At 70.8% G+C, this 108,309-nt stretch carries 97 protein-coding genes and 6 pseudogenes; 54 read left to right on the top strand and 49 right to left on the bottom strand.

Annotated features, from left to right (window positions below; translation table 11 throughout):
* Nucleotides 1-167 precede the first annotated feature (167 nt).
* From AC069T_RS26815 to AC069T_RS26830, 4 genes are read right to left on the bottom strand one after another with little or no spacing between them, the layout of a single operon-like run.
* Nucleotides 168-1,322 carry an XdhC family protein gene (locus AC069T_RS26815; RefSeq protein ID WP_478785170.1) on the bottom strand — a complete coding sequence of 385 codons (1,155 nt, stop codon included), beginning with the start codon at nt 1,320-1,322 and terminating at the stop codon, nt 168-170.
* Nucleotides 1,315-3,447, bottom strand: a complete 2,133-nt coding sequence (locus AC069T_RS26820; protein WP_478785171.1) for a xanthine dehydrogenase family protein molybdopterin-binding subunit — start codon at nt 3,445-3,447, stop codon at nt 1,315-1,317. The genes AC069T_RS26815 and AC069T_RS26820 overlap by 8 nt, the downstream gene beginning before the upstream one ends.
* Nucleotides 3,444-4,436: an FAD binding domain-containing protein gene (locus AC069T_RS26825; RefSeq protein WP_478785172.1), complete on the bottom strand. Its 993-nt coding sequence runs from the start codon at nt 4,434-4,436 to the stop codon at nt 3,444-3,446. The genes AC069T_RS26820 and AC069T_RS26825 overlap by 4 nt, the downstream gene beginning before the upstream one ends.
* Complete coding sequence (locus AC069T_RS26830) at nt 4,433-5,050, bottom strand: 2Fe-2S iron-sulfur cluster-binding protein (protein WP_478785173.1); 618 nt, start codon at nt 5,048-5,050, stop codon at nt 4,433-4,435. The genes AC069T_RS26825 and AC069T_RS26830 overlap by 4 nt, the downstream gene beginning before the upstream one ends.
* A gap of 319 nt (nt 5,051-5,369) precedes the next feature.
* On the opposite strand from AC069T_RS26830, the gene AC069T_RS26835 reads away from it, so the two are divergent.
* The gene (locus AC069T_RS26835; protein ID WP_478785174.1) at nt 5,370-5,957 is read left to right on the top strand and encodes a TetR/AcrR family transcriptional regulator; all 588 of its coding nucleotides are present in this window, start codon (nt 5,370-5,372) and stop codon (nt 5,955-5,957) included.
* Between the two features lie 94 nt (nt 5,958-6,051).
* Here the strand turns inward: AC069T_RS26835 and AC069T_RS26840 are convergent, their stop codons facing one another.
* Nucleotides 6,052-6,267 (bottom strand): hypothetical protein, encoded by a 216-nt coding sequence (locus tag AC069T_RS26840; RefSeq protein ID WP_478785175.1) that lies wholly within the window; start codon nt 6,265-6,267, stop codon nt 6,052-6,054.
* Nucleotides 6,268-6,426: 159 nt separating this feature from the next.
* Entirely contained in the window at nt 6,427-7,275 is an 849-nt protein-coding gene (locus AC069T_RS26845; RefSeq protein ID WP_478785176.1) for a helix-turn-helix transcriptional regulator, read from the bottom strand.
* A 138-nt stretch (nt 7,276-7,413) separates the two neighbouring features.
* Here AC069T_RS26845 and AC069T_RS26850 point away from each other — a divergent pair, with 138 nt between their 5' ends.
* Nucleotides 7,414-8,193, top strand: coding sequence for an NAD(P)H-dependent oxidoreductase (locus AC069T_RS26850; RefSeq protein ID WP_478785177.1), 780 nt, complete (start codon nt 7,414-7,416; stop codon nt 8,191-8,193).
* A 119-nt stretch (nt 8,194-8,312) separates the two neighbouring features.
* On the opposite strand, the gene AC069T_RS26855 is transcribed toward AC069T_RS26850, so the two are convergent.
* Nucleotides 8,313-8,765 carry a phospholipase gene (locus AC069T_RS26855; RefSeq protein ID WP_478785178.1) on the bottom strand — a complete coding sequence of 151 codons (453 nt, stop codon included), beginning with the start codon at nt 8,763-8,765 and terminating at the stop codon, nt 8,313-8,315.
* A gap of 379 nt (nt 8,766-9,144) precedes the next feature.
* Between AC069T_RS26855 and AC069T_RS26860 the strand changes: the two genes are divergently transcribed.
* From AC069T_RS26860 to AC069T_RS26875, 4 genes are all read left to right on the top strand, one after another.
* Entirely contained in the window at nt 9,145-9,525 is a 381-nt protein-coding gene (locus tag AC069T_RS26860; RefSeq protein WP_478785179.1) for a hypothetical protein, read from the top strand.
* A gap of 165 nt (nt 9,526-9,690) precedes the next feature.
* Nucleotides 9,691-10,002, top strand: a complete 312-nt coding sequence (locus AC069T_RS26865; protein WP_478785180.1) for a hypothetical protein — start codon at nt 9,691-9,693, stop codon at nt 10,000-10,002.
* 34 nt (nt 10,003-10,036) lie between these two features.
* The gene (locus AC069T_RS26870) at nt 10,037-10,684 is read left to right on the top strand and encodes a class I SAM-dependent methyltransferase (RefSeq protein WP_478785181.1); all 648 of its coding nucleotides are present in this window, start codon (nt 10,037-10,039) and stop codon (nt 10,682-10,684) included.
* Nucleotides 10,685-11,015: 331 nt separating this feature from the next.
* Nucleotides 11,016-11,558, top strand: a complete 543-nt coding sequence (locus AC069T_RS26875) for a hypothetical protein (RefSeq protein WP_478785182.1) — start codon at nt 11,016-11,018, stop codon at nt 11,556-11,558.
* A gap of 136 nt (nt 11,559-11,694) precedes the next feature.
* On the opposite strand, the gene AC069T_RS26880 is transcribed toward AC069T_RS26875, so the two are convergent.
* The gene (locus AC069T_RS26880) at nt 11,695-11,922 is read right to left on the bottom strand and encodes a WhiB family transcriptional regulator (RefSeq protein WP_476755765.1); all 228 of its coding nucleotides are present in this window, start codon (nt 11,920-11,922) and stop codon (nt 11,695-11,697) included.
* 746 nt (nt 11,923-12,668) lie between these two features.
* Here AC069T_RS26880 and AC069T_RS26885 point away from each other — a divergent pair.
* The 5 genes from AC069T_RS26885 to AC069T_RS26905 all read left to right on the top strand — a co-directional run bounded on the left by AC069T_RS26885 (nt 12,669) and on the right by AC069T_RS26905 (nt 17,795).
* Complete coding sequence (locus AC069T_RS26885) at nt 12,669-13,079, top strand: hypothetical protein (protein ID WP_478785183.1); 411 nt, start codon at nt 12,669-12,671, stop codon at nt 13,077-13,079.
* Between the two features lie 322 nt (nt 13,080-13,401).
* Nucleotides 13,402-14,397 carry an alpha/beta hydrolase gene (locus AC069T_RS26890; protein ID WP_478785184.1) on the top strand — a complete coding sequence of 332 codons (996 nt, stop codon included), beginning with the start codon at nt 13,402-13,404 and terminating at the stop codon, nt 14,395-14,397.
* A complete protein-coding gene (locus AC069T_RS26895) occupies nt 14,390-15,637 on the top strand; it encodes an acyltransferase family protein (RefSeq protein ID WP_478785185.1) in 1,248 nt (415 codons plus the stop codon). The genes AC069T_RS26890 and AC069T_RS26895 overlap by 8 nt, the downstream gene beginning before the upstream one ends.
* Nucleotides 15,638-15,647: 10 nt before the next feature.
* Nucleotides 15,648-17,021 carry a sensor histidine kinase gene (locus tag AC069T_RS26900; protein ID WP_478785186.1) on the top strand — a complete coding sequence of 458 codons (1,374 nt, stop codon included), beginning with the start codon at nt 15,648-15,650 and terminating at the stop codon, nt 17,019-17,021.
* A gap of 99 nt (nt 17,022-17,120) precedes the next feature.
* On the top strand, nt 17,121-17,795 hold the full coding sequence (locus AC069T_RS26905) for a response regulator (protein WP_478785187.1): 675 nt from the start codon (nt 17,121-17,123) through the stop codon (nt 17,793-17,795).
* A gap of 89 nt (nt 17,796-17,884) precedes the next feature.
* Here the strand turns inward: AC069T_RS26905 and AC069T_RS26910 are convergent, their stop codons facing one another.
* The 3 genes from AC069T_RS26910 to AC069T_RS26920 form a co-directional block, all read right to left on the bottom strand.
* Complete coding sequence (locus AC069T_RS26910; RefSeq protein ID WP_478785188.1) at nt 17,885-18,343, bottom strand: MarR family transcriptional regulator; 459 nt, start codon at nt 18,341-18,343, stop codon at nt 17,885-17,887.
* Nucleotides 18,340-18,849, bottom strand: coding sequence for a MarR family winged helix-turn-helix transcriptional regulator (locus AC069T_RS26915; RefSeq protein ID WP_478785189.1), 510 nt, complete (start codon nt 18,847-18,849; stop codon nt 18,340-18,342). Before AC069T_RS26915 ends, AC069T_RS26910 begins: the two co-directional genes overlap by 4 nt.
* A gap of 133 nt (nt 18,850-18,982) precedes the next feature.
* A complete protein-coding gene (locus tag AC069T_RS26920) occupies nt 18,983-19,597 on the bottom strand; it encodes a dihydrofolate reductase family protein (protein ID WP_478785190.1) in 615 nt (204 codons plus the stop codon).
* A 431-nt stretch (nt 19,598-20,028) separates the two neighbouring features.
* Here AC069T_RS26920 and AC069T_RS26925 point away from each other — a divergent pair, with 431 nt between their 5' ends.
* Nucleotides 20,029-20,610: a hypothetical protein gene (locus tag AC069T_RS26925; protein ID WP_478785191.1), complete on the top strand. Its 582-nt coding sequence runs from the start codon at nt 20,029-20,031 to the stop codon at nt 20,608-20,610.
* A 907-nt stretch (nt 20,611-21,517) separates the two neighbouring features.
* Here AC069T_RS26925 and AC069T_RS26930 read toward each other — a convergent pair.
* From AC069T_RS26930 to AC069T_RS26965, 8 genes are all read right to left on the bottom strand, one after another.
* On the bottom strand, nt 21,518-22,153 hold the full coding sequence (locus AC069T_RS26930; RefSeq protein WP_478785192.1) for a hypothetical protein: 636 nt from the start codon (nt 22,151-22,153) through the stop codon (nt 21,518-21,520).
* Nucleotides 22,154-23,730: 1,577 nt separating this feature from the next.
* Entirely contained in the window at nt 23,731-23,904 is a 174-nt protein-coding gene (locus AC069T_RS26935) for a hypothetical protein (protein ID WP_478785193.1), read from the bottom strand.
* 90 nt (nt 23,905-23,994) lie between these two features.
* Nucleotides 23,995-24,765, bottom strand: a complete 771-nt coding sequence (locus tag AC069T_RS26940; RefSeq protein WP_478785194.1) for a phosphodiesterase — start codon at nt 24,763-24,765, stop codon at nt 23,995-23,997.
* Between the two features lie 89 nt (nt 24,766-24,854).
* Nucleotides 24,855-25,433, bottom strand: coding sequence for a DUF1360 domain-containing protein (locus AC069T_RS26945; RefSeq protein ID WP_478785195.1), 579 nt, complete (start codon nt 25,431-25,433; stop codon nt 24,855-24,857).
* A gap of 871 nt (nt 25,434-26,304) precedes the next feature.
* Nucleotides 26,305-26,718 (bottom strand): (R)-mandelonitrile lyase, encoded by a 414-nt coding sequence (locus AC069T_RS26950; protein WP_478785196.1) that lies wholly within the window; start codon nt 26,716-26,718, stop codon nt 26,305-26,307.
* Between the two features lie 149 nt (nt 26,719-26,867).
* The gene (locus AC069T_RS26955; RefSeq protein ID WP_478785197.1) at nt 26,868-28,124 is read right to left on the bottom strand and encodes an MFS transporter; all 1,257 of its coding nucleotides are present in this window, start codon (nt 28,122-28,124) and stop codon (nt 26,868-26,870) included.
* 82 nt (nt 28,125-28,206) lie between these two features.
* The gene (locus AC069T_RS26960) at nt 28,207-28,554 is read right to left on the bottom strand and encodes a cyclophilin-like fold protein (RefSeq protein WP_478785198.1); all 348 of its coding nucleotides are present in this window, start codon (nt 28,552-28,554) and stop codon (nt 28,207-28,209) included.
* A gap of 233 nt (nt 28,555-28,787) precedes the next feature.
* The gene (locus tag AC069T_RS26965) at nt 28,788-29,804 is read right to left on the bottom strand and encodes a zinc-dependent alcohol dehydrogenase family protein (RefSeq protein WP_478785199.1); all 1,017 of its coding nucleotides are present in this window, start codon (nt 29,802-29,804) and stop codon (nt 28,788-28,790) included.
* A 182-nt stretch (nt 29,805-29,986) separates the two neighbouring features.
* Between AC069T_RS26965 and AC069T_RS26970 the strand changes: the two genes are divergently transcribed.
* Nucleotides 29,987-30,856: a helix-turn-helix domain-containing protein gene (locus tag AC069T_RS26970; RefSeq protein WP_478785200.1), complete on the top strand. Its 870-nt coding sequence runs from the start codon at nt 29,987-29,989 to the stop codon at nt 30,854-30,856.
* 224 nt (nt 30,857-31,080) lie between these two features.
* Nucleotides 31,081-31,386, top strand: a complete 306-nt coding sequence (locus AC069T_RS26975; protein ID WP_478785201.1) for a cupin domain-containing protein — start codon at nt 31,081-31,083, stop codon at nt 31,384-31,386.
* A 330-nt stretch (nt 31,387-31,716) separates the two neighbouring features.
* On the opposite strand, the gene lpdA is transcribed toward AC069T_RS26975, so the two are convergent.
* The gene (gene lpdA, locus AC069T_RS26980) at nt 31,717-33,120 is read right to left on the bottom strand and encodes a dihydrolipoyl dehydrogenase (protein WP_478785202.1); all 1,404 of its coding nucleotides are present in this window, start codon (nt 33,118-33,120) and stop codon (nt 31,717-31,719) included.
* Between the two features lie 900 nt (nt 33,121-34,020).
* Between lpdA and AC069T_RS26985 the strand changes: the two genes are divergently transcribed.
* The gene (locus tag AC069T_RS26985; RefSeq protein WP_478785203.1) at nt 34,021-34,713 is read left to right on the top strand and encodes an SDR family oxidoreductase; all 693 of its coding nucleotides are present in this window, start codon (nt 34,021-34,023) and stop codon (nt 34,711-34,713) included.
* A 330-nt stretch (nt 34,714-35,043) separates the two neighbouring features.
* Nucleotides 35,044-36,048, top strand: coding sequence for an NADP-dependent oxidoreductase (locus AC069T_RS26990; protein ID WP_478785260.1), 1,005 nt, complete (start codon nt 35,044-35,046; stop codon nt 36,046-36,048).
* 325 nt (nt 36,049-36,373) lie between these two features.
* Here AC069T_RS26990 and AC069T_RS26995 read toward each other — a convergent pair whose 3' ends face one another.
* On the bottom strand, nt 36,374-36,898 hold the full coding sequence (locus AC069T_RS26995; protein WP_478785204.1) for a hypothetical protein: 525 nt from the start codon (nt 36,896-36,898) through the stop codon (nt 36,374-36,376).
* A 647-nt stretch (nt 36,899-37,545) separates the two neighbouring features.
* Here AC069T_RS26995 and AC069T_RS27000 point away from each other — a divergent pair.
* Nucleotides 37,546-38,988, top strand: coding sequence for a helix-turn-helix domain-containing protein (locus tag AC069T_RS27000; protein ID WP_478785205.1), 1,443 nt, complete (start codon nt 37,546-37,548; stop codon nt 38,986-38,988).
* A gap of 135 nt (nt 38,989-39,123) precedes the next feature.
* Here the strand turns inward: AC069T_RS27000 and AC069T_RS27005 are convergent, their stop codons facing one another.
* The 3 genes from AC069T_RS27005 to AC069T_RS27015 form a co-directional block, all read right to left on the bottom strand.
* Nucleotides 39,124-39,339: a DUF6243 family protein gene (locus tag AC069T_RS27005; protein ID WP_478785206.1), complete on the bottom strand. Its 216-nt coding sequence runs from the start codon at nt 39,337-39,339 to the stop codon at nt 39,124-39,126.
* A gap of 242 nt (nt 39,340-39,581) precedes the next feature.
* Complete coding sequence (locus AC069T_RS27010) at nt 39,582-40,082, bottom strand: hypothetical protein (RefSeq protein WP_478785207.1); 501 nt, start codon at nt 40,080-40,082, stop codon at nt 39,582-39,584.
* A 151-nt stretch (nt 40,083-40,233) separates the two neighbouring features.
* Entirely contained in the window at nt 40,234-40,680 is a 447-nt protein-coding gene (locus AC069T_RS27015; RefSeq protein WP_478785208.1) for an anthrone oxygenase family protein, read from the bottom strand.
* A gap of 91 nt (nt 40,681-40,771) precedes the next feature.
* Between AC069T_RS27015 and AC069T_RS27020 the strand changes: the two genes are divergently transcribed.
* Nucleotides 40,772-41,350 carry a TetR/AcrR family transcriptional regulator gene (locus AC069T_RS27020; protein WP_478785209.1) on the top strand — a complete coding sequence of 193 codons (579 nt, stop codon included), beginning with the start codon at nt 40,772-40,774 and terminating at the stop codon, nt 41,348-41,350.
* Nucleotides 41,351-41,530: 180 nt separating this feature from the next.
* A complete protein-coding gene (locus AC069T_RS27025) occupies nt 41,531-42,244 on the top strand; it encodes an AAA family ATPase (protein ID WP_478785210.1) in 714 nt (237 codons plus the stop codon).
* A gap of 213 nt (nt 42,245-42,457) precedes the next feature.
* Here the strand turns inward: AC069T_RS27025 and AC069T_RS27030 are convergent, their stop codons facing one another.
* The 8 genes and pseudogenes from AC069T_RS27030 to AC069T_RS27065 all read right to left on the bottom strand — a co-directional run bounded on the left by AC069T_RS27030 (nt 42,458) and on the right by AC069T_RS27065 (nt 49,790).
* Nucleotides 42,458-43,063 (bottom strand): serine hydrolase, encoded by a 606-nt coding sequence (locus AC069T_RS27030; RefSeq protein ID WP_478785211.1) that lies wholly within the window; start codon nt 43,061-43,063, stop codon nt 42,458-42,460.
* Nucleotides 43,030-43,452, bottom strand: coding sequence for a hypothetical protein (locus tag AC069T_RS27035; RefSeq protein WP_478785212.1), 423 nt, complete (start codon nt 43,450-43,452; stop codon nt 43,030-43,032). The genes AC069T_RS27030 and AC069T_RS27035 overlap by 34 nt, the downstream gene beginning before the upstream one ends.
* 324 nt (nt 43,453-43,776) lie before the next feature.
* Nucleotides 43,777-44,601, bottom strand: a pseudogene (locus AC069T_RS27040) (DUF5707 domain-containing protein).
* Nucleotides 44,598-45,491 (bottom strand): STM4011 family radical SAM protein, encoded by an 894-nt coding sequence (locus AC069T_RS27045; protein WP_478785213.1) that lies wholly within the window; start codon nt 45,489-45,491, stop codon nt 44,598-44,600. The pseudogene AC069T_RS27040 and the gene AC069T_RS27045 overlap by 4 nt, the downstream one beginning before the upstream one ends.
* Nucleotides 45,492-45,501: 10 nt before the next feature.
* Nucleotides 45,502-46,839 carry an STM4012 family radical SAM protein gene (locus tag AC069T_RS27050; RefSeq protein WP_478785214.1) on the bottom strand — a complete coding sequence of 446 codons (1,338 nt, stop codon included), beginning with the start codon at nt 46,837-46,839 and terminating at the stop codon, nt 45,502-45,504.
* Nucleotides 46,836-47,651, bottom strand: a complete 816-nt coding sequence (locus tag AC069T_RS27055) for an STM4013/SEN3800 family hydrolase (protein ID WP_478785261.1) — start codon at nt 47,649-47,651, stop codon at nt 46,836-46,838. The genes AC069T_RS27050 and AC069T_RS27055 overlap by 4 nt, the downstream gene beginning before the upstream one ends.
* 7 nt (nt 47,652-47,658) lie before the next feature.
* Nucleotides 47,659-48,834, bottom strand: a complete 1,176-nt coding sequence (locus tag AC069T_RS27060) for an STM4014 family protein (RefSeq protein ID WP_478785215.1) — start codon at nt 48,832-48,834, stop codon at nt 47,659-47,661.
* Nucleotides 48,831-49,790, bottom strand: coding sequence for an STM4015 family protein (locus tag AC069T_RS27065; RefSeq protein ID WP_478785216.1), 960 nt, complete (start codon nt 49,788-49,790; stop codon nt 48,831-48,833). Before AC069T_RS27065 ends, AC069T_RS27060 begins: the two co-directional genes overlap by 4 nt.
* 173 nt (nt 49,791-49,963) lie before the next feature.
* Between AC069T_RS27065 and AC069T_RS27070 the strand changes: the two genes are divergently transcribed.
* The 4 genes from AC069T_RS27070 (at nt 49,964) to AC069T_RS27085 (ending at nt 52,834) form a co-directional block, all read left to right on the top strand.
* Nucleotides 49,964-50,290 carry a hypothetical protein gene (locus tag AC069T_RS27070; protein ID WP_478785217.1) on the top strand — a complete coding sequence of 109 codons (327 nt, stop codon included), beginning with the start codon at nt 49,964-49,966 and terminating at the stop codon, nt 50,288-50,290.
* Nucleotides 50,291-50,312: 22 nt separating this feature from the next.
* Complete coding sequence (locus AC069T_RS27075; protein WP_478785218.1) at nt 50,313-51,377, top strand: DUF6745 domain-containing protein; 1,065 nt, start codon at nt 50,313-50,315, stop codon at nt 51,375-51,377.
* 475 nt (nt 51,378-51,852) lie between these two features.
* Nucleotides 51,853-52,137 carry a hypothetical protein gene (locus AC069T_RS27080; RefSeq protein WP_358854760.1) on the top strand — a complete coding sequence of 95 codons (285 nt, stop codon included), beginning with the start codon at nt 51,853-51,855 and terminating at the stop codon, nt 52,135-52,137.
* A 163-nt stretch (nt 52,138-52,300) separates the two neighbouring features.
* Nucleotides 52,301-52,834 (top strand): 2'-5' RNA ligase family protein, encoded by a 534-nt coding sequence (locus AC069T_RS27085; protein ID WP_478785219.1) that lies wholly within the window; start codon nt 52,301-52,303, stop codon nt 52,832-52,834.
* Between the two features lie 40 nt (nt 52,835-52,874).
* On the opposite strand, the gene AC069T_RS27090 is transcribed toward AC069T_RS27085, so the two are convergent.
* Nucleotides 52,875-53,792: a DUF5707 domain-containing protein gene (locus AC069T_RS27090; protein ID WP_478785220.1), complete on the bottom strand. Its 918-nt coding sequence runs from the start codon at nt 53,790-53,792 to the stop codon at nt 52,875-52,877.
* The gene (locus AC069T_RS27095; protein ID WP_478785221.1) at nt 53,786-54,328 is read right to left on the bottom strand and encodes a serine hydrolase domain-containing protein; all 543 of its coding nucleotides are present in this window, start codon (nt 54,326-54,328) and stop codon (nt 53,786-53,788) included. The genes AC069T_RS27090 and AC069T_RS27095 overlap by 7 nt, the downstream gene beginning before the upstream one ends.
* Nucleotides 54,329-54,844: 516 nt before the next feature.
* On the opposite strand from AC069T_RS27095, the gene AC069T_RS27100 reads away from it, so the two are divergent.
* Nucleotides 54,845-55,642, top strand: a complete 798-nt coding sequence (locus AC069T_RS27100; RefSeq protein ID WP_478785222.1) for a hypothetical protein — start codon at nt 54,845-54,847, stop codon at nt 55,640-55,642.
* Between the two features lie 165 nt (nt 55,643-55,807).
* Nucleotides 55,808-56,371 carry a GNAT family N-acetyltransferase gene (locus AC069T_RS27105; protein ID WP_478785262.1) on the top strand — a complete coding sequence of 188 codons (564 nt, stop codon included), beginning with the start codon at nt 55,808-55,810 and terminating at the stop codon, nt 56,369-56,371.
* Between the two features lie 643 nt (nt 56,372-57,014).
* Here AC069T_RS27105 and AC069T_RS27110 read toward each other — a convergent pair.
* Nucleotides 57,015-59,192 carry a SpoIIE family protein phosphatase gene (locus AC069T_RS27110; RefSeq protein WP_478785223.1) on the bottom strand — a complete coding sequence of 726 codons (2,178 nt, stop codon included), beginning with the start codon at nt 59,190-59,192 and terminating at the stop codon, nt 57,015-57,017.
* Between the two features lie 510 nt (nt 59,193-59,702).
* Here AC069T_RS27110 and AC069T_RS27115 point away from each other — a divergent pair.
* Nucleotides 59,703-60,428, top strand: a complete 726-nt coding sequence (locus AC069T_RS27115) for a GAF and ANTAR domain-containing protein (RefSeq protein WP_478785263.1) — start codon at nt 59,703-59,705, stop codon at nt 60,426-60,428.
* A 26-nt stretch (nt 60,429-60,454) separates the two neighbouring features.
* Here AC069T_RS27115 and AC069T_RS27120 read toward each other — a convergent pair whose 3' ends face one another.
* The gene (locus AC069T_RS27120) at nt 60,455-60,661 is read right to left on the bottom strand and encodes a hypothetical protein (protein WP_478785224.1); all 207 of its coding nucleotides are present in this window, start codon (nt 60,659-60,661) and stop codon (nt 60,455-60,457) included.
* Nucleotides 60,662-61,334: 673 nt separating this feature from the next.
* Here AC069T_RS27120 and AC069T_RS27125 point away from each other — a divergent pair.
* The 4 genes from AC069T_RS27125 to AC069T_RS27140 all read left to right on the top strand — a co-directional run bounded on the left by AC069T_RS27125 (nt 61,335) and on the right by AC069T_RS27140 (nt 67,318).
* Complete coding sequence (locus AC069T_RS27125) at nt 61,335-62,288, top strand: aromatase/cyclase (protein ID WP_478785225.1); 954 nt, start codon at nt 61,335-61,337, stop codon at nt 62,286-62,288.
* A 326-nt stretch (nt 62,289-62,614) separates the two neighbouring features.
* Nucleotides 62,615-63,895 (top strand): hypothetical protein, encoded by a 1,281-nt coding sequence (locus tag AC069T_RS27130; protein ID WP_478785226.1) that lies wholly within the window; start codon nt 62,615-62,617, stop codon nt 63,893-63,895.
* A gap of 344 nt (nt 63,896-64,239) precedes the next feature.
* On the top strand, nt 64,240-65,130 hold the full coding sequence (locus AC069T_RS27135) for a 4'-phosphopantetheinyl transferase superfamily protein (RefSeq protein WP_478785227.1): 891 nt from the start codon (nt 64,240-64,242) through the stop codon (nt 65,128-65,130).
* A 142-nt stretch (nt 65,131-65,272) separates the two neighbouring features.
* Nucleotides 65,273-67,318 (top strand): condensation domain-containing protein, encoded by a 2,046-nt coding sequence (locus AC069T_RS27140; RefSeq protein ID WP_478785228.1) that lies wholly within the window; start codon nt 65,273-65,275, stop codon nt 67,316-67,318.
* A 698-nt stretch (nt 67,319-68,016) separates the two neighbouring features.
* On the opposite strand, the pseudogene AC069T_RS27145 reads toward AC069T_RS27140, so the two are convergent.
* Nucleotides 68,017-69,221 (bottom strand): annotated as a pseudogene (locus AC069T_RS27145) (IS110 family RNA-guided transposase).
* Between the two features lie 186 nt (nt 69,222-69,407).
* Here AC069T_RS27145 and AC069T_RS27150 point away from each other — a divergent pair.
* Both AC069T_RS27150 and AC069T_RS27155 read left to right on the top strand, forming a co-directional pair.
* A pseudogene (locus AC069T_RS27150) lies at nt 69,408-69,638 on the top strand (tetratricopeptide repeat protein); the annotation flags it as partial.
* A 193-nt stretch (nt 69,639-69,831) separates the two neighbouring features.
* Nucleotides 69,832-70,212, top strand: coding sequence for a hypothetical protein (locus AC069T_RS27155; RefSeq protein WP_478785229.1), 381 nt, complete (start codon nt 69,832-69,834; stop codon nt 70,210-70,212).
* Nucleotides 70,213-71,235: 1,023 nt separating this feature from the next.
* Here AC069T_RS27155 and AC069T_RS27160 read toward each other — a convergent pair.
* Complete coding sequence (locus AC069T_RS27160; protein ID WP_478785264.1) at nt 71,236-72,081, bottom strand: PaaX family transcriptional regulator C-terminal domain-containing protein; 846 nt, start codon at nt 72,079-72,081, stop codon at nt 71,236-71,238.
* A gap of 35 nt (nt 72,082-72,116) precedes the next feature.
* Nucleotides 72,117-72,752, bottom strand: coding sequence for a GNAT family N-acetyltransferase (locus tag AC069T_RS27165; protein ID WP_478785230.1), 636 nt, complete (start codon nt 72,750-72,752; stop codon nt 72,117-72,119).
* A 132-nt stretch (nt 72,753-72,884) separates the two neighbouring features.
* Here AC069T_RS27165 and AC069T_RS27170 point away from each other — a divergent pair, with 132 nt between their 5' ends.
* Nucleotides 72,885-73,952 carry an alpha/beta hydrolase family protein gene (locus AC069T_RS27170; RefSeq protein ID WP_478785231.1) on the top strand — a complete coding sequence of 356 codons (1,068 nt, stop codon included), beginning with the start codon at nt 72,885-72,887 and terminating at the stop codon, nt 73,950-73,952.
* 405 nt (nt 73,953-74,357) lie between these two features.
* Here AC069T_RS27170 and AC069T_RS27175 read toward each other — a convergent pair whose 3' ends face one another.
* The 4 genes and pseudogenes from AC069T_RS27175 to AC069T_RS27190 all read right to left on the bottom strand — a co-directional run.
* A complete protein-coding gene (locus tag AC069T_RS27175; protein ID WP_478785232.1) occupies nt 74,358-74,597 on the bottom strand; it encodes a hypothetical protein in 240 nt (79 codons plus the stop codon).
* Between the two features lie 190 nt (nt 74,598-74,787).
* A complete protein-coding gene (locus tag AC069T_RS27180; protein WP_478785233.1) occupies nt 74,788-75,645 on the bottom strand; it encodes a hypothetical protein in 858 nt (285 codons plus the stop codon).
* 525 nt (nt 75,646-76,170) lie between these two features.
* Complete coding sequence (locus AC069T_RS27185) at nt 76,171-76,566, bottom strand: hypothetical protein (protein ID WP_478785234.1); 396 nt, start codon at nt 76,564-76,566, stop codon at nt 76,171-76,173.
* A gap of 70 nt (nt 76,567-76,636) precedes the next feature.
* Nucleotides 76,637-76,744 (bottom strand): annotated as a pseudogene (locus AC069T_RS27190) (NUDIX hydrolase); the annotation flags it as partial.
* Between the two features lie 575 nt (nt 76,745-77,319).
* Between AC069T_RS27190 and AC069T_RS27195 the strand changes: the two are divergent.
* The 10 genes and pseudogenes from AC069T_RS27195 to AC069T_RS27240 form a co-directional block, all read left to right on the top strand.
* The gene (locus AC069T_RS27195) at nt 77,320-78,240 is read left to right on the top strand and encodes a terpene synthase family protein (protein ID WP_478785235.1); all 921 of its coding nucleotides are present in this window, start codon (nt 77,320-77,322) and stop codon (nt 78,238-78,240) included.
* Nucleotides 78,241-78,460: 220 nt separating this feature from the next.
* Complete coding sequence (locus tag AC069T_RS27200) at nt 78,461-79,963, top strand: prenyltransferase/squalene oxidase repeat-containing protein (protein WP_478785236.1); 1,503 nt, start codon at nt 78,461-78,463, stop codon at nt 79,961-79,963.
* Nucleotides 79,964-80,078: 115 nt separating this feature from the next.
* Nucleotides 80,079-81,464 (top strand): SDR family NAD(P)-dependent oxidoreductase, encoded by a 1,386-nt coding sequence (locus AC069T_RS27205; RefSeq protein WP_478785237.1) that lies wholly within the window; start codon nt 80,079-80,081, stop codon nt 81,462-81,464.
* 67 nt (nt 81,465-81,531) lie between these two features.
* Nucleotides 81,532-81,723, top strand: a complete 192-nt coding sequence (locus AC069T_RS27210) for a hypothetical protein (protein WP_478785238.1) — start codon at nt 81,532-81,534, stop codon at nt 81,721-81,723.
* Nucleotides 81,724-82,958: 1,235 nt separating this feature from the next.
* Nucleotides 82,959-83,957 (top strand): hypothetical protein, encoded by a 999-nt coding sequence (locus tag AC069T_RS27215; RefSeq protein WP_478785239.1) that lies wholly within the window; start codon nt 82,959-82,961, stop codon nt 83,955-83,957.
* Nucleotides 83,958-83,998: 41 nt separating this feature from the next.
* Nucleotides 83,999-85,003 carry a TauD/TfdA family dioxygenase gene (locus tag AC069T_RS27220; RefSeq protein WP_478785240.1) on the top strand — a complete coding sequence of 335 codons (1,005 nt, stop codon included), beginning with the start codon at nt 83,999-84,001 and terminating at the stop codon, nt 85,001-85,003.
* 163 nt (nt 85,004-85,166) lie between these two features.
* A complete protein-coding gene (locus AC069T_RS27225) occupies nt 85,167-86,417 on the top strand; it encodes an ATP-grasp domain-containing protein (protein ID WP_478785241.1) in 1,251 nt (416 codons plus the stop codon).
* Nucleotides 86,414-87,241 carry a methyltransferase domain-containing protein gene (locus AC069T_RS27230; protein ID WP_478785242.1) on the top strand — a complete coding sequence of 276 codons (828 nt, stop codon included), beginning with the start codon at nt 86,414-86,416 and terminating at the stop codon, nt 87,239-87,241. Before AC069T_RS27225 ends, AC069T_RS27230 begins: the two co-directional genes overlap by 4 nt.
* A gap of 9 nt (nt 87,242-87,250) precedes the next feature.
* Entirely contained in the window at nt 87,251-88,777 is a 1,527-nt protein-coding gene (locus AC069T_RS27235; protein WP_478785243.1) for an FAD/NAD(P)-binding protein, read from the top strand.
* Nucleotides 88,778-89,438: 661 nt separating this feature from the next.
* Nucleotides 89,439-89,756 (top strand): annotated as a pseudogene (locus AC069T_RS27240) (hypothetical protein); the annotation flags it as partial.
* A 109-nt stretch (nt 89,757-89,865) separates the two neighbouring features.
* On the opposite strand, the gene AC069T_RS27245 reads toward AC069T_RS27240, so the two are convergent.
* From AC069T_RS27245 to AC069T_RS27270, 6 genes are all read right to left on the bottom strand, one after another.
* Nucleotides 89,866-91,086, bottom strand: coding sequence for a hypothetical protein (locus AC069T_RS27245; protein WP_478785244.1), 1,221 nt, complete (start codon nt 91,084-91,086; stop codon nt 89,866-89,868).
* 92 nt (nt 91,087-91,178) lie between these two features.
* Complete coding sequence (locus AC069T_RS27250; RefSeq protein WP_478785245.1) at nt 91,179-91,604, bottom strand: hypothetical protein; 426 nt, start codon at nt 91,602-91,604, stop codon at nt 91,179-91,181.
* Nucleotides 91,605-91,646: 42 nt separating this feature from the next.
* Nucleotides 91,647-92,516 carry a hypothetical protein gene (locus AC069T_RS27255; protein ID WP_478785246.1) on the bottom strand — a complete coding sequence of 290 codons (870 nt, stop codon included), beginning with the start codon at nt 92,514-92,516 and terminating at the stop codon, nt 91,647-91,649.
* Nucleotides 92,517-92,558: 42 nt separating this feature from the next.
* Complete coding sequence (locus tag AC069T_RS27260; protein WP_478785247.1) at nt 92,559-93,728, bottom strand: NUDIX hydrolase; 1,170 nt, start codon at nt 93,726-93,728, stop codon at nt 92,559-92,561.
* A 113-nt stretch (nt 93,729-93,841) separates the two neighbouring features.
* Entirely contained in the window at nt 93,842-94,153 is a 312-nt protein-coding gene (locus AC069T_RS27265; protein WP_478785248.1) for a hypothetical protein, read from the bottom strand.
* 176 nt (nt 94,154-94,329) lie between these two features.
* Nucleotides 94,330-97,908, bottom strand: coding sequence for a CHAT domain-containing protein (locus tag AC069T_RS27270; RefSeq protein ID WP_478785249.1), 3,579 nt, complete (start codon nt 97,906-97,908; stop codon nt 94,330-94,332).
* 57 nt (nt 97,909-97,965) lie between these two features.
* Here AC069T_RS27270 and AC069T_RS27275 point away from each other — a divergent pair, with 57 nt between their 5' ends.
* The 11 genes and pseudogenes from AC069T_RS27275 to AC069T_RS27325 all read left to right on the top strand — a co-directional run bounded on the left by AC069T_RS27275 (nt 97,966) and on the right by AC069T_RS27325 (nt 107,884).
* Nucleotides 97,966-98,367 (top strand): hypothetical protein, encoded by a 402-nt coding sequence (locus tag AC069T_RS27275; protein WP_478785250.1) that lies wholly within the window; start codon nt 97,966-97,968, stop codon nt 98,365-98,367.
* Complete coding sequence (locus AC069T_RS27280) at nt 98,364-99,020, top strand: hypothetical protein (protein ID WP_478785251.1); 657 nt, start codon at nt 98,364-98,366, stop codon at nt 99,018-99,020. The genes AC069T_RS27275 and AC069T_RS27280 overlap by 4 nt, the downstream gene beginning before the upstream one ends.
* Nucleotides 99,021-99,392: 372 nt before the next feature.
* Nucleotides 99,393-99,554 (top strand): hypothetical protein, encoded by a 162-nt coding sequence (locus tag AC069T_RS27285; protein WP_478785252.1) that lies wholly within the window; start codon nt 99,393-99,395, stop codon nt 99,552-99,554.
* A gap of 920 nt (nt 99,555-100,474) precedes the next feature.
* Nucleotides 100,475-101,200, top strand: coding sequence for a cupin domain-containing protein (locus AC069T_RS27290; protein WP_478785253.1), 726 nt, complete (start codon nt 100,475-100,477; stop codon nt 101,198-101,200).
* The gene (locus AC069T_RS27295) at nt 101,197-102,282 is read left to right on the top strand and encodes a hypothetical protein (protein ID WP_478785254.1); all 1,086 of its coding nucleotides are present in this window, start codon (nt 101,197-101,199) and stop codon (nt 102,280-102,282) included. Before AC069T_RS27290 ends, AC069T_RS27295 begins: the two co-directional genes overlap by 4 nt.
* On the top strand, nt 102,279-103,322 hold the full coding sequence (locus tag AC069T_RS27300) for a hypothetical protein (protein WP_478785255.1): 1,044 nt from the start codon (nt 102,279-102,281) through the stop codon (nt 103,320-103,322). Before AC069T_RS27295 ends, AC069T_RS27300 begins: the two co-directional genes overlap by 4 nt.
* 155 nt (nt 103,323-103,477) lie before the next feature.
* Nucleotides 103,478-104,341, top strand: a complete 864-nt coding sequence (locus AC069T_RS27305; RefSeq protein ID WP_478785256.1) for a hypothetical protein — start codon at nt 103,478-103,480, stop codon at nt 104,339-104,341.
* Between the two features lie 58 nt (nt 104,342-104,399).
* Nucleotides 104,400-104,915 (top strand): hypothetical protein, encoded by a 516-nt coding sequence (locus AC069T_RS27310; RefSeq protein WP_478785257.1) that lies wholly within the window; start codon nt 104,400-104,402, stop codon nt 104,913-104,915.
* Nucleotides 104,916-105,044: 129 nt separating this feature from the next.
* Complete coding sequence (locus tag AC069T_RS27315) at nt 105,045-106,820, top strand: asparagine synthetase B family protein (protein WP_478785258.1); 1,776 nt, start codon at nt 105,045-105,047, stop codon at nt 106,818-106,820.
* A 289-nt stretch (nt 106,821-107,109) separates the two neighbouring features.
* Nucleotides 107,110-107,769, top strand: a pseudogene (locus AC069T_RS27320) (aldehyde dehydrogenase family protein).
* Nucleotides 107,720-107,884, top strand: coding sequence for an aldehyde dehydrogenase family protein (locus AC069T_RS27325; RefSeq protein WP_478785259.1), 165 nt, complete (start codon nt 107,720-107,722; stop codon nt 107,882-107,884). The pseudogene AC069T_RS27320 and the gene AC069T_RS27325 overlap by 50 nt, the downstream one beginning before the upstream one ends.
* Nucleotides 107,885-108,309: the final 425 nt, after the last annotated feature.

A 108,309-nucleotide genomic window follows, 5' to 3' on the forward strand; every position in this document is an offset into this window, starting at 1 on the left:
GGCGAACCCGGCACCGAAGAGGATCAGGGCGAGCAGAAGAACGAGAAGCAGGGGAACCATAGTTATCAACCTCCGTTCCGCCGTATGCCCCGCCCGACCACCCGCACACCTGGAAGTTTCACGCGATTCCGCGGCCACTCGGCGCCTTCCCGAGCCTTCTGCGTGGGTCAGGCGGCCTCAGTCGCGTCGGCCGCGTCCTCCTGTCCCCTGTCGCGGTGAATCGGCGTCCGCGAACCGGTGAGCGGCAGACCCGTGCCGCCACTCCGGGCCGCGATGATCTCCGCCGCGATCGACAGCGCGGTCTCCTCGGGCGTCCGGGCTCCGAGGTCGAGGCCGATCGGCGACCTCAGGCGCGCCAACTCCGCGTCCGACAGCCCGATGTCCCGTAGCCGCCGGTCACGGTCCGCGTGGGTCCGGCGCGAACCCATCGCCCCGACGAACGCGACCGGCATCCGCAGGGCCTGCTCCAACAGGGGAACGTCGAACTTGGCGTCATGGGTGAGTACGCACAGGACCGTGCGTCCGTCGGTCGAGACGCGTCGCAGGTAGCGGTGCGGCCAGTCGACGACGAGTTCGTCCGCCTCGGGGAAGCGGGCCCGGGTGGCGAAGACGGGGCGGGCGTCGCACACCGTGACGTGGTAGCCGAGAAACTTCCCGGCCCGGACGAGCGCCGCGGCGAAGTCGATCGCGCCGAACACGATCATGCGGGGCGGCGGCACGTTCGACTCGACGAGCAGGGTGAGCCCGCCGGGGCAGTGTGTCCCGTCCTCCGCGAGGTCGAGGGTGCCGGTGCGTCCGGCGTCCAGCATCGCCCGGGCTTCGGCCGCGGCGGTCCGGTCCAGTTCCGGGGAGCCGCTGTCGTACGACCCCTCGTACGAACCGTCGGGGTGCACCAGCAGGGCCCTGCCCAGCAGTTCGGCCGGGCCCCGGACGATCCGCGCGAGGGCCCTGGGCTCACCCGAAGCCGCGGCCGACAGCGCCGACCGGAACAGTTCACGGGCCGGTGCCCCCGCGCCGACGGGGGTGACCATGATGTCGAGGGTTCCGCCGCAGGTCAGCCCGACGGCGAAGGCGTCCTCGTCGCTGTAGCCGAACCGCTCCAGGACGGTCTCGCCGTCCCGGAGGGCCTGGACACACAGGTCGTACACGGCACCTTCCACACAGCCGCCGGAGACCGAGCCGATGACCGTGCCGGCGCTGTCGACGGCGAGGGCCGCGCCCGGGCCGCGCGGCGCGCTCCCGCCGACGACCACGACGGTGGCGACGGCGAACTCCCGGCCCTCCTCGAACCAGCGGGCCAGCTCGTCGGCGATGTCAAGCATGTGCGGCCGCTCCCAGGACGCGGTCGGGTCGGATGGGCAGGGCGCGGTGACGCACACCGGTCGCGTGCCACACGGCGTTGGCGATCGCCGCCGCGGCGCCCACGATGCCGATCTCGCCGATGCCCTTGATGCCGACCGGGTCATCGGGGTCCGGGTCGTCCACCCAGTCCGCCTCGACGAGCGGTACGTCGGCGTGCGTGGCGACGTGGTAGCCCGCCAGGTCGGCGCCGTAGGGGGCGCCCGTGATCCGGTCCCTGACGGCCTCCTCGTGCAGGGCCATGGAGATGCCCCAGATCATTCCGCCGGTGAACTGGCCGCGGGCCGTGAGCGGGTTGACGATGCGGCCGGCGGCGAAGATGCCGAGCATGCGGCGGACCCGCACCTCTCCGGTGGTCACGTCGACGGCGACCTCGGCGAACTGCGCCCCGAACGAGTGCCGTTCCTTCTGCGCGAGGGCGCCGACGGCCGCGGTGGTGTCCGACCGTACGGTGATGCCCTCCGCGGGGACGCCGTCGCTCAGAGCGAGCCGCTCCCGCAGTTCCCCGGCCGCGGCCGTGACCGCCCAGGCCCAGGACCGGGTGCCCATCGAGCCGCCGGCGATCATCGCCGGGCCGAAGTCGCTGTCACCGATCCGCACGCGCACCCGGTCGGTCGGCACCCGCAGAGCGTCCGCGGCGATCAGGGTGAGCGCGGTCCGTGCGCCGGTTCCGATGTCCGCGGCGCTGATCCGCACGGTGAAGGTGCCGTCGGCCTCCGCGGTCGCGGCAGCCGTGGACGGGGCGGCTCCGACGAAGAACGAGGCCGCCGCGGTGCCGGTGCCGAGCAGCCAGCGACCGTCCCGGCGCAGTCCGGGGCTCGGGTCCCGGTCCGCCCAGCCGAACCGGCGGGCACCCTCCCGGAAGCAGGCGGGCAGGTTGCGGGTGCTGAACGGCAGCCCGGACACCGGACCCACGTCGGGCTCGTTCCGCAGGCGCAGCTCGATCGGGTCGATGCCGCACTTCTCCGCGAGTTCGTCGAGCGCCGACTCCAGCGCGAACGACCCCGGCGCCTCACCGGGAGCACGCATGAACGTCGGCGTCGGCACATCGAGCCGTACGACCCGGTTGGCGGTGTGATGGGCGGGCGCGTCGTACATGACCCGAGCCACGCCGGCGCTCGCCTCGATGAACTCGTGCACGGTCGAGGTCCGGCTCAGGGAGCTGTGCTCGAGCGCACGCAGTCGTCCGTCGGGGTCGGCGCCGAGCCGGATGCGCTGGACGGTGGGGCTGCGGTATCCGGCGAGCGAGAACATCTGACGGCGTGTCATGACGACGCGGACGGGGCGTGCCAGGACGGTCGCCGCCATTACGGCGGCCACCTGGTGCGCGCGGAGACCCTTGCTTCCGAAGCCGCCGCCGACGTGCTCGGACCGCACCCGCACGGACGAGGCGTCGAGCGAGAACATCTTCGCGAGTTCGTCCGCGACCCACACCGTGCCCTGGTTGGAGTCCACCACCTCCAGCCGGCCGTCGTCCCACAGGGCTGTCGCCGCGTGGGGTTCCATCGGGTTGTGGTGCTCCTCCGGAGTGGAGTACTCGGCGTCCAAAACCACGGCGGAGGAGGCGAGTTCGGCCTGGAGGTCGCCCTTCTCGGTCACCGCCGGGCCGCCCGGTCCTGGCATCGTGTACGCGTCCGGGTGCCCGGCGGAGAAGGTGACGTCGTGCGGTTCCTCCTCGTAGTGGACCACCAGTGCTTCCGCCGCCTCCCTGGCCTGCTCGGAGGTCTCGGCTACGACCAGCGCCACCGGCCAGCCCGCGTGCGGCACCCGGTCGTGCTGGAACACGGCGGCGGTCGGGTCCGGCGGCATCCCGAGCATGCCCACGTAGTCGATGTCGACGCGCGGGGCGTTCCCGTGATGCAGGACGGTCAGGACGCCCGGCATCTCCAGGACCGGGGCGGTCTCCATCGACCGGACGCGGCCGCGAGTGACCGTCGACAGCACGAGCCATCCGTGGGCCAGTTCGGCGAAGGGGATCTCTCCCGCGTAGCGGGCCGCTCCGGTGACCTTGTCGCGGCCCTCCACACGGGTGTGTGCGGTTCCGACGGCGTTCTTCGTCGCGGTGGCCCCGGTCGTGGTCGTGGTCATCGGGAGGCCTCCTCGGCGAGTTCGCTCAGCACGGCGACGGTGAGATTGCGCATCAGTGTCACCTTGTATCCGTTGTGCGGCAGCGGCCTGGCGGCCGCGAGTTCAGCGTCTGCGGCCGCGGCGAAGGCCGCGGCGTCGGCCGGCCCGCCGGTCAGGGCCTGTTCGGCCGTACGGGCCCGCCAGGGCCGGGACGCGACCGCCCCGAACGCGAGGCGCACCTCCTGTACGACGCCGTCCCGCACGTCGAGCGCGGCAGCCACCGAACCGATCGCGAAGGCGTACGAGGCCCGCTCGCGCACCTTGCGGTAGCGCGAGTTGGCACTCACCGGAGCGGGCGGAAGGGTGACGCCGGTGATGAGCGCACCCGGTGGAAGGGCTGTCTCCAGGTGCGGTGTGTCACCCACCGGGAGATAGAAGTCGGTGAGGGGCAACTGGCCTTTCCCGTCCGCTGTTTCGTACGAGACGACGGCGTCGAAGGCCGTCAGCGCGACCCCCAGATCGGAAGGGTGGGTCGCCACGCAGTGGTCGGAAGCACCCAGCACCGCGTGGTTGTGGTGCTCACCCTTGATCGCGGGGCAACCGCTGCCGGGGACGCGTTTGTTGCAGGGCTTGGTGACGTCCGCGAAGTAGCCGCAGCGGGTGCGCTGCAACAGGTTGCCGCCGACGGTCGCCATGTTGCGCAGCTGCCCGGAGGCGCCGGCCAGTACCGCCTGGCTCAGGGCGGGGTAGCGGCTGCGGACGGCGGAGTGCGCCGCGAGGTCGCTGTTGGTGACGGTCGCGCCGATGCGCAGCCCGCCGTCCTCGGTAGACTCGACGGCATCCAGCGGGAGTTCGCGTATGTCGACGAGGCGGCCGGGCCGTTCCACGCCCGTCTTCATCAGATCGACGAGATTGGTTCCTCCGCCGAGGAACCGGGCGTCCGGGTCGGCGTCGAGCAGGGCGAGGGCGCCGGGGACGTCGACAGCGCGCTCGTATCGGAACTCCTTCATGCCGACGCCCCTTCCTGCTGTGCGGGTCGCGTGTCCTTCGCGGTCCGGTCGCCGTCCGCTGCGCGGGCGTTTCGGGCGTCGGCCTCGGCGGCACGGGCGACCGCCTGCACGATCGACACGTACGCGCCGCAGCGGCACAGGTTGCCACTCATGCGTTCTCGTATCTCTTCGGGGGTCAGCGGCGGTGGCCCCGCTTCGGGACGTACGTCGTCGGTGACGGCGCTCGGCCAGCCGGCGGCGTGTTCCTCGATGACGGCGACGGCCGAACAGATCTGGCCAGGCGTGCAGTATCCGCACTGATAACCGTCGAGATCGAGGAACGCCTGCTGCACGGGGTGCAGTTGCTCACCCTCGGCGATGCCTTCGATGGTGGTGATCTCCCGGCCTTCGGCCGCCACCGCCAGTTGCAGGCAGGCGACGGCCCGGCGTTTGTCGACGAGGACGGTACAGGCCCCGCACTGACCCTGGTCGCAGCCCTTCTTCGTGCCGGTCAGATCGAGGCGCTCACGCAGTGCGTCGAGCAGGGTGGTGCGGTGGTCGACGGTCAGCGTGTGCTTCTCGCCGTTGATGTTCAGGGTGACGGCGCTGTACGTCGACGAAGGTGCTGGGGCCATGATCAGCCTTCTTTCGCAATCCGGACCACCTCGCGGAGACGGTCCGGCAGCAGAGGAAACGGAAGACGCTAAGACGTGTGAGGGATCTGAGATGTGTCAGCGGCTGTGGGGGAGGCCACGCCGCGTGGAGCGAGGGCCGGCCGGAAGCAGGGAGGATGCGGTGGGGAAGGCCGGTGCCGACCGTCACCGGCTGTCCCTGCCGGCCGCCCACCCGCTAGGGTGAGCCTAACCGGACAGCTGTCCGCTCACCTGGAAACGTAGTGGACAGTTGTCCGCTTAGCAAGGACAGGTTTCGGCCACGGGACCAGGAGGAGGACGAGTGCAGCAGAAGAAGGACGCACCGCTGCGCTCGGACGCGCAACGGAACCGCGAGCGGATCCTGGAAGTGGCCCTGGCCGAGCTGACGCGCTGTGCGGACGTCCCCCTCAGCGTGATCGCCAAGAAGGCGGGCGTCGGGCAGGGCACGTTCTACCGCAACTTCCCCAGCCGCGAGGCTCTCGTCCTGGAGATCTACCGGCACGAGATGCGGCAGGTCGCCGACGCCGCCACCGAGTTGCTCGAAACGCATGAGCCCGTCCGGGCCTTGCGCGAGTGGATGGATCACCTCGCCCGGTTCGCCATGACCAAGGCCGGCCTGGCGGACGCGATCCGCCAGGCCACCAGCGCGCCGGGCGGCCCGGCGAAGCCGGGACACACCCCCGTGACCTCCGCGGCGGAGCTCCTGCTGCGCACCAACGAGGAGGCCGGCACGATCCGCCCGGGAGTGACCGGGGACGACTTCGTCCTCGCGATCGCCGGTCTGTGGCAGCTCGACCCCCACGGAGACTGGCAACCGCGCGCCCGCCGCCTTCTCGACCTCGTCATGGACGGACTGCGCGCGGGGGCCTCCGGCCGCCGGGAGAGCTGAGACGGGACCCGAAGGGGGCGGCCTGGGGCTCGCCGGCCGACAGGACAAGACGCGGGGAGGCTCGGCGCGTGCGCTCCGCTGAAACGCAGACCCGTCAGGCGAACCAGTGGGGGGAGCCGGATCCGAGCTGGCGGGGAGGGGAAGTCGGGGGCGACGCGGCGGGGAGCCCGGGCAGGTGGCGGTCGGACGCGGGTTCCGAGTGGAGGATCCACTCGAGTTCGCGCTGGATCCGGCGGGCCTCGGTACGGACCTGCAGGGGTATGTCGCCGCGTTCGGAGATCAGCTGGGCGTAGATCGGTGCGTCGTGCACGAGTGGTGCTTCTCCTCGAATTGGATGCCTGGCGTGGCTTCAACTGTAAGGCTGCCGCGCAGAAGTGGCGGTCAGCCTCCCCGTTCGGCCGGATCCGGAGGCTGCGTGTCCGAGGATGTGCACAGCGCCCTGACCAAGTGGGGAGACAGCTCCGCCGGCTTACTCGCGGACCGGAGCGTCCACCGCGGGCTGGGTCCCGCCACTGTCCGCGCCCAGGCCCGCGAGCAGGCGCAGTCCGTCCTCGGCGGGGCTGCCGGGGGCCGCGGACAGCACCAACAGCTCCATACCTGATTCGTCGGGCAGCGCGAAGTTCTCCTGGTGCAGTTCCAGCAGTCCGACCAGCGGATGCCGGTACGCCTTGCGTCCATGCGTGCGGGCGCGCACGTCCGCACGGGCCCAGAGGCGGCGGAAGCGCTCGCTGCCCATCGCCAACTCGCCGATGAGCGAGGCCAGGCGGGGATCCTCGGGGTACTTGCCGGCGGCCAGCCGCAGGTGCCCGACCACGTCGAGGGTGCACTTGTCCCAGTCCGCGTAGAGGCCGCGCTCGTCCTCCTCGAGGAAGATGTGCCGGGCGGTGTTCAGGCCCGGCACCGGCCGGCCGTAGAGGAGCCCGGCGAGGCGGTTCCCGGCGAGCACGTCCAGGCGGTGGTCCATGATCAGCGCGGGTGCGCCGGCTACCAGGCCGAGGATGCGCAGCAGCTCCGGCCGGACTCGCCCGCCCGGCGCCTTCGCGCGGCGCCGGCGCTGCCGAGCGAGCCGGTGGAGGTGCCCGCGTTCCGTCTCGTCGAGGCCGAGGACGCGGGCGAGGGCGTCGAGGACCTGCTCGGAGGGCTGGGTCGCGCGGCCCTGCTCCAGGCGTACGTAGTAGTCGACGCTGACTCCGGAGAGGTGCGCGACCTCCTCACGGCGCAGCCCCTGGACCCGGCGGCGGCTGTCGACGGGGATGCCCACGGCCGCCGGGTCGACTCGGGAGCGCCGGGTCCGCAGGAAGCCCGCAAGATCGTCCATGTCCCCAGTATGGCCTCGGCGGAGCCGGGGAAGGTGGTCCTGCCGATACCAGGAAGCCCGGTCCGACGGAAGCGCCGCCCCTGAACGCCGGACGCCGTGGTCCCCAGAATCGAGGGCACCCGATCCGAAGGAGTGCCCATGAACACGCTGCTCGTCTACGCCCACCCGGAGCCGACGTCGCTCAACGGCTCGCTGAAGGACCTCGCGTTGTCCACCCTGGAGGCCGCCGGGCACGAGGTACGGGTGAGCGATCTGTACGCGATGAACTGGAAGGCGGTCGTGGACGCCGCGGACTACGGGCCCAGCGCCTCAGGTCCGCTGAAGGTCGCCCGGGACTCGGGCCGGGCTTTCGACGCCGGGACGCTCACCCCGGACGTCCTCGCCGAACAGGCGAAGCTGCTGTGGGCCGACACGATCATCTTCCAGTTCCCGCTGTGGTGGTACACGATGCCCGCGATCCTCAAGGGCTGGGTGGACCGGGTGTTCACCCACCACTTCGCGTACGGCGTCGGCGAGCACAGCGCCACCAGGTACGGCGAGCGCTTCGGCGAAGGCACCCTCGCGGGCAGGAAGGCCCTGCTGTCGGTGACCGTCGGCGGCCCGGAGTCGCACTACGCCGCGCGCGGGATCAACGGCCCCATCGACGATCTGCTGTTCCCGATCCACCACGGCGTCCTCTACTACCCGGGCATCGAGGTGCTGCCGCCGTTCGTGCTGTACGGCGCCGACCGGCTGACCGACCAGGACTACCCGGATGTCGCGAAGGCCTGGAAGCAACGCCTGCTCACCCTGGAGTCGACCGAACCGATCCCGTTCCGCCGGCAGAACGCCGGTGACTACGAGATTCCCTCGCTGCACCTGAAGGAGGGGCTGGAGCCCGCCGGCCGCACGGGTTTCGGGCTGCATGTGCGCGGCTGACCGCCGACGCCGGACAGGGAGCCGGGGCGCGTCGAGGGTCATGGTGCCGCGCAACGTATCAGCAGGCGCTCACGCGAACGTCGGCTGATACGTCGGCGGATGCTGGTGTGCGGCGTCCGTCAGCCCAGCACCTTCACGGCCTGGTAGTACGTCCATGCCGTGCTGTCACAGGTGGTCTTCGTGGCGCCGCTGTACCGGGCGCAGACGCGCTTGAGGTCCTCGTAGAAGGCGCTGTCGACGCGGGGCTTGTTGGCGTTGAAGGTGCCGGCGGCCTTGTAGTTGCGGTAGCCGAAGTCGTGCCGCGCGCAGGAGGTGCTGAAGGGGAAGCCGAGGGGGTTGTCCGGCGAGGTGGAGCAGTAGTCGGTGGACCAGTCGAACCCGTAGGCCGTCCAGGCGGACTGGTTGGCCCGGGCGGCGGTCCAGGCGCTGTAGCTCGACGCGCTGGTCTGCGTCCAGCCGGAGAGCACTTGCGCCTTGTCGGCGGGTGCTGCGTCGGCGGTCGCGGCGCCGGCGATGACGGTAGTGACGGCCAGCGCCGAGGCGGCGAGTCCGGTGGCGAGTCTGCGGTGCATTCCCACACCTCCACGAGGCTGCGGCCCGCCTCTCGGGCCGCAGGTTCATGTCAAGATGATGTGCATCCCGACCACCCCTTCACGCCTCTGCCGCCCCACGGAATCGTGAACTCCACCCGCATTCGAGGAGAGGGCGAGTGGGGGGAGTGCGGGGCGGCGACTGCCATGGGACAACTGAGCCTCTGGTGAGGGACGTTGACCGAGTGCGTGTCATTACGCCGGTCCCGTGTGCGTCAACTCGCGTGATGGCAAGCGGCGTTTGTTGACCCAGCGGACTCAACCGGCCGCGCGGACGGCTGGTGATTGCACGTCAGTTGCCGGAAGGCGCACCTGGGGCGGCGTCAGGCCGCGTGCACGCCGTCCGCTAGCATCGCGGGTCATGACGAGGCGGGGGCGGCTCGGGGCCGTAGCGGGAGCGACAGTACTGGCGGCTGTGTGTGCCTCCGGTCCGGAGCCTGCGGAACTCATCCGCGCGAAGCCGGACCTTGGCCCCCTAACGGCCGACCGCTTCGACCACACACCGCAGGACTACCGGCGATTCCGGCAGGCCTCGGCGCTGCTGGTCCGCTCCATGGCCGGCCGCGGCCACCCGGACTTCCCGCTCGACCCCCGCTATCCTCACGATCCCTTCGTCGCCATCGCTGTCGGCACCGACTACGGTGTCCTCGACCTGGACGCAGCCCGCCGCTGGGGCTACGGCTGGGACCCGTCGAAGCACCTGGCCCTGCGGCCGAAAGGGCGCCGTATGACCGACGCCTAGTACGCGGACTGGCCGGCCTGCAACGCCGAGGCGGATCGACGGCTCATGCACGGCATCGACCGCAAGCGGAACTGGCTCTACGCAAGTACACGGACGATCGAGGTCGACAAGGCAGTCAAGAGCGATCCCCGTCTCCGCGCGGCCTGGGATGTGTGGTCTCGCTGTGTGGCAGGACAAGGATTCGCCCACTATCCCGACCCCGTCGCGGTCTGCACGGACGACGCCTGGAAACGGGGCAGCGACGGAAACACCCGCCATACGCGCGAAGAGCGGGCCACTGCCGTCGCCGACGTCACCTGCAAGCGCCGCCATCGCACGACCGAGATCTGGCACGCCGTGCGGGCGAAGAGGCAGGCCGCCGACATCGCACGGCATCGTGACCGATACGCGGCCGGGCTGCGAGCGCTACGGACGTACCGGGCCAACACCACCGAGGTGTTGCAGAGCCTCGGCACCAAGGGTGGTGAGGCGAGTTGAGCTCGCCGCAGCGCCCGGTACTACTGTCCCGGGCATGGTCGAACACGATGCTTTCAGCGCCACCCGCGAGGCCTACGACGCCGCTGCCGCCACCTATGTGCAGCTGTTCCGCGACTCGCTCCGTGACAGCCCTCTGGACCGTGCGGTTCTGGGGGCCTTCGCCGAAGCCGTACGAACGAGTGGGGACGGTCAGGTCGCGGACCTCGGGTGTGGGCCTGGTCATGTCACCGCCCACCTCGACGAGTTGGGGCTGACGGCGTTCGGGGTCGACGCCTCTCCTGTGATGATCGAGCTGGCACGGCAGGCCCATCCGGGCCTGCGGTTCGACGTGGGCTCGATGGCCGCGTTGAGCATCGCTGACGGCACACTGGGCGGCGTACTCTCCCGCTGGTCGATCATCCACACTCCGCCGCACGAACTTCCCGCCGTCCTCGCGGAGTTCCATCGTGTGCTGGCGCCGGACGGCCACCTTCTGATCTGCTTCTCGGCAAGCGACGACCCGTCTCACGCGACGCAGGCCTTCGATCACGCGGTCGCGCCGGCCTATCGGTGGTCGCCCGATCACCTCGCCGGGATGCTGCGCAGTTCCGGGCTGGCCGAGGTGGCCCGGATGATCCGTGAGCCCCAGCCCACCGACCGGCGGCAGTTCCGCGAGGTTCAGCTGCTCGCCCGCAAAGCGTAGGCATGCCGTCCGACCGGGCGCTGTCCGCATCCGAGACGTCGGCCGGAGAGCCGGCCGGATGAGATCGCGCCGCCCATGAAGCGTTCACATCGGGTGTGCCGAAGTGCCGCCCCCCACACAGGGTGGCGTCCTTCCGGCACCGGCACCGGCATCCACCAACGGATCACCACCGTTTGCGGCCCGCCCGCCCCAGCCGCTGAATGGACTCGTGCGGCGACACCCCCGGCGCGGGACGAGGCCGTGCCGCCCACCGGACGTTCCCACCGGGTGGCCGTCGCCGGGACCCTGCTGATGATCGCCGGCCTGTTCAGGTACGAGAAGGGCGTCAGCGATGAGGACGAGTACGGAAGACCACCACGCCGGGGGAGGGCGGCAACTCGTACGGCGGTGGCGCCAGACGGCGAAGACGCATCTCACTCCGGTGCAGCGGTCCCTGCTGATGACCTGGGTGTCTTTCGGAGTCACCTTCGGCACCGTCAGGGTCATCACCCACGGCATCCGCGGAGGCTGGCTGCCCTGGGGGAACATGTCCGTCGGCGGGGAGCACCTTCATCACTACAACTTCGGCATCGCCGCACTGACCGGCGTAGGCCTGATCGCCGTCCGCGGTGACGAGCGGGCCGTCGGACACCCGGTCGTCGCCACCGCCTACGGCTGCGGCACCGCGCTCATCTGCGACGAGTTCGCGCTGCTGCTCGATCTGCGCGACGTCTACTGGGGCGAGCGGGGACGCCTCAGCGTCGACGTCTCCCTGGGGGCGATGTCCGCGCTGGGCGCCTACCTGACGGCCAAGCCGTTCTGGCACGAGATCGTGAAGATCACCGGGGTCCACGTGGCGGCCGCGGCGAAGCGCAACGTCCGCGCCGTCACGTGACGCCGCGCGTCCGTCACGACCGGCCTGTGCGGCGAAGCCGTACACCCGTTGCGACGCCGGATTCCGTCCCGCGACCGCCTCGGCAGCGGGCCGCCGCGCGACAGCCCGCTCCGGGGAGCGGGGGCCCTGTGCGTGCTCAGACGCGCCGCCGTCGCCTCCGGCGTTCCTCCACGGTCATCGCTCCCCACACGCCGTCGCGTTCGCCGTTGCGCAGGGCCCAGGCGCCGCATGCCCTCACGACGGGACACCGGTGGCAGACCGCACGGGCCCGCTCGATCTGCTGCTGCGACAGGCCGTCCTCGCCGACCGGGAAGAAGAGTTCCGGATCCTCGGAACGGCAGGCGGCCAGCTCGCGCCAGTTCATGCATTGCCTCCCTTCCGGTCCGTCGCGCGGCCTGCGCCACCGCGTGGCAGCGGCCACCGGCCGTCGTGGGGAGAAGACACTGAGGGAACCATCGAAAACCTCCGCCGGTCTCTTCGCCCGCCCACCTTGGGGCAGGCGAGTGTCGCGGCACCTCACGGCACCGCGCGACCCGGCAGGGTGAAGAGAAATATATGCAATTTATCCCGTTTGGTCCATATCGCATGAGCTGCCGCGGCCGACCGTCCTCACCGTGCTCGAACGGCTCGGCGTGACTCCGCACGCCACTGCTTACAGCCGATGCGAGGGGCGGGCAGGGGTGCCCGGGCCGTCTCGCGCCGGATCGCGTCGGCGATCGCGTGCGCCTCGATGCCCGCCTGGCGAAGGACACCTGTGAGGGGATCGGTGTACCCGGCGAACTGCTGCGCTGCACCCTGCTGGGCCCACCTCCGCAACCGGCTGGCCCTGGTTCTGGCGGTCGCGTTCATCCCGGTCTGGATCGGCGTGGCACGCCTGTGCACCTCCGACCAATTGGTGCGCATCTGGCTGGACGCCGTCAACCCCCCGTGTTTGCCCGGGCCGGCCAGGTGGGCCAGGTGGCCAGCGCACTGGCGCCGTCACGCTGGTCGCAGGCTTCATCACCTTCACCGAGACCTTTCAGTCCCGGCAGATGGACCTCAGACTGCTACTGGCCGGCTACCCCCGGTTGCCGATGCTGCTGGCTGGCTGCCGTCGCGCTCACCGCCGCCGTGCTGGCCTGCTACACCACGACCCTGCTGTGGATCTCCCTGCCCGTACGCCACGCAGGCCCCCTGGCGGTGGCCCTCGCAGGCGCCGGCCTCGCCTACGGCGGCATCGGTCTCCAGCTCGGCTCGCTGGTCCGGGGAGAGCTGGAGGGCTTCTTCCTCATCATCATGCTCAGTCTGGTGGACACCGGCCTGCAGAATCCCGTGTTCAACACGCTCATGGATGTGGCGGGCGTGTCCGCGCTTCCTCTGTACGGCGTGAACCAACTGGCGCTGAGCTCAGCCCTCACCCCACACATCCCCTGGTCACACGGCCTGCTCTCCCTCACCTGGTCCGCGGCGACCGGCGCCCTGGCACTACTCGTCCTGCACACCCACCGCCCTTCCGGAAGACGGCCGGTGCCCTTCCGCTGATCGTCATCACCTCCAGCAGGCGTGGGGGAGATGACCCGGTGGTCGAGGCCGGTGTCATACCCCTAGTACCTGAGAGTTACCTCCAAGGACACCTCCCCAGGGGGTCGCGGGCGACGGCCCGTGATCCTTAACTTCCTTTCCAGCGACGCCCGATGGCCGGGGGGAGCGGCCGGGGAGGCGCGGGGCGATGGGGGTCGGAGCGGGGTGGTTCGCCGTACGAGGGCGCGGCAGGCGTGCAGGGGGCGGAACGGGCGGTGCAGCGGGCCGGCGGGGAGGTGGCGGGCCGGAGCGTGACGGCGGAGCGCCGCGCGGACCTGGACCGGTGCGGGAGGGCGCACCGGCCCGTGACAGCACAACGGTCCGCGCCCGGCGTCGGATCCGTGCCCTGCTGGCCGTCCTGGTCACCGCGGCCGTCGTCGTGCCGCTCACGGCCGCGGTCCGGCCGAGCATCCCCGCCCCGGCCCCCGCCGGCCTCGCACCGGTGACGGCGTCGACCCTGGAGGAGGCGTACGCGGCCAACCGGGCCAACGCCGCGCTGGCGGCCCGCATGGCGGCCGGCCACGGGGACCGGCACCGCGCCTCGGCCGATCGTGTGCTCGCGCTGCCCTCCCGCAGACTTCTGTCCTTCGACGGCCGCGGTTCCGGCCGGGCGGTCGAAGTGTTCGGCGACCTGCCCCACGCCCGCCACGTCGCCGTGCTCGTGCCCGGCTCGGACACCTCGCTGGACACCTACGAGCGGCTCCACGCCGCCGCGGTGTCCCTCCGCAGGGCACTCGCCGGGCAGGGACCGGCCGGCACCGGCACCGCGGTGATCGCCTGGCTCGGCTACACCACTCCGGGCACGGTCAGCACCACCGCGCTCACCCCCGACCGGGCCGACGAAGCAGCCCCGGACCTACGGGATCTCGTGAGCACCACCCGCCGCATCACCGGGCCGGACACCCGCATCACGCTCCTGTGCCATTCGTACGGCTCGGTCGTGTGCGGGCGGGCCGCCGACCGTCTGGACGTGGCGGAGCTGGTCCTCCTCGCCAGTCCTGGTACGGGCAGGGACTCGGCGGCGGACCTGGGGACCCGGGCGCGGGTGTGGGCGGCCCGCGGCGGCGGCGACTGGGTCGCGGAGGTCCCGCATGCCGACGTCGGCCTGTTCGGCACGACGCTCGGCTTCGGCAGGGACCCGCTGTCCCCGGCCTTCGGTGCCCGGGTGTTCCCCGCCGGAGACGGCGGACACAGCGACTACTTCCAACCGGGATCGATCTGTCTGGCCAACCTCGTCCGGATCGTCCTCGGCCGGACGGGGGAGGTCACCCGTGGCTGAGAAGACCGCCGGCCACCCGGTGCGGCGGCGCCTCCTCCCGTCCTCCTCCGGCATCCGGGCGGCGGCCGGCCGGCTGGACGCGGCCACCCCGCCCGGCCGGGACCGGGCCGTCGACGCCCTGCGTGCCCTGGCCATCCTCGGCGTCGTACTCGGCCACTGGCTGGTGACCGCGCTCGTCGCCGACGGCGGCGCCCTGCGCGCCGCGAGCCCGCTGGGCCACATGCCCTGGCTGGCCCCGGTGTCCTGGCTGTTCCAGACACTCGCGGTGTTCTTCATGGTGGGCGGCCACGTGGCGACGAGAAGCCACGCCTCGGCCCGGGCGGCCGGCGGGACGTACGGCCGCTGGCTGCGGACCCGTCTGGCCCGCCTGTTCCTGCCGGTGCTCGCCATGACGACCGTGTGGACGGCGGCCTCGACGTGTCTGCTGCTCGGCGGCGCGTCCTTCGCCACCGTGCACACGGTGGCGAAGCTGGCGCTGTCACCGCTGTGGTTCCTGCTGGTGTTCGCGGGCCTCACCGCGGTGACCCCGCTGCTGGCCCGCCTCAACCCGCTGTGGCCGCTGGCCGTGACCCTCCATGTGGACCTCGTCCGCTTCGGTCTGGGCGGCCCGTCCTGGCTCGGCTGGGTGAACGTGGCGGCGGGCTGGCTCGTGCCGTACACGCTGGGCGCGGCCTGGACGCGCGGTGAACTGGAGGGCAGGCGTGCCGGCTGGATCCTGTGCGGGGCGGGGACGGCGGCGACGGTGGTTCTCGTGGCCTGGGCAGGCTATCCGGCGTCGATGGTCGGCGTGCCCGGCGCGGCGGTGTCCAACCTCGACCCGCCGACGCTCGCGGCGGTCACCTTCGGACTGGCCCAGTGCGGCGTGGCCCTGCTGCTGCGCGACCGGCTGCGGCGGAGCATGAGCAGACCGCTGGTCTGGGCGGCAGTGGCCCTGGTGAACCTGTCCGCGATGACGGTGTTCCTCTGGCACCAGACCGCCCTCATGGCCACCACGGCCACCGGCCTCCTGGCGGGCCGCCTGCCCGGCCTGCACACGGTGCCCGACGACCTGGACTGGGTGGGCGCCCGGCTGCTCTGGCTGCCGGTCTTCGCCGCGGTGCTGACGGTGTGCTGGGCGGCGTTCCACGGCTTCGAGAGCCGTGGCAAGCAACCCCCGAGGCCGGGTGCGACCGGGTCGCGGGTCGTCCGTGTCGGAGGCCTGCGGGAGAACCCGGAGCTGCGGGAGGCCGGCCGTGCTTAGGGTGGGGCGGATGAACGGAGTGGAGGTGCGCCTGTCCCGCCTGCTGCGCTTGCTGCGCGACGACTTGTGGACGGTCCGCGCGGCTCCGCTGCCGCCCTCGGTGTGGCTGCGCTGGCTGCCGCACGGCCTGGTCTGCCTGGTGGCGTTCGGCTCCGCGGTCGCCAACGTCGACTTTCTGGTCGACAGTTACCGCCTCGACGCCCAGTTCGGCGTGCTGTGCGCGGTGTTGCAGGGCCTCACGGTGGCACTGGCCCTGTGGCGTCCGATACCGGCGTGGTGGATGTCGCTGGTCATCACGGTCGTCACCGCCCTGACCGCCCGGCCTCTCCTGTTCCACGATGCGCACCCGGGCGGCCCGAGTTGGCCGTGGGGGCCGCCCGGACTGACCGCGCACTGCATGATCCTGCTGCTGCTCTCGCTGCGGCTGCCCACCCGGGTGTCGGCCGAGGCGCTCGCACTGACCGCGCTGGCCACCTACGTCGTCCAAGGAGTGATCGGCGGCGCGAACTACGAGCCGTCCGGCGTGGTGGCGGTGTCCCTGTTCACCGCAGTCGTCCTTCTCGGCACCGCCCTGCGCGGCCGCCGTGAGGCCCGCCACCAACTCGTCGAGCAGACCGGCATCACCGCCGAGGAACGCGCCCGCCGCACCCTGCTGGAGGAGCGCAACCGCATCGCGCGCGAACTGCACGACGTGGTCGCACACCACATGTCGGTGATCTCCATCCAGGCGCAGGTGGCCCCGCACCTGGTACAGAACCCGTCCGAGGAACTGAGGGAGAACCTGGAGGGCATCCGGCAGAACGCCCTGGAGGCGCTCACCGAACTGCGCCGGGTCCTCGGCGTGCTGCGCTCCGAGAACCCCGGGGACCCGTACGGCCTCGGCGCGACCGGCACCGGAACCGCCCCGGACGCGCCACAGCCCACGCTCGACCGGCTCGGCGCACTGATCGACAACACCCGTGCCGCCGGGCTCGAGGTCGTCGCCGAGACACGCGGCGAGCCGTCGGTCTATCCGCCGGGCGTGCAGTTGTCGGCCTACCGGATCGTGCAGGAGGCGCTGAGCAACGCGCTGCGGCACGCGCCCGGTTCCCAGGTGCGGGTCGGTGTCACCCACGACGCGCGGGGCCTGCACCTGGAGGTCACCAACTCCCGCCCGAGCGGGCCGTCCCGGTCCTCACCCGGCGCGGGGCACGGGTTGCTCGGCATGCGGGAGCGGGCCGTGATGCTGGGCGGCCATGTCGCCGCGCACCCGACGCTGCACGGCGGCTTCACCGTGTCGGCGTTCCTTCCGAAGGACGGCACCGCCCTCCCCGCCCCCGAAAGCAGCGACCCTCCCGCCGGCCTCGCACGCGTCTTTCCCGAGCCCGGTCCGAAGCGGCAGTGACCGCATCACCGACGGCACCCACGTGCGCAGTCACGGCAGGATCCACGGCCGTACCCACCACAGGACGTAGGACCGGCCCCCGACAGGAGAAGTGACCAGATGACGAGCGGCACCATCCGCGTACTGATCGCCGACGACCAGCAGATGGTCCGGCAGGGTTTCACCGTGCTGCTCAACGCCCACCCGGGCATCGAGGTGATCGGGCAGGCGGTCGACGGACTGGACGCCGTGACGCAGGTCGCCGAACTGTCCCCGGACGTCGTCCTGATGGACATCCGCATGCCCGAACTGGGCGGCATCGAGGCCACCCGTCGCATCACCGTCGCCACCCCCGACGTCAGGGTGCTGGTGCTCACCACCTTCGACCTCGACGAGTACGTGTACGAGGCGCTGCGCGCCGGGGCGTCCGGGTTCCTGCTCAAGGACGCCTCCGCCGACCAACTCGCCGAGGCCGTGCGGATCGTCGCGGCCGGTGACGCCCTGCTGGCGCCCGGCATCACCCGCAAGCTGATCGCCGAGTTCTCCCGGCTGAACGACACCCCGCGAGCCCCGCTGAAGGAGCGCGTCGGCGACCTCACCGAGCGCGAGACGCAGGTCCTGACACTCATCGCGCAGGGCCTGTCCAATGCGGAAATCGCCCGGCACCTCGTCGTGGCCGAGCAGACCGTGAAGACACACGTCGGCCGCATCCTGCTCAAGCTGGGACTGCGGGACCGCACTCAGGCGGCGGTGTTCGCGTACGAGTCGGCGCTGGTGAGACCCACGGGTTACTGACCAGCCGGGCGGCTGACCAGCCGGGCGCTGCGACCGGCCCGGTCGGGCGGTCGGGCGCCGGGCAGCCAGGCACCCGCGCGGTTGGGCAATCAGGCCGTCAGCGCCGCAAGCTCCGCGTTGGCCCGCGCGTTGACCAGAGCGAGGACACGGCCTGTGGCGGCAAGGTCCGCGGCGGGTATGCCGCCCCAGACGCGGGCGCTGAGGGGAGCGGTCTCCGCGCCGACGGCGGCGACCAGGTCGCGCCCTGCATCTGTGGGGCGAAGGTACGCACCGTCCGCGACGAGCAGTTGCTTGGCCAGCAGTTCGTCGAGAGTGGCGCGGATGCCGGCGTGGTCGGCCTTGAGGGAACCGTGGACCCGGGCGACGAGATCGTCCGGCGTCAGCGGGGCGTCGGCGGTGAGGGCGGCGCGCAGGGCGATCTGCTGCTCGAAGGTGATGCCGTGCCGGGCCAGGACGTGCTCCAGGACACCGCGGGCGGCGTAGTGGGCCAGAGCGAGGGCGCGGGCGTCGGCGACGGGTTCGGCGGTGGTGGATGCGGCGGTGGTCATGGTGTTGTCCCCTTGGTGCTCTCGTCGTTGGTGCTCTCGTCGTTCGGCAGGAATGCCGTGAGGGGTGCGTCGAGCAGGGCCGTCAGCTCCTCGGTGAACGCGCGCGTCCGCGGGGTGTCGAGGCCGCCGAGTGGCTCCAGCAACTGCTGAAGCAGTTCCTGGACCGCGGGGATGGCCTGCCGTGTGACGGCCTGCCCCTCCTTGGTGAGGGCGAGTTGTACGGCGCGGGGGTCGCGGGGGTCGCGGGTGCGCTCGATCAGACCGGACGACTCCAGGGTGCGCGCCAGCTTCGACACGTACAGGGCCTCCAGGCCGGTGTGGTCGGCGAGTCGGCGCTGGCTGGGTCGCTCGCCGGCGCGCTGCATGCCGTACAGCGACGCCACCAGTGAGTACTGCGCGTGGGTGAGGCCCAGCGGCGCCACCGCGCGATCGACCGCGACGCGCCATTTGTTGGCGAGCCGCCATACCAGGAAGCCGGGCGTGGGGTCCGGCAGCACCTTGCTCATAGCGAATACAGTACATGGCTACTATGTCCATGACTATGATTTTCTGCCGGGTGTGCGAGCGCACTCCGAACCTGGCACGGACGACTCGGTCCTGGGCCGCCTGTCGCGGGAGGGTCCTCTCTCGTCGGTCGGTTCAGAGGACGTCGTAGGTCAAGTGCGTCGCCGTCGATGTCGAGGTCACGCTCCGCTGCACGAGCGTGCGTGGCGCCCCGCCGGTGAACAACGGCGTCCCGGCGCCCAGCACGACCGGGGCGAGGTGCAGTGTCAGCGTGTCCACCAGTCCGGCGTCGAGTGCCGAACCGATCGTGGCACCGCCACCCATGAGGACGACGTCGAGATTCCTGCCGCTCTGCGACGACGACGCCTCGGCGCGCTCGCGTGCCGCCGCGACGGCGTCGGGCAGGCCGGTGCTGACGAACGTCCAGTCGAGTTCGGTGAGCCGCACCGACCCCGGCGGCGAGCTCGTCACGACGACGAACGCGGGCCTGCCGACCTGGTCGGCGCCGTAGCCGACCTTGTCGTCCCAGCCGTTCGGCCCGTCGACCACGTCGAAGAGGTGACGGCCGAGGACGACGGCACCCGAGCGTGCGGTGCCCTCGCGCAGATACCGGCGGTCGTCAGGATCGTCGGAGAACGCCCAGGTGTGCAGGGCTTCACCACCGGTGCCCAGACCGTTGTCCGGGCCGGGGTCGGGCCCGGTGACGAAGCCGTCGAGAGAGACCGAGATGTCAGCGTTGATTCGAGTCATACCAGTGCAGACCCGATCGGCCGGCCGGACTAATCGTTCACCGCACCCACGCCGACGCCACCCGAATGGCAGCTGATCACCAGCCAGGCACGTCAGGCGGCCGTGTCGAGTACTTCCAGTACTTCCAGTGGCCTGTACGGCGCTGGTGACCCCTGTGTGACGGGTTCCGGGGCGGCCCGCCGGACGGGGAGCGGGCGGTCAAAGGCGGCAGTGCTCGGTGGAGGTGTTCCCGGTGCCGGGTGTGGTCTCCTCTCGCCCCGGTGGCCCGGCAAGGCCTGCGGCACGGTGAGCAGGCGGCCGTGGGGGCTCGCTCGGGTGCCCGGCATCCGTTCGGGTCAGTCGGGATAGCGGCCGGTGAAGGCTGCGACGACGCTGGGGTGGTACTCGACATTCCCGTCGGCACCCCGTCCCCAGTTCCAAGGAGCACTGTCATGTCCGATCGCAACACCCTCATCCGCAGCCTGCACGATGTGGGTCTGGCAGCCTGGTTCGGCGGCTCCCTCATGGGCGCGGTCGGTCTCAACGGGGCAGCACAGGATGTGAGCGAGACGGCCCAGGCCAGGGCGCGGATCGCCTCATCCGGCTGGGCGAAGTGGACACCCGTCAACGCTGCGGCCATCGGCGCGCACCTGTTCGGCGGCGGGGGGCTGCTCGCGGTGAACGCTCACCGCGTCGCCACTCAGAAGGGGGTCGGGGCCTCCACCGCGGTCAAGACCGCCGTCACCGTCGCGGCTCTCGCCGCCACTGCCTACGCCCGTGTCCTGGGCAAGAAGGTCGAGCTCGCTTCTTCCCCCGACCCGGAGGACGCCGAGAAGGCTGCCCAGCACCCCATCGACATCGACTCGGCCCAGCGGCAGCTGGCCTGCGCGCAGTGGGCGGTGCCCGCGCTGACCGGATGCCTGGTCGTGCTCAACGCCCTGCACGGTGAGCAGCAGCGTCCCGAGGAGCAGATGTCCGGCATGTGGGAGCGGGCCCGCTCCGCCGCCACCCCCTTCATCCCGCAGCGCGCTTGAGAGCTCTGCTCACGCCGATCCAGGCCGGCCAACTCGAAATCAACCTCCCGCTGTCTCCAGCACCGAACTCAGGCCGTCGAAGGCGGTCGCCGAGGACTGACCCCCGGTCCCGGGTGGCCGGCGGACCGGCGGTAGCACCGCTTTGGGTTGCGCGAGCTGAAGTGGCCGCCGAACTACGCAGGCACCGGCCGGTGGAAGCGGAGTCCGAACCACCGGCCGGCCGCCGCGACCGGCTGTGGCGGACGCAGTCGGCACCGCTGGAGTGGCTTGCATCAGCCGGGCTTGCTGCCGCTGGACTTGCTGCGACTGGGCTCGCCCTCGGCCCGGGGCTGGGGGGCTGTTTCTGCTGTTCGCTCCGGTTCGGGTTCGGGGGTGTGCTCGCGCTGGAAGTTGGGCGGGGTGGTGGGGGGATTGGTGGGTAGGTTCTGTGTATGGCTGACGTGGTGGATTCTGATGAGTTGTTGCGTCGGGTTCAGCGAGCGCGGGATTGGGCTGCCGGCGAGGAGGAGCGCTGGAGGGCCCGGGCCGGGACCGGCCGCTCCGAAGGCCGTGAGGCGAGCGGCGCGGGGGAGGCAGCCGTCTTCGCCTCGGCCTACGAGGCGGTCCGCAGGGTCCTGGACGAGGTTGTCACGCCGGGAAGCAACGATCCCGGCTAGGGCCTGTCGTTTGGATCAGGCTGGCTGTGACCGACGGTTCGTCCTGACCGACCCGAGCGGGGTCTGGCGCGTGCAGCTGCAAGGCGGAGGAGGGAGTCGACGCGGAGCGTCGGCGACCGACGACAACGCCGCAGATGTGCGTGCCAGACCCCGCGACGCCGGCGTGATCCAAACGACAGGCCCTAGAAGCTGTCACATGATCCACTGGACAGCGGTAACCCTTGCTGGCCTCGGCCACCGGGGCCGCTTGGTCATCGGCCTGGAGGGCTGGCAGCGCTGGACGCGCGACCCGCGAGCCAGACCGCGATCCGCTCCTTGAACTCGCGGTTGACGTAGGGACTGTCGCGAAGAGTGACCTCTTCCAGGTACTGCAGGATGTTCTCCGAGCGGTCCGGGCGGCGCACCGCTAACACGTCGACGCCGATCTCGCCCGTCGAGGCGATGACACACACGCTGCCGTCGAGAGCCATCATGGCGAAGCCCGGGTGACCCGCGTGTATGCCGAGGAACGCCGATGCCGCGCCCCGGCCCATGATGTCCCAATGGTCCAGGAGCCGGACCCGCGTCCAGAGCGTCGGGGAGGCGCTGTCCCCGTGCAGGTTCTGCAGGGCGGCCGCGTGCGTACGGGTGCCCTTGGGAAGCTGGACGAGGAACTCACGCCGGTCATCGAGAAGACCTGAGGACACGGCGAGGTCGTACCAGTCCTCGTTGAGCCGCTCGACGAGCCGTGGGGTGTCGTACCGGTGGGAGAAGCTGCCGGTCACGTCCTCGGCACGGTATCCGACGACGAACGGCATCATGCCGTCCGGAACGGCGTCCGGGATCACCTCGAGGCCGGCCCGCCGCAGCGGTCGGTACACCTTACGGTCGCGCTCCTGGATACCCATCGGTCACTGTTCTACCAGGCCGGCGCGCCAAGAATCCCCCGGCCCCGGGTTTCCCCGTTTCCCGACCTCTCGGATCGGAACCAGGAGTTCGGGAACGGCCGCATGATCGGCCGGGCAGGACCTGGATGGGCGCGGGGCCGCTGGGGGGTGCGTTGTCAGTGGCGGGTGGGAGGGTGGTGGGTGTGGATGAGGATGAGTTCTTGCGGGGGCGGGTGTATGGCGTTGATCAAGATGATGCCGTTTGGGGGCGGCGGCCGGGGCGGGAGTATGTGGAGTTGACGGGCGGTCCGCTGGACGGGTTGCTGCTGGATGTGACCGGGTGGCCGGGCGGGCGCCGGGGTGAGGTGGCGCTACCCACGGAGATCGGCCGTTACGGTCCTGGTGGTCGTGCCCTGTACGGGCCGAGGCCCGGTGACGACGGGCGTTTCGACTGGCTCGGCGACAGTCCCTGAGCTGTTTCTGTCGGTTTCCGTCGGTTCTTCTCGGTGAAGGCTGACTAGGCGAGCGGGCCGGGTTGACCATCTGCGGCGAAGAGTTGGGGCGGGGGTGGGCGAACGGGTCGGGTGGCACGTTCTGTTGCTGCATGATGGCGGTCAGCAACAAACGTCCCAGGGGGGATCATGTCCATCCGTGCCACTGCCGCGGTCGTCACCGCGATGCTCGCCTCCTTCACGCTTGCTCTTGTCGGCTGCAGCGCTGGCGGTAGGAGCGGTGGTGGTGGAGAGACGGGGTCCGGTAGGGCCGTGACGGTTACGGCTACGGCTACGGCTACGGATGCGACTGCGGCTGGGCAGACCCCCGCGCCCCGGAAGTCCGTGAACGCGGATGCGGGTGAGGGTGAGGGGCAGGGCAAGGCGCGTGTGCCGGGCGAGCCTGACGCCGCCACCCGGGCCCGGCTGATTCGGGCGTTGAGTGCGATCAGTCCTGCTCTGGTTGCTGACGAGGACAGGGCGGTGGCCAACGCGCGCAGCCAGTGTGCCGCTCTTGCTGGCGGGGGCGCTGCGGAGAGCGCGGCGAGGTCCCGCTTTTCCTCCCGTGTCCACAAGGTGACGCATGCCGAGGCCAGGAGGATCAACGCTTCGGTGTCGGCGGTGCTCTGCCACTGACACCGCTGCCGGGCCCGGCATCGCCCGCTCATGTCCGCCCGTCCGTCCTCGGTCGCGACTCGCTTTGCCGTGCTTCACGTGGACGGCGTCCGGGGTGGAGCTGGTGGCGGGGAGTGTCGTGGCCGGGTTACTATTGATCTTGAGCGCGCGCCGTACTGCGGTTGTCGTCTCTGCGTTGGTGGTCCAAGGAAAGACGCCCCACTTCCCGTGGGGAAATGCAGGTGCAAGGCCTGCCCGGCGCTCCACGAAGTCCCATCCCGGCTGTCCCGGGGTGGGACTTTTTTCATGCGAGTGGGTTTCCCTTTCCCGTACGTTCTGCCTGTCGCCGGATGGGGTGGGTGCGGCGTGCGAGGAGGAGGGCGGCGGCGAGGGTGACCGCGGCGGCGGCGACCGGGCTCGCGCGGCGGGCAGAAGGGGAGGTGAAGGGAGCGAGGTCGCGGAGCCGGTCGAAGGCGCTGAGGGGCAGGCCGCTCAACGCGTTCCCGGGAGAGCGCCGCGACACAGCGGGATGAGGGTGGGTGGGGGCGCTGGCTGGTGTTCCTGTTCGACGCGCGTGGTGAGGAGTTCGCCCTCGCTGTGGATGCGGCGCAGGAGGGGCCACAGCACGGTTTCCTCAGCGAAGGCGTGGCTGAAGACGAGCTGCACGATGTCCTTCCACAGGGCGGCCCGTTGGTCGGGCGTGGTGTGGGGCCGAGGTGTCCGACCGCGCGTGTGGAGCCCAGCGTTTCCGGTCTTTCATCCGGGGGTGCCACGTCCTGCCCTTGAGCCGGCGTAGGCGGCCGTACGCAGGCCGGCGAGGCGGCCCGTGGGGTGGAGCAGGGGCAGGTGGTGGGCGTAGGGGTCGAAGCCGGGGCTCTGCGCCGGTACCGGTGCGGGTGCCGGTCCTGGTGTGGGGGCGTTGAGCGTCAGTGTGGCGAAGGTGTGCCAGGGTTCGTTGCGGTCGGCGGCCCGTAGCGTGAAGCGGATCGTCCTCTGGTGGAGTGCGTCGGTGAGCGCGGTGATGGAGGTGCCTACTGGCGGGGTGGGGGACTGCGGGAACGCGGCGATGATCCGGGGCCGGTTGCCGAAACGGTAGGACAGCAGTGTGGAGTAGGGGCCGCCGACGGCGTTCATACGCATCCGGGGGAGGTGGCGTCCCAGGCGGCCGGCTCCGCTGGTGGTGAGGAGCAGATCCAGGGGCCGTCCGGGCCCTGCGGCGGCTTCCACGCGGACGGCCAGGCCCATAGCGTCGGGACATGAGCGGGGAAGGCCCGCTGCCCGTGACCAGCGCACCAGCGCTGTGTGGCGGGCCGGGGCGGCCAGCCAGGGCACGCCCCAGTGGGCGCTGTCGGCGGCGACGTCCACCGTGGCCGTGCACAGCAGGCCGGCGGGGTGCAGGGCCGGCGCCGAGCGGTGCGCGGCCACCAGCCGGGCGGCGCCGAACGCCCAGGTCTGCGTGCGGGACTTCTCGCCAGGTCCCGGGCCGGTTCCGGGTGCCGGCAGATCCGTGGCGGGCGATGTCTTCATGCTCGTCCTTGCGTCGGGCAGGGTCCCGCCCGATAGCCGGGCGGTTCGGCGGCTGTGGCGCCCGTCCCCGCTGAACGGCGACCTGGGGGTCAGTTGTCTACCTGTTGCTGCGTGAAGCTCCAGGCGTATTGAAGCCAGTCGGAGATGACGACCGCGCTGAGGCCTGCGGCGACCAGGCGGGTGGCGTGTGGTGCGGCGATGTATCCGCACATCAGGCTGGTGGCGGCCCAGGTCGAGGCGCAGAACGGGCAGGCGAGGAGTTCGCCGGTGGCTTGTCCCAGGGTTCCTTGCCGACGGGGTTCGTCCGCGACTTCGCTGCCGCCGGTTGCTTCCTGGCGGCGGGTGAAGGGTGCCCGCAGGAAGCTGGTGATTTTTCCTTTGGTCACGAGCCGGGAGATCTTGTAGGTGGCTGTGCCGAGTACCAGCAGGTCCCAGGGCGGGACGCCGGGGGGCAGGGGACGTCCTGTCCGGCGCAGTGTGAGGGCGGCGAGTCCTGTTGCCGTGGCGTAGACGCCTGCCAGGGCAGCGTAACCGCCGAGTGGGACGCTGCCGTCGGGCGCGTAGGGGCTGCTGTCCGGTGCGCTTTGAACGCTGTTCGCCGGCCGTGTGTGAGTGCAGGAGGGTGGGGTGTCGCCGTTCTCGTTCTCGTTGGTTGTGCCGAACACCATGGATTCCTCCCGACGTGCCCGGCCGGGGCCGGGTCTTCGTTCACTGACGCGTTCGTGTGCCCGCTCGTGGGCCGGTGTCTGCCGTCCGGTGTCCGCCGGCGGTACGGGCGGTGACTGCCAGGCGCCGAGTACCCCCGTTAGCGAGCTGAAGCAGCCTGCACGCCAGGAATTGATCCGATTCGCAGCAACAGCAGCGGGCAGCGGGCAGTGCCGAACATCCGTGCCCTATGCCGACGCCGCAGTCTGGGCCTGCAAGCCAGCCTGCGCGTGCGTCGATCTTCGGGCGTCCGCGCCAGCCTGCTGTTTTCGACCCTTCGTCCCAGCCTGCAGACCGTCCCGATTTCGGACGTCCGTTCCGGCCTTCCCCCTTCCGGCCCGCAGCTCGCACCCGTGCTCGGGTGTCCGTTCCGGCCCGCCACGCGCCGACCTTCGAACACCCGACCCCATCCGTCGGCCGTCCCGGTTCGGGTGTTCGTGGTGCCCGCTGTCGCCGTGTCGGCCCGTGGGTGGTCCCGCCGTCGTGCTGGCCGGCGGGAAAGGATGCCCGCAGGGGCGATTACGCGTCGGCGCGAATGTCGCACACCGACCTCCGCCTGACCGCCCGGAGGTCCGTCCGCCCCCGGCCACCGGCGCCGCTGATCGCCCCGCAGGCCGCGGGAGCGACGGCCGGGCTGCAACGCAAAGTTCGGCATCAGTTGCGTCCCGGCGTGTCGGCCTCGGGACGCCGCCCGCACCTCGGCCGCGTTCCACGGCGGCGTCACCGGGGGCACCGATTGGACTGGCGTCGCCGCCCCAGCACAGACCTCACGTAGCCCGGCTACTCGACGTCTTGGCACCGCTGTGCGAGACGCCGCGGTACCTCTGGTGCGGGTTACTGATTGCGGGTGCGGGGACCGTTGTACTGCTGGTCGGTGACCGGCTCGGCCCAGGTGGTCTCGGGGGTACCGTCGTCCAAGCCCTCCCACATGGCGATGTGCTCCATGAACCGGTCGGGGGCGGCGCCGTGCCAGTGTTCCTCGTTCGGCGGGCAGGCGACGGTCTCACCGGGGTGGGCCTCGAAAACCGTGCCGTTCCGCGTGCCGATCAGGGCGATGCCGGAGACGACGTGCAGGGTCTGGCCCAGGGCGTGGGAGTGCCAGTTGGTGCGGGCACCCGGGGAGAAACGGACCAGGTTGGCGCGCATCCGCGACGGCTCCTGGCCGGCCACGATGACGTCCCACCACACGTCGCCGGTGAACCAGTCGGCCGGGGCCTTGCTGCTGGACTGCTGCTTGACGAATTCCATGGTGTCTCCCACCTTACTTTCGTACGTCGGCTGTCTCTGACGGGCGACGTGGCCCCCTTCAGCGGGGAGGACGGCGCCGTCGACGAGACTCGCCCCGATGACGCGGTCCCAGTCGTCCTTCGCGAGGTCGGGCGCGGTCGGAGGTCGCTTCAGCGCTGGGACGGCGCCTGCGCGAGTTCGTCGTGTCGCACGTCAGGGCGAGCGCTGCTCCGGGCCACGATCCGGCCCTTGACGGAACGGCCGTGGACGGCGAGGGCGATCAGGGGCAGCAGCGCGAGGGCGGCGATCACGGTGCCGACCAGGGGCGGTCCGGTCAGGCCGAGGGAGGAGTCCAGGGCCGTACCGGCGATCAGCGAACCGGCGGCGATGCCGGTGTTGAAGGCGGAGGTGGTCAGCGCCGAGGTGAGGGTGGGAGCGTCGCCCGCGAAGCGCATGGCGAGGGCGGTGACCACCGGGTTGACGGTGAAGCCGGTCAGGCCCATGAGGAAGACGAGGAGGGTGGCTGTCACCGGGTTGCCGGACAGCGGGACGAGCAGGAGCAGTACCAGGGCGGTGGCTGCGGCGGCCGTGATGGTGGTGACCATCGGACGTCGGTCGCCCAGACGGCCGCCGGTGGTGGTGCCGCCCAGGGCGCCGACACCGAACGCGATCAGGACGAGCGGTACGGCCCCCGCGGGGATGCCTGCACGGTCGGTCAGCAGCGGGGTGATGTACGTGTACGTCGCCAGCACACCACCCATGATCAGCATCGCGGCGCCGAGCGCCAGCCACAGCCGGCCCTGACGCAGCGCACGGACCTCGGCCCGGACCGACACCTCGGCGCGCTGCTCCCGGGTGGGGATGAAGCGGCCGATGAACACGGCGGCGAGCCCGGAGAGGACAGCCAGGGCCCAGAAGGGGCCGCGCCAGCCGGTGAACTGGCCGGCGAAGGAGCCGATCGGCACGCCGACTACGTTGGCCAGGGTCAGGCCGCCGATCATGACGCCCGTGGCGCGGGTGGCGTTGCGCGGACCCGCGGCGGTGGTGGCCACGACGAAACCGACGGACCAGAACGCCCCGGTGGCCAGGGCCGTGACGACGCGGGCAACGAGGACGACCGTGAAGGACGCGCTGAGGGCGGCGACCAGATGTCCGAGGCAGAACACGGACAGGGCCAGGATCAGCGTGCGGCGCTGCGGCAGACGCAGGGTCGCCATGGCCATGGCCGGCGCGCCGATGATCATGCCGATGGCGAACGCGGTGATCAGCAGACCGGCGTGGGAGACGCTGACTCCGAGATCACCGGCCAGCTCCGGCAGCAGGCCGGCGACGACGAACTCGGTGGTCCCCATCAGGAACGTGCCGGCGGCGAGCACCCAGACGACGAAGGGAAGCCTGCCCGGTGTGGTCCCGGATGCGGAAGGCATACGTGTGGTCTCTCCTTGCGTGGAGGCGGGATCGGGGCCCCAGCTCGCGGGGCAACCCGTGCGGGGCGGGCGGCGGGGCGGGTCAGGGCGCGGCTTCGCTGGTTATCTCGTCGGCGCTTGCGAGCTGCTCGGTGCCGCCGTCAGCCATGTGCCCGAGGGGGACCGGGCCGACCGCGTAGGGGGCGTCGCGGTAGTAGGTGGCGAGCTGGTTCCACGGTGCGTAGTAGGCCAGGTCACCGGTCTTGGGGCCGGCGCCTTCGGGGGCGCCGGAAGTGGACAGCTTCCGCGGCAGGTCCGCGATCTTCTCGGCCTGGTGGAAGTCGCGCAGGGACAGGGTGAGGGGGAGCTGCGCGGCGAAGTCGCGGGCGGTGGCGCTGTCGTGCAGGGTGGCGGCGACGCGGTGGCCGTTGAGCGTGAGCCTGATGTTCATGGTGGTCCTCCTGCCGGGTGAGGTGGTGGTGGCGGCCGGGGCTGTCGAAGATCGCGACGCGGGCTCGGAAGGAGAGGAGGAAGGGGGGTCGTCGGTGCAGGCGGTGGGGAGCCCGAGGCCGTGGCCCGTGCCGACAGAGCCGAAGTCGTCGTGGCCGGTCCTGGTGTGAGCGGGTATGGATCCCGGTCCAGAACCGCATGGCCTGGCTGCGGCCCTGGAGCGAACGCGCGTGGTCAGGGCGTGAGGAGGGCTTTGATCGCGCGGCGCTCGTCCATCGCCTTGTAGCCTTCGGCGACCTGGTCCAGGGGGAGGGTGAGGTCGAAGACCTTGCCGGGGTTGATGCGGCCGCTCAGGACGCGGTCGATCAGGTCAGGCAGGTACCGGCGTACGGGAGCGGGGCCGCCGCGCAGGCCGACGTGGGAGAAGAACAGCTCCTCGCCGTCGATCGCGACCTCGTGCGGGACACCGACGAAGCCGACGTTGCCGCCGGGCCGGGCCGAGTGCAGGGCCTGCCGCATCGACTCGGCGGTGCCTACACACTCCAGCACGGAATCCGCGCCGATGCCGCCGGTGAGCTCCTTGACCCGGGCGACGCCCTCCTCACCGCGCTCGCTGACGATGTCGGTGGCACCGAACTCCTGGGCCAACTCCTGCCGGGAGGCGTGACGGCTCATCGCGATGATCCGCTCGGCGCCGAGTTCCTTCGCGGCGATGACACCGCACAGGCCGACAGCGCCGTCACCGACGACGACGGCCGTCGAGCCCGGCTTCACCTCGGCGGCCAGCGCGGCGTACCAGCCGGTGCCCATCACATCGGAGACGGCGAGCAGGCCGGGCACCATGGCGCCGTCCGGGTGCCCGTCGGTGGCGACGAGGGTGCCGTGGGCGTTGGGGATGCGGACGTAGTCGGCCTGGCAGGTGCTCATGAACTCGCGGCGCAGGCAGTTGGACTGCCAGCCGTTCTCACAGTTGACGCAGGTGTTGTCCGAGGTGGCGAAGGAGCCGACCACGAACTGGCCCGGCCTGACGTTGGTGACGTCGCTGCCGACCTCCTCGACGATGCCGACGTACTCGTGTCCCATCGGGTGCGGGTCGCCGATGGGTTCCGCGCCCCGGTAGGGCCACAGGTCCGAGCCACACACGCAGGTGGCGACCGTACGGATGACCGCATCGGTCGGCTGGAGGATCTTCGGGTCGGCGAGGCTCTCGAAGCGCACGTCGCCGGGGGCGTAGATGACTGCTCCGCGCATGGGGTGCTTCCTTCGGTGCGGGATCGGTGTACCGCAGCCGGTGGGCGTGCCCGGCTGCTAGACATCGAGCCTCACACGCGAGGGTGAGTGCGAAAAGCGGAGAAATGCATCCCGGGCGGGGGACATCCTGGGAGTGAATTCTCCCCCCTTCCCCAGGCGCGAGCGATGTCATCCTGGGAAGCATGAGCAGCAGCGTTCCTCTCAATGAGCTGGGAGAATTCCTCAAGAAGCGCCGCTCCGAGCTGAGCCCGCGCACGGTCGGCCTGCCCGAGACCGACCGGCCCCGCCGGGTGGCCGGGCTGCGCCGCGAGGAGGTCGCCCAGCTCGCCGGCATCAGCACCGACTACTACACCCGGCTCGAACAGGGCCGCATGCAGGCGTCCGCCCCCGTTCTCGACACACTCGCCGGGGTGCTCCACCTGGACGACGACGAGCGCGGATACCTCTTCCAGCTGGCGGGGAAGTCCACGCCCCGCATCCGGCGGCGCGGCCGGCAGAAGGTCCAGCCGCAACTGCAACGGGTCCTGGACGACCTGACCGCCACCCCGGCCGTCGTGCAGGGCCGGCGCGGGGACATCCTGGCCTGGAACGCGCTGGCCGCAGCCCTGGTCACCGACTTCTCCCGTATCCCGGAGAGGCACCGCAACTATCCCCGGATCCAGTTCACCGATCCGGCGATGCGCACCCTGTACGCCGACTGGGAGACCTCCGCGCAGATCTCCGTGGCCCAGCTGCGCATGGAGGCCGCGAAGTATCCCGAGGACCCCCGCCTGATCGAGCTGGTCGGCGAACTGTCCATGCGGGACGAACAGTTCGCCCGCTGGTGGGGCGATCACCGGGTCGCGGCCCGCACGGTGGGCACGAAGACCCTCAATCATCCCGTCGTCGGTGAACTGGTCCTGGACTGGGACACCCTCACCGCGAGCACCGATCCCGACCAGAACCTGACCGTCTGGACCGCCGAGCCCGGCTCTGCCACCCACGAACGGCTGCGCATCCTGGCCTCCTGGGCCGCCGAACAGCACCTGCCCGCGTCGCCACCACTCACCTGACTCGTTCGGCCGCGGCTACTTGCCCTCGTCTCGGATCGTTGGCCGGGTATCGGATGAGTCTCTGGCGTGGGTCGCGGGTTTGCTTCGCTCCGGACCCGGCGACAGGCTTTGCCAAACGGTCGACCACTTGTTTTTCCTGGTCAGGTAGCTTTCAGGGCATCCATTGATCTATATGTGCGGGCCCGTTTCGGCATGACCGGCCGGGTCCGTGAGGAGGGTGCGCCATGAGTGCGGTCGACCTTGCGGAGACGGCGGCCGGTCTGCCGGAGGCGTGGAGCTCTCGCGGGCTGGGCATGGTGGGGGCGGCCTGCGTGAAGGTACTGCGCATGGACGGGCTGCCGGTCGAGGAAGAGAGCCATGGAGCCGCCGAGGCTCTGCTGGTCCTCGATGGCCGGCTGGAGTTGGAGGTGGACGGCATGCCGGTGTCGGTGCGGGCGGGCGAGCTGTTCATGGTGGCGGCGGGGACTGCACACGCGGTCCGCCCCGGAAGCCGGGGCACGTTGGTGATCGTGGAACTGCCGGAGGAGTAACGGCTCTTCAGGCAGCCTTGGCCGACGTCCCCGGGAGTCGGGGGGTTGTGCTCCGCGGCGCACTGGACGGTGACGTGGACCGGGGCGCCGCAGTCAGTGTGAGTCACCTCCAGGACGGGGTCCGGACCCTCGGGGTCGACGGCGTGGGTCTCGCCCCACTGGCTGAGCGCCACCAGGACGGGCCAGCAGGTCCCATCCTTTGCGGGGCAGGTGGTACTCGTTACGCGAGTGGCGGCCCGCACGGGATGGCGTACACCTCGCTCGATCTGACGGTGAAGTTCCTGAGTCGACGATGTCGCGGACCACGGCCGGGGCGAAGCCGCCCCGGAGTCAGAGGTTGATCATGTGGCCGGTGAGGCCGTGGAACGCTTCCTGGAGCGCTTCGCCGAGAGTGGGGTGGGTGTGGACGTTGCGGGCGAGTTCCGCGGCGGTCAGGTCCCACTTCTGCGCGAGGGTGAGCTCGGGGAGAAGTTCCGCGACGTCCGCGCCCACCATGTGTCCACCGAGGAGCTCGCCGTGCGCGGCGTCGGCTACGAGCTTCACGAAGCCGGTCGGTTCGCCCAGACCGTGGGCCTTGCCGTTGGCGGTGAAGGGAAACTTCGAGACGAGCACCTCGTGCCCCTCGTCGCGGGCCTGCTGCTCGGTCAGCCCGAACGAGGCGACCTGCGGCTGGCTGAAGGTCGCGCGCGGCATCATCCGGTAGTCGCCGAGCGGCATGGTCTCGGCCCCGGCGAGGGTCTCGGCGGCGACGACACCCTGCGCCTCGGCGACGTGGGCGAGTTGAAGCTTGGCGGTGACGTCGCCGATCGCGTACAGGTGCGGTACCGAGGTCCGCATGTGCTCGTCGATCGCGATGGCGCCCCCGTCGGTGAGGGCGACGCCGGTGTTCTCCAGGCCGTAACCGGTGGTGCGTGGTGCGAAGCCGACGGACATGAGGACCTTGTCGGTACGAATCTCCGACCGCTTGCCGTCGGCCGTGGCGTACGTGACCGTGACGGAGGTTCCCTCGTCCTTGACGGTCTCGACCTTGGTGGAGGTCAGGAGGGTGACGCCGAGCTTCTTGTACTGCCGGGTGATCTCCTTCGACACCTCGGCGTCCTCGTTGGGCAGCGCGCGGTCGAGGAATTCGAGGATCGTGACCTCGACACCGTAGTTGCGCAGTACGTAGGCGAACTCCATGCCGATCGCTCCGGCGCCGACGATGACGATGGAGGCGGGCAGCCCCCGCTCAAGGATCTGCGTCTCGTAGGTGACGACATTCTCGCTGAGCTCGACGCCGGGCAGCAGCTTCACGGTGGAGCCGGTGGCGATGATGGCGTCGTCGAAGGTCACGCTCTGCGTGCCGCCGGCGGTGAGTGCGACGTCGAGGGTGCGGGCGTCGGTGAAGGTGCCGTGGCCGTCGATCTCGGTGATGGCGTTCTTCTTCATGAGGAAGTGCACGCCTTTGACCCGGCCGTCGGCGACCTGGCGGCTGCGGTCGTAGGCGGCGCCGTAGTCGAAACTCACTTCGCCCGAGATGCCGAACTGCTTGGCCTGGTGGTGGAAGGTGTGGGCGAGTTCGGCGTTGCGCAACAGGGCCTTGGAGGGGATGCAGCCGACGTTCAGGCAGATGCCTCCCCAGTACTGCTTTTCGATGACGGCGACACTCTTGCCCAGCTGGGCGGCGCGGATCGCGGCGACGTAGCCGCCGGGCCCGGCGCCGAGGACGACGACGTCGAAGTGCGTGCTGCTCATGGAGGTTCTCCTTCTTGTTTCCGCCTGGTCATCGTCATGACGGCGGCAGGCTGTCGCACGGCGGGACGACGAGCCGCCCACCCGCCCCGGTCCGGTGTATGGGCGGTTCGTGGACGATGGTGTCAGGCCTGGGCCAGGGTCGGGTAGTCGGTGTGTCCGGCCTTGCCGTCGCCGTAGAGGGTGGCCGGGTCGATCTCGCTGAGCGGGGCGTCGCTGCGCAGGCGCTCGAGGATGTCGGGGTTGCCGGCGCGAAGCGGCCCAGCGGGGCGATGTCGGCCAGGTCCGCGCCGATCTCCTCGGCCCCCGCCCGGGCGATCTCGACGACGAGGCGGGAGCGGTTCTCACCCCCCGTCCGCACCGGCGGCTGTCGCGGAGGCGGCGGCATGCCGGAAGTCCGCGATGGTGGCCTGGATGTCCGGAAGGCTCAGCTCACGCGGGACCGAGGTCTCCTTCGGGCGGGTCGTGGTGAATATGTCCTGGTCGGCGGAGATCGCGGAGGGGGAGACCGGCCGGCGGTGGTGCGCTCGCCATCGCCGGGCGGACCGAGGAGGCCGTGGCCGCCGTGCTGTGCCGGGACGGACAGGTCAGAGCAAAGCGAGCGCGGCGACCGGGCAGCCGTCCGCCCGGGTCGTCGCGGTGCTCGACGGAGAAACTGCTTGTAGAACGCACCGTCGTCAGGCTGGCCGCCTTCATCAGGGTCGGCGACGCTGATCTGCGTGCCCTGCATGCGGTGTCCACCATCCGCCTGCGATCTTCCTCCGCCTGTGCCTGCGATACGCGGCCCATGCCCCCTCTCATTTGGATGTCGACTGGCATCTATCATGGGCTCGTGTTTAGATTGGTTGCATAATCTAATTCCGTGCGGGTGGCCGACGGCGCCCGCCAGGACCAGGAGTGAGCATGGAACTGAAGAACGCGGTCGCAGTGGTCACCGGCGCCAACCGGGGGCTCGGGCGGCACCTGGCCGCCCAGCTCGTGGAGCGCGGGGCGAAGGTGTACGGCGCGGCCCGACGCCCCGAGACGGTCGACGTGCCGGGCGTCATCCCGCTCCGGCTGGACGTCACGGACGAGGCGTCGATACGGGAGGCCGCCCGCGTGGCGTCCGACGCGACACTGCTGATCAACAACGCGGGCATCTCCACCGGCGCAACGCTGATCGCAGGCGACGTGGCTGAGGTGCGCCGGGAGATGGAGACCAACTTCTTCGGCCCGCTCGCCGCGACCCGCGCGTTCACCCCAGTCATCGAGGGCAACGGCGGCGGCGCCGTACTCAATGTCCTGTCCGCCCTGTCCTGGTTCCATCCGGCAGGACTCGGCTCCTACGCTGCTTCCAAGGCCGCCGCTTGGGCGCTGAGCGACGCGACCCGTGAGGAGCTGGCACCCCGCGGGATCACCGTCTCGGCGCTGCACGTCGGCTACATGGACACCGACATGGCCGCCGGTGTGCCCGCCGATCAGAAGGTCGCCGCCGCCGACGTCGCCGCCCAGGCCCTGTACGGCATCGAGACCGGCCTGCCCGAGATCCTCGCCGACGAGACCAGCCGGTACGTCAAGCAGAGCCTGTCCGCGGCACCCCAGCCGAACGCGGACTGACGCTCACCCCTCCACCCCGGCGCGGCCGTCTACCCGCCCCTGGCTGCGCGAGCGCGCCGCCCGTTCCGTGGCCACGCTCGTCCCGATGTCAGCGCGGTGCCGCTCGGCGCACCCCACGAGGGGATCAACGCCTCCCTGGACCACCTCCAGGGAGGGCCGGCCGCGTCGCCGCCCCGGTCGTGCCGGTGGCCTGATGGGTGAACGCGGCTGAGGACGCGGTACGCCTGCGCCGCAGCCAGAGGAACAACACAAACTATCTCGTACTGGGAGAAGCCCGGAGCGAGCGGAGACCCTGCCCTTCCACGGACGGGACATGGAACGGAGATGACGATGAGGGCTTTCCTGGTGGAGAAGTACGGCGGCCGAGCCGGGATGCGCGCCGCCGAAGTAGCCGACCCCCAGGTGGGCGCCGACGACGTCCTGGTCAAGATCCACGCGGCGGGCGTCAACCCGCTGGACGTCAGGATCCGCAACGGGGACTTCAAGGCGTTCCTGCCCTATCGTCTCCCGCTCGTTCTGGGCAACGACCTCGCCGGGACGGTCGTCCGGGTCGGCCCGTCCGTCACCCGGTTCGCGGTGGGCGACGAGGTCTACGCCCGGCCCGACAAGGACCGCATCGGCACCTTCGCCGGACTCATCGCCGTTCACCAGGACGACCTGGCGCCCAAACCGGCCACGCTCACCATGGCCGAGGCCGCCTCACTCCCCTTGGTCGCCCTGACCGCATGGCAGGCACTGGTCGAGCGGGCACGCGTGCAGCCGGGTCAGAAGGTCCTCATCCACGCGGGCGCCGGCGGCCTCGGCTCCATCGCCGTCCAGCTGGCCAAGGCGTTGGGCGCGCACGTGGCCACCACCGTGAGCGCCGCCAAGGTCGACCTGGCCAAGGACCTCGGCGCGGACGTCGTCGTCGACTACCGCACGCAGGACTTCGAAAAGGTCCTCGACGGCTACGACGTCGTCCTCGACAGCCTCGGCGGCGAGAACCTCGCCAAGTCCCTGCGCGTTCTCAAGCCCGGCGGCATGGCCGTCAGCGTCGCGGGCCCGCCCGACCCGGCTTTCGCCCGTGAACTCGGCGCGAACCCGATCCTGCGCATGGCCATGACCGCCCTCAGCTTCAAGACCCGGCGCAACGCCAAGCGCCACGGCGTGACGTACTCGTTCCTGTTCATGAAGGCCAGCGGCGACCAACTGCGCGAACTCACCCCCCTCATCGACGCCGGGAAGATCCGCCCCGTCGTCGACCGGGTCTTCCCGTTCGAGGAAACCCTTCAAGCCATGGAGTACGTCGAAAAGGGCCGGGCAAAGGCCGGCAAAGTCGTCGTCACGATGGCGTGAGGGCGGGTACGAGTCTCGGGCACCAGTCACCTCCGACCCGGCTGCCCCGAGGTGAACTCGAGCCCCTCTACCCCGACGCCGGACACGGCGGGATCTTCCAGCACCACGACGTATTCGTCCCGCGGGCGTTTAATTGCTGGAACCGTAGCCAGCAGTCGGACAGCCGGTTTCGGGGCTTCCGGCAGACGGCGCAGGCCGCGACAGGCGCGACAGGCGCCCCCTGCTGTCAAGGGCAGGGGGGCGCCGTCTCCACGGAGGCACCCGTCAACGTCCCACGCGGTGCCTCGCCTCGAACCGGACCACTCCGGACGGGGTGGTTGCGCCGTTAGCGGGCGCTCGTGGTTTCGATGTCGACGATGTGGTTGTACCGCTCCATCAGCACGAAGAGCTTGGTCTTCTGCACGGTCTCCCCGCTGCCGAACGTGAGGGTGACGATGACCTCGTGGCCGTTGCCCACAGTGCCGTTGTCGGTCACCGTCCACTGCGCCGGGACGTTCTGGGCACGCAGGACGCCGTCCGCTCCGTTCTCCTCCTCCCAGGCCGTCAGCCGCTCGGCGAACTCGGGCGTCAGGTAGTGCTTGCGGAGCGCCGTGGCGAGCGTGCGGTCCGGGTCCGCGTAGTCGCCCTTCGCGTCGATGTACGCGCCGTAGAAGTCGGCGACCCGGGTGACCGCCTGGCCGGGGGTGCCGTTGATCGGCCGCAGCACGGCGGCGGACGCCTTCGCCGGGGCAGGCACGGCCGCCTGTGCCGACATCTGCGTCGCTGCCCCGAGTCCGAGAGCCAGGACGAGGCCGGCGACGACAGCCGCGCGGCGGCCCGGACGACGGTGGGCGGGGGAATTGCTGTTCATGTGAGTCTTCCTTTTCGGGGCCGTATGTGGGTGTTTTGGATTGGTTTTATGTTTTTCGTGCCGCTGGCACTGCCGTCTTGCCGCCCCTCGTCCGTATCCGATGCGAGGACAGGAGGGCCCGGCTGGTGTCCGGGCACAGAGGTGTCCCGCTACGCAGGTGCAGGTCGGGTGTCGTTACCGGGCTGCTGCCGCGCCGCATCGTTTCGACTCGGCCGGGGCGACACCCAGAGCATTGAGGACGCCGTGGACCCAGGACAACAGCCGGCGGCACACCTGCAGGGGTGGAACGGTCCCAGCCATGTTGACCTGCGGAAACAGGAGCACCTGGGATGCCCTCCCGGGATGCGGAGCCCACTCATGGGACAGTCGACTGCCGGATACGGCCGACATGGCGCGGGCCGCCGTCCATCGGCCGCGACCTGCTGTCCCGATTGCGTTCTGAATCGGGCACGCGCACGCCCAGTTCTTCGAGGCGCACCTGGCGCAGCACTCTCCGGACGGCCGGGCCGTGTCGGGCCGTGTCCGGTCGTGCTGCGCGTATGCCGCGACCAGTCGCCGAGCGTGGCGTGACGGCTGCCGTCCCGTCAGGGACAGTGGAACCATTCCGGCCCACCTGACGTGCAGGTATGTAAGTGCCCGGTTCGCGGGTGGACGACGGGAGAGCGGTGTCGAAGCGGGACGAGGTCGAGGAGTTCGCGGCGCGGCTGCGGCAATTGAAGGGCCGTACGGACCGCAGTTACGGCTCCCTGGCGCGCCGCATCAACATGAACACCTCCACGCTCCACCGCTACTGCAGGGGCGATGCGGTACCCCAGGACTTCGCACCTGTGGAGCGCCTCGCGGCCTTCTGCGAGGCGACACCGCAGGAGCGGCTGGAGCTGCACCGGCTGTGGTTGTCGCTGATGGAAACTCGGCAGCAGACGCGTACGGCCGGTCCGGCGGAGGAGACGATCCCCTCACCGGGACCGGGACCGGGACCGGGACCGGGACCGGCACCGGCACCGGCACCGGCTGCGGCTGCGGCACCGGCTGCGGCACCGGCACCGGCACCGGCACCGGCACCGGCACCGGCTGCGGTTCCGGAACCGCCAGCGGACGCGAACCGGGCACCCGTCGAGGAGAGCGGCTCCGCGGTGCAGCCCGGAAACGATCCCGGCCCGGACGAGCCCGCCGCCGGCTCTGCTCCCCGCCCCTGGTACCGCCGTCGGCGAGTCCTGGTCTCCACCGCCATCTCCTGCGTATTGCTGGTCACTTGGGCCGGCACGGCTGCCCTGTCGGACGACCACTCCTCCGAAGCTTCCCTCCCGCGGGCAACCGCCCCCGGTGCACCCAAGCGCTCGGCACACCCGCCGGCCACCCCATCCCCGTCCCGCAGCTCGGCGTCGCCCGGCTCCCGGCACGAAGTCCCCGCCCCGAGCCCAACTGGAAGCAGTCCCACGCCGACTGCGAAACCTGCCATCGGCCCGCCTCTCGCCTGGAGTGCCGATTCCCAGATCTGGGACCTGGGCTGCCGGCACGACTACGTCATCGACAAACCGTCCGCGCAGGTGCCGCCGCCGCCGGTACAGCAGGACGCCGGGGCGTGGGCGGCGACGCAGGACGCGGTGCACGGGAAGCAGACCATGGTGCAGATCTCCGTACAGGGACGGTCGTCCACCGCTGTGGTCCTGGAGGCGCTCCGCGTCCGTATCGTCAGCCGCGGCAAACCGGCGGCCGGACGCGCGTACGCCACGGACCAGGGCTGCGGCAGCGACCTCACGCTCCGCCGCTTCACCGCGAACCTCGACGCCGACCGCCCCATCGTCCGCTCGAAGGACGGCGCCGACCAAGGACGCACCATCCCGGCCGCGCACTTCCCCTACCGGATCTCCGCCACGGACCCGGAAGTGCTGCTGGTCGACGCGACTACACAGGCCAACGACGCCCGCTGGTACCTCGAACTCGACTGGTCCTGCCAGGGCCGCACCGGGACGATCCGTATCGATGACCACGGCCGCCCGTTCCGCACCACCGGCATCAAGGGGATGCCTCACTACTGGTACGGCACGAACGAGGCAGGCAGTCGTGCGTGGGTGCCGTACGACGGCTAGGCAGTTTGGCCTGGAAGCAGGTGCCCGACCGGCAGCACCCGGCACGGCGGCAGAACCCCGACGGCAGCAGGGCCCGGACCGCGCGTCGCGGTCCGGGCCCTGCCCCGTGCGGTGCCGCCCTGCGGCGGCGGTGCTTCAGCTCTGTGCGGTGTCGTCGTCCGCCTGCCCGGCGCCGTCAGCTGCACCTGTCTTCTCGCGCATTTTGCGCACCAGCTCCGCCTTCTGGTCGGCTGCACTCTGGCGGTCGAGGTTGCGGTGGGGGCCGTTGTTCTGGCGTTCGGCGCGGGACTGCTTCTTGCGCTGTCCACCGCCCATGCCCACGGGGTTGTTGATGTTCTTGCTCACGGTCACGGGTTCTCCCGGTAATGATGTGAAGTGATCTACGGATTCATCGGTGGGGGACGGGCGGCGACATCGAAGGACGTCAGCAGGGGCCCATCACGCTCTCACTCGTAAATCGGCGCCTGGAAGAACATGACAAAGACGATACCCGGTTCCGTCGGTCCCGCACACCAACCTTGGGAAGGTGTGGGACGGCGCCCTGGACGCACAGCACACCTTTGGACCTCGACGGGGTCCTGCCGTGCGCACGATCACTGGAGGACGCCGCTGCGCCTGCCCTCGTCGAGAAGGGCCTCCACCAGAGCGGACTTCACTCCCGGCGCCGCGAACCAGAGTGGCGCGGCGGAACGGCTCCGGAAGATTTCGATGCGGTGGCAGCCCAGGACGAGACTCACCACTGCCGTCTGCTGCACCCCTGTCACCTCGCTCCACGCCACGGAGTCGCGTATCCGGCCGAACCGGCCGGTGACGGCCACGCCGTCCGCGCACAGGTAGCACCTGTTCACACCAAGCCGGGCGGTGAGCAGGCGCCATCCGAACTTGAGGGCGTACACCGCGGCCACCACGGCTGTGGCGACAGCGGCGTTGTCGTTGACCGCGGACGGGTTGACGACAGTGGTGACGAGCAGGGCGATCCAGAGAAGCAGCAGGAATCCCCGCAGTACCTGCATCATGGCGCCTGTCGCCGGGTTGATGATGGCGTAGTCGCCGCGTATATCGCCAAGCCCCAGACGGGCCACCCTGTTTCGCACTGACGCCCCCTTGGTCGAAGCCGGATCCGCGCGCACGACATGCCCGCGGCAGGGCAGGGCATACCCGCGCGGCCAGTGCCTCGAACGGGAAGCGTCCGGTTCGGCACGCTTTTCGGGAGTGGGCTTGAGCACCCGGTCCCGGCCCGCGGGCTCAGGCGAGGGCGGTGACCAACAGGGTGAAGGCAGCGGTGATGACGGCGACGCGGACGTAGTGGAAGCGGTCCCAGCGGTTCATCTGCTGCTTCCAGTCGGCCGGCAGGCCGTCGGCGGTCCACGTCTTGACCCGGTTGTTGATCGGGACGAGCAGCAGGATCGACATGACGACGCTGAGAGTCAGCAACGCGGCGGCAATGACGACGAGGCCGGTGCCGTGGTGGTGCCAACCGGCGATGGTCCAGATGGCGGCGAGGGCGAGCGAGCCGATGTACCAGAAGGGCATCACGGCGCCGAGCAGCCGGGCCCCGTGGGTGCGGCCGCGCAGCCCGTTGTCGCCGGGGAGGCTGTTGAGGATCGGGTTGACGAAGAATGCGACGGAGAACTCGACCCCCACCATTACGCCGACGATCACGGTGGTGCAGACCTCGAGTGCGTTGAGCATGATGACCCCTCCTCGGATCTAGCGGCGCTAGATTATGGGGCGACGCTAGTACTGCTGCCGCTTGCTTGTCTAGCGGTGCTAGGATCCAATCGTGTCGGTAAAGGAACGCAAGGAGCGCGAACGGGCGGGCCGCGAACGCCTGATCGTGGCGACGGCCCGCGAACTCGCCGAGCGGCAGGGCTGGGACGCGGTGACCACCCGTCGGCTCGCCGAGAGCATCGAGTACAGCCAGCCCGTCCTCTACAGCCACTTCCGCGGCAAGCGCGAGATCATCGGCGCCGTGGCCCTCGAGGGTGCCGCCGAGATGGCCGCGGCGCTGCGGGCCGCAACCTCCGCCGCCGACGGCCCGCGCACCCGGGTCACCGCGCTCGCCCACGCCTACCTCGACTTCGCCGAACGCAACCCGGCGGTCTACGACGCCATGTTCCAGCTCGACGGCGGTCTGGCGTTCGCGGAGGAGGACACCCCGGAGCCTCTGCAGGACGCCTTCGCCGCCCTGCTGGAAACCCTCGCCGAGGTCGCGGGGGACGGTGTTCACCCGGCGCTGTTCACCGAGGTGTTCTGGGCGGCCCTGCACGGGCTTGCGACCCTGACCCGGGCGGGACGGCTGCCGCCGGGGGACGCCGGCCGGAGAGTCGAGCTGCTGGTGGACCGGCTCGTCGTGGTCTGACGCACCGTCAGGACGGACGGGCGGGCGGGTCTGTCGGCCCGGCGCAGACCTACGGCACCGCTGCTGGTCCATTCACGCCCGCGGGGCGGAGTCGCAGATGACCGGGCCCCTGCCGGGGCGGCCATCTTCCCCGACAAGCTCGGACGCGTACGCCTTCCGAGTCCAGGCGACACTGGTTGCGTGATTATCGAACGCGCGCAGGTCCATCTCTCCTCGTACGACGAGGAAGCCTGGCCATGGTCGGTGCCCTGCGTCCGGCAACTGCTCGACGAGGGGCTGCGGTTCACCGCGCCGGTGACCTTCCTGGTGGGTGAGAACGGCTCGGGGAAGTCGACTGTGGTCGAGGCGCTGGCCGAGGGGTTCGGTCTGGACTCCTACGGCGGCTCCCACGACTGGCGTTACGCTTCCTCGCGCGGGAAGTCGATCCTCGGCGAGCGGATGAAATTCGACGCCGCCTCGGGGCGCGGGCGCCGCATGGCCACCAGTTGGTCGGCCCGCAAGGGCTTCTTCCTGCGTGCCGAGACCGCGCTGGACGCACTGGGCAGGGAGGGGTTCTCGCCGGACCACGTCAGCCATGGCGAGGGCTTCCTCGCGGCGTTCCGCGGGAAGTTCCTGCACGCCGGGCTCTATGTTCTCGACGAGCCCGAGGCAGCGCTCTCGTTCTCTTCGTGCCTCGAGCTGATCGGGCACATCGACCGGTTGGCCAAGGAGGGCGGACAGGTCATCTGTGCCACACACTCCCCGTTGCTGACCGCGCTGCCGGGCGCGGACATCATCGAGGTCGGAGAGCACGGTATGCGGCGGGTCGCCTGGCAGCAGCTCGGCGTCGTGGATCACTGGCGCCGCTATCTCGCCGACCCGCACACCTATCTGCGGCACATCGTCGAACCGTAGGCAGGTCCCCTTCCCTCCCTCAGGGGCGAGACAGAAGATCCGGCTCTGGGCGTTTGCCGGCAAGCCGGGCACCTCGGGCCGGCTCGCACCGAAGTCGTGGTCGCCCGGGACCGGCGCGCGGGGCGCCGACGTCTCCGGGACCGTGGTGCGTCGCCGCCGGCCACGGTCCCGTCCCTCCCCGCCACGCGTTTCGTGCCTGCCGGCGACCGGAACCTACATCCCGGCGTCAAGAGCTTCGTAGACGTGCCGGATGTAACTGTGCGTCCGCTCCGAGCCCAGGATTCCGGCATCCAGGCGGTTCATCGCGTAGGCGAAGGTGACGCGCCGGTCGAGGTCCATCATGACGACCGAGCCGCCCCGGCCGACCCAGAAGCAGATCCTTCCCGTGGGCATCTGCGGCATCGTCCTCGGGTCGGCGAGTGCGTAACCGACGCCCCAGCGCACGGGAACGCCCAGGACCAGGTCGACTCCGTCGGCCTGCACGTCGAAGATCCTGTCCACCGTGTCCGGGGAGAGGAGCCGATGGCCGTTCGCCTCACCGCGCCGGGAGACCGCCGAGAGGGTACGGGCCAGCCCCCGTGCGTTGCCGTGCCCGTTGACGGCTCCGAGCTCGGCGCGCCGCCATCGCGGGGTGTCGACGTGCTCGTCCCGGGCGGGGCTGCCGAACAGCGTCCTGGTGAAGAACGCCTCGGGATCGAGACCGGTCATCCCCTCGACGGTCTGCGACGGCGGCACCAGCGGGGCGATACGCAGCCAGTTCGCTTCCCGCGCGCCGATCTGGACGTCTACCTCCAGCGGCTTGGCCAACTCGGTGTCCACGAACCCGGCCAGGGTCCGGCCGCTGACCCGCCGGACCAGTTCCCCCACCGGCTCTCGGACGGGACGCGCAGGGCATAGCCGGCGGGTTCGGTGACCAGTACCCGGAACGTGCCCCGCGTGCGCAGGTGCTGGGGTTCCAGGACCGCCCGGACCTTGCTGACGTGGGCGTGCAGGGAGGCCGTCGCCCCGCCCGTCGCCCCGCCCGTTGTCCGGCCCGGCCGTTCCGGCCACGGCTCCCCGCACAGCGTCTCCGGAGCGACCGCCCGGCCGTCGGCGAGCAGCAGCCGGATCAGCAGCAGCCGCTGCTTGCGCCGCCCGGGATCCAGCACCGCGCCCGTCCGCCGTACCACCAGCGGACCCAGCAACTCGAAGTCGAACTCATGCTCCACAGCCGTCACCGTTCCCACCCAGCACCCGCTCGACGGTCTTGCCACCTGCACGCACACGGCCCGTCGGCACGTGAGCGACCCTCCCTGGCCCGGCGCATGTGATCCGGGCGTCTTCTTCGTGCGTCCAGCCGGGGTGCACGCCGTCGTGACCGGGCTCGCATCCTGCCCTGTCCGAACCGGGCTGGGTCGTCGGCTGCATCGTGGGATCCTCGATCGGGGACTGGTGGAGCGCCCTCGGGCGACCGCGCGCGTAGGGTTCCGGGGTCTTCGTCGTCGCCGCGCTGCTGCCCGGGCACCTCGGGGGTGCCCGGGCGCGACGGCGGGTCAGCCCTTGACGTGGAAGGTCGCGGCGCGGGGAACGAACACCGTGTCCCCGTCCTTGGCCGTTGCCAGCGCCGAGACGTACCAGGTGCCCCGGTTCAGATCGGCCGCCTCCTTCCTCGCGACCTTCAGCGTGTAGGTGCAGCGGGAGGTGTCGTCCGAGGTGCTGCGGCACGTGGCGTCGTCCGTGTGCCGCAACTCCGCCTCCGTCGGGTCGAGCTTCGAACTCGCGGGTCACGCCACGACCTTGAGGCCCTGGACGCCCGAATTGTCTTGCCCGTCCACCGTGAAGGTGAGCGAACCGGTGCTGCCGGCGGACGGCGCGACGTAGTGGGCCGAGCCGTTGGCCAGGGCCGGCTCCGTGGCGTTCGAGGCCAGGGCGAGCCCACCGGCGGCTACTCCGCCGACGACGGCGACACCGATGAGCGACGGGACGAGAACGCGCTTGGACAGGGGAGATCCCCCGGATTCTTGTAGAAGCGGGCGTGGTGCGCCCGCAGACTGGAGGGGGAGGGCGAAGCGCGGCGCAGCGCGGAAGAACCGCTGGTCGAACCGTTGGCCGGTCGTCTTCCCGATGTGTTCGAGACTATGGCCCGGAGCACGGCGCGGTCCTCGGGCGGCCGGATGATTGCCGTCTCTAACCACAGGGGGAGAACGCCTTCGGGAGTCCAACCGCCGGGCACCGACGTCTCTGCAACCCGGGTGAGCGAACGGAAATCCGCACCGGCCGGAGCCAGGCCGGTTCTCACCGGCCCGGGGGCAATCTCCCGGAAGAGCACGGACGTTGGAGGATCCCCAGGTGGATGCCAAGGGTGCAGGCGCGCTCACCTCGCGCGCCGCGACCCGGGGCTGCCGGGCGGCACAAGCCGCTCCGGCGGGGCGGCCGGGACGCGTTCCAGGACGCCGCCCGCGAAGACGTCGTACAGCGGCAGGGTCTCGAGATGGACGTATCCGATGTGGCAGTCGCAGACGGCCAGGGGACACGGGCGGGGGCGCAGGGCGGCGCGGTAGGAACCGTCGTAGAGGTTTCCCAGTTCCGTACGGACGAAATGGCAGCGGCGGACGGTGCCGTCGCCGTCGACCGAGATCACGGACTCGCCGGTGCGGCAGGGCAGCCCGGCGCTGGCGTGCGGGTCGCGGCTGTAGGGGAACAGGGGGTCGAGCGCGGTCCACCGCCCGGCCTCGGCGTCCTGGTAGGTGTGGCCCTCGGCGGCGTTGATCCACAGGTACACGTGGGCGGGCAGGTCGGCCCGCAGACGGCGGGCGGCCTCCAGGTGTTCGGGCAGGCCGACGACGCCGACGCTGAAGCGGACACCGCGGTCGGCCAGGTCGCGGCACTTGGTGAGGAAGCGGTCGTAGGGGGTCTGGCCCGGGTGGTAGGTGCACCACAGGGCGAGGGTGTCGGTGTCGGCCTCGGTGAGCCAGTCGGTGCGGCAGCTGAGGTTGGTCTGGATGGCCACCCTGCGGATGTGCGGGAGGCGGGACAGTTCCGCGAGGGTGTTCCGGTACCAGGAGCGGACCAGGCCCTCGCCCCAGGGGGTGAAGAGGAGGGAGAGCCGGTCGTCGGTGCGGGCGGCGGCCCACCGGGCGAAGCGTTCCAGGGCGGCGCGGTCGGCGCGGAGTTGGGCGGTGGAGTCGCGCCGCTTGGCGAACGGGCAGTAGGGGCAGTCGTAGTCACAGGAGGCGAGCGGGCCCCGGTAGAGGACGGTCAGGTCCATGGTGGTCCGGTCACTTCCTCGCGTAGGCGGCCATGGCGGCCCGCACGGCCGACGAGAACAGCTCCGGGCCGACGGCGTCGGAGTGGGCCAGACCCTCCGGGGTGAGGCGCAGGCCGGGGGCGCCGGTGTCCCTCAGCCAGCCGCGGTCGGCGAGACGGGTGAGGTCGGGGCCGAAGTCGTCGTCGGGGGAGCTGCCGAAGCGAGCGCGGTAGTCGTCGACGGCGAGGCCCTCGGCCTGGAGCAGCGACTGCAGCAGGTGGCGGCGGCGGGTCTCCTGGCCGTCCATGCGGTAGCCGACCTCGGCGCGGGTGAAGTCGGTCGTCGTGACGTAGCCGTCGATGATGCCGCGGATCTCGTGCATGCCGACGGCGTAGTCGAACGAATAGTGCACGGCGGAGGTGTAGGAACGGGCACCGCAGCCCAGGCCGATCATGCCGTCGGTCTGGCAGGCGTAGTCGTCGGCGCCCTGCCGCGGGGCGTCGGTACGGCGGAACATGCGCATCGAGTGCTGCGTGTAGCCGTGGGCGAGGAGGTGGTCGCGGCCCGCGCGGTACAGGCGCAGCCGTTGCTCGTCCCAGGCCGGGTCGGGCCGGCCTTCTTCGCCGCGGCGGCCGAGGCCGGTCAGCGGGCGGACGTAGAGGGGGTAGAGGTAGAGCTCCTCGGGCCGCCAGGCGAGCGCCGCGTCCAGGGAGTGGCGCCAGGTTTGCTCGGTCTGGCCGTCGATACCGTAGATGAGGTCGATGTTGAGGACCGGGACGCGGGCGTCACGGATGCGGGCGAGGGCGGCCTCGACGTCGGCGCGGCGCTGCGGACGTACGGCGGCCCGGGCCTCGGAGTCGACGAAACTCTGGACGCCCAGGCTCAGCCGGGTGGTGCCACGCTCCGCCAGCACGGCGAGGCGGTCGGCGGTGGCCGTGGCGGGCGAGGCCTCCACCGACAGCGGGACGGCACGCAGGTCGGCACCCATGCGGTGCTCGGCGATGTCGCACAGGCGCTCCAGCTCGGCCGCGGTGAGGAAGGTCGGCGTGCCGCCGCCGAACGCCGCTGTGGCGAACCGGAGTTGACCCTCCTGTCCCAGCGCTTCCCGTACGGCGTCCGCCTGTCGTTCCAGGGCGTCGAGGTAGGCGCCGGTCAGGCCGTCAGGTGCGCCGATCCGGGTGAAGAGGTTGCAGAAGCCGCAGCGGACCTCGCAGAACGGTATGTGCAGGTAGAGGGAGAGGGCGTCCTTGGGCTCGGCCGCCCAGAGGGAGGCGAGCGCCGGACGGTCGGACAGTCCGCGGTAGGCGGTCTTGTGAGGGTAGGCGTAGACGTAGTGCTGGTACGGGCTGGTCAGCTGTGCTGTGGTCATACGGCGGCCTCGGCGGGGTCGAGGAAGAAGTGGGCGTACGGCACGGTCCACACGGACTCGTGACCCAGGCGGTGGCCGGTGTAGCCGTCGTCGCCGTAGGCGGTGCCGTGGTCGGAGCAGACGACGGCGAAACAGCGGCGCCGGCTGCTCGCGACGGCGAAGAGCCGGCCGATGTGCCGGTCCACGTACTCCAGTGCGGCGGCGTGCGTCCGGCGGGTGTCGCCGTCCTCGCGGGTCGCGCCGGGCAGGTGGAACCAGTTCGGCTGGTGCAGGGCGGAGACGTTCACGAAGAGAAACAGCCGCTGCTCGGCGGGGAGTTGAGCGACGACCTTCGTCACGCGGGCGATCTGGTTCTCGAAGGAGTGGGGTGAGGTGACGCCGAAGTCCGGTTCCCAGTGGGACTCGTGGAAGAGGCCGGGCAGCACCGAGCCGAGCGGACCCCGCTTGTTGAAGAAGCCCACACCCCCGACGCACACGGTGTGGTAGCCGGCCCCGGCGAGGCCGGACACCAGATCCGGGGTGTCGAAGACGAAGGTCCCTTCGGCGGTGGACTCGCTGCCCGCGAAACTCGCCGCGAACAGCCGTGGATGAGGCCCGGGGGAGGCGGGGGTCGGCAGGAACCCCGCGAACATCGCCTGGTGGGAGGCGTAGGTGAAGCTGCCCGGCGCGTGGCGCTTCTCCCAGCGACCGCCCGGGAGATGGCGGGCCAGGTTCGGGATACGGCCCGCCGCCGCCAGCTCGACGGCCACGTCGTGGCGCAGGGTGTCGAGGGTGACCAGCAGGATGTCGTGGCTGCCGACGACCTCGTTCATGTCGGGCTCAGGCATGGGTGGTTCCTGTTCTGTCCGGGTGGGGCAGGCCGGGCCGGGGGTGGCCGCGCAGTACGGCCGCCACCTGCGCGGCGTAGGTGTCCAGGCCCTCGGCGCCGCTGCCGGGCAGGCCGGTGAGCCGGGGCAGGAGATCGCCGAACGCGTTGACCTCGCCGACGAAGGCTCTGCGCCAGCCGACGGCAGGCAGCAGGTCCACGCCGACGCAGAGAGTGCGCGGGAAGCAGGCCGCGGCCCGCTCGCACACGTCGAGCAGACCGGCCCAGCGCGCGCCGGCCGACTCCACGGCCTGACGGGCAGCGCCGAGGTCACCGCGGAGGCCGCCGAGATGGAGGTTGGTCATCGGCCAGCGGCTGGTGCGGACGACCGCGTGTGTGGCCCGGCCGGCCACCACGACGACCCTCAGGTCGGCGGCTCTGCCCTGCTGGGACGCCTTGGGCAGCCAGCGTTCGAGGTGCAGGCCGTCCGGGGCGAGCGCGTCGACGACGGCCGCGATGTCCTGCTCGCGGTCGTAGCGGCGCACCTTCAGGGAGTTGTGCAGCTGCTTCCCCGTGGTGAGTTCGACGGACGTGGTGGCCCGGACGCGACCGCCGCCGCCCGTCTCGACGGCGAGAACTCCCGACGCGGACGAGCCGTGCGCGGGCTTGACGAACACGCGCGGCATGCGGTGCTCGCGCATCAGTGTCCGTACGTCGTCCCAGCCGCGCACCGGCACGCCCGGCGTACCCGGCCGACTCGACGTGGGTGAGACGGGAACGGGTACGCCCGCCGCGTCGAGCACGCCGTGACAGCGCCGTTTGTCGAAGAGCACGGCGAGGTCGTCGGGGTCGTCCAGACGGATGCCGCCGCGCAGGCCGTGCAGCGCGGCGGTGAACCCGGCGTACCAGCGGGCCGAACCCTCGACCCGGGTGGGGTCCTGGATGCCCCGCAGCAGACGGTCGACCTCGGCGTTCTCACCGGGCGACTCGATCCGGACGATCTCGTCCGCGCCGAAGTCCGCTCCCCCGGCACGCAGGACGTCCGCCCAGGGGACGACGCGCGGGCCGGGCAGGCCGGCCGCGCGCACCGCGTCACCGAAGAGGGACACCCGGCGGTTCTCCGGGTTGCCGACCACCGCGAAGCGCGGACGGGCGAGAGCCGGCAGCCGGGTCACAGGGGGTGTGCTCACTCGCCCACGGCGACGTATCGCCAGACCCTGCCGTCGTCCTCGGTGTCCTCGTCCGCGTCGCCACGGTCCAGGTTCACCTCCACGCCCGCCGGCTCCAGGGTCTGCCGGACGCGCTCCTCGAAGGGCTTGCTGAGGTAGTGGTGGTGCAGGTCGAGCTTCTTGAGGTGGATCAGGGGCTGACCGCCCAGCAGTGCACCGGCCCCCTCGTCGGTCAGGACCCCCATGGACAGGTCCAGCACCTCCAGACGGGCCACGGCGGGCGCGGAGGCGACGGCCGCGGCGACGGCGTCCTGCATCTCGCTGTTGCGCAGGGCCAGATGCCGCAGACGCGGCAGCCGGGCGCCGGACAGGATGGGCGCCAGGTCGGCGGCCTCACTGTCGCCGCCGTACTCCGGGGTGCCCAGCCACAGGTCGAGGTGCTCCAGGGCGGGCAGGTCGCTGCCGCCGATGCCGCGCACCACCTCGGCGGGCAGTCCACCGGTCTCCACGACGAGCCTGCGCAGCGCGCCGTGGTTCACCGCGGGGAACCGCAGCCCCGATCCGCCGCGCACACCGAACTCCTCCAGAGCGGGGAAGGCGTTGATCAGCGGGGTGACGTCGGTCTGGTTGATCCAGGAGATCTCGCACTGCTCCATCACCATGTCGCCGAGGAACAGCGCGCGCAGCGCGGGGAAGCGGTCCCGGGCGGTTACCAGGGCCTCGATGACGTCGGAGGGGTCCGAGTCGTACGCCTCCTCCCAGGCCCCGACGATCAACGCCCGCACGCGCGTCGTGTCGACGGCGGCGCAGAAGCGGGCGAAGGCCCCCGTCCAGTCCTCGTCGGCGTCGTACACGTCGCCGGTGATCCGCCAGGCGACGGCGTCCGCGTCGGGAAGGCCGTCAACCTTCGCCTCGGGGCCCGGGAAGTCGTGGGCGGGCAGCCGGTACAGCGCGGAGAGGTGTTCACCAATGGTCATACGGCTGCTCCTGAGAAGAAGAAGTGTGCGGTCCGTGATGTCGGAAGTTCTACCAAGAGGCACTGACAGCACCCGTCGGCGGGGCGGTTTCGCGGGGCGTTGTCAGTGGTGGCCTCTACGGTCGTCGACATGAGGCCGGTGCGCGCCGAGCACCCGGCGGTGAGGGGAGAGCCATGTACCGGCAGGGAGACGTGCTGATCGTGCCCGTGACGGAGGAAGCGGTGCCGGCCCATGTCGCTCGTTCGCCGAGGGAGCGGCGCGACGCGCGGGGCCGGCTCGTGCTGGCGCTCGGCGAGGTCACCGGCCATGCCCACGCCGTCGTCGGACCGGGAGAACTGGTGCGTGAGCCGGGGCCGTTCGGGCCTTTGCTGCTGCACCTTCCGCAGGGCGGACGGGTGGTGCACGAGGAGCACGCGGTGATCGCGCTGCCCAAGGGGTGGTACCGGGTGATCAGACAGCGGGAGTACGTGCCCGGATCCGTGCGGATCGTAGCGGACTGAACAGCGCATGACGGAGGGGCAGATGATCAGGACTGAGGCCGACGGGACAACGGTGGGGGACACCATGGAGGACAGCTCCTCCGACGCGCTGAGCGCGTGGCGCGGCCGGCTCTCGGCAACCGTTCCCGCCGACCGCACGGCCGCCGAGGCCGGCATCCGACGGGCTTATCGGCAGGCGGGTCTTCCCGAACCGGAGCGCGTGGTGTGGGCCGGATCCCCGCGCGCGGCCGTCGAACTGCTGCGGGGCCTTCCGGACCGGGGACCCAGCGTGCGGGACGCGGTCCGCAGCACGCCCTGGGCGCTCGAAAGGCGGCGACTGCTCGAGCAGTTGGGAGCCACCGGCTGGTCGGCGCACTGGGCGGCGACCGGTGGGCGCCTGTGGGAGTCCACCCAGGCGCTCGTGGACCGGATCCGCACGGGCGTCCTGGAAGAGCTGGTGGGCCGCGATACGGGTAAGGCGGCCGCGGACGTCAGGCTGCTTCTCCTGGACGCCGTGCTCGGGCAGCACGACGCCCCCTGGCTCGCCGCGTTCACCCCCGACGACGGCCCGCTGGAGGCAGTGGCCGCCGTGTGCCGCAGCGCGGGCTGGTGGTGGCCCTACTCGCGCGTGGCGGTGGTGTGCGAGCGGCCCACGGCCCTGCACCGGGACGAGGCGGGCCGGCTCGACCACGGAACCGGCCCGGCACTCGCCTATCCCGACGGCTTCGCCCTCCACGCCTGGCGCGGCATGCCCGTACCGGCGGAGTTCCTCGCGGAACTGCGCACGCTCACACCGGAGCGGATCCGCGCCGAGGAGAACGCCGAGCTGCGCCGGGTGATGCTGGAGCACTACGGCTACGACCGCTACCTCGCGGACTCGGCCGCCCGCCCGGTGCACCGGGACGAGACGGGTGTCCTTTGGCGGATCGACCTGCCGGACGACGAACCGGTCGTGATGGTGGAAGTGCTCAACTCGACCCCGGAGCCGGACGGGACCCGGCGCACCTACTGGCTGCGGGTACCACCCTCGACCCGGACGGCCAGGGCCGGTGTCGCCTGGACCTTCGGGATCCGTCCCGAGGTGTACGCGCCGCTCGTGGAGACCTGAGGCGGCTGTGGGCCGGCGGTGCCGGTGCCGGTGCCCTCCGGGACGGTGGGGCATCGACCCACCGACCGCAGGCCCCTTCTGTTTCCGTCTTTCGGGCAGGGGGCGCCGGTACCGCGGCACGTCGCCGTCTCCGCGAACCGCCGCATCAAACCGCCCGCATCAAGCCGCCCGCCTCGATGGCACCCGTCACCCCCCGCGGCATCTCGGCCGGCGACGGACCAAGATTCCCGCCCCAGCGGTGATACCAGGCCTGACCTGCAAAAGAACCACACATGAGGCTCGGACAGAGAACGATTTCCGAGGGGTGGGATTCGACCAAGTGCGCGCTTCATCTGGCAGGTGCCGCCGATCCTCCTGATTCTGATCTCAATGCCCTGCGCCCGCAGGGGCGTAGGTCGTGCACTCCAGCTGCCAGCTGAGCAGTGGACACGGTCCGCTGCGCGCACCCGCCATAACTCACGCGAGGAGAGACGTCATGCCCAGAGCTGCCACGACCAAGGTTGCGCAACCCGTGACGGACGACAGCATCAAAGTGCGCCAACTCAGCCACTACCAGTTCAGCTGGGTGGCGGGGGAGCCCGCTGCCCGCGGCACCCTCACCCTGCAACTCGTACTCGACGAGGGCGCTTGGGAAGAGGTGCTGACGGTCGACGTCGACGACGCCGACGTGCTCCAGGACCTCCTGCGCAGCACACCGACCGTGCACTACGACGTCAGTCGCCGGACTCTGATGTTCGGTGTCACTGCTGTCGGCGCCTGAACAGGAGTGCGGGCCTGTGGTCGCCTCCATGTTGTGGACGATCGCTCGCCTGACAGGTCGTCGGACCGCCGTCGAGGAGACCGACCACGGGACCCGGTGGAACCCCCGGCCTGACGGCCCTGCCGGTGGCGGAACCGCAGGAGGTCGCCGGTAGGCTGCGGCGGTGCGCACGGTCGAGCTCCTGTTGGATGAGGCGGCAGAACTGGCGGTTCGGGAGGCGTGGCGGCGGCTCGCGGACGCGGGGCTGTCCAGTCAGGCGCGCCACCGCTCACCGACCAACAGCCCGCACCTCACCCTGGCTGCCTGCCCGGACTTGACCGCCTCGATTCGCTGGGAACTCGCAGAGGTGGCCGCCGCCCTGCCGCTGCCGGTGCGATTCACCGGCGTGGTCCGTTTCGAGCGGCCCACCTCGGTGCTGGCCTGGGGGCTGGATCCCGACTCCGCGCTGGTCGGCTTGCACCGCCGGGTGTGGGAGGCGGTGGCCTCGGACAGCCCACCCGATACGCTCAACCCGTTCCACGAACCTGCGCGGTGGAGCCCGCACATCACCCTCGGCCGGACCCGGCGGGCCGGTGCCTTCGCCGACCGTCGGCTCCCCGAGCTGCTGCCGGCGCCGCCGCTGTCGGCCCGGCTCACCACCCTGCGCAGCTACGACACCCAGACCGGCGCCCTGGAAGTGCTGGAGCCCCGCCCCTGAACGCCGTTCCCGACGTCCCACGATCGCAGGCGCGTGTGGATCACACCACGGTGAAGTCGGTGGCCTTGGTGACCAGCGTCGTGTCGTTGTCCGCCGCGGTGGCGAGGACAGCGACGTGCCACACACCGTGCTGGGACGCCTCGGCGTCGGCGCGGGTGACGGTGACCTTGTGGGTGCAGTGCACGGTGTCCTCACCGGACGGCTTGCAGACGGCCGGCTCCACGGCAGCCATGTCCTTGGCGGTCAGCCCGTTCTTCGTGAAAGCCGGCGCTCTTGGCCGCGCCGTTGCGGCGATACTCGAGGCCATGGTGCCCCGGGGGCCTCCGCCACGCGTCCGGACCGGCGCCGTCGAGGAACCTGCATGGCGGCCGCGGCCTACCGGCGCTTGACGCACAGGGCCGCGTCCACGGCTCCCCGGAGGTGGCGCAGGCTGTCCCCTTCGGCCGCCCACGTCGTGGTGTAGACGGTCACGGTGCCACGGCCGCCCGTGCCCGCCCGCCCGCCGCCCGCCGCCCACCGAATCACCCGGCAGATCGCCGCCGTGGCCCCAGTAGGAACCGCCACAGCTGAGTGGGATCGACGCGACGCCGTACCCGTAACGGCTGCCCGGCGGGTAGACGTCGCGGCCACCGACATCGGTGGTGTCCCGGGTCATCAGGCCTACCGCCCAGCCGGGCAACAGGCGCAGCCCGAACAAGCCGTCCCAGAATGCGTTGAGGTCCTCGGGCGTGGACACGAGCCCACCGGACGCGCCGAACTCGTACCCCGGCAGCTCGGTCACATCCACCCGGCCCGCCTTCGGATGCGCCGGGTGGACGCCGTAGTTGCGGGCGTGCGGCCCGCGCAGGGTGAACTCGCCCGGTGCGGGCCAGTAGGTGTCGTCCAGGCGCAACGGGTGCACGACCGTGCGATCGATGTACGTGCGGAAGCCGACTCCCGACGCCGTGTCGATCACCATCCCGAGCACCAGGTAGTTGGTGTTGGAGTAACCCCAGTCGGTGCCGGCTTCAACACGGGTTTCTCTTCGAGCGCGAGGGCCAGGTAGTCATCGGGCGTTCCGGGCCGGCTCCAGTCGACCAGCGCGGAGTACTCCGGCAGGCCGCTGGTCTGCTTGAGCAACTGCCGTACGGTGATGGCGTGGTGGGCGAGCTGCGGTACATAGGTGCCCGCGCGGTCGTCCAGTCGTATCCGCCCATCCACCACCAGGCGCATCACGGCCGCCGCGGTGAACGCTTTGGTGTTGCTGGCCAGCCGGAACCTGCCCTGCGCACCGGCCATCGGACGGCCCGACTCCAGGTCCGCGACGCCGAAGGTACGCGTCACCCTGCCGTCATACGCGAGGGCACCCGGCACTCCGTCTTCCTCGACGAGAAGACTCAGCTGCCGCTGCACCGGGTCGGGCCGGTGGGCGTCGTAGGCCGCTGCCGCGGGAACGAGGCCCCCGGTGAGGGTGGCGGTGAGCAGGACCGCGACGGCGAGACGCTTACGGTGCATGCGTGTTCTCCCTGGGTCGTGGCGGACGGACGCGGCCGGATCATTCGCTTGCCGACGACCCTGCCAGGCTCCCACCGAGAGATCAGTACGACGGGTGCCCATATCGAACTGTGGTCATCCCCCTTGACAAAGCCCGGCGTACAACGGTTCAGCCGGTCTCGCTCGCTGGCCGCTGCGGGCGATCCCTTCGATAAGTGGCCCGACCGAGCACTGAAGACCACCGATGCCCGAGATGGATGGAGAGCCGAGACTCTCGGGAGTCCATCCGTTGGCGCGACCGGTACGAATGCAATCGGCAACGTATGCAACGTGGGCTAGCAGGGCGGGAGTTGGCCTGGGTGATCTGGTACTGGGCTGCATCCCGCGAAGCGCGCGCACACCGGGCGACGGCCCGGGACGCCTACCATCGGCGACGCAGTTACGACTGGGTAACAGACCGCAACCATACTCAGCTGTGTGGCGTGTCATCCGATGGGACGGCGTTCGTCTGTCCCCGACGGGAAGGCGAGGGGCCCGATGACGCAGGAGCAGACCGGGGACACGACGCCGCGGACGGGACCGGGCACGATGCGGACCAGGACAGTGCGAGGCCATGCGCTGCGCTGGGCGTTCCGTCTGGTCATGGCTGCCCTGATCCTGCTGCTCGCCATGCGCACCTACGAGGAGACGGGCGTCGCGCACGCACGGTCGAACGGGACGCTGCACACGGCCGAGGCCATCATCACGAACCTGTCGCCCCACACGACGAGGGGGAGAAACGGCGGAGGCCAGGACGGCGGCAGCGGCGGCTGGGTCGTCACCACCAAGTACACGATCGAAGTGCGCGTCGGCGACGAGACGAAGACGGTGGACGGCGTCCCAGGTGATTCCGTGAACGACCTCCAGGAGGGACAGCTGGTCGAGGCGGGCCTGTGGCACGGGCGGGTCGTGGAGATCGACGGACGTGACGTGTGGCCCGGTTGGCATCTGGAGGGATGGGACATCAGGCTGGTCGTGCTGTATCCGTTGATCATGGGGTATGTGATCGCCGTCGCCGTGACCGCCGCCGCGTATCTGGCAGGCCTCGGCGGCCGGGTACGGTTGGAGCGGCAGCGCCGACTGGGGCCCGCTGGGTTCGGGTTCGGCGTCGGGGTGGCGGCGACCTTGGTGCTCATCGTGTGCGCGGCTTTCGGGAACATCATCCCTTACTGGCCGGTCATTCCCGTGGGCGCCGGAACCGTCGCCGCGCTGGTGGGGCTGACGGGAGCGCTCCGGCGGGCCCGGGCCACCCAAGTCGCTGACACATCCGGCGGAAGCGCACCGGCCCAGGTCTGACGGCCGGGCCCCCGGCCGCCCAGGGGACCGCTCTGGAATGATCTGACCGTGCTGCGCGACAGGGCCACGGAGCACGAGCGGCGTCTGCCCTGGGCGAGCCAGGGTGTGTATCGAAAGTGCCTGATGAGGATGACGGAGAGCCCATCTGTGCTTCAGAATATTCGGATGGTCACGCTTGGGACTCCCCGTTTGATCCTGCGCCGTTGGCGTGAGGAAGACGTTGTGCCCATGGCTGCCGTCAATGCCGACCCCGAGGTCATGCGGTGGATCCGTGACGGCAGCGTCCGTGACGAACAACAGACCCGCGGCGGGATCCAGGCATGGGAGAGCGAGTGGGAGTCACGGGGCTTCGGCCTGTTCGCCGTGGAGATCCGGTCCACTGGCGAGCTGGCCGGGTTCACCGGCCTTTCGGTGCCGGACTTCCTGCCGGAAGTACTGCCGGCGGTTGAGGTCGGCTGGCGGCTGGGACGTTCCCACTGGGGGCAGGGGTTGGCCACCGAGGCCGCTGCGGCCGCCGTACGGTTCGGGTTCGAAGAGCGAGGGCTGGAGCGGATCGTCAGCATCGCTCAAGTGGGCAACGACGCCTCCGAACGGATCATGACCAAACTGGGGATGCATCCGGTCCGTGAGACCGTCAGTCCCACCTGCGGTCGGCGGGTACGGGTGTTCGAGTTGTCGTCGGACCAGTACGTCACCACCACTCGTCGATGGCGGGAACCCCGGAGGTAACCGCGTAACGGACCGCGAGTTCGTCATACCTGATGGCCACGGCTCTACGTCTCTTGAGGCGATTGATGCCGTACTCGACCCTTTCGGTGGACGCGCTCGTCAACTGTTCCGGTGCGCCGCGCCGACGGTGGGCGCGGCTTCGGGCCAGGTGGTTTCCGTCGCCGTCGCCGTCGCCGTCGCCGTAGGCGAAGACGGCTACCCCTCGGTCTCGGCGAGGTTGCGCAGCACGGTTGGCATTACCGCTTTGAAGGGCCGCACTTTTCCGGTCCGAACTGGCCCCGATTCAAGGGCTGGAGGGGCGCAGTTCCGGCTTGGGATGGCCCCGGGTTCCGGTCCGTGCCGGCCCCGGTTGGCGTGACTGTGCGACGGAACTCAAGGCATCAAGCGCGCTCTCGGTTATCTGCTGAGGGCGAAGCGGCGAGTGCATGGCTTCGACGGTGCCGCGGCTCGCCCTTCTTGACCCACGCAGGTCGCGAGGTTGTTGATCAGAGCGTAGGTGACGTTCTCGTCCGCGGTGCAGTCGAAGTCGGACACTTCAGAGCGTCAATGTCAGCACGGTATTGAGACGTTCATCCTTGTGGGCCCTCTCGCATGGGTGCGACCGTGCTCGCTGCGCGGAGCGCCGGTCAGGCGCCGGCCCAGGTCATGGAACACCGTCTGCGGAACGGCCTGTGACGTGCGGGGGCACGGGTGTGCGGGAGTGCGGGTGGTGGAGTACGAGGAGGGCGATGTCGTCGGTGCGCTGGGCGGTCGTGCTGGTCTTTTCGAGGAGGTCGTCGATCAGCAGGTCCAGGTCTTCAGTGTCGGCGGTGGCGACGTGGTGGGCGAGGGTGTTGAGGGAGTCTTCCAGGTCGATGCCCGGTGTTTCGATGAGTCCGTCGGTGTAGAGGGCGAGGGTCAGGCCGGGGGTGAGGGGGATGTGGGTGAGGGGGAAGTCGGCGTCGGGATCGATGCCCAGGAGTGGTCCCGGGGGGACGGTCAGGGGCCGGGCGGTGCCGTCGGCGAGGCGCAGGATGGGTGGCGGGTGGCCGGCGCTGGCGAGTGTGATGCGTCGGTGGGTGAAGTCGACGTGGGTGTAGAGACAGCTGGTGAGCAGGTCGGGGGACAGGTGGGTGAGGAGCCGGTTGGTTCTGGCGAGGACTTGGTCGGGCGGTGTGCCGAGGGTTGCGTGGGCGTAGATGGCTGTGCGCACCTGGCCCATGAGGGCTGCCGCGGCGGCGTTGTGGCCCTGGACGTCTCCGATGACGGCGGCGGCGGCGCTGTCCGAGAGCCGGATCAGGTCGTAGAAGTCTCCACCGATGCCCATGCCCCGGGTTGCGGGCAGGTAGCGGGCGGCGACTCGCAGGCCGGTGATGGGAGGCAGGGCGCGGGGGAGCAGCGCCTGCTGGAGGCTGTGGGCGAGTTCGTGCTTGGTGTCGTACAGGCGGGCGCGGTCCAGGGCCTGGGCGATGAGCCCGGCCAGTGACGTCAGGACGGCGCGTTCCTCGGCCGGGAAGGTGTGCGGGTGGTCGTAGGACAGGATGCAGCAACCGACGGGCCGGCCGGAGATGATCAGCGGCAGGAAGGCCCAGGCCTCTTTTCCGCTGACCACCGGGGCCTGGGGGTACAGGTGCTGCATTTCCTGGGGATTGGCGAAGAAGGCGGGCGTGCCGTCGCTGAGTGCCTGGCCGGCCGGGGTGAAACCTGTGTCCAGGGGCAGACCGTCCAGCCGTTCGATGGTGCGCGCGTCGTATCCGCGGTGGCCGGTGATCCGTAGCCGTCCGGCGTCGGCGGCGGACAGGACCAGGCCTTGTGCTGCGAAGGCGGGCAGCACCTGGTCGGCGATCAGGTCGATGACGTCCTGGACGCCGACGACCTCGGTCAGTGCGGCGGCGAGATGGGTGAGCTGGTAAAGGGGGCCGGCCCGTGCGGGTGTGACGGTGGCTGCCGCGCGGGCGGAGCCCGGTACGGGCGGCTGCAGTGTCCCGGCGGGCACGATGCGTACGCTGATGCCGCTGGCGTCGGGGTAGAGGTGGAAGTCCAGCCATTGTCCGGGGGGACGGCAGGCGGTGAACGTCGTGGGTTCGCGACTGAGTACCGCGGCACGGTAGCGGTCCTCGTAGGCGGGGTCGTCCAGCCAGCGCAGCGACTGCCACGGCAGGGTGCCGAGCAGACGGTCGGCTTCCCGGCCCAGCAGGTCGCAGGCCCCGGAGCTGAGGTAGACGAAGTGTCCCTCCAGGTCCAGGGCGCAGCTGCCACCGGGCAGCCGCTCCACGAAGTCGGCGGCGGCCGTCGCCGGGCTGGCGGACCGCGGGCCGCCGGCGGCGGTGACGACCCGCATCCCCTCGCGCCGCACCGCGGGCCGGCCCTGCTCGGCGGCTTCCTCCAGGAGCCGGGCCAGGCGTCGGCAGCGCGAGGCGATGTGACCGCGCTCGCGGCCGGTCATGTACGGCGGACGGGAGGGCGGCCACATCAGCAGCAGCGCACCCAGGCGCAGGACCCCGGTGACGGGCGCCGCCGCCAGCACCAGCGGGTAGGGCAGTGCCATCGCGGTACGGGGATAGGACCGGGCCATCTCCTCCTGGCTGCCGATCCAGACCATCCGCTGCTCACGCACGGTCTCGGCCACCGGTGCCGGAGCGTTCAGCGACACCCGTGCCCACGGCGCGGCGAACTCGGCCGGTGCTCCGCACAGCACGGTGAGCCACAGCACCTGTTCCTGCGGCGCGAGCGGGTCGAGCAGGTACAGGGCGCCGACGGACGCGCCGGTCTGGCGTACCGTCTGAGCGATCTCGGTATCCAGCGCACGCTCGGCGGCGGTCGGATCACCCGCGCCGGTCACAGGACACCTCCAGCATCGCGGGACGGATCGGGGGGACGGCCGCGGCCGTCCCTGCGCCCTTTTCAGGTGCATCCTCCGCCGGCGCGGGGCTCGCACGCGCCTCTTTATGGACGTTACGCCGGTGGGGGACGTCCGGCACGTCTTCCGGGTCCCGGTCGGGCCCGGCCCACCACCCGTCGCCACCACGGCGGCCGTGGGCGGCGGCTGCGCCCGGTGGCGACGCGACGGGGGAGTGCGTCCGCTACGTGCGGTGGCGACACGGTGGGGTACGGGGGGTTCCGTCGCGCCCGGCGTGGTACTCCGGGGAGGCGGAGGTGTCTCGCGCCGATGAGTCACACCGCGCCTTAAGGGGCGCCGGAAGAAGGGGGAGGGACGCGGGGGAGGGGGCGTGGTCGGTTCCGGCGGCACGGGATGCGTGCCGGACGCGCGGCCGGCCTGGCGACACCGCATGCGTTCCGAACGTTCCGAAGACTCATCCGAAGGGGCCGCAGGCCCTGCGAAGGACACATGATGAACGCCGATGACGCATACGACAGCAGTCGCATCACGCAGTGGCTGCTGGAGACGGACTCGCTGGAGGATTTCCTGCAGACGCTGGCAGACGCCGCCATGGAGCTGGCCGGGGCCGAAGGGGTGGGGGTGACGCTGGAGGGCGGCGGCCGGCCCGTGACGGTGGTCAGCACCGGGCCCGCGGCGCCGAAGCTGGACGAGAAGCAGTACGGCCAGGACGACGGCCCCTGCCTGCCGTCCCTGCGCACCGGCACGGAGATCACCGTCGCGGACATGCTGCGCGAAAGCCGCTGGGGCGACTATCCCGCCTACGCCGCCGCGTGCGGGATCCGTTCGTCCCTCTCCCTCCCGATCGCCGCTCGCACCCGCCTCGCCGGAGCGCTCAACGTGTACTTCGGCGCGCCGGGTGCCTGCGGGGACGACGACCTCACCGCGCTGCGCTCGCTCGCGGCCCAGGCGGCCGGCGGCATCGCCGTCGCCCAGCGCATCGGCGACACCCAGGAGTTCACCCTCCAGCTGCAGGCCGCCATGCAGTCCCGCAGCGTCATCGACCAGGCCCTGGGCGTGATCATGGGCCAGCGCCGGTGCACCGCCGCCGAAGCCTTCACCACCCTGCGTTCGGCCTCCCAGCACCGCAACATCAAACTCCGTGACCTGTGTGCCGAACTGATCACCAACATCAGTGGACGGCCCCCCACCACCCCCGATTTCGGCTCCCGCACCTGACGCAACGCCTGCGGCCCGTGCGCCGCTCACAGGCGCTCGTAGAGGTAGGCGGCGGCAGCGTCCTCGAACGCGGTGTGAGCGGTGCGTGCGCGCTCGGCGGCCTGCTGCACCCGCTGCTCGTCCAGCGGCTGCCCGACAGTGGCCGAGTCGGACAGGGCGAAGGAGGTGCGGACGGCGCGGTCGGCGAGGTCCAGCACGGCGGGATCGCGGACGGCCATCTTCAGGTGTGACATCGCTTCGGTGACGGCGGTGCGGGCCTGCCAGCGCGCTCACGGCGGGCGTCCGGGGTGTCGGGCTGCCCGTCGCGCATGGCGTCGACCACTAGGTAATGGTGGCGCCGGTAGCCGGCCAACGCCGAGACGAGCGCGGGAACCGCACTCATGAGCGCCTGCCGACGCCGCCAAGGTCACCACCCCGGAAGAGGCAGGCGAATACATCGCGGCGCGCTGCCGGCGGTCGGCGAGCGCCTGGCTGACGTGCTGGAGCAGCGCGCCGACGACTACCGCGACCAGCGTGCCGATCATCGTCCCCACAGGGGTCCCCTCTCCTGGCCGGCGCCCGCCCGGCCCTTCCTCTGCCTCGAGGGCATGGCGTACCCGCCCGGCCCCCTGAAGGGGACCTACCCACGCTGGGCCGGGCAGCCATCTCGCCGGGCAGGACGCGGGGCAAGGTGTCATTCTCCGTAACGTCCCGGCGGGGGTTCTCGTGGGGCCGGAGCCCGCGTTCCACCCGCGCCCGCGCCCGCGCCTGCGCCGGTGGGCCCCGTGGGCTGATGCCCGCGGGAGCCCGGTGCCGGTGGGTCCCGGAGGTGGAGGCCGTGTCGTCGCGGGTTGTCTCCGGCCGGGCTCGAGTGGGGCTCAGGTGGCGATGTGCAGTGTTGGGGATTCCTGGAGGAGGGGGTCGTGCATGGCGTCGCGTCGAGTGCTCCGTGCTCAGCACACCGTCCCGGTCGCGGCTCCTGCCGGGGTTGTGTACGGCCTCCTTGCCGATGCTCCGCGCTGGCCGGTCCTGCTTCCCTCCTACGTCCATGTCGAGCGCCTGGGCTTCGACGGTGTGCGCGAGGAGCTGCGGTCGTGGCGCCTGCAGTACGGCCAGGTGCGTTCCGCGCTCGTCCGTCGTGTGCTGCGCCCCGGCGAGCGCCGTATCGAGTTCGAGGTGTGTGATGCGCTGCTGCCCGGCGCACCGGCCAGCGGCGTGTGGAGCGTGGTGCCTGACGGTGCCGGCCGGTGCCTGCTGAGCCTGCGTCATGAGCGCCCGCACGAACCCTGGGAGACGGCCGGTGCGGCTCACGCGCTCGAGGGGGATGTGCAGAGCGAACTGGCGGCGCTGCGCGAGACTGCGGAGCGCTGGGACCGGCTGGATGAACTGCTGCTGTCCTTCGAGGACAGCGTCTATGTCTCGGGTTCCCCGGAGCTGGTGTACGACTTCTTGTACCGCATCGAGGACTGGGTGGACCTGGTCCCCGACGTCGAGCGGGCCGAGGTCACCGAGGACCAGCCCGGTGTGCAGCTGACGGTGTTGCACACCTGCGCCCCGGACACCGGGCACACGCTCGTGTCCGAGGCCGTTCGCCTGTGCTTCCCGGCCGCGGGACGCATCGTCCACAAGGCGACCGTGATGCCCGATCCGGTCGCCGCGCACTACGGGGAATGGTCCCTGGAGCCCGACGAGAGCGGAGTGCGGGTCGTCTCCGTCCACCAGGTGATGCTGAAGGAGAGCGCCGTCCAGGCCGTCCTGGGCGGGGGCGCGGTGCTCCTCGACGCCCGCAGGCACGTACGTGAGTGGCTGGGCCGCTCGAGCACCGAGGCCCTCGGCCTGGCGCGCTGGCACGCCGAGAGCGCCGTACGCCGGCTGCGATGAACTCCGCCGCAGAACCGACCGTTCGGCGCAGCACCACCACTACGAGGAGGAGATCGGTGATGGCCCTGACCCGGCCCCTGCCGGATGCCGGCCGGCACCCGGGGACGACCGCCACCGGACCGGCACACCCGCCGTCGGGCGCGGCGCGCCAACCACGGTGCGCGGTGGACCAACCACGGTGCGCGGTGGAGGGGTTGGGCGCGGCGCAGGAAGGACGAGGTTCGGGGCACGAGCCCCGGGGGGCGGCGGGCCGGCCGCGGGACGCGATGGACGAATCACCGGGTGCGGTGAACGGGCCGGACGCGGGGGGCGGGGAGTGGGATGCGGTGCAGTATGCGGTGCGTCTGGAGGCGTTGCTGGGTGATCCCCGGGACCGTGCCAATCCCTACGGCCGCTCCGCCTTGTGGGCGGCGAGCCATCACGCGCTGCCCGCCCCGCCCGCCGAACTGACCGTGGCCGGGAAGGCGCCGCCGGCACCCCGGGAGCTCGCCCGCGCTCTGCGTCCGCTGTTCCGCCGGGATCTGGCCCTGGCTCATGCCTGGAGCACCGGTCCGCTGCTGAACGCAGTCGTGCCGCACCCGGCAGCCGCGCTGCTGGGGCCTGCCGCGCTGCTCGCCTCAGCCGCCGGTGTCCTGCGCGGCGCGACCCGTATCGTGGACGGTCTGAGCAGGTACGAGCCCGGTGCCGGGCAGTGGCAGCCGGTTCTGGCCGCGGTCTTCGCGGACCTGCTGGCCTGCGAGTGTCTGACTGCCCTGGCGCTGCGCTCCTGCCCTGCGGCGGGGCAGGAAGCGGCTTTGCCGGACGCGGCCGGGTCCGGTACGCGTACCCCGGACCGGGACCCGAACCGGGACCCGTCCCCGCACGGCGCGGCGCCGCTGTCCGCTGTCGTGGGATACCTCGTGCCGCTGTTGCTGGGGGAACTGCTGGGCGACCTCGAACTGGTGCTGAACGAGTGCGGGTTCGACGCCGACACGCTCGAACGGCGCACCCTGGCCAAGATCCTGGACGACCGGGCGTTCGCCGGGGCCGACTGGACGGCTGCCGGCGCCGCCCAGGCCCGTCTGGTGCACGGGCTGAACCTGGCGGACAGCCCCCCGCCGGGCCGGCAGGGGGAGCCGGCTGCGCTGTTCAGGATCGGTGAGGCCGCTCCCGCCGCGGCGCCGGGCACCCACAGCCCGCAGGCCCTTGCGGCGACTCTGCCCGCTGCCGCCGAACGGCTCGCCGCCGCCGGCACAGCCGGCACCGCGGCGCTCGCCCGCCTGGGCCGCCGGCTCACTGTGGAGCACCGGGCGCTGAGGGTCGCCTGCGCGGCCGCCCCTGTGCACGAGCCCGCTGACCCGGCGGCACGCGCGCTGGCGGACCGTCAGGCACTGCTGGTGCTGGCCGCCGCCGTGCTGGGCGTGCGGGAAGCGGCGGCCGCGACCCCCGAGTCCTTCCTCGGCGACACCGACTGGGCGCTGCTGGCACTGGCACGGATCACCGGCCGACTCGCCCTGCCCCTGCCCGACCACACGCCCCAGACCCGGCCCGGCGTGTGGGATGAGCTGGCCCGGCGCGCGACGAACGGCGTGGACTGCGACCTGTATGCGACGAGGCTCCCGTGGTGAGCGCAAGCCGGGGAGGAAGGGCAAGCGTGGAAGGGAACGGGAGCGGGAGCGGGAGCGGGAGCGGAAGGGTGGGCGGGAGCGTTAGCGCGGGCGCGGGCGCGGGCGCGGGCGCGGGCGCGGGCTTGGGGGTTGGCGTGGGCGGGAGCGGTGCGGGCGGTGCCGACATGCCCGCGTCGGCACCGTCCGTTCCCGCGCCCGGATTTGCGTCCGTGTCGGCGTTCCCTGGACCCGCACCCGAACCCGTACCTACGCCCGTCCGCGCGTCGGCGTTCCCCGCGTCCCCACCCGCGTCCGCACCCGTACCCGCGTCGGTGTCCTCCGCATCCGCATCCGCGTCCGCGCCCGTGCCGGAGTTCTTGCCGCCGTGCCATGCTCCGGGGCCGGACGGGCCGTGGGACGAGGTCCAGGAGCGGATCGAGGACAGCGGCCGGGCCGTGGTGTACACGACCTGGGGTCAGTGGCTGACTCCGGCCCTGCTGGATCCGGGGCTGCGTACCCTGCTGGGCCGTGACTGGCCCCGCTACCGGCAGCACCCGGCCCCGGCCGGGCGGCTGAGCCTGGCCGTCTCCCGGGTGGTGGTCAAGCACACGGCTGCCGCCGCTCTGCAGGTCCCCGCCGCCCGGCTCGACCTGGCCTACCTGCCGGGCGGGCGGCCTGTGCTGCGGGGGCTCGGCGCGGACCTGGAGGTGAGCCTGGCCCATACCGACGAGCTGATCGTGGTCGGCGTCAGCCGCACCGGGCCCGTCGGTGTCGACGCCGAACCCGCCGGGCGCCGCGTCTCCTTGGAGGCGCTGCGCGAGCACGTGTGCACCGCCGAGGAGGCCGCCATGCTCGCAGCCCTGCCCGAACCCGAGCGTACCGAGCGGTTTCTGCGCCTGTGGACGCTGAAGGAGGCGTACACCAAGGCGCTGGGAGACGGCATGCGGCGCCGGTTCTCGGCGGTCGGCTTCGGGTGGGACGCGGCGGGAGAGCCCCGCCTCACCGGGGACAGCTCGGGCCGGTGGGCCTTTGCCACCCACCTGGTCGAGGGAGGTTTCTGGGTCAGCGAGGCGCACCGCAAGGACACCGCAGCGGCGCCGCCGACCGGGACCGGGGCCGCGGCACCCGCCCGCGGACTCGAACGACCACCCTCACCGCAGCCGCAGCCGCAGCCGCAGCCGCAGCCGGAGTTGGAGCCGCGGTCGCCGGACTCCCGCGTCATCGACTTTCCGGGACGGCGGCGGCCGAAGCGGTGAGTGGCGGGTACCGGCGTACCGCCGACCACGGTCGGCGTGCGGGTGACCACGACACGCACTGTGCAGAAACGATTCGACAAGGAGGCCGGGACATCACGAGTCGGCTGCTGCGCCAGCGCCGTCCGGCACCCCGGGGAAACGGATGAGCAGTCCTGACCGGCAGGCGGGCACCGTTCTAGCCGCGGTGCACGAACTGCCCGGCCCCCTGCCCGGCTCGCCGCTCGTCTTCGAGGTGGGCCCGCTCACCGGCACCGGTGCGGAGGCTCTCGCGGCCCGTGTCGCCGAGCGCCATCGGGCATACGACGTCACCCTGGACGCCGAAGCGGACACCGGGCGCCCTTGTCGCCGCCTCCTGCGGCTCACCCCGCGTACCCGGGCCACGGTCGGCGGCCCGCTCACCGACGACCTGCTGGCCGACCTGCTGGCACCACCCACGGCCGACACCCTCGCCCTGAGCGGGCATCAGCAGACGCTGCTCTGGGCCGCCGTCGAGGATCAGGACGCCCCCGGCGGGCACGTGGAGCAGCTCACCTGGGACTGGAGCGGACCGCTGGACCCGGGCCGGTTCGCACGTGCCTGGCAGTCCGTCGCCGAACGGGAGACGGTCCTGCGGGCCTGCTTCGACTGGAGCGGCGCCCCGCGCCTGGTGTTCCACGACCGCCCGGCGGTGGAGGTCACCTGCCATCCGCACGGCGGCGCTGCCTGGAGCGAACTGCTGCGCCTGGACCGCGAGCGCGGCTTCGAGCTGTGCCGGCCGGGCCTGCTGCGCGTCCTGCTCCTGGAGGGGGCACCGCACGCGGCCGGAGCGGAGCGGGGGCCCGTCCGCCTGCTGGTGAGCTATCACCGGGCTCTGCTCGACGAGCGCGGGGCACGTCTACTGGTGCGCCAGTTCTACCGTTCGTACCTCGCCGGCGGTGTCCTGCCCGGCGGACACCGGAGGCCCGACATCCGCGACCACGCGCAGTGGCTGGCCCGCCAGGACCGAGCCGGGGCCCGCGCGTTCTGGGCGTCGGCCGCACCGCCCGCCGGCGCCGCTCTCAGCCCGGGGCGCCCGGGCGGGCCGCTGCGGCACATGCAGGGGCCGGGCCGTATCCAGCGCCGGCTCGGCGCAGCTGGCACCCTTCGGCTGTGTTCCTGGGCCGCGGGCCGGGGCGTGGGGGAAAGCAGCGTCCTGCACGCCGTATGGGCCCTGCTGCTGTACCGGGCCGCCGGCTCCCGCGGGCCGCTGCCGGTGGCCTTCGGCGTGCATCTGTCCGGGCGGGACATGTCCCTGCGGGGTGCGGCCGCCATCCCCGGTGTGCTGGGCGGCCCGCTGCCCCTTACGGTCACCGTGGACCCCGCCGCGCCGCTGGCGGACCTGCTCGTGCGGGTGCGTGACGCCGCGCTGGACCTCACCCCCTACGCCTGGGTCTGCGGCGAGCAGGTCAGCCGGTGGAGCGGGCGGGAGGCGGGCGCCGCCCTCGTGGAGAGCACCGTGCGCTTCGGCATACACCCCGAACTGCCGCCCGACCTGCGAAGCGAACTGGCGGCGCAGGGCGTCGCGGTGACCGCGCCGCGCAGCGCCGGCGGCGACACGAGCGTGCCCCTCACGCTGGCCGCGCACCACGACGGCGAGGGCGCGCTTGTACTGAGCGCTCTGTACGACGGGGCCGGGTTCACCGCCTCCGGCGCCCGCACCGTCCTCGCGCAGTGCCTGGCTCTGCTGGACCACCTGCCCGCCCACGCGGACGGGGACTTCACTGTGGGTGATGCTCTGCGGCTGCTGGAGGGTTTCCCGGTGCCCCGTACGGCACCGCCCGCACCCAGCGGCGACCGTCTGGCGCTCACGGTGCTGCGGCCCGGGGGGCCGGGTGCTGCTGTGGTGTGCCTGGTCGCTGTCCCCGGTGTCACGCCGGCTGTGTATGCCGGGTTCGCGGGCGGGTATGGGGGGCCCGAACGTGTCGTGTGCCTTTCGGTGACAGGCCGGGGGGTGCCGCCCGGTCCGTTGCCTGAACTGCTCGGCGGTGGGCGGTATGTGATCGTGTGTGGCGTGGGTCCGGCCGGGCCGGCCGCGTATGAGGTGGCCCGGCGTACGGTCCGGCGCTCGGGCGAGGCTCCCGTTGTGGTCGTGACTGGGGCCGGTGATGTGGCGGGGGCTGTGCGGGCATTGTCGGGGGCGGTACGTGTGGCGCTGGCGCGCAGGGCCTGACCCCCGGGGGGTGTGGGCGCTGTGTTGCAGTGCCGTGAGGCATGTTTGCCATGAAGGCATCGTTTGTGTGCCGTCGTCGACGGTTGGTGACGCTGTGTGGAATCGACAGCACGGGTTGGCGCCGAGCGCTTGCGGGCGACCGTCAGGCTCCGTCGGCCTGACGGTCGCCGGGCCTTCACCTGCTGACGGGGAGGGCTGCCCGGGCGTGGGGCGGCGTGGGTTGGCTCGTGGTGCTCAAGTAAGCGTCATGCGCAGCTACTTGAAGGAAGGCCGTGCGCCTGTTCCGCCGGCGGTGACCTCCCAGGGGAGAACCCCGCCCCCAACACGTCGGAGGCGAAGGCTACTGCCTGCTGGTTCCGGGTGGTTGCTCAATGCGCGCACGCGGCGGGATCATGTCCCTGGGGAAGGCGTTGCTGCTCGTCCAGCACTAACCAGACGTCCGCTGCCACCGATCAGCCTCAGTGGCCCCCGGCCGGGGCGGCGTACCGGTGAAGGGGCAGTATTCCGATCCTGCGCTATTCCCCTTGTCTGCCTGCTGACGAAGCGTCTTCATGTCGTCGGATTTCTCCACGGGCGGGGACGGCTAGCTGGTTGATGTTGCCCGTCCTGCACTTCTGCTCCGTGCGGGTCGGTACGCTTTGTTGTGGAGAGCCCTGTTCGTCATGTGCGGTGCGGATAACGTGCCTCTATGTCTTTCGTCAAGCGAGGCGAGGGGGTCGGGGTTCGTAGAAGGTTCCGTCGCGGAGCATCGCGAACAGTACGTTGATCCGTTGTCTGGCCAGGCGGAGGAGGGCTTGTGTGTGTGGGTTTTGCCGCGGGCTCGGCAGCGGTCGTAGTAGCTGCGGGAGGCGGGATCGTGCAGGGCTGCGAACGCGGAGAGGAACATCGCGCGTTTGAGCTGCCGGTTGCCGCCTTTGGGGGCGTGTTCGCCGTGGATCGAGGACCCCGACTGTCGGGTCGTCGGGGCGAGGCCGGCGTAGGAGGCGAGGTGGGCGGCGCTGGGGAAGCTGCTGGCGTCGCCGACGGTGGCCAGGAGGACTGCGGCGGTCCTGACGCCGATGCCGGGCATCGAGGTCAGGACCGGGGAAAGAGGGTGGGCCTCCAGCAGGGCTTCGATCTGGGCTTCCAGGGCCCGGCGTTGTTCGTGGACGGCGGCCAGCGACTTGGCCAGCGACGGCACGATCACGTCCAGCGTGTTGGTGCCCGGGACGATCACGGTCTGTTCGTCGAGCGCGGTGAAAATGTCGTCGACGAGCCGGTCGGCCATGCGCGGAGCTTTGGGCCGGACGACCTCGACGAGCTTGCGGCGGCCTGCTTTGCGCAGAGCGGCCGGGGATCCGTAGCGCTTCAGGAGCCAGGTGATGGCGGGGTGGTCCAGGCGCGGGCCCAGGACGCGTTCGAGGCTGGGGTGGAACTGGGTGAGCAGGCCGCGGATGCGGTTGGAGGTGCGGTTGACCTCGCCGGCGAGATCCTGATCGAAGCCGACCAGCATGGTCAGCTCGGCGGTAATCTCGTCGGCGAGCTCCAGGGAGCGCAGGGTGTGAGGCATGGTGCGGGCGGCGTCCGCGATGACAGCCGCGTCGCGTGCGTCGGTCTTGGCCTCGCCGGGGTAGAGGTCGGCGATCCGGCGCATCGCGAGTCCGGGCAGGTAGGCGACCTTGCAGCCGGCGTGGCGGGCGACGGTCAGCGGCAGGGCGCCGATGGAGGCGGGCTGGTCCACCACGACCAGGACGGTGCCGAACTTGACCTTGAGCTTGTCGAAGACGGCCCGCAACTGGGGTTCGCCGTTGGGCAGGGCCTTGTCGAAGACCTTCTTCCCGGCCGGGGTGAGTCCGTGGCCGTGGTGGTTGCTCTTGCCGACGTCCAGGCCGAGAAAGACGCCCACCCCGTCGATGTCGATCACCGTGCCCCCATCTGCGTCGATGCTGTGCCGGCCTCGGCGGTGGGCCGTTCGCGCGCATCCACGTTATGCAGACCTGCCGCCCGTGAGGGGCCCGGCATTGCGCCGGGCCGGGCAGTGGCCGGACCTCTGATCAGCGTCTCCGACGGCACCCCTCGGACCCGGTGACACCACCCCCCAGGTCATCCCATCGACAGGGGGCAACAGTCATGCCGGGCCCGGAGGCCAGCGGCCCTCTTACAGGACCACGAAGAAGATAACGGGGAATCAGGGGATGCAGACGGGGCTGTCAGCGCCTTTGCCGAGGTGTTGGAGGACTATCTGCGGGTACTGGGCGCCGACCACCCCGACATTCTGACCGCTCGCCAGCACCTCGCCAAATGGCAGGAGGAATCTGGGAATGAGGACGAGGCCGTCAGCCTCTTTACTGACCTGGTGAAGGACTTGCTGCGGGTACTTGCCTATTGGCGGGGGCAAGCGGGAGACCTGGATTTGGCAGTCACCGCCTACACCGAAGTACTGGAGGACTTTCTGCGGGTACTGGGACCCGACCACCCGAGCACCCTGAATGCCCGGGCCAACCTTGCACATAGGCGGCGGGAAAACTGGGGACGTGGACGGGGCCGTCACCGCCTATACCGAAGTGCCGGACCACTCTCTGCGGGTACTGGGACCCGACCACCCCGACATTCTGACCTACCGCAGCATGCTGGCTCATTGGCAAAGGGAATCGGACGCAGAAGGGGCCCTCGCCGCCCTCACCCACCTGGTGGACGACCTGCTGCGGGTACTTGGGCCCGACGATGTGAGAACCCTGGAGGCCCGGACTGCCCTCGGCCGATGGCAGTTGGAATTGGGGGATGGGGACGAGGCGGTCATCGCTTTCACCGAACTTGTGGACGACCTGCTGCGGGTGCTAGCGCCCGCTCACCCCCTAACTCTGGATGCGCAAATGATCCTCTCCCAATGGCGAGCGTCCGAAGAGCAGTGGTGACCAGCAAGGCACGTACATAGGCATTCTTGCCCCTTGCTTGCAGCCGATTCGCTTTCCCGTTCCTCGGGGCTGAGGGCGCCGGGCGCGTGGCCGCAGCGGCGGAAGAGACGCTCCATCGGGTGGCCTCCTGCGTGGGGCTGGAGTGGGCGGTGCCGTTGGCGGGCGTCTTCAGTACGCGCGGCAAGTGGACGTGAAGGTGCTCGACTTCGACCTGGCGGCCGCGGTCGCGGAGCGCGCGGGCAAGGATTTGAGTGAGGCCGCTGGCACTTTTCCGGACTACGAGCGTGGCTGAGCCCGCTGGCGGTTTAATGCCATGTCATGGATGCAGGAGTGGCAGCTGTCATCGGCGCAGTAGCCGGCACTATCGGGGGCATTGGCGGCGGATTGGTAACTGCCATGAGTCAGGGAGGCCAGCAGAGACGGCAGCGGCAATTCGACCGAGAACACAGGCTGGATGAGGCACGCCGCGACGCCTACAGTGCGTGCATCAGCACATCCAAACAGGTGTCTGCGGCTTGGTGGAGATTGGCAGCTCGACTACGGCAAGAAGGCAGTACGGAGGAGCAATGGCAGGAACCTGCCGCCGAGGCGCACGCAGCATGGGCTCCGTTCAGTGCCGCTGTGGCCTCTGTGACAGTCGTGGGACCTGGGTTTGTAGCTGACGCAGCCGACACACTCCGAAGGGCGCTGTACGACCTGGACATGGCGGGGACGGCTTGGCACGACGCCGCTCGCCAAGCGGGAAACGGCCGCCTCGAAGTCTTCGACGTGCGATACATGCAGGCAGTTGAAGCAAAGCGTTCACCGGGGAGTGACTTCCAGGTGGCAGCGCGCAAGGCGTTGGACGCGGAGACCTGAATGCCACCAGCTGGCGTCCCTTCACACCGGCACACCCTGGCCGAGGCAGCCCTCACGGGGTGTCCGGTTCTCTTCGCAGATGGCGCGCCACTGCTGGAGGTGTCGGCGTACACCCGAACATGCACCGGTCGGTACGCATCAAAGTGCACGCCCTCTGGCCCATCTTCAGCGCGCGGCCCGGTCTGCAGCTTCTCGGGTGATGTCGGCGTAGAGGCGGAAGAGGGCTGGGCGGGCTTCGCCGCTTTCTCGTTCGTGCAGGGCCGCCCAGCACTGAGCGATGAGTTCCCGGGCCTGGGTGCCGGGCCAGGGCTGGGGTAGGAGCTGAGGCGGCAACAGCGGGTCGGGCTCCATGGCGCGGGTGAGTTCGGCGGCCAGCTCTACCGCGATGGTGAGGAGTGCGGACGGGGGAAGCCCGGCAGGGCCGGTGAGCCGGGCGAGGCGGGGCTGGGCGATGCGGCTGAGGTGGTGGTAGCGGTCGGCGATCTCTTGCAGGGACCACAGGCTGCGGGCGAGTTCGACAGGCTCTTGGGTGTCGCCCTTGCGTAGATCCGTCGTGGTGAGGAGAGTGAGCGCGCCATGGGCGCCGAGGCGGTGGGCCGCTTCTTCGACGTACGGTTCCCAGGCGTTGGCGCAGACGTACAGTCCGCCCTGGAGCGGGGCGCCGCCGAGGCGGACGAGGGTTTCGCGCAGGGCGTCCCGGGCGGTGCGTGCAGATTCGGGCACCGCGAAGGCGGCCAGGTGCCAGACGCCGTCCCAGGGCGCGAGCCCGGCGTCTTGCTGGAACGCGTGCCGGAGGAAGTCCGCGTTGGGGGCCAGGGCGCGCGTGGTGTCCACGGTGGCGTGCAACTCCGCCTTGCGGCCACGGCCCTCGTGGGTGAACCGGCCCTCTGCCACGAGGCGTTTGACGCACAGCCGCACCTGCTGGTCGCTCATGCCCAGGGTGTTGGCGACGGTGTAGAGCTCGTCCGCGCTGACCGTGCCGTCCTCGCGGATCAGCGCGTGGACGAGCATGCGGGTGGGGACCTCGACGTGGTCCGCCTCGGCGCTCACAGTTCTCCCGCCCCTCTCGTTGCGACGGCGCGACGCATGCTCGTCACCGCGCCGAATCCCAGCAGCCTACGCAGGTAGGGCGTGCGCTCGGTCCGCACGGCCGTGAAGCCGCGCCGCTCGTACAGGGCCCTGGCGCGCGGATTGGTGTCGATCACATCCAGTCTGATCTCCCGGCAGTGGTGCTCCGCCGCCACGGCGGCCACTTCCTCGATGAGCAGCCCCCCGACGCCACGCCCGCGTATGCCCGGGTCCACGGCGATGCCGTCCATGACGAGCTGTCCGGGAACCGGGTGGCGTTCGAACAGGGCGAGGAGCAGGAGCCTGTGCAGTCCTCGCAGGTGTCCGTACACGCGCAACACGGCGGAGGCCGATCCCCCGGTGAGGGCACGGCCGCCGAGCTGGTAGCCGGCGAGGCCGACGAGCTGCCCGTCGAGGAGCGCGCACACCGCGCGATCAGCGTTCAGGTGGGCGGCGATGAAGGGCACCGCCTTGTCCGACGGGTTCAGCGCGGGGCCGAGTTTACGGCCGAACGCCTCCCAGTACAGCTCGGCCGCCCGCCGCTCGGCGCCGGCCGGAAGGCCCCGCCGGACCGTCACCGGCCCAGTACCGGTGTCCGTCGCGTCTAGTCCCATCCCGATCCCCTCCTTCTCGCTGTGAGCCGAACCAAAAACTATCATTTTCATGACGATCGTGCTTGAGTTGATAGATAATTCTCGTCATGCGCCACATCCGAACCGACATCCGAACCGAGGCGGTCAGATCCCATGGACCCGAAGATCCAGCCCAAACGGCGTCGCAGGCTCCGCACAGCCGTTTGGTCACTCGTCACAGTCCTGGTCGCAGCTGCGGGTCTCGTCGGCGTGGCGCTGTGGCAGAACGCCTACGACATGGACGAGCAGCGGGTATCGATCCGCCACGGCGGCCATACCCTCAACGGAGTACTGGCCACGCCCAAGGACGGCCGCAAACGCCACGGCCTGGTCGTGTACATCCACGGCGACGGCCCCGTCGACGCCACCCATGACGACGGCTACAAGCCCATGTGGGAAGCGAACGCCAAGGCCGGCTACGCCTCCCTGTCCTGGGACAAGCCCGGCGTCGCGGGCGCGCCCGGGAACTGGCTCGGCCAGTCCATGGACGACCGGGCCGACGAGGCAGCCGCCGCCATCGCCTGGGCGCGCGGCCGCCCGGACATCGACGGCGACCGGATCGGCCTCTGGGGCGTCAGCCAGGCGGGCTGGGTCCTGCCGAAGGTCGCCGCCAAGACGCCCGTGAGCTTCGTCATCGCCGTCTCGCCCGCGATCAACTGGCTCCGGCAGGGCCGCTACAACCTCCTCGCCGAGCTGCGCGCCGACGGCGCGTCAGCAGCCCGTACCAACGCGGCGATCGCCAAGAGCGACACCATCCGACGGCTGCTGGAACGCCACGCGACCTTCGAGGAGTACGTCAAGGCCATGGGGGGCGACGCGGACGGCATGACCGCCGATCGCTGGGGCTTCATCTCCAAGAACCACACCGCGGACGCTACGCAAGACCTTCGCGCCCTGCGCGGCGTACCGGTGCTGCTGGCCCTCGCGGGTCATGACATCAACGTGGACACCGCCGACACGGAGCGCGTCTACCGCGAGGTGCTGGACGCAGGCGGTGCGTTGACGGCCATGCGCTACCCGGACGCGACCCATTCATTCATCAAGCGGTCCATCGAGCAGTCGGACCTCAAGATCACGCTCACTGCGCTCTTCTCGCCCCGCTCGCTCTTCGCGGACGGATTCCTGGACGGCCAACGACAGTTCCTCAAGGATCTCGACCGAGGCAGCAAGGCCACTCCGTGACAGTTCAGGAAGATCGGCCATGACGCGTGGTGCACGTTGGCGTGTACCGCCCGGTGCACTTTGAAGCGTACGCCGACAGGAGGACGTCCTGGATGCGCTCGCCGCGCCAGGGCGGTTTTGCGGCAGCCGGTCTGCCTCGGGCAGCAAGTCCCGGTAGGACCACACCCGGTTCACGATCGAGAGCCGGTCTTCGCGCACGGCATGGCTGACCTCGGCCGCTTTGACGTGCGCGGCGTAGTCGTCGAGGTCGGCCAGGGACACCTCGCCGAAGCATGTCCGGCCGCGTCCGTGAAGCCAGTCGGTGAACAGCCGGAGATTGCGGAACGTGGAGGTGATGATGGTGATTGCCAACGTGCCCGGGCGGAAGTAGAAGGTGGAGACGCCGGCGCTGGTGTGGTTGAGCAGCTACCAGGTGAGCTTCTTGACCGTATGCAGGAACGGCGTGGTGATGGGGCTGAAGTCGATCGAGAACGCGGTGGTGTGGCTCTCGAAGACGGCGGGCGAAAGGCGCCAGCGCTGGTCGGCGAATACCGACAGGGTGCTGGGGTCGGTTCCGGGGCGCAACGGCCGGTTGAGCAGCACGAGTGTGTCTGGCTCGGGCAGTGGAGGCGCAGATGTGGCCGGGGCGGTGTCCGGGAGGGTCATGTCAGGCCGAGTCCTCGGGTCAGGAACCACCAGGGCGCGCTGCTCGGCGGACCTGCAAAACGGGCGTGACGCCCTGTTGTGGAAGCTCGATGGGCTCTCGGAATACGACGAGCCGGACGGCACGGAGCACGGTCCCGCTGGATCCGATCAGATGGTCACGGGCACCGCAGCCCACCATTGGACTCGGCGATCACTTCCAGAACTCCCTGCACCCTGAGACCCACCGCTGCGAACAGTCAACGAACGATCCGTCCGGGATGCTGAAAATGATCTCCTGCTCCGGGCGCCGGGGGATGCTCTCGGCGACAAAGGGCTGTCCACCGTTGGTGATGACCGTCGAGTGCAGCTCCGTGTCCGTGTGCGTATAGCGAGCTCTTAGGTTGAACGTGCACCGCGCCATCCCCGTTGCTACTTCAAGTCTCACCAGCCCCGGTGACTGGGTACCACCGATAGCGATCCCGTGGCGCGAGAAGTACGCCTTACCTGCGTCGGGTGCGTCGTGGTCGGTGTTGATCGGGGTTTTCGGACGAGAGTCCAGATCCAGCAGCAGGCCAGCTGCACCGATCTCGCCCTGACTGGGAAACCTGATCAAGGCCCTTGCGGTGGAGATGTCTCCGCATCGCACGTTCATCGCTTCAAGGCCGTTGATGGTCAGGGCGTCGCCCTTCTCGCTGTGTATGTTCAGCTGGTAAACGCTCGCGGTGGCGGGCATGGCGGTAGCCCATGATGGCGCGTTCACGCGCCGCGCCTTGCGTTCCGCCATCATCGAGTCGAAATCCTTGATGTCTCCTAAATCCCGCATATTGAGTGCGAGAAGCTTGCGCAGTTCGGCCGACGTGAAGGGACGGTCGATGAGGAGATCGGGTTGGTACTCGTCTTCAGCGAGACGCTCCACGACGGTTGTGAAGGGTGCCCTGGTTTCGTCGAAGCGGGACTGAGCCGCTTCGTCCTGGCGCACGTGTTCGTCGGCTCGCCACCAGTTCCAGAGGTCACCGCCCCACAAAGTGAGCACGGATAGGGAGACGGTCACTGCAACCACCAGGGCCACATGCCGCCACCGTTTCCATCCAGTCAGTGCCCCGGCGCCGGGTGCGAGAGTTTCTGCGACGCCGCTTGCGAACGTGTCCTGAGTGGCAGGTGGCGTTGTTGCGGTGGGAAGCGGCGCCGCCGGAGGTGTAGCAGGGGGTGTGGCTTGAGGCGGGTCGCTGCCTGGAGTGGTGGGTGTCGTCAACGTTCTCCCCCCTGACTGCCGTCGGTTTGCCAGGCAACAGGGTGGCAGAGCGCGCGGGGGGATGAATGAGTATTGGACACGCGAACCCTGCCCGGGGCCGCGGTGAGGCGGCGTCGGCCGTTGTCTCTTCGCGATGTACCTGCAGCTCTGGTGGCCGAACTGTTGCGCCGCTTCTCGACTTTCTCGCGGTGCAGGAGCGGCTCATTCGGCAAGCGAGGCGGCGGCCAGCGCATTTACCCCCGGGCTCCTGAACCTCGACCTGCCGGATCACGTACCCATCGGTGTCCAGCTCGAAGCAGAACCAGATGACTTCCTCGTTCCAGAAGCAGCGCACCCAGCGCATCACTGGTTCACTGCGCCGAAGGGCTTGTCGCGCCAGCGCCAGCCAGTGGTGCCGTCGTCGTGGATGTGCAGCATGAACTCAGGTGCTGCCGGTGGTCCGGTTCCGGTTGGCCATGGCTCCATGCTGGCGATCACCACTGACAGGCAAAGCGCGGGGTCGTAGCACCCCTCCAGCAACACCGCGGCGCCAGCATGGCGTATCCGTCGGCCGCTTCCGCGACCGTCGGCGTGGCCCCGCCGACCGGGCCTGCGGCGGGACAGGTGTCCAGAGTGCTCATCGCTCGCCCAGCCCTGCTCGGAGTACAGGCGCCCCCGAAGGATTCCGTCGATCGCCATGCGGGTGTACGGCACGACCTCGGCCGGAAGGTCCTGCAGCTTCCACCACCGCCACTCCACGCACCGGTCGCTCCAGGACCTCCGGGTCGCCGGTCCAGGAGCGTGCCTGGAAGACGAGCGCGATCCTCGGTCGGGCATCGGGGGAGTCGACATGGTGCACCGTGTCGACGAGATCGACGTCCTCGGGCGCGATGGTGAGGCCCGCTTCCTCTTTCGCTTCCCGGACCAGGCAGTCGATCGCCGCTTCCCGCTAGCAGTGTCCGGCCATTCATTAGGCAACTCCCTTGTCGGGTTCAAGCTCGTGAGCAGCATCGTGAGGCCGTCCTCCATCGGGTCCCGATAGTCCTTCAGACGAAGGCGAGTTGTCGGAAGGTGCTGCGTACGTCGATCAGCGGCTGGCGGTCGCGGGTGTAGTAGGGCTTGTTGGTCAGCGGCATCGCCCACTGGCCCCGGGAGGGGAGATCCACATGCCGGTTCCAGTGAATCCGTAGTGCACCCTCACGTCCTGTTCGTCGGTGGTAACGGGGGCAAGGTGCCAGAAGAGGCCGTATACGGCTTGAAGGCCGACGGTCTGCACCGTCAGGGAGTAGGCGCTCCGCTCGGGGCCGAAGCCGGCCTTCGGCGAGGGCTGGGGTCGCATCCAGCATGCAGCGCAAGAAACCGGATGAAAGGTCGATTGCGTCATCACCTGCCGGTTAGGCGCTGTTGTTGCATTCCAGCTCCAATGCGCACAGCAGCGGCGACCCTTCGATCCTGCTGGTGCCTTCCGCCTTTTGCCCTTCCTCTCCGGCAGCGGTCTGCCAAGATCATCGTATGGATGATCCTTCATCAGGTGCTGACCGTCTTCACGCCCAGGCGGTGCTGCTGTGGGCGCGGGACGCGGGTCTGGTAGCGGGTCCGCACGAGGAACGGCGGCTAGCGGCGATGCGGCTGGAGGTTCTGGCGGGCGGCGCGCTGCCCAAAGCTGGTGCGGCGGACGTGTCGCTGACTGCGCAGTGGGCGGCTTTCATCTGCTGGGTCGACGACCAGATCGACCGGCGCGGACTGGGGTCGCTGTCTGGCGAGTTGGAGGAGTTCACCGGACCGTTGCGTCAAGTCATCGCATCCCTTGGGGTTGGGCGGGAGGCAGCGGCAGCGCACGCGGTGGTGCTGGCCGAGTTGTGGCAGCGGACGGCGGAGGGCATGCCCGCCGACTGGCAGCGGCGCTTGGCCGCTGACTACGGCGATTTCCTGGACGCGTGCGAGGAGGAAGTGGCGCTGCGGCGGGACGGGGCCTGGCTGTCGCTGGAGCAGTACGTGCGGCTGCGGCGGCGCACGATCACCGTGCTTCCGATGCTGGACGTACTCGAGCAGACCGGGCGCGCACCGATGCCGGCGGAGGGCGGCGTGGAGGCGGGGTTGCGGGATCTGCGGTGGGCGGTCGCCGATGTCGCGGGCTGGGCCAACGACCTTGCCTCGGGCCTCGATGACGCGGCAGCCGGGCAGGACAATCTGGTGTCACTCATCGCCCGTGACGGTGGTCTGTCCACGGCCTCGGCCCGGGTGCGGGTGGCCGCCATGATCGAGGAGCGCCGCGCCGGCTTCCACTCCCTCGCCCAGAGCCTGCGGGCGGCCCCGGGTGTCCAGGGGCAGGAGCACAAGGACCTGTGCCGCTACGTCGATCTCGTCGAGCGGTTCATGGCCGCCACGTTGCACTGGCTCGCCACCACCGGACGCTTCACCGCCACAGCCTGAACGAACGCCCGCCGCCGCATCGCGGCAGGGCTTGTCTCGCACCGCACACCGACCGACGGGCCACAGTGGCTCCCACCCTCGAACGGACCACCTCATGCGACTCATCCCCGTAACCCCGGGTCAGACCCTGTGGCCCTCGGCCGCAATACCTGACGGCCTGGCGTCGGCCACGGCGCGGCTATGGGGGCATGTGCAGGGTCTGGTGGGCTCTGACGGGGCGGTGCGCGATCTGTGCCGCAGCCGGGTCCTGGAGTCCGCGCTACTGCTCGCCCTGCTGGACCGCACCCGCCTTCAGCCGGCCGCCCGCACCCGCCTGGCCGGTTACCTCACCGCCCACCAGGACGCCGCCGACCCGCTGGACCAGCTCCTGGCCGGGGCGGCACTGGGGTGCCGTCCGTCCGTGGCCGCCAGGCTGGACGTCGACGGGTTTCTCGCCCAGGCACCTGACTTCACCGGCCCCCGCAAACGCGCCCTCCTGGACGCCGTCCTCCACCTGCTCGGCACCCCTGCCGAAACGACGGTCCCCCTCCCGCCCCAGGCATTCACCCTGGACGCCCTGCACACCTGGGCCCGTGTCCAGGTCACCGCGGTCAAAGCCATCCACGCCCACGCCCAGGGCGATGTTGCCCGCCTGTCGGAGGACGACGTGCGGCTGCTGGTGTCGACGCAGCAGCCAGCGAGCGTGTGGGAGGGCAATCTCCTCATCCACCTGTCCGTCCTGCACGCTCTCGCACGACTGCCCGGCCACGAGCGGCTGGTCACCGAGGGGATAGCCACGGCGCTCGCACATCAGCGCGCGGACGGCGGGATGCCGTTCATTTGCGACGAGGACACCTGGCTGACCGCCACCGCAGGGATCGCCCTGCACGCCGCCGGAGCCGACCCCCTCCTCCTGGACGCAGTGGCCGGACGCCTCCGCGGGCTCCAGCGGCCGGACGGCGGCTGGTCGTACACCGAAAGCGCGCAGCTCACCGATGCGGACTGCACCTCCGCCGCCGTCGAAGTCCTCCATCTGACAGGCCCTCACACTCACCGCGGTGCGATCAGCCGCGGGATCGGCGCCCTGCACGCTCTACAAGGTCCGGACGGCGGGTTCCCCACCTACCTGGCGGGCGCGCCTTCGGAAGCCTGCATGACGGCGGCCGCGACCAACGCCCTCACCACCCAAGGCCCCGCCCAGCAGCTGGAACTCGATGCCGCGCTTGGCTTTCTGGCCTCCGCGCAGCGGGCGGACGGCTCGTTCCCGCCGGACTGGTCCAGCAGCCGCCACCACACCGTCTTCCGCGCCGCTCTCGCCGCCCGCCGCCACGCTGGCTCTTCTCACGGACCGGGGCAGCGAGTCCTGCGGCGGGCGCTGCGGTTCGTCGAGGGGGATCAGAACCCGGACGGCGGGTGGGGCCAGCAGGCCGGCTCCGCGAGTGACGCGTTGAGCACCGCCTACGCCCTGATCACCCTTTCCACCCAGGACCCCCTCGCACCGGCCCTCGCCCGCGGGGTCGGCTACCTGCTCACCCAGCAGCGGGCCGACGGTTCGATCGCGAGCATCCCGGACTCGATCGGGCCCCGCCCCTTCGGCTTCAACGTCCCCGCCCTCGCCGACGTCTTCACCCTCCTTGCCTTCGGACACCTCGCTCACCACATGGAGGCGACAGGCCCCACAGGGCAAAGACGGATCGCTGTCGCGAGCGGCCGGCTGCGCGGCGCGCCGCTTACCGGGGTGTGAATCCGCCGCCCGCGTGTACGCGCGGCCAGCGCTCCCGGGCCGGCTACGTCCCCAGTTCCCTGCCCGACGCCGACACCGGTTTCGGGCCCCTCTTGAGAGATGGACGGCATCTGTGATGTACAACCGGCCCCGCTCGGCCGCCCCCAACCTCCTGAAGGCAAAGGTGTGCCTGGTCACCGGCGGTGCCCAGGGCATTGGCCTCGCCACCACGAAGGCACTCGCCCGCCAGGGCGCGCTCGTGCACGTCGCCGGGATCTCACCGGATCACCTGGAAGCCGCAGCGGCAGATGCCGCTGCGGCCGGACTGGAGCAGGTCTTCTTCCACCAGGTCGACGTCACCGACCGGGACGCGTACGAGCAGTGCATCACCGACGTGCACGACGCGGCCGGCCGGCTCGATGTCCTGGTGAACAACGCTGCGTTCACCCAGTGGCGCGACGTCGCCGACATGAGCGTCGAAGACGCCCAGCTGACCATGCGCACCGGCTACGACGCCATGGTCTACGGCGTGAAGACCGCGCTGCCTCTCATGCGGGCCGCCGGCGGCGGCACGATCGTCACCATGGGCTCCGCCGCCGGCGTCGTCTTCGTCAAGGGCCCCTCAGCCGCGTACGCGGCGGCCAAGGCAGCGATCAACGCCTACACCCAGATCCTCGCGGGCGAACTCGCCACCTCGCCCGTGCACGTGATGCTGGTACGGCCCGGAACGGTCGCGGGCACCGAGTTCTTCGGCCGGCACGTCCCTTCCCAGCGCATGCCCCGCATCGCCGACCTCCTGCCCGTCTCCACACCCGAACAGGTCGCCGACGCCATCATCGACGGCATCATCAAACGCCGCGCGATCGTCGATACCCCTGGCTACCTGCCCGCCATGTACCGGGCCTACGCCATGGCCCCGACCGCGTTCCGGAGCCTGGCCGCCCTCGGCGGGAACGCCCGACGCAACTACGCCGACCCCACCACCAAGGGCCACGCGAAAGCGCGTCGCGGACCGGCCGCCACACCCCCTCCCGCCAGCAGCCTCGGCTTCAGGCTGATGAACAAGATCGGCCCCGCCCCCTGGGCCGGCACCCTCATGCGGACCGCGATGGTCCCCCTCGACACCCTCCTCCAAGGAAAAAGCACCGGGCGCCTCAGCGTCGGAAGGACCATGGGCATCGCCTCCCTGCTCCTGACCACCACGGGCGCCCGCACCGGCCGCCCCCGCCCCACCCCTCTCTTCTACGTCGAACACGACGGCGGCTACGCCGTCGTGGGCTCCAACTTCGGCCTCGAACACCACCCCGCCTGGACGGGCAACCTCCTCAAAACCCCGACCGCCACCGTGTCCGTCGCCGGCCGCGAGATCCCCGTCACCGCCCGCCAACTCCACGGCCCCGAACGCGAAGAGGTCTGGCACAAAGCCCTGACCACCCTCTCCACCGGCTACCAGACCTACAGCGACCGCTCCGGCCGCGACCTGCGCGTCTTCCACCTCCAGCCCACCACCCCCACCCGGTGAACGCCGCAGGTCCGGCGCGTATCCCGGGACGCGCGTGACCCGTCAGGCTGAAGATCGTTGGCAGGGCATGAACCTCATCAAGCCCGCACTCGCGGCCCTCGCCCTCGCCGGGGCGGTCCTCGTCCTTGCCGCACCCGCCCACGCCGCGTCCAGCGACCAAGACCCCTCGAACATCGTCTCCGACGTCAGCTACAACGCGCTTACCCAGGTCATCAGCTTCGACGTCGCCCTCCCGGACACCGCGCACTGGCAGAGGTAGACGTCCGTGGCGAGGCCCCGGCATTCGGTCTCGCGGGCTTCGCGGTCGGTGAGGTTGCCCGCGTGCCGGGGGCGAGGCCGGGGACGGTGTACTGGATCCGACAGTTCCCGGAAGGAAGCCGCCGTGATCACCCCCCGCGCGCCCCACGCCCATGGATCTGATCATGCACGACATGGCTCAGAGGCGCCCGAGCTGTCCCTGGCGATCGGTGCCGTCCTACACGTGGACGGCACCGCACTACCGATCGCCGACCTGCGAGCCCACATCGCCGGCCACCTGCACCAACTGGCTCCCCTCACCCGCTATCTCAAGGGCCCGGGCTGCGAGCCCGATGGGCCCACGACCCAAGCCCCTCGATGGAACCCCGCATCCACGAACGGCAGATCGCACTCGGCGAAGCAAGCCTCGACGCTGCCCTGCCGAACCTGCTGACGCACCCGCCCCCTGACGACGGCCCCATGAGACCTCTGGCTGCTGCACGGCCACACCCCCCGGCCGCTACATCTTCTGCGACCGCGCCCTCACACCTCCCACGACGGAGTCGGCCTGCGCAACACCCTGCACAGGCTGTTCGGCAGCGCCCCGGCGCACCTCCCCGCCGAGCCGACCCCCAAGGCCGGACCCGGTTCCTACAAACGCACCCTCAAGTCAATGCTCGGCTCCTTCGCCGCCAACAACCTCTGGAACGACCCCGCTCACCCCCTGCGCACCACCGGCGCCGCGCACGGGGGCAGCAACAACGACGCCCTGCGCACCTGGAGCAGCGACCGCTGGCCCCGCGGAGCCGACCGGCCGTGGTCGACCTGCGCCGCACCAGGGAAGAACACGACCGCCCCGGCAACCTGTTCAGCTTCGCCCCCATTCCCCTGCAATGTCAGGAGCCGACCGGGGCCGGTCGACTGGACGCGGTCATCGCCGCCACTCGCGGGCCGAAGAGCCCCGCTCAGTGCACCGCCCTGCGCGCGATCACGGATCTCGCTGCACCTGACATGGCACGGCGCGGCCAGCAACGTCAGGCGCACCGGTGGATGCACCCGTCAACTCCAGCGCACCGCACAGGAACGGTCCTGTAGATCAGGTTTCGTGGGGAGTGTTCTTGGCGAAGTACATTCACCATGGGCTTATCACCGGTTGCCGGTCATCCTGCTGTCGCTGTTTTCCGTGAGCCCCGAGGCGGGCGGCCCGTCCCAGGGCTGGGCCCGCGGGTCGAAGCGGAGGCGAAGCGCACTGCGCGCGTGCTGGCCGGGTTGGCGACCCATGCCAGACCTGTCGAGCGGACGGTCGCACTGCGGCAGGCCGCCGCGGCTGCCGGTGAGTTGGTGGCCGCGCTGTCCGCTCTGGCGCCGGCCGTGACCGGTGAGGAACTGCCGGCGGAGTCGATCAGTCAGTCCTACTTCCGGGTCCGTGAGGTGGAGCTGTCGGACCAGCAGGCCGCCCTGCACGGTGTCCTGGTCGTCCACCGCGGTCTGGACGACCTGGGTGAGGCGCCGCTGTCGGGCGCCGACCTGGCATCGGAGACGGCCGGAATGCGGCAGGCGGTGCTCGACCTCACCGGCGCAACACCGGGCGCCGCCCTCGACTGCGGACCACCGGCCGCCGTCCCCGAGCCCGCTGCGGGGGCGTCCCTGGAGAGTGTCTGGACTGCTCGGTGGCTCATCGGGCACCAGGTCCATGTCCTGTTCAACGTCTGCGCCGCGGTCGCCGTGGCCGACGCCACCCGCCATCTGCGCAACGGCGACACGGAGGCCGCACTGCCGCGGCTGGCAGATGCGACGGTGTACGTGCGGGGCTTCCCGGCGGCCATGACCCACGCCAGTACGGTCCCCGCCGACTACTACATGGACGCGATACGCCACACCATGGCGCCTCCGTCCGTGGACGTCCCCTTGAGCGGGCGCCAACATCGCGGATACAAGCTGTTCCGGGCGGCCATGAAGGACTTGCTGTCGGTACTTCCCGACTCCTACGAGCACCTGGTGGCCCGCACTCCCGAGCTGGCCGAGGCACGGGCCGCTCTCCTGGAAGCCGACATCGTGGACAGTGAACGGCACGTCACCCTCGCGTACTCGATGGTGCATCTGCACCGTTCCCTCGCCCAGAAACCCGAAGGCCCCGACAACGCCGTCGCCGAACTGCGGCACATGCGCCATCGCCGCGCGGCCCAGTACGCCTCCCTGATCCGGTTCGGGGACCACTACATCGCCGACGCCGTGGCCGGGCTGCGCCACTCATGAGTCCCTACGTCCGCCGCCCACACCTCCGGCAGGAGACCCCGATGCCCGAGACGACGCCCGGCACCACCCGAAGCTCCGCCGCCGACCGGACGCTGGAGCCGGCCGACACCGACGCGTGCGAGCGGCTGGCCCGCACCCTGTGCACCGGCGGGCACGACCAGGTCGACAACCCCGAGTGGGTGGCACGGGCCCGGGACGCCTGGGAGGACCTTCCGTTCCCGCTGCGCCGTGGGGTGCGCCGGTTTCGAAGGCACTCCGGACCGCACGGCACCTTGGTGATCGGCGGCCTGCCCGTCGACCAGGCGGCCCTGCCCCCGACGCCGTCCGTACCAGGCTCGGTCCAGCGCCAGGCCAGCGTCTCAGCCGCGGTGCTCACCATGGTGGCCTGCGGACTCGGCGAGCCTCTCGCCTACCTGGCTGAGAAATCCGGCGCCCTCGTGCAGGACGTCGTGCCCGTGCCCGGGCAGGAGACCTTCCACGGCAACGCCGGATCGGTGCCGCTGTCCTTCCACACTGAGAACGGCTTCCACCCCCACCCACCCGACTACGTGGTCTTCTTGTGCCTGCGTGCCGACCACGACCGACGCGCCGGCATGCGCGTCGCCGGCATCCGTCAAGCGCTGCTGCTCCTCAGTCCGGCCAGCCGCCAGGCCCTGTTCGCACCGGAGTTCATCACCACGCCACCACCCTCCTTCGGTCCCGGCGCTGGCACGAGTGCGTCCGACGCCGAGCCCCGGCCGGTGCTGTCGGGAGCGGCTGAGGATCCCGACATACGCATGGCCCAACTCGTCACCACCCCGCTCACCCCTCGGGCCACCGCGGCGCTGACCGAATTCGGCCGCGCCTGCGAGGCGACCGCCCGCACCCTGCGCCTGACCCCCGGCGACCTGGTCATCATCGACAACCGCGTCACCGTCCACGGCCGCACCGCCTTCCACCCCCGGTACGACGGAGCAGACCGCTGGCTTCAGCGCACCTACGTCACCACCGACCTGCGCCGCTCCCGCGACCACCGCCCCCACGACGGCCACGTACTCGCCCGCTGACCACCGTCCGGGGCCACGGGAGGTGTTCACGAAGGCGGTGAAGGTCTTCAACGTCTCCGGTTGTCGGCCATATCCCGGACAAGGACGCAGCCACACACCTCTCCTGGACAGCCAGCGCTGAGGCGAATGTTGCCTCCACCACCTTGTTAGCAGGAGGACCACCATGATCGCTTTGGTCGACCCCCTATCCAGCGGCGTCTTCCTGTCCTCCGCACTCAGGGAACGCGGCCAGGACTGCATGCACCTGTACGAGGAACGCTTCGCCAGGACAGCCCGGAGCGATACGAGCGCGCCCGTCCTGATCGCGAGTGAGAACACGGTGGACACCGTCGCCGAACTCCGCAAACGTGGTGTCCGGCACGTCGTTCCCGCCAGCGAGTTCGGCGTCGCGTTGGCCCATGACCTTGCGGCGGCCCTGGACCTGCCGCGCAACGAGGACGAGACGGCCGCCGCGCGGCGGGACAAGGCATTGATGGGCGAAGCTCTGCTGAGGGCCGGCCTGCCTGGCGCGGGGCAGGCCACGGTGGGAACGGTGGACGAACTCACCGGGGCACTACGGCGCCTTGGGCTTCCGGTGGTCGTAAAGCCCAGCCATAGCTCCGGCAGCGACGGCTGCCGGGTGTGCTGGTCGGAAGCAGACGCGGTGACGCACTTCCTGGACATCCACCAGCAGACGAACCTCGTGGGCCTGCCGAACGACAAGGTCTTCGTCCAGGAGTATCTGCAAGGTGAGCAGTACGTGGTGACAACAGTGAGCCTGGACGGTCGGCACGTGGTGTGTGAGGTGGCCCGAAATGTCATTGAGGAGCTCGAGGGCCTCCCGGTGCGCCGGTACAACGTCAGCTGCCCACGCCTCGGGGCAGCCGAGCAGGAAGTGGTGTCCTACACCCTCGACTGCCTGGATGCTCTGGGCATTCGTGACGGCGCGGCCAATGCGGACGTGCGCCTCACCGGTGACGGCCCACGCCTCATCGAGGTCAATGCGCGCATCCTGGGGCCCGTACTCCACCCCGATCCGTACTTCGCCGCGTTCGGCAACAGCCAGCAGCACCTCCTGGCAGAGAGCCTCGACGACCCCGCGTCGTTCATGGCCCACTTCTCCCGCCCCTACGCCCCACCGCAGGTGATGGGCAAGGCATTCGTGCGCTGCTGGGAGTCCGGAGCCCTGAGGGCGTTGCCAGGTCTGCCCTCCGTACGCCAACTCCCGGGTTTCCACAGCGTTCACGGACTTCCGCGCGTCGGGCACACCGTCCGGAAGAGCACCCTGACCAAGGGCAGGACTGGGATCGTCTACTTCGTCCATCCCCAGGAGTCCGTGGTCCGCAAGTCCCTTGAGGCGCTGAGCACGCTGGAGGACGACAGGGCCCTCTTCCGCGTCACTCCCGCACCGACCACGGGAAGTGGCTGTCGATGAACGACGTGTTCTCCTCGCTGGCCACGTGTGACAGCGAGACCACGCAGCAGATCGCATCAGTGCTGCACTCCCGCAGGCAGGACCCGGATCAGAACCGGATGCTGCAACGCTTCCTCGCGGCTGTCGAGGTCACCGCCGGACCGCTGCTGGAGATCGGCTGTGGTTCCGGGGAACTTCTCACCGCCCTCTGCGACCGGGCGCCCACCGCCACGCTCGTCGGGGTCGATCACAGCGTCGACCTGTTGAAGATGGCCGCCCAGGCGAACGCAACAGTGGGAAACCTCAGGCTCCTGGCAGCCGACGCGCACCGGCTCCCGTTCGCCGCCGAGTCGTTCCCGACGGTCCTCATGTACACGCTGCTCAGCCACACACCGGACATCGGCTCGGTACTCAAAGAGGCCCACCGGGTGTGCCGACAGGGAGGGCAGATCGCCGTACTGGACGGCGACTACGCATCGACGGACTTCTCGCTGGGCCCGCACGATCCGCTGAGCGCTTGCGTGGCCGCCTGGCGTGCACAGTACGTCGTGAACACGCACGACCTGCGATCCCTCCCGCGCCTGCTGGAGGCGGCCGGCTTCCAACTCGTGCAGGCAGGTGCCCACACCTACACGGCTGCGGACTCGGCCTACGCGTACAGCATCATCGACCGAGGCGTCGACACGATGCTCGACAGCGGGACGATAGGCAAGGACCTCGCCCGCTCACTGAAGGACGAAGCGCGGCGCAGGGCACACGACGAGGGGTTCGTCGGCAGCATCACCTACCGCTTCGCACTGGCTCGCAGCCACCCGTCCGCCAGTACGGCGCCCCCGCAAGGCTAGGAGCTGCGCATGCGTATCTGCATAGTGGGCGGGGGCACGGCCGCGGCATGTCTCGTCATGGCCCTCGCCCGCACCTTCGGCTCACAAGACGTCGACCTCGTGATCGTGGAGCCCTCGGACCAGCTGTGGCGCGGCAGGGCGTACCGGACGGACCGTGATGAGATCGTGGTGAACGCCCCCCACACCATGATGACGCTGGACCCGAACGATCCGGAGCATGCCCGCCGGTGGCTCACCCGTCACCACAACGGGGGTGGTGCTCACCCATCATGGACGCAGGAAGTCTTCCCACCGCGGCACGTCTACGGCCGCTACCTGGAGGACACTCTTTCCCAGACCCTGGACGGCCTGACGGCCGCAGGCTGGCGTGTCACGTGGCTGCGCCGACGTGCCGTGAGTGTCTCGCACGACGGTGACCAGGCGCTGGTCGGCCTCGAGGGCGGAGCGAGCGTCCCGAGCGACTACGCGGTGCTGTGCGTCGGAGACCCGTCCGGTTACGACCCCTACGGACTCGCCGGTCACCCGTCCTACATCAGCCGGCCCTATCCCGTGGCCTCTGCCCTTGCCACCGTTGATCCGTGGGCCTCCGTGGCCGTCGTCGGGTGCGGGCTCACCGCCGTCGACACCGTCCTGGGACTACGGGCCCAGGGACATCAGGGGCGGATCACACTGCTTTCCCGGGACGGCATCCTGGCCGCCGTGCGCCGCCCCCTGCAGGTGGGACGGCCGACAGTGATGACCCCGGAAAGCGTCCAGGAGCGGCTCGATCGCTCGTCGTCCCCCCTGCGGTTGTCGACCTTGGCCGCTCTGGCCCGGGCGGAAGCGCTCCTCGCCGGGGCCACGCCGGAGCAGATCACCGCCGAAATGTCCCTGGCGGACTGGGGGTTGAGCCGTGTACGCCGACAGCTCGCCGACCGAGAACACGTACGGGACGTCGACTGGCTCCAGGTCACCACCTGGGCCCTGATCACCACCGTGCACCAATGGTGGCCGACCCTGCCCCGCAGGGACCGGCAGCAGTTCTTCCGCCGCTACCACCGGCTGTGGAGCAGTTTCACTTCTCCCATGCCCGCCGCAACAGCCACCACGCTCGTCGAAATGGCCGACAGCGGTCAGTTGGAGGTGCTGCGTGGCCTTGAGGGCGTCAAGCCCACGCAGCAAGGATTCCTGGTCGCCGCGCAGCACCACGCGGCGGAAGCCGACGTCGTGATCGCCGCCGCGACCGCGGCACCGACAGCCCATTCAGCCACGCCTACAGGCGCACAGGAGCTGATGGACTCACTGGTACATAACGGGTGTGGGCAACGGCACCCGGACGGCGGCTTGCGCGTGCAGCCGGACACCGGACGACTCGTCGACCGCGACGGCAGGCCCCAGCATTCGCTTCTTGCCCTGGGCCACCTCACCAGTGGCACCCATTACTACATGTCCGGCATACCCATGCTCGTTTGGCGCTCCGAAGCGGTCGCCGCGGCGATAGCCACCGATTCCTCGACCAGCGTGACATCGGCCGCACAAGGTCTCTTTGCCCCCTGACCGCACAATTCATTTTGTCTCACGGAACGGGCAGCCGTTCCGCCTCCACGCTCCGGTCCCGCGGCACCCCGTACGTACGCCACCCAGGCACGGCCCCAGCCCTGCTCGATCCGCTTCAACACGCCAATCCAGCAGGGAATTATGTATGACGCCTTCCAGGCCGTGGGTCCAGGGTCGCCTCGAACGCCTCCCGTGCGTGCCTGACCATGTAGGCCGGGGTCCAGCAGGGCGCCCAGTGAGCGTCAGCGGCCACTCAGACGCCGCCGTGATCACGTTGAAGACGCCCGGTTCCCCCTGACACGAGCGTCAGTTCAGGAGCGATGGATGCATCAATGTGCCCGGCTGGGGCTGGGGCGTCGTCGTTAGGCCATGTGGTGGCCGAGACCGTATGAGTTGTTCCGTTCCGGATCGGCGACGCCATGAGCGGCCCTAGCGTGACGGGGACGTTGACCGCAGAGTTCAGGGAGCGTTTGTGACCAGCAACGACGCAGAATCCACCACGGCGCCGCGGGCCTCAAGGCTTCAGCTCGGTCGGGCGGGGACCGGAGGTGCTCTTGTCGCCGCCGGACCGGACGACTATCAGCAGGTGTCAGGGATCTTGCGGGCCACCGCGGGCAAGAAGATCACCACCGTCAGCGCCGGCGAGGACCACGGTCTGGCGGTGGCCGAGGACGGAACTCTGCTGGCCGCCGGAAAGGATGACGACCAGCAAGTGTCGGGGATTCTGCAGGCCACCGCGGGCAAGAAGATCACCGCCGTAGCCGCCGGAGGTGCCGGAGGTGCCCACAGTCTGGCGGTGACCGAGGGCAAGAAGATCACCACCTTGTCCGCCATGCTCTTCAACTGCCTGGCACTGACCGAGGACCGCGCGCTCCTGGTCCCCCACACTGTTGGCCACCTGGGAGAACTCTCGCGGGCCACCGAAGGAGAGATCGTCACAGCCGTAGCCGCCGGCAATCAGTTCGCCCTGGTGGTGACCGAGGGAGGCACACTCCTGGCCACCGGACGCGAGCAATTCCAGGAGCTGACGGGGATCCGGCAGGCCGCCGAAGGCAAGAGGATCGCCACCGTCTACGCCGCGAACCCGTTCACCGCGGCGGTGACCGAGGACGGCACGCTGTTGGCCGCCGGACGGGACGATCACCAGCAGGTCTCGGGGATCTTGCCTGTACGGCGGGCAGGCCGCCGGCAACAGCTTTGCGCATGGAGGGGAACCCCCTTGTCTGGCTCCAGTGCTTCACGTGCACCTCGGTGTTCCACATGTCCCTGTCGAACGCCGGACGGCCCTTGGGGCTGTAGGCGATGAACGCGCGGGTCTCTCCGCTGAGGCGGCGAGCGGTCTGTGTCAGTTCCAGCAGAAGCTGGTACATCCGCAGCGGCGAGTGGAAGAGCCGGGGCTCGGCGTCCTCGGATTCGGCCAGCTCGCGCAGGGAGGCGGGGAGATCCTCGAGTGCGGCGACCATGTGCTCTCGGTCGGGGCCGCGGCGCGGTTTGGTCTCCTCGACCAAGGCCACCGCTTGCGTCGTGACACCGCCGTCGGGCCGGGTGTGCAGAGCCGGCCACGTCTTGACGGTGCCGAAGTTCTCCGAGGTCAGCGCGCTCAGCAGCATCGCGAAGGCTGTCGACTCATCGCGGGTGAGACTCAGCATGCCGCCGATGGCCATCGCGCCGCCGAGCCGGGACACCTCGTCCCGCAGGGCACCGGATTCGTTCCGGGGCAGATCTCCCGTGGTGGCGAACTCCTCCAGCATCCTTCCCAGGGCCTCCTCCCTGCAGCCCGGTATGAGCTCACCGTCCCGGAAGCGGGCCAGCAGGCGTACTCCCGCACGGATGCCGTCCCGGCTGGTGCGGACATCGCGGCGCAGTGCGGTCATAATCTGCTGCCACTCGTGGTCGCTGTACGCAGTCACCTGCGTTGCAGGCGTGGCGGCGGGAAGCCGTGTGCGCAGGAGATCATGGAGGGATTCTGCCGTCAGCTCTTCGCTCTTGCGCATGAGACGCCGAAGAGCCATCAAGTGCACCCGCAAACTCGCTGGATGGCCCTCGTACCTGTCACGAAAGATCTGAAAGTGCTCGGGCGCCAGTTCGCCCGGCGTCGGCGGCACGCGTCCAGCTTCCGACAGCACCACCGTGAAGCGGTGCAGTATCCAGTGATATCGCTTCGCCGTGGCCAGGCGCTTACTGCCGCCGCGCGCGCCGCACCGGGCCGCCAGCAGCGCGGCCATCCACTGCTGCAACGCGAGCGGCGCCGGGAATGACGAGAAGTCGAGGATGTGGCTTTGCCCGCTCTGTTCCTCGTAGAAGATCACCGTGGTCTGGTCCCCGTCGGTGGGCAGCCGATCAGGAGGCTGCCAGTCTGGGGGTGGTTGGGCTGCTCGTTGGCCGCCTCGCCCGCGCCCGCTCACAGGGCGCCTCCTGGACCGGCCGCTGCGGCAACGGGCAGGATGGTGGAGCCGCCGTGCCGGGCGAAGATGCGGACCAGCGAGTCGACGCCGGCCTGTTCGTCGTCGTCGAGGAGCGACATCAGGTAGGACAACTGCAGCCCTGTGAAGGGCTCCAGGTAGTGCTCCCGGGTGGTGTCCGGGTGTTTGTGGCCGAGCAAGATCGCCAACTGTATCCAGATGTCCCCCAGCTGGTCTCGGAAGTCTTCTATCTCCTCCGCGGTGAAGCCTTCCAGACGTCGCTCTTCGAGCAGGGACAGGATGGAGAACCATTTCAGGGCGAAGGAGTGCCGGCACATGTGGGCGGTTGCCCATAGTGGGCATTCGCGGCGGATCTGCTCGCGCTCCTCCGCGGACAGGCGCCCATCCGGATCGGCTCTGCGCACCCACGCAGCCGCGACGCGCTTGTTCGCATCGTCGAAGGTGTCCTACCAGCTGTGGACCTTCTTCGGTAGCCCGGTCACCGACAGCCACAGGCAGAGCCGCTCCAGCCCACCGGGGGTGCGGCGGAAGAGCATGCGGCGCTCGTCCGGCGACAGCACGTCCAAGGCCAGCGTTGCCGGCCCGCTGTTGCCCTCGATATAGAGTTCGCCGGTCCGGGGGTTGTGTCCGGTGACGATCCGCACGCCGCGCAGCCGGTCGTACCGGCCCTGCCGCTGCGCGCGGCGGATAGCCTCGGCCCGTGAACCTTCCAGGGGATCCGCGTAGCCTTCCACCGACTGCAGCACGCGTCGCGGTATCCAGTACTTTCGGCCTTCTTCACCGCCCTTAATGCACTTCGCGGCCAGCCACGCCTCGCCGGGCTTCCAGCTGACTTCGTCCGAGTCGTCCGCCTGGACGGTCGGCACCGGGTTGAACACTCCGTAACGTGTACTCGCCCAGGTGTACATGGAGTTCAAGGCGGCGCGATCCGTATCGAACGAAGTCGGCCGGATTCGTTCATCATTGCGCAGGTCCGTGATGCGCCAGTCCTTGAAGGCTTCGACATCGCGTACGCTCGCGCAGTCCCACGAACTGCCGATGGCATCCAGGAAGTCCAGCCACACGATCAGCGCGTACGCATACCGACGCCAGGTGCTTGCTTCGTGTCCCGCCATACGCCCCGTACGGAAGAACAGGTTGATGCGAGGGTCCGGCCGACCCGACGGAGAGATGATCACAGGAGTTCCGTGGCGTGCACCGTTGCGGGCCGCTCTGGCGAGTAGATCACCGAACCTCAGAATGTCGGGATCATCGGTGGGTGGAGGCGGGACGATGAAGTCATAGAAGTCCACACTCCAGTGCTCGAGTACGTTCATGAGCCCCTCCTGAGACAGCCTGAACCGACAACTCAGAGGAGCCTAGAGAATGGCCGGGAAGTGCCAGGTGTCCGGCGCGTAGGCCGAGTTCGGGTGGCGAAGCCCCAGGAGGATCCGGCCTTGGTCGTCCTGAAGGTGCAGGGGGACACCCACGATGTGCAGCTGGGTTCCCGGCGGAGCCTCGTCGGTGAGCGGCCCGGTGCCGACCGCCGGCTCCTCCGCCGCGAGGTGCTCGGCGGCGTGCCGCCGGATCAGCGCCTCGAGCCCGGGGCTCAGGCGCAGCCGGTCGAGCATGTCCACGGTGCACCACGTCAGCAGGACACCTTCGCGGAGATCCACTGCCTCGGCATCACCGCTCCAGTGCCCGGCGTAGACGCTGATGGGCACAGCCAGGCCGTCGACGCTCGTCGCCTCCTGGACGGCGAACGACATCGGGCCTGTGGGTTCCAGGCCCGGCGTCTCCTCTGCCAGCTCGCGCCGCAGTGTCGCCTCGAGGCTGGCGTCTTCCCGCGACCGTTTGCCTCCCACGAGGGCCAGGACCCAGGGCTCCCAGATGCCTTCGCGGTAACCTCGTAGATGAAGGAGGTACCGGCCGGCTCCGTCGTGGATCAGGGCGTTGGCGCTGACGGGCTCCGGGCGCCCATCCAGGCCGTGCGGCTCGGCAGCGAGGAGCTCGGCCCGCAGTGTGGGGGAGCGCACGTCGGCGTACGGGAGCCACTGGGCCCCGGAGACCTCCTTGTCCTGCAGAGCGGGCGCAGGCGGCTGCTCGGCGGTGAGGTAGAACGCGACACGGATGTCGAAGTGCTGGTGAGCGGCCTCGCCTGTGGCCAGATTGGCGTCGATGTCATGCACATCCACGTCGATCGGCTCGTCGAGGAACTGCGGAGTCAGGCACAGGTCGCTGGGGTGCAGCCCGGCCTCTTCGCACACCTCGCGCACGGCCGCAGCCAGGAGCGTACGGTCACCCGCCTCGACGTGGCCGCCTGGAGCGAGAAGCAGCCCCGCCACCCGATGACCGACGTGGATCACCCGACGGTCGCGGTCGATGACCACCGCGCTGCAGGTGACATGTCCGGGCAGCGCGGCGCGGCTGGACGGCTCCCCGGTGGCGTCGAGGACAGCCAGCAGCCCTTCCAGAGCGCCCCGTTCCGCGGCATGCCGGCTGAGATGGGCCTCGACGGTCGCGCGGATATGAGAGCGGGAGGGCGCCACATGATCACCTCGAATGTTGGAGGGCAGGAAGTAGGTACGGGGCGGGAGCGGCGCGCTCGGCGGCGGGCCCGCCGATGACGGCTCTGGGCCAGGGGTCGTGTCCGGGTTCGTCGTCACGGGCCACCTTCCGAAGAGCGGTCGCGCCGCACATCCACGGCGACTGCGGGATTCGGGACGTTCGGCCCCGACGGCGTCGGAGGTGGGATGGCCTCGGCTGAAGGAGAAGCCACGGCGGGTGAGGCGGGCATGTCCAGCAGGCTGCGCAGCGGGGAGCGGTAGAGAACCACGACGACGAGGAGGCAGGTGCCGGCAACCAGGGTGGGGCGCACGCCGATCCAGGTGCCGAGTCCGCCGGCGAGGAACGCGGCCACCGGCCGTGCACCGGAGGTGAGCCAGGTACTCACGGCCTGCATGCGGGCCTGCATGCCGTCGGCGGTGACGACTTGGCGAATGGTGCGCTGGGTCGTCCCCGCGGCCGCGGCACAGGCCAGCTGAAGGAACAGGGCGGAGCCGATGGCGAACTGTCAGACGAGGCAGGAACCGGGCCCGTACGGCTGCACGCTCAACGGGGCACCCTGCACGACGGACTGAGCGGCCCGGCTCACGGTCCGACGTGCACGAACGCCGCCCACCGCAGGGGATCGGTCGGGTCGTGCGCGCGGTGCTCCGCCAGCGCCTCGTGCAGGGCGCGGGCGGCCCGGTCGGCGTCCGGCCGCCCGGTGCGGGTCAGCGCGGCGTAGAACCGCGAGGCGATGTCCGGTGCCGATCCGTCCTGGATGCTCCACAGGGTGGCGACGACGTGGCGATATCCGGCGGACTGCAGAGTTGACGCCAGATGCATCACCTCGTCTGGGAGGTTGACCGCGCCGGCGGCGGTCTCGCACGCCGAGAGGTAGGCCAGTTCCGCCGGGGGCAGGTGCAGTTCGAGCAGTTCGGCGGCGGTGAGCCGGCCGTCGTGCAGCAGGAAGGCACTCTGCGCGGGATCCGTCAGGTCCTGTTCCGCGTGGCAGGCGAAGTGCGCCCAGGCATGCTCGTGCAGCGCCTGCCGCACGGCCTGCGAAGTCGCCCTCGGCCCGATGAGATCACTCACCGCACCCTCGGCCGCCGGGATGTGCGCGCGCACCTCGGCGCACTCGCGTTCCACCCCGGGCAGCGGGGGACGGCCGAGGGTCTCCGGCATCCCGACGGTCAGCAAGCCGCGGAAGGCACCGTCGCCCGTAGGCTCCCGGGCTCGGCGCAATGCCGTCAGCGTCGAGGTGTAGGAGGAAACGACACGGTCGGGTACGGACTGCGCCGTGCCCTCACCGTCCGGGGCCGCCGAGGTCTGGTGGCGCGGGTGGCGGCCGGCCGCGTGCAGGGGGAGCAGGGTCAGCAAGCCGGTGGGGCACCACCACAGGCGCGGCAGCGGTGCGCCGGCCCGGCCGTCGAAGCCGAGACGGTCCAGTACGGGCAGCGCGATGCGTTCCCACAGCCACTCCAGCACGTCGTGCACCGTGTGCCGGTCCCGTTCCCGGCGCAGGAAGGTCCGCTCGCCCCGGTGGCGGGCGAGCAGCACGTTGAGGAAGGCCTGGGCCTGCCGGGCGAGTTCGACGTCCGTCACACCGGGCAACGCGACGACCTCCACGGGTGTGCCCGGGCGGATCACCACGGCGTGGGAGGCGATCCGGCTGATGCTGACCACCACGACCGGTCCGCCGTCGGCCACGGTGCTCAGCTCGACGTACGGCGCCGGGGCGAGGAAGTGCTCGAAGCCCTCCAGACGGCGCGCCTCGGCGAGCAAACGATCCCACTCACGGCACAGCGCGGCCCGCTCCTGTGCCGGTCGCTCCGGGCCCGGGGAAGACGGCAGGGCGTCCCGGGGCACCCGTGCGGAGTCGCTCCCCGGCGGCAGGCGCCGGTCGTTCATCCGGTCGCGCACCCAGAGCAGACGGTCCGCGAGCGCGGGGTCCCGCTCGGCGAGCGGGGACAGGTCGCCCCGGACCTGCAGGATCTGGCTCTGGATGACCGTCCGGCCCTGCTCCAGCAGCTCCACCGCCCGCTCCGGCGCGCCGGTCAGGATGTGGCAGGCGGCCGCGGCGCAGGCGAGCCCGGCCATGTCCACCAGGTGCTTCTCACGGGCCGCCCGGGGCAGACCGTGCCACGCCAGCTGGGGCAGCAGGAGGACCGCGCGCTCGTACCCCTCGGCGGCGGATCCCAGGTCACCGAGTGCGGCGGCCACCACACCCCAGTCGGCACAGGCCTCGATGCGGTCCATGGGCGAGGCGGCGGGCAGCTCCGCGACGTGCCGCCAGCAGTCGACCGCCTCGCGTAGGTCGCCCGGATCGTTGCTGCGCTCGTAGCGATCCCGCAGTGTGTCCCCGAGGTGGCGCCAGGCCCGTGCCGCGAAGACGTCCTCGCCCAGAGCGGCCGCGTGCCGGAACAGGGCCGCGGCACGGTCGAGATCCTCCACGCCGACGTTCTGACGACTAGTCAGTGCCCGTGCGAGAACGGCGAGGTGGGCCCGGTGCGAGGGGTGGGCGGCCGGTGCGGCGGCCAGCGCGGACTCGACGGTCCGGATCGCCTCCTCCAGATCGTCCGGCACGTGCGCGTGCCGGTGACGGGCCACCAGCGCCAGCGCGAGGTCGCCCTGGAGGCGTACGTGATCGGGGTGCGCACCGGGGCACGCGGCCACGGCCTGTCGCGTCAGAACGATCACGCGGTCGAGCACATCCGGGTCGAACGTCTTCCACAGCGAGGCGCTCATTACACGGGCGAGATGCGACAGTGCCGTGGCGCGGTCGATGTCGGTCCCCGCCGCCGGCCGGGTGGCGACCGCCCGGGTGGCCAGCTGTACGGCCCGCTCCAGGTCCGCCGCCTCGAACGTGCGCTCGTACCGCAGGGCGATGGCCATGCCGAGTGCGGACAGGGCGACCGCGTCGTCCGCTGCACCCGTCACGGCCTCGGTACCGGCGCGGACCGCCTCGTCGAGGTCGTCGGGGGAGCCGAGGCGTTCGTAGCGTGTCCGCAGCGAGATGGAGAGGTTCGTCAGGCGCGCCCTGCGCCGGTCGTCGTCGGCGGTCAAGTCGGCCGCGGCCAGGCGCTCCAGCTCGACGGCGCGGTCGAGGTCCGCCAGGTGCCCCGTCCTTACGTGGCGGTGGTGCAGAGCCGCGCCGAGTTCCGTGCGTACACGCCCGAGGGCGGCCCCGGAGGCCTGGCCGAGCACGTCGCACAGCAGCTCGACGGACAGGTCCAGGTCCGCCGGATCGTGCTCGCGGTCGTATCTCTTGCGCAGCTGCTGTGCCACGTCGGCCACGTCGGTCAACGAGTCGGCGACGCTGAAGTGCGCCGAACCGACCGCCTTCCGCAGGAGCGCGACCGCCTCCCCGAGGCCGGTGCCCGCATTCGGCACGGATGCGAGCCGGCCCAGCGCGGAGGCCAGCAGGGCCGTGCGGCGGGGTCGCGCGGGGGTGCCGGGCCGCGTGGCCGCGACGGACTGGCGCGCCGCGTCCACCGCGCGCTCCAGGTCCCGCCGGTCCCCGGTCAGCTCGTGCCGCACGACCAGCATCCGGCACAACTGCGAGCACTGGTAGCCGAGTCGAGGGTGGTGCGGATGTGTCCGGGCGATCGACGCCTGACGTGTCTCGATCGCCTCGTCGAGGTCTTTCCGCCGGTGTGTGGCGAAGTGGCGGAGGGCGAGGGCGGCGGACAGTCCGCCGAGCGCCGGAACGAGAATGTCATCCTCCGGCGCCGCCAGGTTGGCCGCGCACCGGCAGTGGTGGACGGCTCGGTCGAGGAGTGCGGGTTCCTTCGTCCGCCCGTACTCCTGGCACAACTGCGTGGCCGCCGCCCGCTCTTCAACGGCGTGCGTGCGCGCGGCGGCGACGGCCTCGGGGAACTCTTCCGGCACCGCGTCGGGGAAGACCTGGGCGTAGAGGGCCGTCAGGCGCAGCATGAGGCCGAAGTCCGCGTAGGCGTTCACTCCCGGCCGGGCGCGATTGCGTGTCCCGTGGAACCGGATTAGCGCCTGCAGTGCCGGTACGTCGAGTACCGGCCCATCCGACTCGTCGTCGGCCAGCATGAGTTTGCGCAGCCGACCGGCCTCCTCCCGTGCCTCTTCCTCGAACAGTGCTGCGTCGTCGTCCTGTTCGTCGTAGCGCGCCACACGATCCAGGAGGGCGGCGATGAGGCGGTCCCGCATCATGCCACCCTAGTGGGGCGCCCACCCGTCCGCACCGCTACACGGCAAAGGAGAGCGACGGTGGCCCCACTGGAACACAATGCCGCCGAACCCTGGTTGCGCACTTCGGAGTTCACCTGGACCGGCCGCGCCTACGACCTGCTGGACCAACAGCTGCTGCACGCCGAGGTGAGAGTCGCCGGCGGGGTGTTGAGCACCCTGGTGCGAGGCCACTGTCCCCGCTGCGCGGGCCGGATCCATGACGCCCAAGTCCCCACGGCCGTGGGGGACCAGACCGGCAGCCGGGGCGCCACGGGCGTGCGCGGGAACCCCCCGGAGCCCGCGGTCGTGCGCGTCGACGTGAGCTGCGGGTGCGGTGTGGCCCACCCCGGCGCCCCGGAGAACACCCTGGGGTGCGGCGTCACATTCCGGGTGGAGCTGGTCGCCGAGGGCGCCCCGGACCCGGCACCGGGAGCGCCGTGACCACGTACCGGCCGCGCCGGCCCACCGCCGCTCCCTCCGCTTTCGACATCGCCGAGCGGGACGCCTTCGCCGCCATGTCGGCCGCCTCGCTGGACACCGTGCGCGCCAGCGCCGAGACCTGGCGGAACGGGCTCAGCGCCTTCATCACCCTGGTCACCACCGGCGTGGTCATCAAGGGCCGCGACACCACCAGCGCCCTGTCCACCGGCTGGCGGGCCGGGCTCACCGTGCTCGTCGGCGGTGGACTGCTCACCGCCCTGCTCGGCCTGTGGCAGGCCCTTGCCGCACAGGCCGGCACCCGCCCCCGCGCGACCACGCTCGGCGAGGTGCACAGTCGTCACGGATCCGTCGCGGCCTACAAGGTGACCCTCGCCGCGGTCGCGGCCGCGCGCCTGAGACGCGCGCAGTACCTGGTCGCGGCGGCCCTGACCCTGCTGCTCGCCGGCATCGTCGTCACATGGTGGGCGCCGGCCGAGGAGGGGAAGGAGGCACCCGTCTACCTCGAGGTGGACCACCGGGGCGGACCCGGCTGCGGTGAACTGCGCTCCGCCGATGGCGGAAAGCTCCGTCTGAAGAGTCCCGGACGCCACGCCCCCGTGGTGATCGAGCTGAGCGCGGTCACCAACATCAAGGTGGTCAAGAGCTGCGGCTGACGCCACGCGGCGGAGGGACCGGAAGGAGCAGTACGGTTACACCGCCAACTGCGCGCAGCACGCGCGGCGATTCGCAAAGAACGCAGCCTGACCGTCGCCCGGCCCCGCGCGGATACCTACGTCGTTCATGGCGAACCGGCTGCACCGTCCCCGCGGACGGCGCAAGTCCGCGGTCCCGCGAGAGCGACTGCGGTGGTGCGGTGCGTCGGACACGGCCCTTGCTTCGGCACGTCTTCGAGGCGGCGCGGTCGCCGTGATGATCGTCCGGTGCCCCGCCGCCTTCTCTCCGGTCTCGCGCCGCCCGCAGGGCGGGCCCCGCGGGCGGTCGGGCGGGCGGCCCCCCAACCGTGGGGCACCGGCCGCCGTCACGGCTTGATCGAAGCGTGGCGCCTCGAGGACCATGTCGTGTCCGCCCTCGCCTCCTGTGCGATCCACCGGCGGATGCGCGAGGTCCCGCTCCTGGAGCACGCCGATGAGCGACCGAAGCGACCGGGCCCGCACACGATAGAGGCCAACTTCCCGCAGGCCGCGTGAGCGGGTGGCGGTGGCACCGTGCTCGAGCAGCCACGTCATGCAGACCTGCCGCCCACGTCCGTGCCCGGCATTGCGCAGGACCGGACGGTGGCCGGGTCTCTCATCAGCGTCTCCGACGGCACCCCACGGACCCGGCGACACCCCCCCAGGTCATGCCTTCGACAGAGGGGACACAGCCATACCGGGCCCGGAGGCCAGCAGCCCCATTGCAGGACCGCGAAGAACATAACGGCGGGGCAGGCGGCGGTAGTCGGCCTGCCAGCGGTGATGTCGCCGCCCTCCCGCTTCACGGCGGTCCACTCGATCCGTGAAGCAGTACTGTCGCCAAGCACTGCGGGTTCGCTCACAGACCGGCACCGGGCAGAGCATCCGTAGACGGGGTGGTCTCGCGCGACCTGGATCACGTCGTCACGAAGGATCGAATCGAAGGTCGGGGCGGCGATCGGGGCATGGAGGATTTTTCGAGCCGGTCCGGGGTCGTGCGGGTCTCGGCAGCGCGGTTGACGGTGTGTTGCAGGCGGCGACCGGGATGGTCGCGAGGCCCGCGGCCGCGGCGATCATCTGGTCCAAGACGGTCAGCCCGAGGTGGGATGCCCGACGCCCAGCGCACCAGGGCGGTGCCGTCGAGGAGGCACACAGACGCACAAGGCACACCCCCGAGCGGTGCCGAACTTCCTTACGGGGGTGAGGAATCGGCCATCCGCATCCGATGCTCAGGGGTGTGCGGAGGCGCGCGACGGGGGTGAAGAGCGCGATGCCGTTTCCCTCGCCCGTATGCCGTGTCGACCCGTGGTTCACCGCGGTGTCACCGCAGGTTGCGTTCGGACCCTCCCCGCGTTCTCGATCAACGCCTTACCATTCGCGTACTTGCCGGGGTGGGCATGGGGGAGGAACTCTTGTTCGGTGATGTTCAGGAAAGCGTGTCGGGTACGGCTGCCGTCGGGAAGGGCCGGAGCGGGGTGGGGGACCTGCCGGGCGGTGTGCGGCTGTACCGACTGCTGCCCGACGGCTCGATCGTCCTCGCCGACCGGGACGGCGCCCGCGACCTCGGTCCGGAGCGGGATCTCCTGCGGTTCATCGACGACGGGCAGTTCGCCCACTACCTGGTGGGCGACGCCGCCACCTCGCCCGAGCGTCCCTCCAACGCCACGGTCAAGCTCGGTACCGTCGGCCCGCGCACCGCCTTCACCCCGCACGCGCACGGCGGTGAGCACTTCGTCCTCAGCCTGGGCTACGCGTCCTGCGGCCTGTACGACGCCGACCGCGACCGGGTCACGGAAGTCCCGCTCACACCGGGCGAGTTGATAAGAATCCCCGAGATGATGCCGCATTCCTTCGCCAATCGGGACACTTCTCCGCTGACCATCCTGGCCGCCAACACCGGCTACGGCATCGACCACGAGGACTACGCGATCACCGCCGCCGAGGCGGACCGCAGGGCGGCGGGTCCGGCGGACGGCACGGTCGCGCCTCCCGGCTCCACTGGCACCAGCACCCTTGCCCGCACCGACTACCTGTCGCTGGCCGCCGCCCTGCGTGACATCGAGCGGGTCCAGCGGTTGCGGGGAGCGGGTGTCACCACCGTCAAGGAACGCCTGGCCGCCCGGCTGCGGCGGCTGGCCCACCGACTGGAGGGCCCCGCGTGATCTGTCCGCACTGCGAACAGTCCCTGCTGCGCAAGGAACGCTCCGGCAACGTCTGCGGCAAATGCGGCCGCAGGTACGCACTGGACCCCAAGACCAACCCCCTGCACCTGAACGACCTCCGTGTCCGCCGCGTCGCCGCCAAGCTCACCGAGGAAGGCCGACTGCGCTGCACCACCGGCCAGTTGTGGTACGCCCTGTCCCGCAAGTCGCTTCAGGACACCGATGTGGAGATGGGCTGCGGCGGAGTGGCCGCCCTGTTCGGCCTCTTCCTCGGCGTCGCCGGGCTGATCAGCGATGCGGTGCTCTTCGCGCTGCTGGGGGGTCTGCTCCTGGTCACCGCCCTCGGCTACCTCATCGCGGGGGCGTCGGGATGGAGGCGAGGCCGGCCCCGTGTCTCCCGGGTGTCCTTCCGTACCGAGTTGATGCGGGAGTGGAACGACGTCTACGGCTCGCTACCGCCGGGGGTGATCAGCGACAAGGGGTATCCCTCACCTCGGCCGTCCCCTCGTACCTCCCGTACCGGCGGGGACCTTTCGGCGGTACCGGCAGCCGAGCCCGCGTCCGGCGGGCCCGTGCTGCTCTGCCCGGACCCGTCCGTCGCCGTCTTCCTGGCTGCCGCCGGCTTGCCCGCCCGCCACGGGCTGCGCCTGGTCGCCACGCCCGACGGACTGCCCGCCGCCCTCGACCCGTCGGGCCCGGGAACGGTCCTGGTGCTCCACGACGCCGACGCCGCCGGCCTCGCACTCGTCCACCGTGTCCGCGCGGCGTACCCCGGACACCGGGTCGTGGACCTCGGACTGCCGCCCGACGCCGCGCGGGACCGTCCCAACGCCGTGCCCGTACGGGGCGAGCCGCCCGGCGACGCTGTCATGGAGGTACTGCGACGCAGCGGGGAGTACCCCCCCGACCAGCTGAAGCGCCTGTCCAAGGGCTGGGGGCTGCCCCTGGTCGCCGTCCCGCCCGCCAAGCTTCTCGCGGTCGTCACGCGAGCCGTCGAGCGCGCCGGCACGGCCACCGACCCGGAACGTCGGCGCGCCGCCTCCCTGGGCTTCATGACCTGGCCCGGCGGAGGCGGTACATGATCTGCCCGCACTGCCAGACCTCCCTTCCGCGCAAGGAACGCACCAACGGCGTGTGCTCCCAATGCGAGCGGGCCTTCGCCCTCGATCCCAAGGTGCACGGCCGCGGCATGCACGACACGAGGATCGAGCGCATCGCCCGCACCCACACCGGCGAGGGCCGCCGCACGGTCACCCTCACCCAGTTGTGGTACCTGGCCCGCGCCGAGAACCGCACCTGGGACGCGGCTCCGCGCAGCGGTCGCTCATCATGGGTGGGACGCACGGCTGCGGTGGCGCTCGTCGCCGGACTGCTCTGGTGGGGCAGCGTGGGGGCGGCCGTCGTCGTGTACCTGATGGCGAGGGGGCGGCCACGCAGGCCGGCCCGCCGTGCCGGCGCATGCGTGGTGCCGTACGCGCACGCCTTCCGGACCATGATGCTCGGGCGTTGGGTGGAGGTCTACGGCGGTTTGCCGCCCGGCGTCGTGGACGAGGAGAAGGTCGGCGACGCCGCGTTCCTGCCCGCGGATCGGGACCGGCAGAAGCGGACGGTGGCGCTGCTGTGCCCGGACCGGGCGGTACGCGTCTTCCTGTCCGTCAACGACCTCCCGCACCGGCTGGGACTGATCCTCGCCGCCCGGCTCGCCGATCTGCCGCCCACCGGGCCCGTGGTCGTCCTGCACGACGCGAGCGCCCGCGGCTTCCAGCTGCTGGCCGACGTTCGTGCGAACCGCCCCGACGCGGTGGTTGTGGACGCGGGCCTGCCGGTGAAGGCGGTCCGGGGCAACCGCAGGGCCGTCGTTCTCCATGAGGATCCCCCCGAGAGTGTCGGGTCCGGCGGGGCCGACTGGCTCCGGCGGATGGAACGGCTCGCCCCGGAGGACGCCGCATGGCTGCGACTGGGCTGGCTCGGTCCGGTCGCCGCGGTCCTCCCGGCCCTGCTGGAGGCGTCCGTCGCCCGAGGCGTCGAGCGGGCCCGGAGCTCCCCGGAGCCGTCGCGTCGGCGGGCCGCCGAGCTCGGATTCCTGAGCTGGCCGCAGCCGCCCGGGCTGGAGGGGATCTGACATGCGTCACCTCGTCGAGCCGCGCACGGCCGCCGTCTTCACGAGCGTTGCCGCGGCGGTCGCCGTCCGCCGCGCGGCGCCGACGCGTGGGCGGACCCCCGAGCTCGGTTTCCCGAACCAGCCGCAATCGTCGCCCGGGAAGGACGAAAGCTGACATGCCTCCCCCCAACGAGCCGCCCGGGCCGTTGCGCCCGGTCTCGCGGATGGTTCTGGAGCGGGCGATCGGCGTCGCCGCCCGGCGCGCGGCCCTGCCCGGCGGGATTCGCTACACCGAACGTCAGCTGTATTACGAGACGTGCCGCGTTCTGAGGCCGACTCCCGCGCCACTGCGACGCATCCCGCACAGCCCGCGCCCGCCCCTCAGGCCGGCCCGCTTCGCCGAGGCGCTGCGGGGACTGGAGCCGGCCGGACTCCTTCCGCCCCCGCACCGTGCCGCCCGGACGATCGGCGGGCCCGCGCGCGAGGCCGACCTCTACGCCTATGGGCTGCCGCGCATGCTGATCTGCCAGGACCGTTCCGTCGCCTGGATGCTGCTGGCCAACCACGTCCACCTGGAGGCCGCCTGCCCCGTCCTGAGCGCGACCGACGACCTGCCACTCGATCCCCGGCTGGTGGCGGCGCTGGAGCGGGCCGAAGGCGCCACTGTGCACGTCCTGCACGACGCGAGCCCCACCGGCGTCACCCTGCCCGCCCAGGTGCGCCAGCAGCTGGGGCCGGTGCCCGGAGTACGGGTGGCCTCGCTCGGGCTTGTGCCCCGGCACGCCCGGACCCTGCGCCTGGTGACCGGGCGCGCACCCGGCCCCGTCCCCCCACTCGGCCCGCTGCCTCCGGGGCTGCGGCCCGAGGAGGTCGCCTGGCTCGCGGGCGGCCGGTTCGCGGAGGTCGCCGCGGTGGCGCCGGCCCGGCTCCTGCGCGCCGTACTGCGCCTGACCCGCGGCCCCCGGCCGTCCCGGCACTCGGTCTGGGGCGAACTGCGCGAGCTGCGCACTGCGGGGTTCATGACCTGGCCCGACGCATGATCGGACGCCGACCCGAGGACCGTATGCCCGACCACCGCAGACCCGAGGACCGATGAGCATGATCCGCCCCCGCGAAATCGGCTACACCGACGAACTGCTCGCCGACGGCAGCGTCCACCGCACCTACGAGGACGGCCGTCAGGAATGGCGCCGCCGCGGCCCCGGTGGCGTGGTGGACTGGCACGACGACCGGGGCGGCGCGGGCACCGACGAACTGCTCGGGGACCGGATCGTCAAACGGCTGCTCGCCGACGGCACCGTGACCTACGGGCGGGACATCGGCTACGGCCGAACGCTGTGGGGGAGCGGCGACACCGTGATGATCAACCGGACGTCGTTCGGCGGCCGGATGGGAGCGATCCTCGTCGGCCTCGGCGTCACCGGACTCGCGGTCACCGCCGCTCAGTTGCCGCCCGCGCACCTGACACCGGAGGAGGAGGAAGAACTGCGCGAGCAGGCCCAGAGCTCGTCCGCCTCGGGCGGCGACGGCGCCGGGGACGGCGGCGGGGACGACTGGGACGGCGGCGACTGGAGCGATGGCGAAGACGGCTGGAGCGACGACGACTTCGGCTGACCGGATGCGTCGCGGCGGTCCGGACCGGGGCGCCGCGTACACACCATGACGCCCGTACGCGCACGGTCCACCTCCCCGAAGAGCGCGCGGGCGCAGCCGGACACAACGACGAAAGGACTCCCTCGCTCCATGGCACGCTTCTGCGTCTGTCTCGGCCCGGATGCCGGCCACCCCGACGGTCGGCCCGCGGCCGCCGACGCCCACCTCACCGCCATGGGGGCCCCGCCTCTCGTGCCGGGACTGGCGCTGCTGCCCGACGAACCCGGGCACGCCGTGGGGCCGTTCGAGGCGTCCGGAATGCGCGCCGTCGGCGAGGTCACCCTGCACAACCGCGCCGTCCTGCTCACCGCGCTCGTCACGGCCGGCGCGCCCGCCCCGCCCGGCTGCAACGACGGCGAGGTGCTGCTGCGGCTGTGGGCCCGGCTCGGCGCACCGGGCGTCGCGCTCGCCGAGGGCATGTTCGCGCTCGCCGTCCTCGACGGCCGCGACCTGGTGCTGATCCGCGACCACGTCGGCGCCCGCACCCTTTTCTACGCCCGCGCCGGTGGCACCTGGGCCGCCGCCACCTCCCTGCGCGCCCTGCGCCGCTGGCCCGCACTGGGCACCCGGATGAACCTCTCCGCCGTGCGCTCCTTCCTCACCTTCGCCTACCTGCCGGGCGAGGAGACGCTGCTGGAGGGCGTGCGCGAAGTGCTGCCCGGACGGGTGGTGCGGCTGGCGGTCGACGGGACCCTCAGCCAACAGGTGTACTGGGAACCGCAGGAGGGCCATGGCGAGCCGGGCGGGCCACGACCCGATGACACGTACGCCCTGACGCTGCGCGCCCTGCTCGAAGAGGCGACCGCACGCCGGCTGCCCGAGGCCGAAGCCGTCGCGGTCCTGCTGTCCGGGGGCGTCGACAGCTCCCTCGTCACCGCGCTCGCCGCGAAGCTGCACAGTCACCCCGTGCACACCTACTCCATCAGTTTCGGCGGCGAACTCCCCAACGAACTGGGCTACTCCGGGCTCGTCGCCGCCCACTGCCACACCCGGCACCGGGTGCTGACCGTGTCCGGTTCGGCGGTCGCGGCTCGGCTCGCCGAGGCCGCCGCCCTGCTCGACAGCCCGGTCGGCGACCCGCTGACCGTACCCAACCTGATGCTCGCGGAGGCAGTCGCGGGGGACGGGCTAGGCATCGTCCTCAACGGGGAGGGCGGAGACCCCGTGTTCGGTGGTCCGAAGAACCTGCCGATGCTGGTCCAGGAGATGCACACCGGGGCGCCGGGGGCGGCAGACGCGCCCTGGTACGAGGACCGGGCCACCGCCTATCTGCGCTCCTACCGCAAGTGCTGGACCGACCTGCCCGACCTGCTCACCCCCGACGCGCTCGCCGCGTTGGACTCCGCCCCGGCCCCGCAGCGCTTCGTCGAGCCCTACCTCACCGGCCCGGACCGGATGACCCACCTGCTCGACCAACTGCTGCACTGCAATCTGCGGACCAAGGGCGCCCACCACATCCTCACCAAGGTCGAACGGCTCACCGCCTCCCAGGGGCTCCAGGGCCGCGCCCCCCTCTTCGACCGGCGCGTCATCGACCACGCCTTCGCCACCCCTCCCGCCCTCAAACTGCGGGGCACGGCCGAGAAGTCGGTGCTGAAGGAGGCCGTACGCGATCTGCTGCCCGCCACCGTGGTGGACCGGCCCAAGAGCGGGATGCGGGTCCCGGTGCAGCAGTGGCTGAGCGGACCGCTGCGCGAACTGGGCGGCGACCTGCTGCTCGGGCGCGCGGCCCGGCAGCGGGGGCTGTTCCGGCCCGACACCGTCCGCACCTGGATGCGCGGAGAGGGCACGCTGCTGCCGCGCCAGGGCGGAAAGCTGTGGCTGGTTCTCACCCTGGAGCTGTGGTTGCGGGCGTACGACCTGTGACCGCCGGAACCCTCACGGTTGTACCGTCCGCAACCGCGACGGACGTACGGCCCATGACCCCGCAGCCAAGCCGACCGCTCGGCGTGCGGCGAGAACCAGCCGTGGAGGCAAGCGCACCGTGAAGACCACTCTCATCGACCCCCGCACCGGCCGGGTCCGTGGTACCGCCCCTGTCACACGGGGAAGAGGGGATTCGGTCCGCGGTCGGCGCGGCCCGCGCGGCGGCGCCCGCCTGGCGCGCCCTGACACCCGGGAACGCTCCCGCCGACTGGAACGGCTGGCGGCGCCGGTGACGGAGAACGCCGCCGCGTACGCCGTGCGGGAGACGGCCGGGACCGGCAAACCCGACAGCGAGACCGCAGGCGAGGTGGAGCAGGTCGCCGACCTCCTGCGGTTCTATGCCTCCGCCGTCCGCGCCCAGTCCGCGCCGGCCGCCGGAACCCTCGTCGAGGGGCACGAGAGCTGGGTGCGCTGGGAGCCCCTCGGGGTGGTGGGCGTGGTGGTGCCCTGGAACTACCTGCTGATGACGGCCGCATGACGGTGCGCCCCCGCACTCGCCGCCGGCAACACCGTGGTGGCCAAGCCCGCTGAGACCACCCCCGACACCCTCGAACTCCTCGCCGAGTACGCCGCCGAGGCACTCGGACCCGGCATCCTGACCGCCGTACCCGGGGACCGGCAGACCGGCTGGCTGCTGGCTGAGGCGGCTCGCCAGTGTCTCGCGGGACGAGACTTCGGTCCGCTCAACAACGCCGATCAGCTGGCCCGCTACGACGCCATCGTCGAACGCTCGACCGCCGGACAGAGCATGGCGGGCGACATCGCCCCGGGCCGGGCGAGGAGAACGGCTTCTGGGCGGCCCGCGCATCCTGGCCGACCTCCCCGACGACGACCCGACGGTGGCGGAGGAGGTCTTCGGCCCCCTGCTTACCGTGCAGCGGGCCGATGACGCGGACGCAGCCGTCGCCCTGGCCAACGGCGTTCCGCAGGCATTGGCGGCCAGCGTGTGGTGGGTCGCGAATTCAACTGTCGTGCATGGGTCTGTCGGCAGCCTTGAACAGTGACTTTGGGTGACGAGGCCGGGGAAGAGGAGCACGATGACGCCGGCGATGCGGAGGTTCTTTGGTATGTCCGGGTCGGTCAGCAGTCGGCCGAGGGTGTCCAGGCGTTCGTCTTTGCTCAGCGCGGCTTGTCGGGTGGCCTTCATCGCGAGTATGGAGAGGGAGCGTCGAATGGTGGCTCTGCATGGCCCAGTTGAGGAAGGCCCTCGTGCTGTGGGGGTTGTTTTGGGTCGTGGGGCGGTTGGGTGTGTGGGGTGTGGTGGGGTTTGGTGTGTTGGGGGCTGGTGTGCTGGGTGTGGTGGGGGTTTGTGGTTTCGGGGATGAGACCGGGGAGTTTGTTTGGTGGGGGTGGGGTGGTGGTGGGTGGCTGGTTGTCTGGCTGGTTGTCTGGCTGGGGGGTGGTGGGTGGTGGGTGCGTGTGGGGGGTT

Source organism: Streptomyces sp. NPDC043867 (genome assembly GCF_056435845.1).

Coding starts and splice junctions, on each gene's coding strand:
- AC069T_RS27175 (WP_478785232.1), bottom strand. CDS start 74,597: ATGACCCTCCCGGACACCGCCCCGGCCACATCTGCGCCTCCACTGCCC.
- AC069T_RS27230 (WP_478785242.1), top strand. CDS start 86,414: ATGAACGACGTGTTCTCCTCGCTGGCCACGTGTGACAGCGAGACCACG.
- AC069T_RS27210 (WP_478785238.1), top strand. CDS start 81,532: ATGAACCTCATCAAGCCCGCACTCGCGGCCCTCGCCCTCGCCGGGGCG.
- AC069T_RS26845 (WP_478785176.1), bottom strand. CDS start 7,275: ATGGACGATCTTGCGGGCTTCCTGCGGACCCGGCGCTCCCGAGTCGAC.
- AC069T_RS26875 (WP_478785182.1), top strand. CDS start 11,016: ATGAGGACGAGTACGGAAGACCACCACGCCGGGGGAGGGCGGCAACTC.
- AC069T_RS26930 (WP_478785192.1), bottom strand. CDS start 22,153: ATGGGTATCCAGGAGCGCGACCGTAAGGTGTACCGACCGCTGCGGCGG.
- AC069T_RS27065 (WP_478785216.1), bottom strand. CDS start 49,790: ATGACCATTGGTGAACACCTCTCCGCGCTGTACCGGCTGCCCGCCCAC.
- AC069T_RS27120 (WP_478785224.1), bottom strand. CDS start 60,661: ATGTCACACCTGAAGATGGCCGTCCGCGATCCCGCCGTGCTGGACCTC.
- AC069T_RS26960 (WP_478785198.1), bottom strand. CDS start 28,554: ATGAACATCAGGCTCACGCTCAACGGCCACCGCGTCGCCGCCACCCTG.
- AC069T_RS26855 (WP_478785178.1), bottom strand. CDS start 8,765: ATGCACCGCAGACTCGCCACCGGACTCGCCGCCTCGGCGCTGGCCGTC.
- AC069T_RS27105 (WP_478785262.1), top strand. CDS start 55,808: ATGGTCACGCTTGGGACTCCCCGTTTGATCCTGCGCCGTTGGCGTGAG.
- AC069T_RS27225 (WP_478785241.1), top strand. CDS start 85,167: ATGATCGCTTTGGTCGACCCCCTATCCAGCGGCGTCTTCCTGTCCTCC.
- AC069T_RS27050 (WP_478785214.1), bottom strand. CDS start 46,839: ATGACCACAGCACAGCTGACCAGCCCGTACCAGCACTACGTCTACGCC.
- AC069T_RS27015 (WP_478785208.1), bottom strand. CDS start 40,680: ATGCTCAACGCACTCGAGGTCTGCACCACCGTGATCGTCGGCGTAATG.
- AC069T_RS26830 (WP_478785173.1), bottom strand. CDS start 5,050: ATGGCCCCAGCACCTTCGTCGACGTACAGCGCCGTCACCCTGAACATC.
- AC069T_RS26945 (WP_478785195.1), bottom strand. CDS start 25,433: ATGGTGTTCGGCACAACCAACGAGAACGAGAACGGCGACACCCCACCC.
- AC069T_RS27315 (WP_478785258.1), top strand. CDS start 105,045: ATGGCACGCTTCTGCGTCTGTCTCGGCCCGGATGCCGGCCACCCCGAC.
- AC069T_RS27270 (WP_478785249.1), bottom strand. CDS start 97,908: ATGATGCGGGACCGCCTCATCGCCGCCCTCCTGGATCGTGTGGCGCGC.
- lpdA (WP_478785202.1), bottom strand. CDS start 33,120: ATGAGCAGCACGCACTTCGACGTCGTCGTCCTCGGCGCCGGGCCCGGC.
- AC069T_RS27140 (WP_478785228.1), top strand. CDS start 65,273: ATGAGCAGTCCTGACCGGCAGGCGGGCACCGTTCTAGCCGCGGTGCAC.
- AC069T_RS26900 (WP_478785186.1), top strand. CDS start 15,648: ATGAACGGAGTGGAGGTGCGCCTGTCCCGCCTGCTGCGCTTGCTGCGC.
- AC069T_RS27075 (WP_478785218.1), top strand. CDS start 50,313: ATGATCAGGACTGAGGCCGACGGGACAACGGTGGGGGACACCATGGAG.
- AC069T_RS27070 (WP_478785217.1), top strand. CDS start 49,964: ATGTACCGGCAGGGAGACGTGCTGATCGTGCCCGTGACGGAGGAAGCG.
- AC069T_RS26825 (WP_478785172.1), bottom strand. CDS start 4,436: ATGAAGGAGTTCCGATACGAGCGCGCTGTCGACGTCCCCGGCGCCCTC.
- AC069T_RS27055 (WP_478785261.1), bottom strand. CDS start 47,651: ATGAACGAGGTCGTCGGCAGCCACGACATCCTGCTGGTCACCCTCGAC.
- AC069T_RS27255 (WP_478785246.1), bottom strand. CDS start 92,516: ATGAACGTACTCGAGCACTGGAGTGTGGACTTCTATGACTTCATCGTC.
- AC069T_RS26815 (WP_478785170.1), bottom strand. CDS start 1,322: ATGCTTGACATCGCCGACGAGCTGGCCCGCTGGTTCGAGGAGGGCCGG.
- AC069T_RS27125 (WP_478785225.1), top strand. CDS start 61,335: ATGGCGTCGCGTCGAGTGCTCCGTGCTCAGCACACCGTCCCGGTCGCG.
- AC069T_RS27310 (WP_478785257.1), top strand. CDS start 104,400: ATGATCCGCCCCCGCGAAATCGGCTACACCGACGAACTGCTCGCCGAC.
- AC069T_RS26925 (WP_478785191.1), top strand. CDS start 20,029: ATGTCCGATCGCAACACCCTCATCCGCAGCCTGCACGATGTGGGTCTG.
- AC069T_RS27080 (WP_358854760.1), top strand. CDS start 51,853: ATGCCCAGAGCTGCCACGACCAAGGTTGCGCAACCCGTGACGGACGAC.
- AC069T_RS27195 (WP_478785235.1), top strand. CDS start 77,320: ATGGATGATCCTTCATCAGGTGCTGACCGTCTTCACGCCCAGGCGGTG.
- AC069T_RS27205 (WP_478785237.1), top strand. CDS start 80,079: ATGTACAACCGGCCCCGCTCGGCCGCCCCCAACCTCCTGAAGGCAAAG.
- AC069T_RS27300 (WP_478785255.1), top strand. CDS start 102,279: ATGATCTGCCCGCACTGCCAGACCTCCCTTCCGCGCAAGGAACGCACC.
- AC069T_RS26920 (WP_478785190.1), bottom strand. CDS start 19,597: ATGACTCGAATCAACGCTGACATCTCGGTCTCTCTCGACGGCTTCGTC.
- AC069T_RS26870 (WP_478785181.1), top strand. CDS start 10,037: ATGGTCGAACACGATGCTTTCAGCGCCACCCGCGAGGCCTACGACGCC.
- AC069T_RS26860 (WP_478785179.1), top strand. CDS start 9,145: ATGACGAGGCGGGGGCGGCTCGGGGCCGTAGCGGGAGCGACAGTACTG.
- AC069T_RS26965 (WP_478785199.1), bottom strand. CDS start 29,804: ATGCGCGGAGCAGTCATCTACGCCCCCGGCGACGTGCGCTTCGAGAGC.
- AC069T_RS26910 (WP_478785188.1), bottom strand. CDS start 18,343: ATGACCACCGCCGCATCCACCACCGCCGAACCCGTCGCCGACGCCCGC.
- AC069T_RS27090 (WP_478785220.1), bottom strand. CDS start 53,792: ATGGTGATCGACACGGCGTCGGGAGTCGGCTTCCGCACGTACATCGAT.
- AC069T_RS27165 (WP_478785230.1), bottom strand. CDS start 72,752: ATGGGACTAGACGCGACGGACACCGGTACTGGGCCGGTGACGGTCCGG.
- AC069T_RS27045 (WP_478785213.1), bottom strand. CDS start 45,491: ATGGACCTGACCGTCCTCTACCGGGGCCCGCTCGCCTCCTGTGACTAC.
- AC069T_RS27170 (WP_478785231.1), top strand. CDS start 72,885: ATGGACCCGAAGATCCAGCCCAAACGGCGTCGCAGGCTCCGCACAGCC.
- AC069T_RS27235 (WP_478785243.1), top strand. CDS start 87,251: ATGCGTATCTGCATAGTGGGCGGGGGCACGGCCGCGGCATGTCTCGTC.
- AC069T_RS26820 (WP_478785171.1), bottom strand. CDS start 3,447: ATGACCACGACCACGACCGGGGCCACCGCGACGAAGAACGCCGTCGGA.
- AC069T_RS26950 (WP_478785196.1), bottom strand. CDS start 26,718: ATGGAATTCGTCAAGCAGCAGTCCAGCAGCAAGGCCCCGGCCGACTGG.
- AC069T_RS26985 (WP_478785203.1), top strand. CDS start 34,021: ATGGAACTGAAGAACGCGGTCGCAGTGGTCACCGGCGCCAACCGGGGG.
- AC069T_RS26970 (WP_478785200.1), top strand. CDS start 29,987: ATGAGCAGCAGCGTTCCTCTCAATGAGCTGGGAGAATTCCTCAAGAAG.
- AC069T_RS27095 (WP_478785221.1), bottom strand. CDS start 54,328: ATGCACCGTAAGCGTCTCGCCGTCGCGGTCCTGCTCACCGCCACCCTC.
- AC069T_RS27115 (WP_478785263.1), top strand. CDS start 59,703: ATGAACGCCGATGACGCATACGACAGCAGTCGCATCACGCAGTGGCTG.
- AC069T_RS26915 (WP_478785189.1), bottom strand. CDS start 18,849: ATGAGCAAGGTGCTGCCGGACCCCACGCCCGGCTTCCTGGTATGGCGG.
- AC069T_RS26990 (WP_478785260.1), top strand. CDS start 35,044: ATGAGGGCTTTCCTGGTGGAGAAGTACGGCGGCCGAGCCGGGATGCGC.
- AC069T_RS26940 (WP_478785194.1), bottom strand. CDS start 24,765: ATGAAGACATCGCCCGCCACGGATCTGCCGGCACCCGGAACCGGCCCG.
- AC069T_RS27305 (WP_478785256.1), top strand. CDS start 103,478: ATGCCTCCCCCCAACGAGCCGCCCGGGCCGTTGCGCCCGGTCTCGCGG.
- AC069T_RS27160 (WP_478785264.1), bottom strand. CDS start 72,081: ATGCTCGTCCACGCGCTGATCCGCGAGGACGGCACGGTCAGCGCGGAC.
- AC069T_RS27265 (WP_478785248.1), bottom strand. CDS start 94,153: ATGCAGGCCCGCATGCAGGCCGTGAGTACCTGGCTCACCTCCGGTGCA.
- AC069T_RS26955 (WP_478785197.1), bottom strand. CDS start 28,124: ATGCCTTCCGCATCCGGGACCACACCGGGCAGGCTTCCCTTCGTCGTC.
- AC069T_RS26975 (WP_478785201.1), top strand. CDS start 31,081: ATGAGTGCGGTCGACCTTGCGGAGACGGCGGCCGGTCTGCCGGAGGCG.
- AC069T_RS26905 (WP_478785187.1), top strand. CDS start 17,121: ATGACGAGCGGCACCATCCGCGTACTGATCGCCGACGACCAGCAGATG.
- AC069T_RS26880 (WP_476755765.1), bottom strand. CDS start 11,922: ATGAACTGGCGCGAGCTGGCCGCCTGCCGTTCCGAGGATCCGGAACTC.
- AC069T_RS27220 (WP_478785240.1), top strand. CDS start 83,999: ATGCCCGAGACGACGCCCGGCACCACCCGAAGCTCCGCCGCCGACCGG.
- AC069T_RS26850 (WP_478785177.1), top strand. CDS start 7,414: ATGAACACGCTGCTCGTCTACGCCCACCCGGAGCCGACGTCGCTCAAC.
- AC069T_RS27100 (WP_478785222.1), top strand. CDS start 54,845: ATGACGCAGGAGCAGACCGGGGACACGACGCCGCGGACGGGACCGGGC.
- AC069T_RS26995 (WP_478785204.1), bottom strand. CDS start 36,898: ATGAACAGCAATTCCCCCGCCCACCGTCGTCCGGGCCGCCGCGCGGCT.